The 115,343-nt window shown below is 62.7% G+C and carries 94 protein-coding genes, 1 tRNA gene and 3 pseudogenes (2 of these 98 running past the window's edge); 45 read left to right on the top strand and 53 right to left on the bottom strand.

The features are described 5' to 3' along the window. Nucleotides 1–533, bottom strand: partial view of a siroheme synthase CysG gene (gene cysG, locus E6P07_RS07395; RefSeq protein ID WP_153975014.1) — the 5' portion only. Its footprint begins 889 nt before the window's first position; 533 of the gene's 1,422 nt are visible here — the first part of the coding sequence; it begins with the start codon at nt 531–533; the stop codon falls past the left edge of the window. A 106-nt stretch (nt 534–639) separates the two neighbouring features. Between cysG and E6P07_RS07400 the strand changes: the two genes are divergently transcribed. The 9 genes from E6P07_RS07400 (at nt 640) to E6P07_RS07440 (ending at nt 8,392) form a co-directional block, all read left to right on the top strand. Beyond that, complete coding sequence (locus E6P07_RS07400) at nt 640–957, top strand: rhd_2599 family sulfurtransferase (RefSeq protein ID WP_153975015.1); 318 nt, start codon at nt 640–642, stop codon at nt 955–957. A 134-nt stretch (nt 958–1,091) separates the two neighbouring features. Then, nucleotides 1,092–1,322: a sulfurtransferase TusA family protein gene (locus E6P07_RS07405; RefSeq protein WP_153975016.1), complete on the top strand. Its 231-nt coding sequence runs from the start codon at nt 1,092–1,094 to the stop codon at nt 1,320–1,322. A gap of 123 nt (nt 1,323–1,445) precedes the next feature. Beyond that, the gene (gene dsrE2 / locus E6P07_RS07410; RefSeq protein ID WP_153975017.1) at nt 1,446–1,925 is read left to right on the top strand and encodes a sulfur carrier protein DsrE2; all 480 of its coding nucleotides are present in this window, start codon (nt 1,446–1,448) and stop codon (nt 1,923–1,925) included. Nucleotides 1,926–1,993: 68 nt separating this feature from the next. Further along, on the top strand, nt 1,994–3,727 hold the full coding sequence (ilvB, locus tag E6P07_RS07415; protein ID WP_153975018.1) for a biosynthetic-type acetolactate synthase large subunit: 1,734 nt from the start codon (nt 1,994–1,996) through the stop codon (nt 3,725–3,727). A gap of 619 nt (nt 3,728–4,346) precedes the next feature. Then, on the top strand, nt 4,347–4,694 hold the full coding sequence (locus E6P07_RS07420) for a TusE/DsrC/DsvC family sulfur relay protein (RefSeq protein WP_153975019.1): 348 nt from the start codon (nt 4,347–4,349) through the stop codon (nt 4,692–4,694). Nucleotides 4,695–4,827: 133 nt separating this feature from the next. Next, the gene (locus E6P07_RS07425) at nt 4,828–5,091 is read left to right on the top strand and encodes an FmdB family zinc ribbon protein (protein ID WP_153975020.1); all 264 of its coding nucleotides are present in this window, start codon (nt 4,828–4,830) and stop codon (nt 5,089–5,091) included. A 93-nt stretch (nt 5,092–5,184) separates the two neighbouring features. Further along, nucleotides 5,185–6,222, top strand: a complete 1,038-nt coding sequence (locus E6P07_RS07430) for a glycosyltransferase family 9 protein (protein WP_153975021.1) — start codon at nt 5,185–5,187, stop codon at nt 6,220–6,222. Beyond that, nucleotides 6,219–7,319 (top strand): glycosyltransferase, encoded by a 1,101-nt coding sequence (locus tag E6P07_RS07435; protein WP_153975022.1) that lies wholly within the window; start codon nt 6,219–6,221, stop codon nt 7,317–7,319. Before E6P07_RS07430 ends, E6P07_RS07435 begins: the two co-directional genes overlap by 4 nt. After that, entirely contained in the window at nt 7,316–8,392 is a 1,077-nt protein-coding gene (locus E6P07_RS07440) for a glycosyltransferase (RefSeq protein ID WP_153975023.1), read from the top strand. The genes E6P07_RS07435 and E6P07_RS07440 overlap by 4 nt, the downstream gene beginning before the upstream one ends. A gap of 8 nt (nt 8,393–8,400) precedes the next feature. On the opposite strand, the gene hemF is transcribed toward E6P07_RS07440, so the two are convergent. Continuing rightward, nucleotides 8,401–9,321, bottom strand: a complete 921-nt coding sequence (hemF, locus tag E6P07_RS07445) for an oxygen-dependent coproporphyrinogen oxidase (protein WP_153975024.1) — start codon at nt 9,319–9,321, stop codon at nt 8,401–8,403. A gap of 122 nt (nt 9,322–9,443) precedes the next feature. Here hemF and E6P07_RS07450 point away from each other — a divergent pair, with 122 nt between their 5' ends. Beyond that, nucleotides 9,444–11,918 carry a penicillin acylase family protein gene (locus tag E6P07_RS07450; protein WP_153975025.1) on the top strand — a complete coding sequence of 825 codons (2,475 nt, stop codon included), beginning with the start codon at nt 9,444–9,446 and terminating at the stop codon, nt 11,916–11,918. Nucleotides 11,919–12,028: 110 nt separating this feature from the next. Here the strand turns inward: E6P07_RS07450 and E6P07_RS07455 are convergent. Further along, nucleotides 12,029–12,139: pseudogene (locus E6P07_RS07455) on the bottom strand (IS481 family transposase); the annotation flags it as partial. Nucleotides 12,140–12,506: 367 nt separating this feature from the next. Between E6P07_RS07455 and E6P07_RS07460 the strand changes: the two are divergent. Next, complete coding sequence (locus E6P07_RS07460) at nt 12,507–13,535, top strand: PilZ domain-containing protein (RefSeq protein WP_153975026.1); 1,029 nt, start codon at nt 12,507–12,509, stop codon at nt 13,533–13,535. A 59-nt stretch (nt 13,536–13,594) separates the two neighbouring features. Next, entirely contained in the window at nt 13,595–14,266 is a 672-nt protein-coding gene (locus E6P07_RS07465; protein WP_162008616.1) for a PilZ domain-containing protein, read from the top strand. Between the two features lie 3 nt (nt 14,267–14,269). Here the strand turns inward: E6P07_RS07465 and E6P07_RS07470 are convergent, their stop codons facing one another. The 4 genes from E6P07_RS07470 to bchI form a co-directional block, all read right to left on the bottom strand. Further along, entirely contained in the window at nt 14,270–15,598 is a 1,329-nt protein-coding gene (locus tag E6P07_RS07470) for a sigma-54-dependent transcriptional regulator (protein ID WP_153975028.1), read from the bottom strand. A gap of 90 nt (nt 15,599–15,688) precedes the next feature. Next, nucleotides 15,689–15,764 (bottom strand) — tRNA-Ala (locus E6P07_RS07475). 360 nt (nt 15,765–16,124) lie between these two features. Beyond that, on the bottom strand, nt 16,125–17,939 hold the full coding sequence (locus E6P07_RS07480; RefSeq protein ID WP_153975029.1) for a magnesium chelatase subunit D: 1,815 nt from the start codon (nt 17,937–17,939) through the stop codon (nt 16,125–16,127). Next, entirely contained in the window at nt 17,936–18,964 is a 1,029-nt protein-coding gene (gene bchI / locus E6P07_RS07485; protein ID WP_153975030.1) for a magnesium chelatase ATPase subunit I, read from the bottom strand. The genes E6P07_RS07480 and bchI overlap by 4 nt, the downstream gene beginning before the upstream one ends. Before the next feature lie 245 nt (nt 18,965–19,209). Here bchI and E6P07_RS07490 point away from each other — a divergent pair, with 245 nt between their 5' ends. The 7 genes from E6P07_RS07490 (at nt 19,210) to E6P07_RS07520 (ending at nt 28,426) form a co-directional block, all read left to right on the top strand. Further along, the gene (locus tag E6P07_RS07490) at nt 19,210–20,481 is read left to right on the top strand and encodes a Coenzyme F420 hydrogenase/dehydrogenase, beta subunit C-terminal domain (RefSeq protein ID WP_153975031.1); all 1,272 of its coding nucleotides are present in this window, start codon (nt 19,210–19,212) and stop codon (nt 20,479–20,481) included. After that, nucleotides 20,478–21,473, top strand: a complete 996-nt coding sequence (ribF, locus tag E6P07_RS07495; RefSeq protein WP_153975032.1) for a bifunctional riboflavin kinase/FAD synthetase — start codon at nt 20,478–20,480, stop codon at nt 21,471–21,473. Before E6P07_RS07490 ends, ribF begins: the two co-directional genes overlap by 4 nt. Before the next feature lie 97 nt (nt 21,474–21,570). After that, entirely contained in the window at nt 21,571–22,149 is a 579-nt protein-coding gene (locus E6P07_RS07500) for a GspH/FimT family pseudopilin (RefSeq protein ID WP_153976174.1), read from the top strand. Beyond that, nucleotides 22,146–22,592 (top strand): type IV pilus modification protein PilV, encoded by a 447-nt coding sequence (gene pilV, locus E6P07_RS07505; protein WP_153975033.1) that lies wholly within the window; start codon nt 22,146–22,148, stop codon nt 22,590–22,592. The genes E6P07_RS07500 and pilV overlap by 4 nt, the downstream gene beginning before the upstream one ends. Further along, nucleotides 22,589–23,632: a PilW family protein gene (locus tag E6P07_RS07510; protein ID WP_153975034.1), complete on the top strand. Its 1,044-nt coding sequence runs from the start codon at nt 22,589–22,591 to the stop codon at nt 23,630–23,632. The genes pilV and E6P07_RS07510 overlap by 4 nt, the downstream gene beginning before the upstream one ends. Beyond that, the gene (locus tag E6P07_RS07515; protein WP_153975035.1) at nt 23,629–24,168 is read left to right on the top strand and encodes a pilus assembly PilX family protein; all 540 of its coding nucleotides are present in this window, start codon (nt 23,629–23,631) and stop codon (nt 24,166–24,168) included. Before E6P07_RS07510 ends, E6P07_RS07515 begins: the two co-directional genes overlap by 4 nt. A gap of 13 nt (nt 24,169–24,181) precedes the next feature. Continuing rightward, nucleotides 24,182–28,426, top strand: coding sequence for a pilus assembly protein (locus tag E6P07_RS07520; RefSeq protein ID WP_246172780.1), 4,245 nt, complete (start codon nt 24,182–24,184; stop codon nt 28,424–28,426). A gap of 33 nt (nt 28,427–28,459) precedes the next feature. On the opposite strand, the gene E6P07_RS07525 is transcribed toward E6P07_RS07520, so the two are convergent. Both E6P07_RS07525 and tnpA read right to left on the bottom strand, forming a co-directional pair. Continuing rightward, nucleotides 28,460–29,605: an RNA-guided endonuclease InsQ/TnpB family protein gene (locus tag E6P07_RS07525; RefSeq protein WP_153975036.1), complete on the bottom strand. Its 1,146-nt coding sequence runs from the start codon at nt 29,603–29,605 to the stop codon at nt 28,460–28,462. A 3-nt stretch (nt 29,606–29,608) separates the two neighbouring features. Continuing rightward, the gene (gene tnpA, locus E6P07_RS07530; protein ID WP_153975037.1) at nt 29,609–30,022 is read right to left on the bottom strand and encodes an IS200/IS605 family transposase; all 414 of its coding nucleotides are present in this window, start codon (nt 30,020–30,022) and stop codon (nt 29,609–29,611) included. 86 nt (nt 30,023–30,108) lie between these two features. Between tnpA and E6P07_RS07535 the strand changes: the two genes are divergently transcribed. Further along, nucleotides 30,109–30,507, top strand: coding sequence for a type IV pilin protein (locus E6P07_RS07535; RefSeq protein ID WP_153975038.1), 399 nt, complete (start codon nt 30,109–30,111; stop codon nt 30,505–30,507). A 32-nt stretch (nt 30,508–30,539) separates the two neighbouring features. Here the strand turns inward: E6P07_RS07535 and E6P07_RS07540 are convergent, their stop codons facing one another. The 9 genes from E6P07_RS07540 to E6P07_RS07575 form a co-directional block, all read right to left on the bottom strand. Next, on the bottom strand, nt 30,540–31,403 hold the full coding sequence (locus E6P07_RS07540) for a ferredoxin reductase domain-containing protein (protein ID WP_153975039.1): 864 nt from the start codon (nt 31,401–31,403) through the stop codon (nt 30,540–30,542). Nucleotides 31,404–31,493: 90 nt separating this feature from the next. Beyond that, nucleotides 31,494–31,670 (bottom strand): hypothetical protein, encoded by a 177-nt coding sequence (locus tag E6P07_RS13645; RefSeq protein WP_170286792.1) that lies wholly within the window; start codon nt 31,668–31,670, stop codon nt 31,494–31,496. After that, nucleotides 31,663–32,253, bottom strand: a complete 591-nt coding sequence (locus E6P07_RS07545) for an electron transport complex protein RnfA (RefSeq protein ID WP_153975040.1) — start codon at nt 32,251–32,253, stop codon at nt 31,663–31,665. Before E6P07_RS07545 ends, E6P07_RS13645 begins: the two co-directional genes overlap by 8 nt. Then, nucleotides 32,243–32,944: an electron transport complex subunit RsxE gene (gene rsxE, locus E6P07_RS07550; protein ID WP_153975041.1), complete on the bottom strand. Its 702-nt coding sequence runs from the start codon at nt 32,942–32,944 to the stop codon at nt 32,243–32,245. Before rsxE ends, E6P07_RS07545 begins: the two co-directional genes overlap by 11 nt. A gap of 16 nt (nt 32,945–32,960) precedes the next feature. Next, nucleotides 32,961–33,641, bottom strand: coding sequence for an RnfABCDGE type electron transport complex subunit G (locus tag E6P07_RS07555; protein WP_153975042.1), 681 nt, complete (start codon nt 33,639–33,641; stop codon nt 32,961–32,963). A 34-nt stretch (nt 33,642–33,675) separates the two neighbouring features. Continuing rightward, the gene (locus E6P07_RS07560; RefSeq protein ID WP_153975043.1) at nt 33,676–34,704 is read right to left on the bottom strand and encodes an RnfABCDGE type electron transport complex subunit D; all 1,029 of its coding nucleotides are present in this window, start codon (nt 34,702–34,704) and stop codon (nt 33,676–33,678) included. A gap of 25 nt (nt 34,705–34,729) precedes the next feature. After that, complete coding sequence (rsxC, locus tag E6P07_RS07565) at nt 34,730–36,109, bottom strand: electron transport complex subunit RsxC (RefSeq protein ID WP_153976176.1); 1,380 nt, start codon at nt 36,107–36,109, stop codon at nt 34,730–34,732. A gap of 77 nt (nt 36,110–36,186) precedes the next feature. Beyond that, complete coding sequence (locus E6P07_RS07570) at nt 36,187–41,109, bottom strand: 2-oxoacid:acceptor oxidoreductase family protein (RefSeq protein WP_153975044.1); 4,923 nt, start codon at nt 41,107–41,109, stop codon at nt 36,187–36,189. A gap of 139 nt (nt 41,110–41,248) precedes the next feature. Then, the gene (locus tag E6P07_RS07575; RefSeq protein ID WP_153975045.1) at nt 41,249–42,124 is read right to left on the bottom strand and encodes an RnfABCDGE type electron transport complex subunit B; all 876 of its coding nucleotides are present in this window, start codon (nt 42,122–42,124) and stop codon (nt 41,249–41,251) included. Nucleotides 42,125–42,604: 480 nt separating this feature from the next. Here E6P07_RS07575 and E6P07_RS07580 point away from each other — a divergent pair, with 480 nt between their 5' ends. Beyond that, the gene (locus E6P07_RS07580; protein ID WP_153975046.1) at nt 42,605–45,664 is read left to right on the top strand and encodes a site-specific DNA-methyltransferase; all 3,060 of its coding nucleotides are present in this window, start codon (nt 42,605–42,607) and stop codon (nt 45,662–45,664) included. Nucleotides 45,665–45,667: 3 nt separating this feature from the next. Beyond that, the gene (locus E6P07_RS07585) at nt 45,668–48,772 is read left to right on the top strand and encodes a BPTD_3080 family restriction endonuclease (protein ID WP_153975047.1); all 3,105 of its coding nucleotides are present in this window, start codon (nt 45,668–45,670) and stop codon (nt 48,770–48,772) included. 102 nt (nt 48,773–48,874) lie between these two features. Here E6P07_RS07585 and E6P07_RS07590 read toward each other — a convergent pair whose 3' ends face one another. From E6P07_RS07590 to sucC, 4 genes are all read right to left on the bottom strand, one after another. Beyond that, entirely contained in the window at nt 48,875–49,729 is an 855-nt protein-coding gene (locus E6P07_RS07590; RefSeq protein ID WP_153975048.1) for a COG3904 family protein, read from the bottom strand. Nucleotides 49,730–49,734: 5 nt separating this feature from the next. Further along, nucleotides 49,735–51,339, bottom strand: a complete 1,605-nt coding sequence (gene hisF, locus E6P07_RS07595; RefSeq protein ID WP_153975049.1) for an imidazole glycerol phosphate synthase subunit HisF — start codon at nt 51,337–51,339, stop codon at nt 49,735–49,737. A 74-nt stretch (nt 51,340–51,413) separates the two neighbouring features. Continuing rightward, nucleotides 51,414–52,292, bottom strand: a complete 879-nt coding sequence (gene sucD, locus E6P07_RS07600; protein ID WP_153975050.1) for a succinate--CoA ligase subunit alpha — start codon at nt 52,290–52,292, stop codon at nt 51,414–51,416. Next, a complete protein-coding gene (sucC, locus tag E6P07_RS07605) occupies nt 52,289–53,503 on the bottom strand; it encodes an ADP-forming succinate--CoA ligase subunit beta (RefSeq protein WP_153975051.1) in 1,215 nt (404 codons plus the stop codon). Before sucC ends, sucD begins: the two co-directional genes overlap by 4 nt. A 136-nt stretch (nt 53,504–53,639) precedes the next feature. On the opposite strand from sucC, the gene E6P07_RS07610 reads away from it, so the two are divergent. Both E6P07_RS07610 and E6P07_RS07615 read left to right on the top strand, forming a co-directional pair. Further along, on the top strand, nt 53,640–55,232 hold the full coding sequence (locus E6P07_RS07610; RefSeq protein WP_153975052.1) for a sensor histidine kinase: 1,593 nt from the start codon (nt 53,640–53,642) through the stop codon (nt 55,230–55,232). A 79-nt stretch (nt 55,233–55,311) separates the two neighbouring features. Next, nucleotides 55,312–57,825 (top strand): glycogen/starch/alpha-glucan phosphorylase, encoded by a 2,514-nt coding sequence (locus E6P07_RS07615; protein ID WP_153975053.1) that lies wholly within the window; start codon nt 55,312–55,314, stop codon nt 57,823–57,825. A gap of 100 nt (nt 57,826–57,925) precedes the next feature. On the opposite strand, the gene dnaJ is transcribed toward E6P07_RS07615, so the two are convergent. The 4 genes from dnaJ to hrcA form a co-directional block, all read right to left on the bottom strand. Then, nucleotides 57,926–59,077 carry a molecular chaperone DnaJ gene (gene dnaJ, locus E6P07_RS07620; protein ID WP_153975054.1) on the bottom strand — a complete coding sequence of 384 codons (1,152 nt, stop codon included), beginning with the start codon at nt 59,075–59,077 and terminating at the stop codon, nt 57,926–57,928. A gap of 180 nt (nt 59,078–59,257) precedes the next feature. After that, on the bottom strand, nt 59,258–61,186 hold the full coding sequence (gene dnaK, locus E6P07_RS07625) for a molecular chaperone DnaK (RefSeq protein WP_153975055.1): 1,929 nt from the start codon (nt 61,184–61,186) through the stop codon (nt 59,258–59,260). Between the two features lie 150 nt (nt 61,187–61,336). Beyond that, nucleotides 61,337–62,011 carry a nucleotide exchange factor GrpE gene (gene grpE / locus E6P07_RS07630; RefSeq protein ID WP_153975056.1) on the bottom strand — a complete coding sequence of 225 codons (675 nt, stop codon included), beginning with the start codon at nt 62,009–62,011 and terminating at the stop codon, nt 61,337–61,339. 14 nt (nt 62,012–62,025) lie between these two features. Beyond that, entirely contained in the window at nt 62,026–63,123 is a 1,098-nt protein-coding gene (gene hrcA, locus E6P07_RS07635; RefSeq protein ID WP_153975057.1) for a heat-inducible transcriptional repressor HrcA, read from the bottom strand. 215 nt (nt 63,124–63,338) lie between these two features. Here hrcA and E6P07_RS07640 point away from each other — a divergent pair, with 215 nt between their 5' ends. The 3 genes from E6P07_RS07640 (at nt 63,339) to E6P07_RS07650 (ending at nt 66,558) form a co-directional block, all read left to right on the top strand. Further along, on the top strand, nt 63,339–64,238 hold the full coding sequence (locus E6P07_RS07640) for an NAD(+) kinase (protein WP_153975058.1): 900 nt from the start codon (nt 63,339–63,341) through the stop codon (nt 64,236–64,238). Then, nucleotides 64,232–65,899 (top strand): DNA repair protein RecN, encoded by a 1,668-nt coding sequence (gene recN, locus E6P07_RS07645; RefSeq protein WP_153975059.1) that lies wholly within the window; start codon nt 64,232–64,234, stop codon nt 65,897–65,899. Before E6P07_RS07640 ends, recN begins: the two co-directional genes overlap by 7 nt. 323 nt (nt 65,900–66,222) lie before the next feature. Next, nucleotides 66,223–66,558, top strand: a complete 336-nt coding sequence (locus E6P07_RS07650; protein ID WP_153975060.1) for an STAS domain-containing protein — start codon at nt 66,223–66,225, stop codon at nt 66,556–66,558. A gap of 55 nt (nt 66,559–66,613) precedes the next feature. On the opposite strand, the gene E6P07_RS07655 is transcribed toward E6P07_RS07650, so the two are convergent. Then, nucleotides 66,614–67,837, bottom strand: coding sequence for a cyclic di-GMP phosphodiesterase (locus E6P07_RS07655; RefSeq protein ID WP_153975061.1), 1,224 nt, complete (start codon nt 67,835–67,837; stop codon nt 66,614–66,616). A 994-nt stretch (nt 67,838–68,831) separates the two neighbouring features. On the opposite strand from E6P07_RS07655, the gene E6P07_RS07660 reads away from it, so the two are divergent. Then, nucleotides 68,832–69,266: a hypothetical protein gene (locus tag E6P07_RS07660; protein ID WP_153975062.1), complete on the top strand. Its 435-nt coding sequence runs from the start codon at nt 68,832–68,834 to the stop codon at nt 69,264–69,266. A gap of 181 nt (nt 69,267–69,447) precedes the next feature. Next, nucleotides 69,448–70,899, top strand: coding sequence for a TrkH family potassium uptake protein (locus E6P07_RS07665; RefSeq protein WP_153975063.1), 1,452 nt, complete (start codon nt 69,448–69,450; stop codon nt 70,897–70,899). 259 nt (nt 70,900–71,158) lie between these two features. Here the strand turns inward: E6P07_RS07665 and mobB are convergent, their stop codons facing one another. From mobB to bchE, 7 genes and pseudogenes are all read right to left on the bottom strand, one after another. Then, a complete protein-coding gene (mobB, locus tag E6P07_RS13915) occupies nt 71,159–71,686 on the bottom strand; it encodes a molybdopterin-guanine dinucleotide biosynthesis protein B (protein WP_246172996.1) in 528 nt (175 codons plus the stop codon). A 51-nt stretch (nt 71,687–71,737) separates the two neighbouring features. Further along, a pseudogene (locus E6P07_RS07670) lies at nt 71,738–72,592 on the bottom strand (prephenate dehydrogenase); the annotation flags it as partial. Further along, the gene (hisC, locus tag E6P07_RS07675; RefSeq protein WP_153975064.1) at nt 72,589–73,701 is read right to left on the bottom strand and encodes a histidinol-phosphate transaminase; all 1,113 of its coding nucleotides are present in this window, start codon (nt 73,699–73,701) and stop codon (nt 72,589–72,591) included. The gene hisC and the pseudogene E6P07_RS07670, both read right to left, overlap by 4 nt. Before the next feature lie 43 nt (nt 73,702–73,744). Continuing rightward, entirely contained in the window at nt 73,745–74,848 is a 1,104-nt protein-coding gene (gene pheA / locus E6P07_RS07680) for a prephenate dehydratase (RefSeq protein WP_153975065.1), read from the bottom strand. 22 nt (nt 74,849–74,870) lie between these two features. Continuing rightward, nucleotides 74,871–76,040, bottom strand: a complete 1,170-nt coding sequence (locus tag E6P07_RS07685) for a phosphoglycerate dehydrogenase (protein ID WP_153975066.1) — start codon at nt 76,038–76,040, stop codon at nt 74,871–74,873. Nucleotides 76,041–76,211: 171 nt separating this feature from the next. Continuing rightward, entirely contained in the window at nt 76,212–77,780 is a 1,569-nt protein-coding gene (locus tag E6P07_RS07690; protein WP_153975067.1) for a cobyric acid synthase, read from the bottom strand. A 102-nt stretch (nt 77,781–77,882) separates the two neighbouring features. Then, entirely contained in the window at nt 77,883–79,637 is a 1,755-nt protein-coding gene (gene bchE / locus E6P07_RS07695; protein WP_246172782.1) for a magnesium-protoporphyrin IX monomethyl ester anaerobic oxidative cyclase, read from the bottom strand. Between the two features lie 307 nt (nt 79,638–79,944). Here bchE and cobF point away from each other — a divergent pair, with 307 nt between their 5' ends. Further along, nucleotides 79,945–80,718, top strand: a complete 774-nt coding sequence (gene cobF, locus E6P07_RS07700; protein ID WP_153975068.1) for a precorrin-6A synthase (deacetylating) — start codon at nt 79,945–79,947, stop codon at nt 80,716–80,718. 11 nt (nt 80,719–80,729) lie between these two features. Here cobF and opgC read toward each other — a convergent pair whose 3' ends face one another. The 10 genes from opgC to E6P07_RS07750 all read right to left on the bottom strand — a co-directional run bounded on the left by opgC (nt 80,730) and on the right by E6P07_RS07750 (nt 91,629). Then, nucleotides 80,730–81,905: an OpgC domain-containing protein gene (gene opgC, locus E6P07_RS07705; protein WP_153975069.1), complete on the bottom strand. Its 1,176-nt coding sequence runs from the start codon at nt 81,903–81,905 to the stop codon at nt 80,730–80,732. A 10-nt stretch (nt 81,906–81,915) separates the two neighbouring features. Next, nucleotides 81,916–82,695, bottom strand: a complete 780-nt coding sequence (locus E6P07_RS07710) for a TatD family hydrolase (RefSeq protein WP_153975070.1) — start codon at nt 82,693–82,695, stop codon at nt 81,916–81,918. Further along, nucleotides 82,692–82,946, bottom strand: a complete 255-nt coding sequence (locus E6P07_RS14205; protein WP_425505160.1) for a transposase — start codon at nt 82,944–82,946, stop codon at nt 82,692–82,694. Before E6P07_RS14205 ends, E6P07_RS07710 begins: the two co-directional genes overlap by 4 nt. 35 nt (nt 82,947–82,981) lie before the next feature. Next, nucleotides 82,982–83,527, bottom strand: coding sequence for a hypothetical protein (locus E6P07_RS07720; protein WP_153975072.1), 546 nt, complete (start codon nt 83,525–83,527; stop codon nt 82,982–82,984). Between the two features lie 3 nt (nt 83,528–83,530). Then, nucleotides 83,531–84,997 (bottom strand): coproporphyrinogen-III oxidase family protein, encoded by a 1,467-nt coding sequence (locus E6P07_RS07725; RefSeq protein WP_246172783.1) that lies wholly within the window; start codon nt 84,995–84,997, stop codon nt 83,531–83,533. A gap of 24 nt (nt 84,998–85,021) precedes the next feature. After that, nucleotides 85,022–86,044, bottom strand: a complete 1,023-nt coding sequence (locus E6P07_RS07730; RefSeq protein ID WP_153975074.1) for a biotin synthase BioB — start codon at nt 86,042–86,044, stop codon at nt 85,022–85,024. A gap of 27 nt (nt 86,045–86,071) precedes the next feature. After that, nucleotides 86,072–86,980, bottom strand: a complete 909-nt coding sequence (locus E6P07_RS07735) for a DMT family transporter (RefSeq protein ID WP_153975075.1) — start codon at nt 86,978–86,980, stop codon at nt 86,072–86,074. Nucleotides 86,981–87,085: 105 nt separating this feature from the next. Further along, on the bottom strand, nt 87,086–88,006 hold the full coding sequence (locus tag E6P07_RS07740) for a hypothetical protein (protein ID WP_153975076.1): 921 nt from the start codon (nt 88,004–88,006) through the stop codon (nt 87,086–87,088). Between the two features lie 204 nt (nt 88,007–88,210). Then, nucleotides 88,211–90,268, bottom strand: coding sequence for a methyltransferase domain-containing protein (locus E6P07_RS07745; protein ID WP_162008618.1), 2,058 nt, complete (start codon nt 90,266–90,268; stop codon nt 88,211–88,213). An 86-nt stretch (nt 90,269–90,354) separates the two neighbouring features. Continuing rightward, complete coding sequence (locus tag E6P07_RS07750; protein ID WP_153975078.1) at nt 90,355–91,629, bottom strand: cyclic di-GMP phosphodiesterase; 1,275 nt, start codon at nt 91,627–91,629, stop codon at nt 90,355–90,357. Between the two features lie 236 nt (nt 91,630–91,865). On the opposite strand from E6P07_RS07750, the gene ileS reads away from it, so the two are divergent. From ileS to rimK, 6 genes are all read left to right on the top strand, one after another. Beyond that, nucleotides 91,866–94,694: an isoleucine--tRNA ligase gene (gene ileS / locus E6P07_RS07755; RefSeq protein ID WP_153975079.1), complete on the top strand. Its 2,829-nt coding sequence runs from the start codon at nt 91,866–91,868 to the stop codon at nt 94,692–94,694. Nucleotides 94,695–94,760: 66 nt separating this feature from the next. Next, the gene (locus E6P07_RS07760; protein WP_211363085.1) at nt 94,761–95,339 is read left to right on the top strand and encodes a Fic family protein; all 579 of its coding nucleotides are present in this window, start codon (nt 94,761–94,763) and stop codon (nt 95,337–95,339) included. Between the two features lie 24 nt (nt 95,340–95,363). Beyond that, nucleotides 95,364–95,735: an HVO_A0114 family putative DNA-binding protein gene (locus tag E6P07_RS07765; RefSeq protein ID WP_153975080.1), complete on the top strand. Its 372-nt coding sequence runs from the start codon at nt 95,364–95,366 to the stop codon at nt 95,733–95,735. Between the two features lie 203 nt (nt 95,736–95,938). Beyond that, nucleotides 95,939–96,553, top strand: a complete 615-nt coding sequence (locus tag E6P07_RS07770) for a Uma2 family endonuclease (RefSeq protein WP_153975081.1) — start codon at nt 95,939–95,941, stop codon at nt 96,551–96,553. A 12-nt stretch (nt 96,554–96,565) separates the two neighbouring features. Continuing rightward, nucleotides 96,566–97,057, top strand: a complete 492-nt coding sequence (gene lspA / locus E6P07_RS07775) for a signal peptidase II (RefSeq protein WP_153975082.1) — start codon at nt 96,566–96,568, stop codon at nt 97,055–97,057. A 111-nt stretch (nt 97,058–97,168) separates the two neighbouring features. Next, nucleotides 97,169–98,074, top strand: a complete 906-nt coding sequence (rimK, locus tag E6P07_RS07780; RefSeq protein WP_153975083.1) for a 30S ribosomal protein S6--L-glutamate ligase — start codon at nt 97,169–97,171, stop codon at nt 98,072–98,074. A gap of 3 nt (nt 98,075–98,077) precedes the next feature. Here the strand turns inward: rimK and E6P07_RS07785 are convergent, their stop codons facing one another. Beyond that, nucleotides 98,078–98,842: a retropepsin-like aspartic protease family protein gene (locus E6P07_RS07785; protein WP_153975084.1), complete on the bottom strand. Its 765-nt coding sequence runs from the start codon at nt 98,840–98,842 to the stop codon at nt 98,078–98,080. Nucleotides 98,843–98,991: 149 nt separating this feature from the next. Between E6P07_RS07785 and E6P07_RS07790 the strand changes: the two genes are divergently transcribed. Beyond that, complete coding sequence (locus tag E6P07_RS07790) at nt 98,992–100,953, top strand: SLC13 family permease (RefSeq protein WP_153975085.1); 1,962 nt, start codon at nt 98,992–98,994, stop codon at nt 100,951–100,953. Between the two features lie 22 nt (nt 100,954–100,975). Here E6P07_RS07790 and ubiG read toward each other — a convergent pair whose 3' ends face one another. The 6 genes from ubiG to rpsF all read right to left on the bottom strand — a co-directional run bounded on the left by ubiG (nt 100,976) and on the right by rpsF (nt 108,257). Further along, the gene (gene ubiG / locus E6P07_RS07795; protein ID WP_153975086.1) at nt 100,976–101,725 is read right to left on the bottom strand and encodes a bifunctional 2-polyprenyl-6-hydroxyphenol methylase/3-demethylubiquinol 3-O-methyltransferase UbiG; all 750 of its coding nucleotides are present in this window, start codon (nt 101,723–101,725) and stop codon (nt 100,976–100,978) included. 124 nt (nt 101,726–101,849) lie between these two features. After that, nucleotides 101,850–105,998 carry a replicative DNA helicase gene (gene dnaB / locus E6P07_RS07800; RefSeq protein ID WP_153975087.1) on the bottom strand — a complete coding sequence of 1,383 codons (4,149 nt, stop codon included), beginning with the start codon at nt 105,996–105,998 and terminating at the stop codon, nt 101,850–101,852. A 109-nt stretch (nt 105,999–106,107) separates the two neighbouring features. Next, complete coding sequence (gene rplI / locus E6P07_RS07805; RefSeq protein WP_153975088.1) at nt 106,108–106,557, bottom strand: 50S ribosomal protein L9; 450 nt, start codon at nt 106,555–106,557, stop codon at nt 106,108–106,110. A 42-nt stretch (nt 106,558–106,599) separates the two neighbouring features. Then, a complete protein-coding gene (locus E6P07_RS07810) occupies nt 106,600–107,511 on the bottom strand; it encodes a DUF2232 domain-containing protein (RefSeq protein ID WP_153975089.1) in 912 nt (303 codons plus the stop codon). Nucleotides 107,512–107,574: 63 nt separating this feature from the next. Beyond that, a complete protein-coding gene (gene rpsR / locus E6P07_RS07815; protein WP_153975090.1) occupies nt 107,575–107,799 on the bottom strand; it encodes a 30S ribosomal protein S18 in 225 nt (74 codons plus the stop codon). A gap of 53 nt (nt 107,800–107,852) precedes the next feature. Continuing rightward, complete coding sequence (gene rpsF, locus E6P07_RS07820) at nt 107,853–108,257, bottom strand: 30S ribosomal protein S6 (protein ID WP_153975091.1); 405 nt, start codon at nt 108,255–108,257, stop codon at nt 107,853–107,855. 219 nt (nt 108,258–108,476) lie between these two features. Between rpsF and E6P07_RS07825 the strand changes: the two genes are divergently transcribed. Continuing rightward, the gene (locus tag E6P07_RS07825; RefSeq protein WP_153975092.1) at nt 108,477–108,962 is read left to right on the top strand and encodes a cyclic nucleotide-binding domain-containing protein; all 486 of its coding nucleotides are present in this window, start codon (nt 108,477–108,479) and stop codon (nt 108,960–108,962) included. Between the two features lie 348 nt (nt 108,963–109,310). Beyond that, nucleotides 109,311–109,520, top strand: a complete 210-nt coding sequence (locus E6P07_RS07830) for a YgaP family membrane protein (protein WP_153975093.1) — start codon at nt 109,311–109,313, stop codon at nt 109,518–109,520. 74 nt (nt 109,521–109,594) lie between these two features. Here E6P07_RS07830 and E6P07_RS07835 read toward each other — a convergent pair whose 3' ends face one another. Then, nucleotides 109,595–110,179: a hypothetical protein gene (locus tag E6P07_RS07835; RefSeq protein ID WP_153975094.1), complete on the bottom strand. Its 585-nt coding sequence runs from the start codon at nt 110,177–110,179 to the stop codon at nt 109,595–109,597. Between the two features lie 134 nt (nt 110,180–110,313). On the opposite strand from E6P07_RS07835, the gene E6P07_RS07840 reads away from it, so the two are divergent. Both E6P07_RS07840 and E6P07_RS07845 read left to right on the top strand, forming a co-directional pair. After that, on the top strand, nt 110,314–110,853 hold the full coding sequence (locus E6P07_RS07840) for a glycine cleavage system transcriptional repressor (RefSeq protein WP_153975095.1): 540 nt from the start codon (nt 110,314–110,316) through the stop codon (nt 110,851–110,853). Nucleotides 110,854–110,903: 50 nt separating this feature from the next. Beyond that, nucleotides 110,904–112,322 carry a PhoH family protein gene (locus E6P07_RS07845; protein WP_153975096.1) on the top strand — a complete coding sequence of 473 codons (1,419 nt, stop codon included), beginning with the start codon at nt 110,904–110,906 and terminating at the stop codon, nt 112,320–112,322. A 90-nt stretch (nt 112,323–112,412) separates the two neighbouring features. On the opposite strand, the gene E6P07_RS07850 is transcribed toward E6P07_RS07845, so the two are convergent. Beyond that, nucleotides 112,413–112,631 carry a phage integrase N-terminal SAM-like domain-containing protein gene (locus tag E6P07_RS07850; RefSeq protein ID WP_425505161.1) on the bottom strand — a complete coding sequence of 73 codons (219 nt, stop codon included), beginning with the start codon at nt 112,629–112,631 and terminating at the stop codon, nt 112,413–112,415. Between the two features lie 88 nt (nt 112,632–112,719). Here E6P07_RS07850 and E6P07_RS07855 point away from each other — a divergent pair, with 88 nt between their 5' ends. The 4 genes and pseudogenes from E6P07_RS07855 to E6P07_RS07870 all read left to right on the top strand — a co-directional run. Then, the gene (locus E6P07_RS07855; RefSeq protein ID WP_153975097.1) at nt 112,720–113,478 is read left to right on the top strand and encodes a hypothetical protein; all 759 of its coding nucleotides are present in this window, start codon (nt 112,720–112,722) and stop codon (nt 113,476–113,478) included. Between the two features lie 75 nt (nt 113,479–113,553). Next, complete coding sequence (locus E6P07_RS07860) at nt 113,554–114,156, top strand: hypothetical protein (protein WP_153975098.1); 603 nt, start codon at nt 113,554–113,556, stop codon at nt 114,154–114,156. A 195-nt stretch (nt 114,157–114,351) separates the two neighbouring features. Next, nucleotides 114,352–114,528, top strand: a pseudogene (locus tag E6P07_RS14210) (AccI family restriction endonuclease); the annotation flags it as partial. Beyond that, nucleotides 114,518–115,343 carry the 5' portion of an N-6 DNA methylase gene (locus tag E6P07_RS07870; RefSeq protein WP_153975099.1) on the top strand. Its footprint extends 704 nt past the window's final position, so 826 of the gene's 1,530 nt are visible here — the first part of the coding sequence; the start codon lies at nt 114,518–114,520; the stop codon falls past the right edge of the window. The pseudogene E6P07_RS14210 and the gene E6P07_RS07870, both read left to right, overlap by 11 nt.

Raw genomic sequence — 115,343 nt, forward strand, 5'->3', positions numbered from 1 at the left:
AATCTGCGTCTGTCGCGCTGTTCGCTGAAGCGCGCCTTGACCCGCTCGCGATAGCGCCCGCTCAACTCGGCCAGCCGCCCATAGCCGGCAGGGATCAGGGCCTCGAGCCGCGTCCGCAAAAGGCGTGCCAGCACCGGTGAGGTCTTACCGCTGGAGACGGCAATCGTCACCGGCGAGCGGTCGACGATCGAGGGCAACACGAAGGTACAGGCATCCGGGTCGTCGACGACATTGACCGGGATGTCGGCGGCCTTGGCGAGCTGCGCGATCTGTCGATTGACCGCACGGTCATCAGTGGCGGCGATGACGAGTCGCTGACCGGAGATGTCCGTAGGCGCGAAACGGCGCGCCTCGTGCCGCAAGGCACCAGAGGCGACCTGGCGCGCCAGCGCCTCACACAATTCGGGCGCGACGAGGGTGACGGACGCACCTGCGCGCAGCAGATTGGAGACCTTGCGCGCCGCCGTGGCGCCGCCGCCGACCACCAGACATGGGCGGCCTTGCATGTCGAGAAAGATGGGCAGTAGATCCATGGTGCTCTCTGGCTACAAGATGGGACGGGGCCGAATGGCTCCGTTGAGTTAGCTTTAGAAAATCCTTAATATACTTAAATACTTTGTTTTAGCGTAGGACGATCGTGTGGTCAAAGAGATCGACTCCGAGTCTCTGAGCCGGCGGCTGGCGGAGGCTGAAGGCCTGTTGCTGGTGGACATCCGCACACCGGCCGAGATCGCTCAAGGCCTGATCCCAGGCGCCCTGCAATTGCCGATGCACCTGATCCCACTGCGGATGAGCGAGATCCCCAAGGACCAGGATGTCGTCATCTACTGCCGTAGCGGCGCGCGCTCCTACCAGGCCTGCGCCTACCTGATGCAACACGGCTATGGCCGGGTACTCAACCTGCGCGGCGGCATCATCGCCTGGGCGCGTCATGGTCTGCCGATCGTCGCCCCTTAAAGACTGACCCGGCGGCGATCTGTGTCCCCGACTTCCGCTTTCACTACTCCCTTGTTTTTTACTGTAGATTCGCCTATAACCGCGAATCCTTGTTTTTATTGAAATACTGAAACAAGTATTGACGGAGGCTCCCGATGGCTGATTTCGATCAAGAACTCGACGCAAGCGGTCTAAACTGCCCGCTGCCGATCCTGCGCGCCAAGAAGACCCTAGGTGCCATGTCCAGCGGCCAGGTCCTGCATGTCATTGCCACCGATCCCGGTTCGGTCAAGGACTTCGACGCCTTCGCCAAGCAGACCGGAAACACCCTGCTCGAGTCCAAGGAAGAAGGCGGCAAGTTTCACTTTTTGATCAAGAAGTCCTGATCGATCCGCCGGGCGCGCACCTGAAGCCCGGCCTCGGGTTCAAACGCCTTCTCGGCACGACCGACGGCTATCCCAACAACATATGATGCGCGCACCTGACCCAGGGGCCGCGTGGAGGACTCGATGGAACCAAAGAAACTAGCGATCATCGCCACCAAGGGCTCGCTCGATTGGGCCTATCCGCCCTTCATCCTCGCCTCGACCGCCGCTGCCCTGGGCTATGAGGTGCAGGTCTTTTTCACCTTTTATGGTCTGCAACTCCTGAAGAAAAAGCCCAATCTGGAAGTCACCCCCCTGGGCAACCCAGGTATGCCGATGCCCATGGGTATGGACAAGTGGTTCCCGGTGCTGGGTCTGGCGCTGCCCGGCATGCAGGCCCTGATGACCGCCATGATGAAGCAGAAGATGAAGAGCAAGGGCGTAGCCAGCATCGAAGAACTGCGCGCACTCTGCCTAGAGGCGGATGTCAAGATGATCGCCTGTCAGATGACCGTCGACCTCTTCGACATGCCGAAGGACGAGTTCATCGACGGCGTCGAGTATGCTGGCGCAGCGGCCTTCTTCGAGTTCGCCGGCGAGAGCGATATCTGTCTCTATATCTGAGCCTTAAGTCGCGTCCCTGGAGCGACCCAGGTCGCTTTGCCCTACTGATCTCAAACCGTTTGCCCGACATGCCCAACGCCAACTGCACCGGTGCCGCCCTCCTGATCGACGTCCTCAACGATCTTGGGGTCGAGATCCTCTTTGGGCACACAGGCGGGGCCGTGATCCCGATCCATGTCGAGATCAACAAGCGTCTGCGCGCAGGCACGCCCGTGCCGCGCTTCGTGCTCTGTCGTCAGGAGGGCGGTGCCGGACATGCCGCCGAGGGCTATGCGCGTGCCAGCGGTCGGGTCGGGGTGGCCATGGCGACCTCGGGGCCGGGTGCGACCAATCTGGTCACACCGATCGCGGATGCGTACAAGGATTCATTGCCCACACTCTTCATCACCGGTCAGGTCCCGAGCCGCGCCATCGGGACCGATGCCTTCCAGGAGGTCGACACGGTCGGCCTCACCCGCCCCATCTCCAAACACAACTATCTGGTCAAGGATGTGGCTGATCTGGAATGGATCCTGCGCGAGGCCTATGCCCTGGCCAGGGAGGGCCGTCCAGGTCCAGTGGTGGTCGATATCTGCAAGGACGTGCAGATGGCAACGCTGGTCGCGCCAAATCCGCCGCGCGTGCGTCATCGCGAATCCATCGCCTTCGATCCCAAACAGGCCGATGCCATCCTAGAGGCCCTGGCCCACGCCGAGCGTCCGGTGGTCAAGGCCGGGGGCGGGGTCATCCATGCCAATGCCACACTGGCCCTGCAACGCTTCGCCGAGCGCTTCGATGTGCCGGTGACGACCACCTTCAATGCACTTGGCGCCCTGCCCTTCGATCTACCCTACAACCTCGGGATGCCGGGGATGCATGGCACCATTCCGGCCAACTATGCCCTACGCGACGCCGATTTCATCCTCACGCTCGGCGGACGCTTCGACGACCGGGTCGCGGTGCGCGGTTTTGCCACGGGCAAGCGCATTGCCCAGGTCGATATCGATCCCTCTGAGATCGACAAGACCATCGCCACTGATCTCAGTTTGGTCGCAACCCTCGACGAATTCTTGGCCCACGCCCTGGCCTCGGGCCGTTCAGCCCGTCACCCCGAGTGGATGGCCCAGGTCGGCGAGTGGCGCGTGCGCCTGATCCCGCCCTACGGCCAATCCGACTCCATCAAGCCGCAGGCGGTCATCGAGTTTATCTCTGAACTGACCGAGGGCGAGGCGACCCTGGTCACGGGTGTGGGCCAGCATCAGATGTGGGCAGCCCAGTACTATCGCTTCCGCCGTCCGCGTCAGTGGATCAGCTCGGGCGGGCTGGGCACCATGGGCTTCGGGCTGCCAGCAGCGATCGGCGCCTGGTATGGCGACCCCACGCGCCCGGTGGTGCTGATCGACGGCGACGGTAGCTTCCAGATGAACATCCAGGAACTCGGCACCCTGGTCGCCAACCGGATCCCGCTCAAGATGTTCGTTTTGAACAACAGCTTCCTCGGCATGGTGCGCCAGTGGGAAGACATGATGGACGACGGCCATCATTACGAGACCTGTCTGGCGCGCACCGCCGACTGCGACCCGGACTGTATCAATCTCGATCAGGACTGTCGGCGCCAGATCCCCAACCTGACCGGGCTCAAGTACGTCTATCCGCGGCTCAAGACCGTCCGTCTGCGCGATCCGGCGACCCTGCGCGAAGACATCGCCGCCGTGCTCGCCGAGCCGGGACCGGTGCTGGTCGATGTCTGGATCGACAAGGCCGAGAACGTCATCCCCATGATCCGTCCTGGGCACAGTCTGGAACAGATGATCGAGCCCTGATGCCTGCTCCGCCGCGGGGGCGCCGTCTTGCCCCCTCCTCGCACCGCATCCCAGGCTGGGATCAGCGCCGACGCCCAGCCAGTTCGAGCAACTCAATCACCCAAAAAAATACTGACTAAATCCCCTCGCCCCGCGTGCGAATCCGCGTGTGAAGGTGAGGGCGTTTTTCCGTATTCAGCCTTTCTCTAGATCCGGGTCGAGACGCCAGTCAGAAGGCGCTCTGTCCGCTATAGTGTTTAGGGAGACGCTGATCTAATCCTCTCGTCCCCCACTTGCGGGGCAGAGGGCGTTTTTCAGCGTTTCTCTAGAGATCGCCCCAGCTTGCGCTCACCGCCGAGCGCCCGATCCTCGCCGATCCCCATCGACCAGGGTGATCGACCAGGGGCGCGTGATCCATCGCGGGTCCGATATCAGGACTGATGACCACCCAGGACAGCGGTGCTCGGAAGGTTGTCCAGCCGATCCAAGAGCCAATCAGGGACGAGATCACGCCCGGCATCGGATCGATTCGAGCGGATCGGGGCCGAATGACAGCAGGGAATCCATGCCAGCGGATAGGCACTAGACCACCTAGGACTGAAACCACCAACTCATGCAACCCATGATGGAGGATGCATCCATGTTCACGACGACCACTGAGCTCGCCGGACGCACACTCGAGTTCAACAAGGCAGGGTATCTCGTCTCTTTTGACGATTGGGATCGCGAGATCGCCCAGGCCCTCGCCAGCCAGGAGGGCCTGGCCCTGACCGAGCGTCACTGGAAGGTGATCGAGTTCCTGCGCGCCTATTACAGGATCCATGAGATCCCGCCCTCGCCGCGTGTCATCATCCAGGCCATCGGCCAGGAACTCTCGGTGTATGGCCCCTACACCCGCAAGCACCTGGAAGCGCTGTTCCTGAACGGCGGTTGCAAACAGGCCTGTCGGATCGCTGGTCTGCCACGCGCCTATTGTCAGTTCTGTTGATCCCCAGCTCGTGCGGCCAGCGGTGAGGGGACAGCGTCCCCAAAACCCTGTGCCGGGCTGGACTTTGCGCATCGGCAGTGCCTTTTCATATAATCGCGGGCAGCGAGTGACTGTTTTTAATGGAGAAGCAGTGATGCCGACCTATGACTACCGTTGCGACGCCAATGATCGCGTGATCGAGGTGAGCCATCGCATGAACGAGAACCTGACCAACTGGGGCGAGCTGTGCGCGCGCGCCGGGATCGATCTGGGTGATACGCCGGCGGATGCGCCCGTACATCGTCTGGCCACCGGCGGCAACGTCGTCACCAGCTCCAGCCTGGGCAGTGGCTGCCCGCCCACGCCTGCCTGCTCCACCGGTTCCTGCTGTTCCGGCGGCCTGTGCGGGCTGAATTGATCGCCCATTCCAGTCTACCGGGGTCGGCGTGCCGGCCCCGGCCTTCTCCCTCGTCGGACCTGTCCCGACGGACACCATGTGGAGTCCCTGGTCTTGAAGTCCATCCTGGTCGTCCGTCTGAGCGCCATCGGTGACATCGTCTTCGCCTCCCCGCTGATCATGGCGCTGCGTCGGCGCTGGCCGGAGGCGCGCATCGCCTGGCTGGTCCAACCCGAATGCGCAGCACTCCTCAACCGGCACCCGGATCTCGATGCCGTGATCGTCTGTCCGTTGCGTCACTGGCAGCGGCTGTGGCGTGCGCGGCGCTATCCCGAACTCTGGACAGGACTGCGTACCCTGCGCGCCATTCTGCGCCAATATGACTTCGATCTCGCCCTTGACCTGCAGGGTCTATTCAAGAGCGGGGTTTTGGCCTGGCTATCCGGGGCGCCTGAGCGCATCGGGCTGGGGTCGCGCGAGGGCAGTCAGTGGCTGATGACCCGCCGTCTGCCGCGCGGTGGCGACCCCAGGCGGATCAGTTCGGAGTATCGCTTTTTGGCCGAGTCGCTTGCCTTGCCGATCACAGACGACTTTCGGCCAAGGATCTATTATGGCGAGGCAGACGCAGCCTTTGCCGACTCGGTCATCGCGCGTGCGTCGCTTGCCAGCGGCTATGCGGTGTTCTGTCCCTTCACCACCCGACCCCAGAAACACTGGATCGAGGAACGCTGGGCCAGGCTCGCGCACCGTGTCCGCGACGAACTGGGGCTGGTGCCAGTACTGCTCGGTGGACCCAAGGATCGCGAGGCGGCGCGGCGGATCGCCGATGCGGCTGACGATCGGTTGCTCGATCTGACCGGACGGACCACTCTCACCGAGGCCGCGGCCCTGATCGACCGCGCGGCGCTTTTGATCGGCGTCGATACCGGTCTCTCGCACATGGGGATCGCCTGCGCCACGCCGAGTCTGCTCTTGTTCGGCTCGACCTGTCCCTATCTCGACACCACCCGCGCCAATGCGCGGGTGCTCTACCATGCGCGCGCCTGCTCGCCCTGCAAGCGCCGTCCGAGCTGCGACGGGCGCTTCGACTGCATGGGCGCGATCGAGACCGACGAGATCCTGCGCGCCGCCACCGAGGTGTTGCGGGCGTGAGGATCCTGCACGTCGAGGCCGGGCGCCATCTCTACGGCGGGGCCTTCCAGGTGCTGCATCTGGTGCGCGGACTGGCGGCGCGGGGTCATGACAACCTGCTCGTCTGTCCGCGCGGCTGCGCCTTGGCCAAGGCCGCCGCACCCTGTGCCGAGGTCCATGAGCTACCGCTGCATGGCGACGCCGATCTGACGATGATCACACGCCTCTATCGCTTGATCCGCGCCTTTTGCCCGGATCTGGTGCACCTGCACAGCCGCAGCGGCGCCGATGTCATGGGCGGGATCGCGGCGCGTCTGGCCGGGGTACCTGTGATCCATACGCGCCGGGTCGACAATCCCGAGCCGCGCTGGTGGGTCGCCCTCAAGTATCGGCTCTATGATCGGGTCATCGCCATCTCGGACGGGATCGGGCGGGTATTGCTCTCCGAGGGCGTGCCCCCAGCCAAGTTGCGGGTGGTGCGCAGTGCGGTCGATCATGACCGCTATGCGGTACCGGTCGATCGCGTGGCAGTCCGCGCCCGGCTCCAGGTGCCCATGGAGGCGATCCTGATCGGCGTGATCGCGCAGCTGATCCCGCGCAAGGGGCATCGCGTCCTGCTCGGGGCGCTGCCGGACCTGATCGCCACCCATCCCGAGATCCAGGTGCGGTTCTTCGGCCAGGGGCCGCTGGCGGCGGATCTGCAACGCCGGATCGAATCTGCCGGACTCGCTGCTCAGGTTCGGCTTGCCGGTTTTCGCCACGACCTCCCTGAGATCCTGCCCGCGCTCGATCTGGTGGTGCATCCGGCGCTCATGGAGGGACTGGGCGTCTCGCTGCTCCAGGCCGCAGCAGCCGGTGTGCCCATCATCGCGAGCCGGGTCGGCGGCATCCCCGAGGCGGTGCGCGAGGGCGAGAATGGCCTCTTGGTCCCGCCGGGCGACATCGCGGCCCTGCGCGCAGCGATCAGCGCCTTGATCGTGGATCCCGAACGCCGTCGCGCCCTAGGCGCCGGCGGCCGGGCACTCATGGCCCGCGAGTTCTCGCTCGCGGCCATGGTCGAGGGCAATCTTGCGGTCTATCGGGAACTGTTCGGCTCGGGGGGGTTGCTTCGGGGATGAGCGAACCGACCACCCTACAGATGGTCGCCAGCAAGGAACTCGGGGGCGCCGAGCGCTGGTTCATGCGTTTTAGCTTGGCGCTGGCCGAACGCAGGGCCCCGGCGCAACTGGCCATCCGCCGGGGAAGCGCGCTCGACGGGCTGGAGCTCGGCGGGCTCCCGGTCCATCGCCTGCCCTATCGCACTACTTGGGACCCCTGGTCGCGCCGCGCGGTCGGGCGTCTGATCCAGGACCTCAAACCCGAGGTCGTCCAGACCTACATGGGCCGCGCCACCCGGCTCACCCGTCTCTCGCGCCCGGGCGGCCCGGTCCACCTGGCCCGGCTCGGCGGCTATTATGACCTCGGGCCTTACCGTCATGCCCAAGGCTGGATCGGCAACACTAAGGCACTGTGCGACTGGATGGTACGCCAGGGGCTGCCGGCCGCGCGCGTGTATCACATCTATAACTTTGCCGATCCGGCCCACCCGGTTGCACCCGAGCGCATCGCCGCCTGCCGTGCGCTCCACGGCCTGTTGGATGACGCCTGGGTGCTGGTGACGCTGGGGCGTCTGGTGCCGGTCAAGGGCCAGCGCTATCTGATCGAGGCGCTCGCCCGGCTGCCCGAGACCCTCGCCGGGCGTCCGTTGCGACTGGTGATGGTCGGTGACGGCCCGCTCGCTCCAAGGCTGCGCCTCCAGGCCGAACAGAGCGGCCAGTCACACCGGATCGTCTGGGCCGGCTGGCAGGCCGACCCGGCGCCCTATCTCCAGATGGCGGACCTGGTGGTGTTTCCATCGCTCGAGGAAGAGACCCTGGGCAACGTCATCCTCGAGGCCTGGGCCTGGGGCAAGCCCTTGGTGACGGCCAGCTTCCGTGGCGCGCGTGAGCTCACCCGGCACGGCGAGGATGCCTGGTGTGTCCCCTGCGCCGACGCCGCGGCCCTGGCCGAGGGCATCCGCCAGACCCTGTCCGACCCGGCGCTGATGGCGGCGCTGGTCGCGCGCGGGCGGGAGCGGGTGGAACATGAGTTTGGCCGCCGCACCATCCTGGAGCGCTATCTGGAGCTCTATCGCCAGGTCGCAGGTGGCTGAGTCACACCTCAGCCCTCACCCAACCAATCGCGCACCACCAGAAAGCGCTCAAGGAGTTCGGACTCAGGTGTCCCAGGCGCAGGCCGATGGTCGTAGCGCCAGCTCACCTCGGGCGGCATGGAGACCAGGATGGATTCGGTGCGCCCGCCCGATTGCAGCCCAAACAGCGTGCCCCGGTCCTGGACCAGATTGAACTCGACATAGCGCCCGCGCCGGATCTTCTGAAACTCGCGCTCGCGCTCGCCATAGCGCATGCCCCGGCGACGCTCGACGATCGGCAGATAGCCGGTCAGATAATGGTCACCGACATGACGCCAGAAGGCGAAGGCCGACTCGAAGCCGCCCTGGTCGAAGTCGTCGAAGAAGATCCCCCCGACACCGCGCGGCTCCTGACGGTGCTTGATGAAGAAATACTCGTCGCACCAAGACTTGAATCTGGGATAGAGATCCGCACCGAAGGGCTCACAGGCCGCGCGCGCATTGCGATGCCAGTGGACGACGTCCTCCTCGAAGCCATAATAGGGCGTGAGATCAAAACCGCCGCCGAACCACCACACCGGCTCGGCGCCGTCTTGCTCGGCCTGGAAGAACCGCAGATTGAGATGCGAGGAGGGCACATAGGGGTTGAGTGGATGGGCGACCAGCGACACCCCCAGGGCCTCGAAACGCCGTCCGGCCAGCTCGGGCCGCTGGGCGCTGGCCGAGGGCGGTAGGCGCTCGCCCTGGACGTGCGAGAAATTGATCCCGCACTGCTCGAACACCCGCCCCGCGCGGATCACGCGCGTGCGCCCGCCCCCACCGCCGGGCCGCTCCCAGTGATCCTCGCGCTGCTCGGCCCCAGGGTCGAGGACGCGCAGGGCCGCGGTGATCTGATCCTGGAGGGCGAGCAGATAGGTCTCAACGGCCTTAAGGTCGGGTCGGCTCGCCATGGTCATGAATCCTTATCGTTGAACTGGAATCAGGGCCAACCATAACCGAGTCATGACCCCGAAGGCGAGCGACAACGCGACCTCCCTCTCACGAGATCTGAAACGATACGGACCACTCTGTAATGTCAAAGCGTCACTGGTATTGGTGGATCCCGCTGGCCCTGGTCTTTGCCAGCGCGCTGGGTACGGTGGGACTGATCCTTTGGATCGCCAAGCGCGCCGAGCCAATCTATTCGGGCACCCTTGAGCTCGCCGGACTCAGCCGACCGGTCGAGGTCCGCTTTGGTCCCCATGCTGTGCCGACCCTCGTGGCGAGCGATCTAGAGGACCTGATCTTCGCCCAAGGCTATGTAACGGCCGCAGAGCGGATGTGGCAGATGGACCTGCTGCGCCGTCTCGGGGGCGGGCGCCTGGCCGAGCTCTTCGGGCAGGATGCCGTGGCGGTCGATCGTTTCTTCCGTACCCTGGGGCTACCGCTCGAGGCGCGGCGCGCCTTAGAGGCCCTGGAGGCCTCCGATCGCGCCCTGCTCGCGGCCTATGCTGCCGGGGTCAATGCCTATCGCGAGAGGGCGCGTCACCGCCTGCCGCTGGAATATGTGATCGCTGGACTGGAGCCTGCGCCCTGGCAGCCCGAGGACAGTCTGGTGATCGGCGCCTACATGGCCTGGACCCAATCGTTCAACATGCGCGCCGAGCTGACCTTTCTGCGCCTGGCGCGCCGCATCGGACCCGAGCGGGCACGGCTGCTGTTTCCGACCGATGCCGGTCTGGCACCTCCCGAGGTCCCGCCCGAGCTGGTCGCCTACCTCGCCACCACGGCCACCGGTCCATCCTCGCGCCCCGGATTCGACAGCGCGGCGATCGTCCCCTTCATCGACCTGCCTGCCTGGCCTGGCCTGCCGCCACCAACCGCCGCCAGCAACGCCTGGCTGGCGACCGGCGCGCGCACTGCCACCGGCGAGGCACTCCTCGCCAATGATCCGCACCTGGCCTTCTCGATGCCCGGACCCTGGTATGAGCTGGAGCTGATCGGCCCCAGGCTGCATGTCGCCGGCGTCAGCCTGCCTGGGGTGCCGTTGGTCCTGATCGGACACAATGCCGATCTGGCCTGGGGTATCACGACGGCCGTTGCCGACACCCAGGACCTCTTCATCGAACGCCCAACCCCTGATGGACGCGCCGTAGAGCGCGAGGGACGCACCCCAGAACCGATCCAGGTCCGCTACGAAGCCATCCAGGTTCGGGGGACTGACCCGATCGAGATCGCGATCCGCTCGACCAGTCGCGGCGTGGTATTGAATGACATCCTGGGGGTGAGGACCGCAACCCCCATGGATCTAGCCGACCCTGATCTCGATGCCCTGATCGTCCTGCGTCAGAACCACGATCATCCGGATCAAAGCTTTCAGGCCGTGCGCCGTCTCTGTCAGGCCCGGACGCTGGATGAGGCCCGGGCAGCAGGACTGGACTTCCGGCATGTCGTGCTCAACCTGATGCTGGCCCATCACGACGGCGGCATCGCCTGGCAGATGACAGGTGTCCTGCCCCAACGCGGGCGCGGGGCGGGCGCCTTCCCCAACCCAGGGTGGAACGACGACTACGCCTGGCGGGGCGAGGTGCCTCAGGCGCTCAATCCGAGCCTGACCGATCCGCCCTCGGGGATCATCATCACCGCCAACCAGCGCACCATTCCGCCCGATCATCCGCTCCGGGTCAGCAACGCCTGGATGTCACCACACCGGGCCCAGCGCATCGCCGCTCGGATCGAGAACGCCGGGCCGCTCACCCCCGAGTCGATGGCGGCGATCCAGGCCGACCGCATCAGTCTCCAGGGCCGGATGATGCAGTCCTCGCTGCGCCGGCTAGAGGCCGAGATCCGCGCGCTTGACCCCGGCGCCTGGTTGCTCGCCGAGCGCCATGTGCTCGACTGGGACGGGGACATGGACGCCTCCAGCCGCCCGGCCGCCTTCGCCGCCCTGTTGGAGCCGGCGCTGTTCCAGGCCCTCTATGGCGATGAATTGGGCGAGGACCTGCCTTATCTGCTGTCACTGGCGATCGTCGCCTACAACCCGCTCCAAGAAACGCTGCGCACGGGCGAATCCGCATTCTGGGACGATGTCACGACCCCAGAACCCGAGACGCCCGCTGCGATCTGGGCCCGGGCGCTGCGCAAAGCCAAGACCGCCCTGGATGGCTATGGAGCCGAGGTCCGGCTCGCCGACCTCCGCCGGGTCCGCTTCACCCATGCCTTCGATCGGCTACCGCTCCTGGGCGATCTCTTCAGTGTCGGACCCATTGGGGTCGGTGGCAGTTCGGACACCGTCGATGTCATCAAGACCGAACCCCAGGCGCCGGGCAAGGGGCTGTTCGGCGCCTCGATGCGCGTGGTCGCGACCCCGGCCGACTGGCGCCGAACGCGCGGTACCCTGACGCTCGGTCAGTCGGGCCATCGCTTCTCACCCTACCGTTCCGATCAGCTCGAGGACTGGCTCGTGGTCCGCTCCCATCCCTGGCCCTGGAACGGGCCGGATGACGCCCACACACTGGGTCGGTTGCAGCTCGATCCGCTCGATGCGAGCGAACGGGTCGAACGCTAGGAAAACGCTGAATAAATCGCGTGCCTCTCAATCGCGGCTGAAGCCGCTCCTAAAAAATCAATGGGTTACGCGAGAAGGTTTTGCCACGAATGGCAAAAATCAGCGTTTCCCTAGGTGTCAAGTCCCCTGAGATTACAGACGTATTTTTTGAAGCGTTCGGGGCATGTGTCACACCAGTCCTTGAGCGCCTGGATCGGGGCGATGTGGCCGAGGGCTTGCCGGCGCTCGGCCAGATCCCGAGTCGGGAGCCTCAAGGTCTGGATCTCACGGCGAATAGCGGGCGTTTTTGTGCAGACGGATCACCATGGGGCGCCTTTAGCCACGATTGGGGGAGATGGGATTGATAAGGGACACAGGATAACGGTCTGGAACTCGGGGAGGCTTGACATAAATGAATCCTCGCGTGCCGTTCCGGCCCATGCCATCATGGGCGCCGGGCCTGCGGATACCATCTACTGTATGGACAAGGCAATCCTATTCGTTGCGTTGCCCATGGCGATGAACTGCCAAGGATCTATCCTTGGACTGTCTCGCACAGCGCGATCCAGCACCATCCAACTCCATCCAACCTGAAGAAATCCTGCCCCTATGTCTAGCCAAAAACCAAGCGCTTCAGAATCAGATCGTCGCACGCAAACGCGATTGAGTGCGCAGGTGCCCATTCAGCTGCGTGTCGGCAGTGAATCGCAAACACGTCCAGCCACCCTGATCGATCTATCCTGGGGCGGCGCACTCTGTCAGGCGACCACAGCACTGCCGCCCGGCGAAACCCGGATCTGGCTAAAGCTACCCTGGGCCTCGGCTGAAACGATCGACATCGAAGCCCAGCTGCTGCGTCAGAAGGATCTGGAGGATGGCCGCCATCATTTCGCCGTGCGTTTCCAGCGCCTGTCGCTGGTCAATCAAGCCCGGCTGGAAAAATTGCTTGGCCATCTTCAAGAGGGCGACGCCAAGGGTCCGCCCGACCACCAGGCCAAACCCTTGGTCGCCACGCTGGACGTCTTGATCCAGACACTCGACGAGTGGCGCGGGGCGCTCAGTGAGATTGCCAAGGGGCAACTACGGATCAGCGCGCCGGTCGATTTTGTGCCTGGTCAAAGCCTCAGTCTGCAATTCACCGGCGCCCCAGCCCGCGCGCGTCTTCGACTGCGTGCCCGGATCCTAAACCGCGAAGACCCGCCGCAAGGCTTCTTTGAAAAGGCCCCGGCGCGGCTGACCCTGGAATTCGAGCACCCCTTGGACATCCTACGTCAGTGGTCCGAATGGCTGTTGCGGCAAATACCACCACCGGACTCGGCGTCCTCGCCACGGGCGGATGATCAGCCGCAGGTCGCACCACCAGAGGCCATTAAGGCTCAACTGATTGTGAGCACCGTACAGCGTACGGCCCTGGAAGCCTTCTTTCCGGAATCCCTTGACTACTTAACGACGGTGTGGGGGGATGTCGACGCCTTTGATTCTGTGTTCCGCCGACTCATCTTTGGCGAGACCGATACGCTCGGCACCTGGACACCGGAGGCCTGGGAAGAGCTTCAATTTCTACAAGCCGTGCATGACGAGGCCTATGGCCTACCCGAGTCGCGCAGCATTCAACTAAAACCTGGCCGCGCCCGTTAGGCCTACCACAAAGTTAGACGATCATGCATGACTCCAAATTAACTCAAAGTGCTATTGACATGCTCGAAAAGCGCTCACAGCGCCGCGTTGGCCTTGAGATCCCCATCAAGGTCTGCCGACCCGGCTCCAATACCGCCATTACGGCGCACTATCAAGATCTCTCCTGGGCGGGGGCCAGCTTCATCACCAATGACATCAGCATTCAGCCTGGTGATCGACTGATCCTGTATTTTCCCTGGACGAACAGACAGTCGTTTACGATCGAGGCCGATGTCATGCGCTGTGAAACGCTGGAGGCCGAGCGGCATCGGGTGGCTGTACGCTTCACCACAGTTGGTCATCAGGATAACCAACGGCTTACTAAGCTGATCGAATTGCTATCGTCCGGCCAACCCGAGGTCTCCCAAGGAACCCCACCATTCGTACCCACCCTGGAGCTGGTCTTCGATGATCAAGAAGAGATGCGCCAAAAGCTGTCCGAGATCGCCCTGGGGGGGGTGTCCATCACCGCCTTCGGTGCCTATCAAATCGGTCAGAGCCTGCTGCTATCTGTGGGGTATCCCGATGATTTTCAGACCTTGCGCCTCCGTGCCCGCGTCAAGTCGCAGTCCATCGAGGATCCGGGTGACAGCCTGCGTCCGTGTCTCGTCACCCTAGAGCTCGCGTTCGAGCACCCGCTCGATGAATTGCAGAGACTGACTCAGCGTCACATGCGCCTTGAGCGCAAGTGACCATCAAGTTTTGCGCCAAAGCCGTCTTGACCTGTCCTCGATCCCGAGTCTGGCCAGGCTATATTCGAACGCCAGCGGCGTCATGCCGAGCGTGCGAGCGGCGGCCTGATTCGAATGTGCCTGATCAAGTGCCGTGCGCGCCGACCCCACGGGCACAAGCATGTTGAGGCGCTCCTCGTTGGTGGGCAGATAGAGATCCTTGACCTCGATGCACTCGCCCTCGCACAAGGCCAGGGCGCGCTCCAGGATGTTTTCGAGTTCGCGCACATTACCTGGGAAGGAATAACGCATGAGCGCGGCCATGGCCTCCTCCGAGAGCCTCGGGGCGACTGTCCCCACAGCCATCGGGCTGAGTTTTCGCAAGATATGGGTCGCCAGTGGGCGGATGTCCTCGGGTCGCTCGCGCAGGGGCGGTAAGCGTAGCTCGATGACATTGATCCGATAAAAGAGATCCTGCCGAAAGCGCCCCTCCTCGACCTCCCGCGCCAGATCGCGATGACTGGCGCTGATGAGCCGCACATTGACCGGGACCTCGCGCGCCGCGCCAACCGGACGCACGCTCTTCTCTTGGATGGCGCGCAGCAGCTTGACCTGGGCCGAAAGGGGCAGGTCGGCCAGTTCGTCGAGGAAGAGCGTTCCACCGGCGGCGGCCTGGAACAGGCCCTCCTTGTCGGTCACCGCGCCGGTGAAACTGCCCTTCTTGTGCCCGAATAACTCGCTTTCGACCAGGTCGTGCGGAATGGCCCCGCAGTTGACCGGCACAAAGGGGCCGTCACGGCGCGGCCCCTGGGCATGGATCAGACGCGCGGCCAACTCCTTGCCCGTACCGCTCTCACCGGTGATGAAGACAGGCGCCTGGGTGCGGGCAAGCTTGGCGATCAGGGTACGAATCTGCTGCATCGCTGGCGAGTCGCCAAGCAGGGGTGGCTCTGACCCGGAACGCGCTTCGGTAGTGATTGCCCGTCCGCGCAGTCTGAGCGCCGACTCGACGAGGTTGCGCAGGGCCGAAAGATCGACCGGCTTGGCGACGAAATCGAAGGCCCCGGCCTTCATCGCGGCGACGGCTGATTCCATGTTGCCGTGGGCTGTGATCATGGCCACCGGCAGTTCTGGATAATGGGCATTGATATAGCGCAGCAGGTCAAGTCCGGTCCCGTCCGGCAGACAGAGGTCGGTGAGACAGAGGTCGGGGCGATGGCGCTCCAGTTGGAGCTTGGCCTCGGCGACCGTCGAGGCCGTCACCGCTGACACGTCCATGCGCCCAAGCGTGATGCGGATCAGCTCGAGTAGATCGGCTTCGTCGTCGACCGCGAGCACCAAGGGTCTGGACATATCCAGCGTTCGGACTACAGCTTCATGGTGTGGCGGTTGAGCGTGTCTTGCCAGCACGGAAACAGGCGCAACGCTGTTTCATAAGGCGAGTGGTGGAGCTGAGGGGGATCGAACCCCTGACCTCCGCATTGCGAACGCGGCGCTCTCCCAGCTGAGCTACAGCCCCGTCGTAAACAACCCTCGACTGAAGTCGAAGGCTTTATTGTAAGACGCAGCAAACATGGTTGACCGCATCCCCAACATTGGGCGTGTTTACAGCCGCCCTTGGCAGCGGGGCTCCACTGCCAATCCGGGCCAGGTTTCGACTGGCGTTGCAGTCTGCGTGCGCCCGGAGACCACACTTGCGGTGCATTATACACCACATGGCGCACTTCGCGCGCCCGCCATTCCTCCCGCGACTCAAGTCGCGGGTTTCCTTGCGGAGGGTCTATGAAGGGTTAACAGCCACCCCTCACGATGGAGGGGGTACAGGCAGACCCCATTCTGCGTCATTCCGTCCGGCGTGACAAGCGGTAAAAAGCGGCACTCAGCCGGTCGTTGCCCGCACCGCCTGATTGAGCGCATTGGCGTCGGCATGTGGCAGCGGCAGATAGACCGCACCCATCTCACGCGCCAATTCACGCCCCTGGGGCTGCGGACGCGGCGAGGTATCGATCACCAGGGCGGCGATCTCCAGCGAGCGTACCAGACGCGCGGCGGCCAGTGCCTCCTCGGCGGCGCGGGTCCGTCCACCGCTGCCATCGCGCGCGACATTGGCGCGACCGTCGGTCATGAGGATCAGTACTGGTGTGCCGCCACGCCGCTGCACGCCCTCGGCCAGCATCCTTCCCAGGTCGATGCCCGAAGCCAGCGGCGTGCCACCACCGCCCGGGAGGCCGGCCAGACTGCGCTTGGCGCGTACCAGCGAGCGCGTTGGCGGCAGCAACACCTCGGCCCCCTGCCCCCGGAACGCCACCAGTGCCACCTGATCGCGGCGGACATAGCAGTCGGCCAGCAACAGCTCGACCGCACCCTTGGCCTCGGCCAGACGGTGCAAGGCCGAGGAGCCGGAGGCATCGACCACGAAGATGGTGGTGCTCTCGGACTTGTGTTTGAAGCGGGTGATGCGGAAGTCGTCCGGTCGGATCTCGAGCCGGTTGGAGGCCCTTCCGGCGCGCGCGCGTTCCTCGCGACGGATGCGCTGCCAGGGCGCTGCGGCACGCAGGGTCTCGATCACGTTCAACCGCTGTCCGGCACGCGGCTCGCCGCGCAACACCCCGGCGGGACGTCCGCGCGTCGGTGCATTCTGGATCGCACCGGCCTTGCCGGTGGCGCGCGCGCGCGAGCGGCGCAGCTTGCCCATCTGGAGCTGGGCCAGCAGTCCGGCCGGGATCGCCGCCTTGGTCGCCTCTAGGATCCGGTCCTGAAGCTCCTGGGGTTCCTGCGGCTCCTGGTTGGACTGTTCTTCGTCCTGATTCGGCTCCTCTGGCTCGGGTGGCGGCGGCTCGGCGTCCGGCGGCGGCTCCATCGGCGGGAGCTGGGTGGCGCGCGGGGCGAGCACCAGGCGTCCGGCGACGGCCAGGTCCTCCTCGGTCACGGCGTCGCGGCCTTCGAGTGCGGCATGGGCGCGGGCGGCACGGGTGGCGAAGATCGAGGCGCGCAGCGAGGGGATGCCGAGCGCCAGCGCGATGCCGCATAGCGTCTCGACCTGGGCATCGGTGATCCTGACATTGGGCAGACGCGGGCGTGCGGCGAGCACATCCTCGACACCATAGTCACAAGCGATGGTCTGGTCGTAGCGGATGCCATTGAGCTCCAGATGGAAAGCCAGGCGATCGAGCAACGCATTCGTAAGCCCCTCGTCCTCGCCCACACCCTCGTCGAGCGCCACCACGGCAAAGCGCGACGGCGTGCGCATGGCCAAGCCATCGCGTTCCAGGATCACCTCGCCCTGGTCAAAGGCCAGGTTGAGCCGGGCCACGGTCCCGGGCGCGATGCGCTCGGCCATCGCCAGCTCGACGATGCCACCGTCGGCCTCGACCAGCAATCCCTTCTCGGCCACCGGGCGCCCGGCATTGAGCGTGGCCGCCAGATCCAGTCCGCCGAGCAGTCGCCCATCCGTGACATGCAGCGGGATGCGCCGCAGGGGTGTTCCCTCGGGCTGGAGATCGCGCATGATCGACAGCCACTGGTCGCGTACCGGACCGGGGAGCGCGCGCAGCGCCACACCACCGGTCCCGACCGGATCGATCGTCATCAGGACCGCCGCCAGCACGGCATCGTCCCAAGGCGAGGGCCCCGGACCCGAGGGGACCGCTCTAGCGCCGTCCGCGACAACAGGATTCGCGCCGAGCGTGGTCATTCGCCGAACAGCTCCTTGATCGCGCGCTCGACCCGGCTGGTCGAGCCAGACTCATCGAGCGGGTCACGACGCAGACGATGGCGCAGCGCCGAGACGGCGATGGTCTTGACATGCTCGATGGTGACGGTCCTGTCGCCCTGGAGTGCCGCCAGGGCGCGCGCCGCGCGGATCACGGTCAGCTCGCCGCGCAGACCGTCGGTCCCGAGCTTGATGCAGAGCTTGGCCGTTTCTTCGAGCGTCCGGTCTGGCACCTCGACCTCGGGCAGCAGCTTTTTGGCCTTCTGGATCTGGCGGCTGATCTTGGCGTCCTTGCCCTTCCACTTCTCGACGAAGGCGACGGGATCGCGCTCGAACTCGTCGCGCAGACGCACCACCTGCATACGGGTGGGGAGATCGGTCGGCGTCTTGACCTCGACTGAGAGACCGAAGCGATCCTGCAACTGAGGTCGCAGCTCACCCTCTTCCGGGTTGCCCGAGCCGACCAGAACGAAACGCGCCGGATGACGTACGCTCAGTCCCTCGCGCTCGACCAGGTTTTGACCCGAAGCGGCCACGTCCAAGAGCGAGTCGACCAGATGGTCTTCGAGCAGATTGACCTCATCGATATAGAGAAAACCGCGATGGGCGCGCGCCAAGAGACCTGGCTCGAACGCCTTTTCGCCCCTGGTCAGGGCGCGTTCTAGATCGAGCGCACCGATGACGCGGTCCTCGGTAGCGCCAAGCGGTAGATCCACCACAGGGACTGGCACCTGCCGGCTCTTGAGGGTCCCATGCTTGGCCTTTTTGGTACGGCACTCCTCGCACAGATAGTCGTCGCTGGCCTCGGGGTCGCAGTTATAAGGGCAATCGGCGGCACGCATCTTCGGCAGCAGGGCAGCCAGTCCACGGATAGCGGTGGATTTACCCGTACCACGATCACCGAAGACGAGCACGCCGCCGATGGAGGGATCGATGGCCGCCATCAGCAGGGAGCGTTTCATCTCTTCCTGGGCGACGATGGCGGAAAAGGGAAAAGGGATGGGCATACGTGGCGAACCTGGTTCGTATTTGATCGGACAGAAAGATCCAACCCGCACCGACAAGCCGGCAGGTACGGGCGCGAAAATCAAGCCTGCGACCCTAGCGCCCCTGGGTAGGAGAGGTCAAGTTCCAAACGTATCGGCCACAAGTCCGGCGCACGGATGACGTACAATGCACCGACCCGACTCTCGGGTCTCTCAACAGATGAAGGAGGACACCGCATGACCTTTTTTACCACCGAGGCCGAGGCATGATCGACACCCCACTCGCCCCCCAGGACCTCGGCCCCTCCAAGGGGCTCCACACCATCTCGCTTTTGAGCAGCGACGAGCGGCTCCAGGGTCGGCCCAAGCTCTGTAGCGACTGCGGGTTGTGCGACAGTGCGCTCAAGACGCGGATGTCCTCGGCCTGCCTTTTCGTGCGCAACCAGACCACCGAGATCGAGCAGCGCCTGCACGGTCGCACGCGCCGACCCGACGATGAGCTGCACTTCGGCATCCATCGTGCCCAGTATGCCGCCCGGATGCGCCACCCCAACCCCAAGGCCCAATGGACCGGCATCGTCACCGCGCTCGGCGCGCGTCTGCTCGAACAGGACCAGGTCGAGGCGGTCATCACCACGGGCGCTGCCCCGGGGACCAGGTTCAAGTCCGAGCCGGTCCTCGCGCGTACTCCGGCAGAGGTCCTCGCCACCGCCGGCAACAAGCCCTGTCTGTCGCCCACGCTGTGTCTGCTCGATCAGGTACGTGATCAGGGCATCCGGCGTCTGGCGGTCATCGGCACCAGCTGTCAGGTGCATATGTTGCGTGCACTCGAGCCCGAACTGGGGCTCGAAACGCTCTTTGTCATCGGCATCCCCTGTAGCGACAACGTCACCTATCCGGATCTGGAATATTTCCTGACCCAGGTCTCGCGCTCGCCCCAGACCATCGTGCACTACGAGTTCATGCAGGACTTCAGCCTCTGGATCCGCCACGAGGATGGGCGCAAGGAGCGCGTCAATTTCATCGACTTCCCGATGGACAAGCTGCATGGGATCTTCCCGTCGTCCTGTCTGTCCTGCTTCGACTATCCGAACGCCCTGGCCGACCTCACCATCGGCTACATGGGTGCAACGCTTGGTTGGCAATGGGTGCTCGTGCGCACCGCGCTCGGCGCTGAGCTGTTCGAACGGATCCGCCCCGAGCTGGAGCTCGGTGAACTGACCTCACGCGGTGACCGCAGACGCGGCATGCCGCACTATATCCAGCGACTGACCCAGCCGCCGGGGTCCAAGAGACCGCCGTTTCTGGTGCGCCAGCTCGTGGCCTACCTACAGCGCACCCGCGGCCCAAAGGGGCTCGAATTCGCACGCGCCATCATCGAGATGAAGCTCCTGCGCAATCTGAATTATGTCCGTAGCCAGTTTCCGCGCTTCGAGGCGCGGGTGGTGCCCGCGCATGTCTATCAGACGCTCGAACCCTATGCCGACAACTATCAGGCGGTCTTCGGGCGCCCCCTAGCCCCCCAAGCCGAGGTATGAGACTGATCCGCGGCCTGCACAATCTGCGCCCTACCGATCGCGGCTGTGTCGCGACCATCGGTAACTTCGACGGGGTGCACCTGGGGCACCGTGCGATCCTCCAGCGTCTGCTCGCCCGCGGGCGCGAGCTGGGTCTGTCGGCGACCGTGATCACCTTCGAGCCCCAACCGCTGGAGGTGTTTGCACCCGAATCGGCGCCAGCCCGGCTGACCTCTCTGCGCGAAAAGCTCCAGGCATTGCGTGCAAACAACATCGAGCGGGTGTTGGTTCTCGAGTTCGGCCCGAAGCTCGCAGCAATGTCGGCGCCTGAGTTCGTTGAGCGCCTGCTGATCGAGGGGCTCGGGGTGCGTTTTCTGCTGGTCGGCGACGATTTTCGCTTCGGACGGGGGCGTGCGGGCGATTTCGCGCTGCTGCGCGCGATGGGGCAGGCGGCCGCGGCGAAGGGGGCCGGATTCGCGGTCGAGGACCTGCACACCATCACCCAGGGCGCCGAGCGCATCAGCAGCACCCGGGTGCGCGAGGCCCTGGCGCGCGGCGATCTGGAGCAGGCACGACATCTGCTTGGACGGCCCTATTGCCTGGAAGGGCGGGTGGTGCATGGCGACAAGCGCGGGCGTGCGCTCGGTTTTCCGACGGCCAATATCGCGCTGCGGCGGCGTGTCAGCCCAGTGCGCGGGGTCTATGCGGTACGGGTGCGCGGACTCGGGCCGAACCCCTGGCCCGGAGTGGCCAATATCGGCACCCGCCCGACGCTCGCTGGAACCACCGCGCGTCTCGAGGTCCATCTGTTCGACTGCGACGACGTGCTCTATGGTCGGCACCTCGAGGTCGAGTTGGTACTGCGTCTGCGCGACGAACGGCGGTTTGACTCGGTCGAGGCGCTGCGGGCCCAGATTCGGCGCGATGTCGCGGCAGCGCGGGCCTTTCTTGAGTCTCAAGCATGGCTTGACCCCGGCTCGCCCCCACCGGAGGCCGCCGATCCCGACGCTTAAAAAAATCTACCCTCGACACCTAAAAAACTCGAGGGTCGTGCCGATTCTGATCTAGACTTTTGGATAATCCGATCGACTTTCACACCCGGGGGGACTGATGAGGTCAAGTACACGGGGGTTTGGATTGGTCGAGCTGATGGTCACCCTCAGCGTGGTGGTCATCCTGATGGCGGTCGCCGTCCCGAGCTTTCGCGACACCTTCATCCGCAACCGCCTGACCAGTCAGGTCAATACCTTCATGGCCGCACTTACTTACGCGCGCGCCGAGGCCATCCGCCGCGGCCAATCCGTCACCCTGTGTAAGAGCAGCGATGGTCAGAGCTGCACGAGCAGTGGCAAGAACTGGGAGATCGGTTGGATCGCCTTTGTCGATCGCGACTCCAATGGCACGCGCGCGACCGGCTCGACGAGCACCGAGACCCTGCTGCGCGCCTGGCCCGCCCTCCCTACGGGCTACACCCTAAGGCCCAATCAAAACTTCGACAACTTCCTGCGCTACACCCCGCGCGGAGAGGCCAACAATCTCGGCACCTTTGCCCTGTGTCACGACAACCAACGGGTCGGGGCCAAGGCGATCGTCATCACCCTTCTGCGCCCGCGGCTGGGACACGACAGCAACAACAACCGGATCCCCGAAAACGACTCCGGTGATATCGCGAGCTGTTTTACGTCATGAACAGGACATCTGGCTTTACCCTCATCGAGGTCTTGGTGGCCATCGTCGTGCTTGGGGCGGGGTTGTTGGGGCTAGCCGCACTCCAGGGTCAGGCGCTCAAGGCCAACTCCAGCGCCCTGCAGCGCAGTCAGGCGGTGATGCTCGCCTATTTCATGCTGGATGCCATGCGTGCCAACCCCACGGCGGCCAGGAATGGAGACTATGACCTGGGGACACCGGGGTCGCCTGACACCCCGCACTGTACGGCCCCAACCGCAAGCAACCTCGTCACCCGCGATCAGGCCGCCTGGTTGACCGCGCTCAAGACGAATCTCGGCAATGCCAATACCACCTGCGGGCTGATCGCCTGTAGTAGCGCCAGCTGCACCGTCAAGGTGTTTTGGGACGATAGCCGCGCCGGCGGTGCGAGTGCACAGGTCATCGAGGTCACGAGCCGCTTATGAACCCGCTGCGATTTTCAAACCACCGTCAGGCCGGGTTTAGCCTGGTCGAGCTGATGATCGCCTTGGTCCTGGGGCTTCTGGTCACAGGCGCGGTGATGGGGGTCTTTCTCTCCAACCAGCAGATCCAGCGTCAAAACGAGGGGCTGGCCCGGATGCAAGAGAGCGCCCGCTATGCCTTCGAGGTGCTGTCCCGCTCGATCCGCGAGGCCGGCGGGATCCCCTGCGGCTCAGGACTCAGGGTCTCAAACGTCCTCAATCCTCCCAGCCAGTGGTGGGCAGACTGGGCGAACAATACGATCCGGGGGTATGCAGGGGGCGATGCCACCTTCCCGCGGGCCTTCGGCACCGCGGCAGGCGACCGGGTCTCAGGGACCGAGGCCATCGTCGTTTTGAGCGGCACCGGTAGCGAGGGGCTCATCATCGTCGATCACAATGCCCCCGCCGCCGAGTTCAAGGTCAATACCACAGCGCACGGGATCGTGGATGGCGACATCTTGTTGGTGTGTGATTATGACCACGCGGCCATCTTACAGACCACCAACGCCAGCAGCAGCACTGTCACCATCGTCCATAACACCGGCACTTCCGGGGTCTCGCCGGGCAATTGCAGCAAGTATCTCGGCTGGCCGGTGCCCTCAACATGCGGAAGCTCCGGGCCGGGCTCCGATCCGCCCTCCTACACGTTTGAAAAAAACGGCTTTATCAGCAAGCTCCAAGCCACGGGCTGGTACATCGGTCATAACGGACGGGGCGGGCGCTCGCTCTATCGTCTGCGGCTCCAAAACAACAGCGGCAGCGCCTTGGCCTCGGCCGAGGAGGTCGCCGAGGGCATCACCGATTTACAGTTCCAGTATCTACGCCGGGTGGCTGGCGGCCTGGCCGATTCTTATGTCGCTGCAAGCTCGATCACCGACTGGTCGGAGGTCGTCGCGGTGCGACTGACCCTGATCACCCGCACCCTGGAGTCCGTGGGCACCGATCAGCAGCCGATCGAGCGGCAGTGGCCTACCGTCGTCACCCTCAGGAATCGCCAGCCATGAGCGCCGAAATCCCAGCGTCCATTCGCCATCAGGGCGGTGCGGCCCTGATCGTCGCCCTGCTCTTTTTGTTGCTTATCACCCTAATCGGGGTGACCGGGCAGCAGAATGTGGCCCTCGAGGAACGGATGAGCGCCACTGCCCAGGATCGCAACCTCGCCTTCCAGGCTGCCGAGTCGGCGCTGCGCCAGGCCGAGTCCGTCGCCGCGACCAAACCGACCCCAGGTTACACCGACGCGGACAATACCTGTCCCAGCAGCGCCATCAACAACTGTAGCTCCGGTGTCTGCCCACCGCCCGACAAAGACTGCCAGCCGCGCTGGCTCGCGTCCGGGTTTAACGGCTGGGCCAATGCCGCTGCAATGGGGATCGCCGGTACCCCGCAGTACTTCATCGAGTATCTGGGCGACACCTTCAACTGCAGCGACGGGGGTTCGAGCGACCCTAAGAATTGCAAACGCTATCGGGTCACCGCGCGCAGCAATCCGGGGGCAGAACGCGCCTCCGTGACACTGCAATCCATCTATGCGACGGATTAGAGGGCCTAAAACCATGACACCTTTCAGCCTCCGCCATTGGATCTCAGGGATCGCGAGCGCGACCCTGATGGGTCTTAGCCTGCTGGCAGGCGCAGTGACCATCCCCAATGTCCCACTGGGCGCCAGGGCGGCAGCCCCGCCCCTGACCCTACTCGTCGCCGCCAAGGATCATCGCCTCTTTTACGAAGCCTACAACGACGCCTCGGACATCGACGGCGATGGTACCCTGGATATCCGCTTCAAGCCCAGCATCACCTATTACGGGCTGTTCGACTCTAGTCTGTGCTACACCTATAGCGGCAGTGGCACGAGCGGGCTCTTCTCACCGAGCACGACGACCGCGGACGGCAAATGCTCGGGCGGGCGCTGGTCAGGCAACTGGCTCAATTATGTCACCACCAGCCGCATCGATGCCCTGCGCAAGGTGCTCTATGGCGGTCTGCGCGAGGTGGATTCCGCAACCCAGACCATCCTGCGCCGTGCCTATATCCCCCAGGATGCCCACTCCTGGGCCAAGGAATACACCAACGAGACCGTGGATGGCTACAGGATCAGCGACTACACCCCGCTCTCTCAACCCCAGTCGGGAAAACGCCACTTCTTCGGCAACCTCACCAACAATGCCGGCACCGATTGCGCGACCCTGAATACCTGCAGCGACCTCCCCCCCCTGTTGTCGGTGGTGACCAATAGCAGCAAGCGGGTGTGGGAATGGGCCTCCAAGGAGCGACCGGTGCTCGACAGTTCACATGGCGGGACCCGCACCGATTACACCGTGCGGGTCGAGGTCTGCACCAGCACCTTTCACGGCGGCTGCAAGCAATATCCCAATGGTTCCTGGAAGCCAGTCGGGCTCCTGCATGACTATGGGGAAGACGGCAGCATGCTCTTCGGTCTCCTGACCGGCAGTTACAACCGCAACCTGTCGGGCGGGGTGTTGCGCAAGGCGGTCTCGTCCTTTGCCTCCGAGGTCAATCCCACTACCGGTCAGTTCACGTCGACCAGCCCGATCGTCACCAGCTTCAACAAGCTGCGCATCCGCGATTACAACAATACCCGCACCGACAAGGCCTATCGCAGGGGTTGGCACACCACTGCCCCCATGAACGAGGGCCAGTTCGTCGACTGGGGCAACCCCTTGGCCGAGATGCTCTATGAGGGGCTGCGCTATTTCGCCGGCCGGGGGAGCGCGACCCCGGCCTTCGTGAGCCCCCTTTCCGGTGCCCCGACCGATACCGAGGTCGGTCTTGCGGTCGCGACCTGGGATGACCCCTATGCGGCAGGGAGCGCGGCTGGGGCCCATTATTGTGCCAAGCCGAGCCTGATGGCCATCTCGGACATCAATCTCTCTTTCGACTCGGATCAGGTGCCGGGGAGCTACTTTAACAGCGGTTTCAGCGGGGACCTCAGTGGGCTCAATGTCACCACCGAGTGCAACACCATCACCACCCATGAACCCGGGATCCTGGGGCCCCATTTCATCGGTCAATCGGGTACTACCGATGACCGGGCCCCGACCGCCAAGGAGGTCACCTCCCTGGCCCAGATCCGTGGTCTGGCCCCTGAGGAACCGACCAAGCAAGGGAGCTATTACTCGGCCGCGGTCGCCTATTTTGGCAAACGCAGCGACCTGCGCCCGGCGCTCACCGGCATGCAGTCGGTCGATTTCTATGCCGTGGCCCTGGCCTCGCCCCTGCCCAGGCTCGAGGCGAGACTTACGAACGGCAAGATCATCACCCTGGTGCCCTTTGCCAAGTCGGTCGGCGGTGCCAGTATCAACGCCGCCAAGGGTCAATTTCAGCCGACCAACCAGATCGTCGATCTCTATCTCGAAGAGATCGCCAACTCAGGGGCAGGGGATGTCAATCCCGCCATCAACGGCGGGCGCTATTACGCCAAGTTTCGCATCAACTACGAGGACGTCGAACAGGGCGCCGATCACGACATGGACGTGATCGCCGAATACACACTCACCGCCCAGGCCGACAACACCCTGCAGGTCAGGGTCAAGACCACCTATCAAGCCGGCAGTATCAAGCAGAACGTCGGCTATATCATCTCAGGGACCACCAAAGACGGCGTCTATCTGGTGGCCCAGGACGAAAATGTCTCTATCCCCTATTTCCTCAATGTCCCACCAGATCGCGACCCGGGGTATTGCGATGTCGCTACCCCGCCGGCGGACTGCAACACCCTGCCCTGTGCGACCGGTGCCTGTAGCACCAAGACCGAGAGCGTGCGCACCTTTAGCCCGGGTGCCTCGACGGCGACCCTCCTTAAGGACCCGCTGTGGTATGCCGCCAAATGGGGCGGGTTCCTCGACCGTAACGGCAACAACCGCCCGGACCTCACCCAGGAGTGGGATGCCGACAACGATGCTGTACCGGATACCTATTTCCTCGTTCATAACCCGTTGCGACTCAAGGAGACCCTGAGTCGCGCCCTGCAAAACATCCTGGATCGATCCGGGAGCTCGGGCAACATCACTGCCAATTCCACCCAGATCAGCAGCGACACCCAGATCTTCCAGGGTCTCTATAGCAGCGGGGATTGGTCCGGTGATCTGGTCGCCTATCCGATCACGAGCTCAGGCGTCGGGACCACCCCCAATTGGCGGGCCTCGGCAAGTCTCCCCAGTCCCGCGCAGCGGCGGATCTTCACCCGCTCGGGTGGGAGCGCGGTAGAGTTCCTGTGGGCCAATCTCTCCACTGCCGACAAAAACGCATTGGACAACACGAGCGCCCTGCTCGACTATCTGCGCGGGGTGCGTACCAACGAACAGCGGAATGGGGGCAGCTTCCGCAACCGTCGTCTCGATAACGTCCTGGGGGACATCGTGCACTCTTCGCCCTTCTATGTGAAGGACACCGCGACCGTCTATATCGGGGTCAACGATGGAATGCTGCATGCGTTCAATGCTGCCACCGGCACTGAGCTCTTCGCCTACATCCCGAGTGCGGTGATCCCGCGCCTTAAGAATCTGGCCTTACCCGGATACAGCCATGACTACTTCGTCGATGGCGACGTTACCGTCTCTAGCCGCAGTCTCACCGACGGGACGAACTATCTGGTGGCGACGCTCGGGCGCGGTGGCAAGGGGTTATTCGGCCTGGATGTCACAGATCCGGCCAACTTTGGAACGGGCCAGGTCAAGTGGGAGTGCTTTGTGACCGGCGGGACGGTCTCGGCCTGTAACGGCAACAATGACCTGGGCTTCATGCTCGGGCGTCCGGTGATCGCCAAGATGAACGATGGCAACTGGGCGGTGATCCTCGGCAATGGTTACAACTCAGTGAGTGGCAAGGCCGTGCTCTTTGTCTTCAGGCTCAACGACGGCGCCCTGCTCAAGAAGATCGACACTGGCGTCGCCGGTGACAATGGGCTCGCCAGCCCAGGCATCTGGGACGAGGATGACGATGGCGACATCGATGCCATCTATGCCGGCGACCTCAAGGGCAACGTCTGGAAGTTCGATGTCAGCAAATCCAATCCCAATCAGTGGGATGTCGCATTCAAATCCGGGGGTACGCCGCAGCCCTTCTTTACCGCCAAGGATCCCTCGGACAACCCACAACCCATCACGGCCCAGATCACGATCGCGATCAATACCAGATCCGGGAGCATCCATTACGGCAAGCGCTATGTCTTCTTTGGGACCGGAAGCTATTTCCGAAGCGGCGATCCAACCGACACCCAGACGCAGAGCTGGTATGGGTTGATCGATGAGGGCGCCCAGATCTCCGGGCGATCCGAACTCAGAGAAGGTTCGATTGAACAAGAAGGGACCTTCGCTGACCGGGCGGTGCGGACCTTCAGCGCCGCGGCGGACAACAACATGACGGACAAAAAGGGCTGGTACATCGACTTTACCACCCAGATGGGTGAGCGCATCGTCACCTCATCCAAGCTGGAGACCATCGCGCGCCGCAAGATCCTGATGGCAAGCTCGATCATCCCCGAGGATGACCCCTGCCAGCCGGGTGGGCGCGGCTATATCAACCAAATCGACCCCTTCACCGGCGGGAGGATCAGCGCCGGACTCATGGATGTCAATGAAAATAGCGATTTCAGTGACGACAAATTGAACAATGTCTTCATCGGGGGGGTCGGCATCAGCGAGGGGATGCCCGGTGAGCCGAGTCTGGTGGGCAATCGGATCGTCGTCGGGCTGTCTAGCGGTGGAACCGATTCGATCAACTCTCCAAGCGGCAGTGTAACGGTCGGACGTCAATCCTGGCGAGAGATCGTGACGGAGTAGGCCGTAAACAACCCTCGACTGAAGTCGAAGGCTTTATTGTAAGACGCAGCAAACATGGTTGACCGCATCCCCAACATTGGGCGTGTTTACAGCCGCCCTTGGCAGCGGGGCCCCGCTGCCAATCCGGGCCAGGTTTCGACTGGCGTTGCAGTCGGCGTGCGCCCGGAGACCACACTTGTCGCACACGAAACGATGCTTGACGCGCCGACCCAACGCCCCGCAGCAAGAACACGTCTGGCTGGTGTAGGCCGGATTGACGTATTCGACCGCGATTCCGGCAGCCTTGGCCTTGTATTCGACAAAGGTCTGAAGTTGCCGGAAAGCCCAGCGATGCAGTCTCGCTCTCACGCGCTTGCCAGCCCGGATGCGGTCGCGGATATGGCACAAGTCTTCCATCACGATCTTGGAAGCACCAATGCGCCGCGCTTCGGCAACGATCGCTTTGCTCGTTTCGTGGTTGATGTGCGTCACACGTCGCCGCTCTTTGCCAGAGACCTGCCGCAGCTTCTGTTTGGCGCTTTGGCTGCCGTTGGACTGCAAACGACGACGAAGGGCAAGGTGGCAGTTGCGCTTGTGGCGCAGTTGCCCGCCGCCCCATACCTTGCCCGTGCTGGTGGCAGCGAGATTGTTTTCTCCGACATCCACGCCCATGACGGGGCTGGATGCAATGGGGTCCGCATCGTCGGACTCGACGACGAGGTTGAAATACCAGCGACCCTTGCGACAAACCAACTCGGCTTCTTTGGCCTTGCCCGAGGCCATGATGCGGCGCTGATGCTCTCCAAGCACCATCGGGACGGCGATGCGGCCAGAAAGGGTGTAGAGACTCAGGCACTCCCCTTTAATGGAGTACGTTCGCTTGTCGAAATGGACACTGGCGCGGTCGAAGTGCACTACAGGTGCGGGCTCGTCCTTCTTGATGCGACCGAGTTCCTTTTGCGCCTTGTAGGACTTACAGACCGAGAAGATGGCGTTGCAGACCATTTGCGAGCCCAGCGGTGTTTCCTCGCGCAGCCGGGCATAGGCCAACTGGTGCAGCGCCACGCGGTTCCAGCAGCGATGTTCGATCACCGTCGGCACCAAGCGGTTGCAGGCATCGGCATAAGCCGATTGCAGAGCCCCCAAGGCCGCCACTTGGTCCGGGCGAACATTCAGGCGAATCGAGGCGGTGCGCAGCATGGGTTATCGCCGCTTGGTGACGTGTTCGGATCGTTCGATGTAGCGCCGGATCGTCTCGGCGCTGACGTTACCTGCCGTGCCGACATAGTAGGAGGGCGACCACAGATGCCCGTCCAAAAGGCGGTTCTTGAGCCACGGAAACCGCTGAAACAGCTTGCGCGCCGTTGTCCCTTTCAGGATTTTTACGGCATCGGCCACAGCAAGGGCTGGCGGGATGCTGACAAACAGGTGGACGTGATCGGGCTGAATCTCTTTGGAGATCATCGGCCAGCCGCGCTCCGCGCAAATCGCATCCAGCATCGCCCCCATTTCCTCTGCCACCAGTCCCGTTAGTATATCATGCCGATACTTCGGACACCAGATCACATGGTATGCCGTTTGATAGACGCAGTTCCTGTTGGTTACTATGTCAACCATGTGGTGTATTATACACCACATGGCGCGCTTCGCGCACCCGCCATTCCTCCCGCGACTCAAGTCGCGGGTTTCCTTGCGGAGGGTCTATGAAGAGCAAAGGCTTTACCCTGATCGAACTGATGATCGCGGTGGCGATCGTCGGCATCCTGGCCGCGATCGCCTACCCCTCCTATCAGGCGCATGTGATCAAGTCGCGGCGCGCCACGGCCCAGGGCTGCCTCCTGGAGCTGGCCCAGTTCATGGAGCGTTATTACACGACCAACATGAGCTATGCCGGCGCCACCCTGCCGGCGGGGACCCAGTGCCAGACCGACCTCCAGGGGCACTATACCTTTGGCTTCTCGGGCACCCCGAACGCCACCAGCTATACCCTCCAGGCGACGGCCCAGGGGCTCCAGGCGGATCGAGATGCCAACTGTACCCCCCTGACCATCAATCAGGCAGGCGCCAAGACCCCCACCACCAACGACTGTTGGAAGAAATAACCTGCGGGGCGGCGAGAAGCCGCCCCAGTCTTTCAGTCGTAGATCAGCTCCGACCAGCGCCCCTCTTCGACCAGCCGCTGTTTGAGTTCCTTCCATTCGGACTCGGATCCGGCCTGCCTGGCCATGACCCGGTCGAACACCTGGGTGATCTTGCTCAGACCGGCGAGGAAGACAGAGGTGTTCGGCTCGCGCATCAGACGCCAGGCCTCGGCGGCGTGCTCGGTCAGACCCTGTTCCAGCGCCTGGGAAGAGGTCATCAGTGGCCGGGTGCCTAAGGCGCGAAAGGCACGGAAGGTCTTCTCGTCATAGTAATTCGCGAGGTCGCTCGTCTCGTCGTTGGCATACATCAGGTCCAGACCGCTGTGACCGCCGTAGAAGAGCCGCACCTGACCCTTCCAGTCACCGCGCCGCTCGTAGATGAGCTGGGCGAAGGCGCGGAAGGGCGCGACCCCGGTACCGGTGCTGATCATGAGCAGGTTGGCCCGGTTGTCGAGCGGCATACGGAATGGGCTGAGATAAGGACCGCTGATGGTGATCTGGTCGCCTGGCTTGGCGTCGCACAGATAATTGGAGGCCACGCCCGGATAGCGCTCGCCGCTGACCTCGTCAATGTAGAAGCAGCGCCGCACCAGGATATCCAGATGCATCCCGCCGCCGATCGGGACGTTGCGTGCATTGGCGATCGAGTAGCGACGCACGTGCATCGCGTTGCCAAATTCATGCGGTCCCGGCACCAGGACCCCGATGCTCTGGCCCTCGACAAACTGGAAGGCCGGATCCAGCACCTCGAGCGTGATATGACGCACCTCGTCGGTGGTCTCGGGCGTGATGCGCTGGCTGGCCTTGATGACAGCCGGGGCGGTGGGGCCGATGTATTTGATGTCTTGTTGACTCATCCAGTCACTCCTTCACTTCGGCGACCACGGGTCGCGAGGGGGTACATTGATGTGATCGAGAGGAACGCCAACCGAGCAGCTTGGTGCGAATCAGCAAACATGATTGGAGGTGCACGACCCCTGACTGCACGAGCAACCGCCGCCCGAATCGCGGAAGGGACCGAGCTGCGGATGCCGGGCCTGAAAGCGGGCATAGAGCTGCTGGACCCCGACCCAGCCGGCGAGCACCAGGAAGACGACCAGGGGCGAAAGCAGGACCTCAACCATGTCCACCCCCCAGCCCGGCGAAGCCCATGAAGGCCAGCGACAGCAACCCGGCCAGCATCAGACTCAGGGCCGCGCCCTGACTGACATCCGGCACCCGGGCCAGGGCCAGCTTTTCGCGCAGACCGGCCATCAGCATCAGCGCTAGGGTAAAGCCCGCGCCCGCGCCCAGGGCATAGACCAGGCTCTGCACGAAATCGTACTCCTTGGCGGTCTGGAACAGGGCCAGACCCAGGATGGCGCAGTTGGTGGTGATGAGTGGCAGGAAGATGCCGAGCGAGCGAAACAGCGCCGGACTGGTCTTCTTGACGAACATCTCGACCAGTTGCACCGCCGAGGCGATCACGGCGATGTAGCAGATCAGACGCAAGAACTCCAACCCGAGCTGGGTCAAGAGCCAGTTGATGCCATAGGCCGAGGCCGAGCTGACCAACATCACGAACATCGTCGCCAGACCCATGTTCCAGGCCGTCTCCTTCTTGGCCGAGACGCCGAGGAAGGGACAGATGCCGAGAAACAGCGCCAGCACGAAGTTGTTGACGATGGCGGCGTTGAGAAAGATCAGCGGCAGGGGTTCAGCGTGCATCGGCGAGCACTCCAGTCGATTGCTTGGCACGGCGCTCCAGGCGCAGACGCCGCCAGTTGAACAGCAAGAGCCAGGCGCCGAGCACGAAGAAACCGCCCGGCGGCAGGATCATCACCAACCAGGGCTGGAAATCCGGTCCAAAGAGTGGGATACCGAGCAAGGTGCCCTGCCCCAGGATCTCGCGCACCGTCCCGAGCGCCAGCAGCGCCAGGGTGAAACCAACGCCCGTGCCCAGACTATTGACGATGGTCGGCAGCACCCGCTGCTTAGAGGCATAGGACTCGGCGCGGCCCAGGATCACGCAGTTGACCACGATGAGCTGGATGAAGGCACCGAGCGCGGAATAGAGCTCCAGGCTGATGGCCTGGATCGCGTAATCCACCAGGGTCACGAAGGTGGCGATGATGACGATGTAGCTGGCGATGCGCACCTGCTTGGGGATCCAGTGACGCAGCAGCGAGACCAGGATGCCGGAGAAGACCAACACAAAGGTGGTCGATAGCCCCATACCGAGCGCGTTTATGGTGGAGTTGGTGACCGCGAGCGTCGGGCACATACCCAGCAGCATCACGAACACCGGATTCTCTTTCCACAGACCACGGATGAAGGTGTCCGCCGTCAGGGTCTCTTCCTGCGTCAACAGCGGCGTGCTTGCCGTCGGCTTGGCGCCATCTTGGTTGGCCTCGGCCATGTCTCGATCTCCTCGCTCAGTTCGGTTGCGTCAGCTTGGCCAGATCGCGCTGGATCGCCGGTGCAGCGCGCTGCGCGGCCTGATTGGCCGCCTTGCCCATCGCCCGCGAGGAGATGGTCGCACCTGTGATGGCGTCGATCTGCCACGGCTCGGTCTTGGTGCCGTGCTTGACGGTGACGATCGCGTTGGCCAGGGCCGTACCCTCGTCATTCAGACGCGCGTCCAGGGCCTCGAAGTTCTTGAGAAACGCGGGGTCGAAGTCCAGCTTGTCACCAAAACCGGGCGTCTCGTTGGACTTGAGCACTTTGCTGCCGACGAGGCACTGACAACCGGGGTCATAGGCAAACATCACCTGCACAGGTCCGGCGTAGCCGCTGCCAGTGCCCAGGATCGCGACGGCCTTGAGTTGTCCGTCGGCATCGTAGGCGGCATAGACGGGATCACCGCTCGCACCGCTGTCGGCCGCCTCCAAGCGCCCTTCCGGGGTCACAACGAAATCGCGCTTGGAGACGGCCCCCGGTACCATCTGGAATACCCGCCGCTCGGTGAGAAGGCGTTGCTTGTCAGCGATCATCGGTTGGCTGAGCTGATCGGCCAGCACCACCAGCAACCCCGAGATCGTGGCGATCGTCCCGAGCGTGCGCAGCATAGGCCAGACCGGGGTGGGGGCTGGTGGGGTCTGAAGCTCGACGTGCATCGTCTGTCCGTCCTGAAAGGCTTGTTGATCCGACCTATTTGGCGCCATAGACGCGCGGCTGGGTCCAGCGCGAGATCAGCGGACCCATGGCATTGCCGAGCAGGATGGCGTACATCACCCCCTCGGGCAGTCCGCCGAAGATCCGGATCACCACCGTCAGGGCACCGATGACGAGTCCATAGATCCACATCCCAGTCGCCGTCACCGGCGAGGCCACCATGTCGCTGGCCATGAACCAGGCGCCCAGCATCAGCCCACCCGAGCAGAGCACAAACCCGGGGCTCGGATAGAGGCTCGGGTCGAGCCACCAGAACGGCAGGGCGGTGAGTGCCGCGCCGGCCATGACGCCGACCGGGATGCGCCAGTCGAGCATCCGCTGCCAGGCCAGCCACAGACCACAGATCAGGATCAAGAGCGCCGAGGTCTCGCCCGCCGAGCCGGCGGTCATACCGGTGAAGGCGTCCAGGATCGGGGTCTCGAGATGCTGGAACTTCTGGAGCGCCAAGGGTGTGGCCCCGCTCCAGCCATCTAGATTCAGACCGGCGACCCAGGCATCGACCGGGATCGGCTGCATGAAGGGTGGGGTCAGGGTCGAGGGGATGAGCTCGGTGAAACGCCCGGGCGCAAAGGCCGGGGTCCAGGTGGTGATGGCCACCGGAAAGGCGGCCTGCACGAAGGCACGCCCGACCAAGGCCGGGTTCATCACGTTGTAGCCCAGGCCGCCGAACAGCGCCTTGCCGAGCGCGATGCCGATACAGGCGGCCACCGCCGCCATCCACAGTGGAAAGCCGGGCGGCAGGGTCAGACCCAGCAGCAGTCCGGTGATGACCGCCGACCAATCGGCGATCGTGTTGCCCCGACCGCTGGCACGAGAGAGCCACCACTCGGTCAGGACCGCAACCCCGGTCGTGGTCGAAAGCAGCAACAGGGCGCTCAGCCCGAACTGCCAGACCGCGAAGGCCGCGATCGGCAGCAGCGCCAGCACCACGGTGCGCATGATCCGATCGACCGTCACCACCCGCTTGAGATGCGGTGAGGTGCGGATCTCGATGCCTCTAGACATGTTTTTAGTGGTCAGTGATTAGTGGTCAGTGATTAGTGGTCAGTGATCGCTGGCGCCGATCGCGATTGATCGACTTGGCGATGCGGAAATACTGGGTGAGCGGGATGTTGGACGGGCAGACGAAGGCGCAGCAACCGCACTCGAAGCATTGGTCGAGATGGAACTGCTCGGCCATGATGCCGTACTCGCGCGCCGCCGCCAGCTCACCGAGCAGCGCGGGATTGAGCGAGACCGGGCAGGCCCTGAGACACTCGCCGCACTTGATGCAGGGATAGACCGTCCGCTGGGCGAGCGCCGGGTCTTGTGGTTCGAGGGCCACCACGCCCGAGACCGATTTCGTCACCGGCACATCCAGCGACGCCACCGCCATGCCCATCATGGGGCCACCCAGGATCACCTCGCCCAGCGCGCCCTTAATTCCGACCTGATCGAGCAGAAAGCGCACCGGGGTGCCGATCGGTACCAGGAAGTTGCCCGGGTTCTTGACCGCCGGCCCGCTGACCGTGACCACGCGCTCGATCAGCCCCTGCCCCTTGGGGACGAGCTCGCCCATCTGTGCCAAAGTGCCGACGTTGAACACGGCTACCCCGACATCTGCCGGCAATCCCCCGATCGGTACCTCGACGCCGAGCAGGGCGGTGATGAGCATCTTCTCGGCCCCCTGCGGATACTTGGTCTGGACCGCCTCGACCCTGATCGGCAGGGAGGTGGGAATCCGCGCCCGCAGCTGGCTCAGGGCATCGAGCTTGTTGTCCTCGACCCCGATGATGGCCCGTTCGGCGCCCGTGGCCTTCAGCGCGATCCGGATCCCCCGGATCAGGGCTTCGGTCTGCTCCAGCATGATGCGATGGTCGCAGGTGAGATAGGGCTCACACTCACAGCCGTTGACCAGCAGGGTGTGGATCACTCGCCCGGGCGGCGGCTGCAGCTTGACGTGACTCGGGAAGGCGCCACCGCCGAGTCCGACCAGACCCGCGTCCTGGACCGCCTGGATGATCTCCTGGGCGCTCATGTGGTCGATATCGTGCTCGGTGCCATAGAGCACCTGCTGGCTGGCAGCAGGATAGACCTTGAGGAAGAGCGCTAGCGCCTTGGGACCCTCGGCGGTCGGCGCCAGCCCGATGGCGCGGATCACGCCGGTCGCTGGGGCATGCAGGGGCACAGAGACGAATTGATCGGCCACTGCAATCGGTTCGCCGCGCACGACCTCCTGTCCGACCTTGACGATCGGCACCGAGGGGCGACCCTTGTGCTGCTGCAAGTGAATGATCAACTCGTCGGCAAAGGGCAGACGGCGGATCGGCTTGTGCGCCGTAAGCTCTTTGTGCTCGAGCGGATAGATGCCGTGCGCGAAGGTCTTGTGAGCCCCGATGAGCCGTCTGAACCCCAGACCGATCCGCTGCATCAGATTGGGGTGCCCGCTAGCGGGCACAGCGCTGGACGCCAGTATCGCTGTTTGATGGTTCATGGTTCACCCGCTGGTCACTGGTATTTTTCGGCCCGCTTGATGAGCCCGGCGAGACCAGGCTCGGATGGGTTCCAGGGCGTCCCCGGATGGATGCAGCCGGCGGCACACTTCTCGGCCGCCTTGACGATGTCCTTGTAGGGTCCACCCTTGGGGTCGGCGACCTCGACCCGGTGGCCGGCGTTGTATCTGAAGATCCGGGGATTGATGGTGATGCACTCATTGCAGCCGGTGCACTCGGGGGTCTCGACCCACACGGGTTCCCAACCCTCGGCATTGCCCTTGGCCGAACCGTTTGCATCCGGATGCGCCGCGCCATTGCCGCCGTTCGCGGGTACCATGCCCGTCAAACCGGCCAGACCGCCCTCCCCGACCGCCAGCGCCAGCAGGCTAGCGGTAAGCTTCTGGGCCAGCTCGACCTTGGCCTGGTTGCGCACCGCCTCGACATCGACCTTGTTGAGCTCGCCACACAACCCACGTAACTGGGTCCAAAAGTTACGCCGTTCCTCACAGCTATGGATCAGCTCCTGACTGACGAGCACCCGCATCAGGCGGTTCTTGCCATCCACGCCCCAAACATAGGGGTGCAACCCTGCGCGTGCCTCCTTGGGTAGATCCAGGAACTCGTGCACCTGGACCATGGTGTCGTTCCAAGTCTCGGGCGGCGCCGTGCGGAAGTGCTTGCGGAAGCGACCCTCGGTCATGACGAAGTCGACGAAGGTCAGGGGGACCTCCAGCGTGGCTGCCTGGCCCTGCTCGTCGGTGTACTTGAGCGTCCAACGGATCCAGTCTAAATCGATGTCCGGGTTGCCCTCGATCGAGCAGCATGCCTCCAGGGTGGTGCCTGCGTCCGGATCGAAACGGAACAACGGATAGGCGCGCGACTCGACCGCCAGGCGCGCCTGGTGGTAAGAGCGGTCGTCACCGATGCCGTGCTCGGGTTGACAGGGGGTATAGACGTTGAACAGGGCCGGACGCCGTGAGTTCAGTCCATCGATATAGCCTTCCAGTAGATGGGTCAGGTGCGAGATCGAGCTGGAGAGCACGAAGGCCGAGCGGTGGGCCATACCGATCAGCCCCATCTCCTTGCGGATCTCGGTCTTGCCCTTCCATTGCTGGCCATAGGGCGCCATGTCGGCCACCTGGGCGATGAAGCCCGAGGTACAGGACTGACCGCCGGTGTTGGAATAGCTCTGGGTATCGAGCACCAGGATCTTGATCGGGGTGCCAGACATGAGCGCACGCGACAGGTTCTGGAAGCCGATGTCATACATGGCCCCATCGCCGCCGACCGCGACCACCGGCGGACACAGCAACCACTCCTCGTCGCTGAAGTCCTTCCAGCCGAAATAGGTCAGTTGGCAGGCCGGGTCGTTCGGGTTGAAGCGACCCTCAAGCTCAAGGCGCGCTTGACGGATGGCCTTGAAGCCCTCGGCCATCTTGCGCATATGGCCCTCGAACAGACCCAGGGCCACCGAGGGCGAGTCCTGGAACAGGTGGTTCGACCAGGGGAAGGGATAGGGGTTGTAGGGGAAGGTCCCCCCCCACACCGAGGTACAGCCGGTGGCGTTGACGAAGCCCAGATTGGCGCGTGGCTGCTTGTCGGTGTACTGGGCCCTGAGATGGCGCAGCTTGGCGAGCAGCCCGGTGACCCACTTGAGCCAGTCTGGATCGACCGGCTGGGCACCCTGCTGCACCAGCTCGGACGAGAGCTCAGCGAGGGTCAGATCGCTGTCCTTGTGGTCGTCGAGCACCCTGGCGATCGTCGCCGGGTCCGAGAGATCCATGCCCGAGGCGAGCTTGAGCCGGATGTGGGTCTCCAGACGCTGGATGAGATCCTCGAGCTCGGCCAGATGCCGCTTGACCCGAGGCTGCATCAGGGCGGTGACCGTGGCGGTGAACAGATGCACGGCGGTCTTCTCGCCACAGCCCATGCAGGAGCCGTCGCCCGCGATCAGCGACTGATAGTTGGTCTTGTCCAGGAGCAGGGTCTCGAGCGCACCGATCTTGGCATCCAGATCCTCGATACGGATGAAGTCCGGGTCGGTGGTCGGCAGATCCAGCCATACCTCCCAGCGATGCCGTAGCTGCTGGATACTCGCCTCGGTCTGGGGTTCGGCGATGAGCGCGCCGTCGTCACAGACCTCGACACACTCCATGCAGCCCTTGCAGGTGTAGGGATTGACGGTGAGGCTGAAGAGCCCGCCGCTGCCCTTCTGCTTCTTCTCGCGGTTGGTCCAGTAGGGCTTGGTGATGGCGAACTGAATGTCGCCGAGGGCCTCAAGCATCAGGGCAAACTCTTTCTCGGCGATCGCCTTCTGCTCCGGGTCGCCGCTGAAGGCCGCCAGGGTCTCCAGCACGGCCCGATCCAGGAGCGCCAGCACATCGGCGCCCTCGCCTGCCGACTCGATCAGGTCGCGCAGACGCCGCTCGAGGTGGCGGGTCTCGCGACGCAGATACTGGGTCGGCATCCCGCGCTCGACGCGGTTGATCGCAGTGGCAAAGACGTCAGATACCCTGCTGACCAACCCGGGGATGGCGCTGTCCGGACACACCGAGAAGCAGCTCCCGCAGCCAGTACAGTTCTCGGGCAGGAACCTCGGGTACTCGAAGCGGATCTGGGTCAGGTCGCGATAGACCCCGGTGGCGGCCGGCACCAGGGACAGCGCCTGGTGCGGGTCGGCCAGGTTGTCGCTGCCGCGCCCACTGGCATAGAAGGCGCCGGTTTGCTCCCAGAAGCGATGGATGTCAGAGATCCGTCCCTCGCCTTCGGGCAGCGACTTGAGCATGATCGGCAGGCCCGGCGTCTTGCGGGTCATGAGCGGGGCGGCGGCCAGCGGCTTGTCGGTGATCTCGCGGATCTCGTCGAAGCCGCGGCGCACGATGCGCAGGTTGTCCTGCACCACACGCTCGCCCTTGGCCCCGAACTTGGCGCGCAGTTGTTCCTCGATGGCCCTGAACAGACCGGCCTCGTCCAGTCCGGCCCGCTCCATCAGGGGCGAGGCGGCAAAGAAGGCGCCCTGGAAGGCATTGCCCTGCATGCGGAATTGCAGCTCGGGGCTGGAGGCCTCCTCGCGCGCGATCTTGAAGCCATCGAGGTAGAAGACGCGGATCTCGTTGTCGACGATGAACCGGCGCGCCGCCGGCGGGAAGCTCGCCCACACCTGTTCGGCGCTCTCCAGGCTCGACTGGATGACGAAGCGCCCACCGCGCTGCAGGCCCGCAAGCGGGTTGGAGTGCGTGAAGACGTTCGGATCCGGGCTCAGGACCACATCGACATAGGTGTATTCGCAGTTCAAGCGGATCGGCTCGGGTGCGGCGGCCAGGAAATAGGTGGTCGGCTGGCCCTTCTTCTCCGAACCGTACTTGGGATTGGCGCGGATGTCGTAACCCAGCAGGTCATAGAGGGTCATGGCCAGGTTCTTGCCTGTGGTCACCGCCCCCCAACCGCCGACCGAGTGAATGCGCACCGTGATCGTCCCCTTGGGCAGGAGGTTCGGGTTTTCGCTGCCGCGCAGGGCCAGCTCGCCGATGCGCGGATAGGCGTCCTTGAGCTGCTGGAGACGGATCTCATCCTTCGGATCGACCGGCTCGCGCATAAAATCGATCGAGAGATAGAAGAAGGGACGACCCGCGCCGCCGGGCAGCATGTTCTCAACCGCGGCGATCAGTCCCTCGGGCTGGAGGTCGCGCGAACCCAGACCATAGCAGCCTGAATACAGACGCGGCATCTCACCGGCTTTGTAGGTCGGATAGTTTGGATAGGGGAGCGCCTCACCCCTGCCGACCAAGCCGTTTTCCAGCGCCTTGCCCAGGGCCGCGCGCACCTCGCACATGATCGGCAGGTCCTCGGCCAGCGGCTGGTCGGTCCGCTCCAGGATGGCCACCCCCTTCTTGCCCTGGACCAATCGGGCGATCAGCTCACCCGGAAAGGGCCGGAACATGGTCAGATTGATGACCCCGACCCTGAGCTTGCGGGTGTCACGCAGATAGTCGGCCACCGCCTCGGCCTGGACGATCAGACTGCCCTGACCCAGGATCAGGTACTCGGCATCCTCGCTGCGATAGCCGGAGGCCCGGGCATAGCGTCGTCCAGTAAGTCCGTAGTATTCGTCCATCACATGGTCGGCGATCGACTCGATGTGATCGAAGAAATAGGGCCGTTGCGCCGCGACCGCCTGCATATAGGCGTCCTGGTTCTGCACCGTGCCTGAGCTGAGCGGGTCGTCCACGTCCCATATCAGGGGTACGCGGCGACGGGTCGGGCCATAGACCAGACGCTGGGCGGGGGTCGGAGACGCGATGATGTCATCGGGCCGCCCGAGGAATTCCTGGATCAAGGCGCGCTCGGGGACCCTCAGAGGCTCGATCAGATGGGTGGTCAAAAAGCCGTCCTGGGCCACGGCGCCTGGGGTCAGGCTCAACTCGGCGATCTTGCGCGCGATCAGATTGAGGTCAGCGGCCTCCTGGGCGTTCTTGGCAAACACCTGGAAGAAACCCGTATCGTCGATGCAGTGATAGTCATCGTGGGCGCAGTGGACATTGAGACTGGCCTTGGTGATGGCACGCGAGCCGATGTTGAGCACATAGGGCAGACGCTTGCCGGCCGCCGCATAGAGCGATTCGTGCATGAAGGCCACGCCCTGGGCCGAGGAGAAATTGGTGGCGCGCAGACCCGTCATCGCCATCCCGGCGGTTACGGCGGCAGCGGCGTGCTCGGACTCCGGTTCGACGAAGATCAGCGGCTGGCCCGAGATATTGAGATGGCCATTGGCCACCTCCTCGGCCCAGTACTCACCCATCTGGGTGGACGGCGTGATCGGATAGGCGCCGGCGGCATCCGAGGACTCGCGCTCGCACAGGATGACGGCCGTGTTGCCGTCCAGCGCCATCCGGGTACCAGGGTACTTGAACTGCTTGTCGTCTTTCTTTCCGAACATGGGCCTTCTCTGTGTTGATTCTCTCAAGTAGAGCCGTCGGACCCGGGTCGTCGGCTCGCAATCAATTCGCTGTCGACGCGCCCGACCGCAACCGCCCCGACTCGGGTTTAGGGACGCGCCACCGCCGCCGCGCGTGACCTCAGACGGCTGGCAAGGTACCCTTTGTCCCCTTGCGCACCACCTTGCGCGCGTCGCGTCCCTTGACCACAGTTCCATCGGCCTCGATCCAGACGATGGCGCCGGTCGGACAGCGCTCGATCGCGACCTTGGACGCAAGGTCATTTTTGGAATAGTCGATCACCGCGAGGTTGTCCTGGATCCGGATCAGGCCCTCGGGCGAATCCTGGGCGCAGCGCCCGCAGGCGGTACAGGCGACCTCGCAGTCCTGCTCGGTCTGGGCGCCGGACTCTAGGTTTTTGCAGGCCACCCACAGCCGGTGGCTCACCGGATGCAGCTCGAACAGACCCTTGGGGCAGATGGTGACGCACTCGCCGCAGGCGGTGCAGCGGTCTTCGATCACGACCGGGATGCCCTGGTGGTTCATGTAGATGGCGCCAAAGTCGCACACCAGCGCGCAGTCGCCAAAACCCAGACAACCCCAGGCACAGCCGCGTCCGCCGCCCGAGACCAGCGCCGCGGCACGACAGGACGGCAGTCCGCTGTAGTTGGCGCGCAGAGAGGCGACGTTGCCGCCACCTGCGCAGGCCAGACGCGCCACCCAGCGCTCGCGCGTGCTCAACTCGACGCCCAGGAAGTCGGCGATGACCTGATTCATCGACTTGGCATTGACGGTGCAGCGTGCCGGGTCGATCTCGCCTCGCACCAACTTTTCAGCAAAGGGACGACAGCCGGCCTCGCCACAGGCACCGCAGTTGGCCTTGGGCAGCAGATCCTCGACCTGATCGATGCGCGGATCCTCAAACACATAAAGCCGTCGATTGGCGACGACGAGCATCAGGGCGAGCAACAGGCCGAGCGTGGTCATGAAACCCACGGCGGTTAGGATGGTTGCCATAGACAGCTCGATCTGGTGGAGACACTCAGGGGCGCGACACCGCGGAGGGCAGCGCTTCCCCGGTTCGGGCGGCAGGGGTCTGGGGTCAGGCCCTGTGCCCCCAAGGGGGCGCGCTCAGACCGCCAGCCTGAAGTGCGGAGAGTTTAAGTGGTCAAGGTTTATTGAATTTACAAATTATGTAAATCGTTAGTATTGCAAAATATTGCAGGTGAAGGCGGTGATTCATCACAGGACGGGACGCCGGAGGCGGATGGGTGGTGGGGGCGGAACAGGCTAGAACCCTGGACTTGATTCAGCTTGCCTCGTCGCGGTCCAGGCCCGAACGGGCGGGCGCATCCAAGGCATTAAGCCCTGATTCGCGCCGTGGTCCCCTGCCCCGGACGGGAAGCCCCGATGTAATCAGCGCTTCCCTTGCCTGGGGTAAGGCCGAATACTGTAATTTATGTGTAAACACCCTCATTTAAGCGGGAAAGGCGAAAAATGGCACGCCGCAAGAAAAGCGACACCCCAACCACCGACACAGACCTTGCCGTCGCAGACTACCGCTTCGACGCCAAGCGCAAGAACAATCCCCCCGCCGGTCTGGCAGCCCAGGGCAAGGTCCAGCAAGCCCCTCGCATTCGCTACGAATACAACCCCCACCTGCCGCCGGTGCTGCGTTTCGACGCCAGCGGCAAGGCGGATGCCCTGCCGGAACTGCTGCAAGCCGCGCGGCAGCGCCCCCTCAACGCTGAAGAGGTGGCGCAACTGGCGGCAGCCCTCAAACGCTTCGAGCCCTGGCTGGAGTGGGCGGGCAAGCGGGAGGCGAAGGGCTTTGCGGTGGAGCCGGTGGCGCTGCACATCCACGAGCGCATTTCCACCCAAGCCATCTTGAGGGTGGCGTCCCGCCAGGACGTGCAACGGGACCTGTTCGCCGACCCCCAGCAGGACTACCGGGAGGCGGTGCAGTTCTATCAGCACGAGGTGGACTGGGCGAACCGCATGATCCTGGGCGATAGCCTGCAAGTCATGACGTCCCTCGCCCGGCGGGAAGACCTGGCGGGCAAGGTGCAGATGATCTACATCGACCCGCCCTACGGCATCAAGTTTGCCTCCAACTTCCAGCCCGAGGTGGGCAAGCGGGATGTGAAGGACAAGGAGTCCGACCTCACGCGCGAGCCGGAAATGGTGAAGGCCTACCGCGACACCTGGACGCTGGGCGTGCACTCGTATCTCGCCTACCTACGCGACCGGCTGATGGTGGCGAAGGAGCTGCTGGCCGACAGCGGCAGCATCTTCGTGCAGATCTCGGACGAGAACCTGCATCGGGTGCGGATGGTGATGGATGAGGTGTTTGGGGCGGGGAATTTTGTGAGTCAAATCGCGTTTCGCACCACGGCGGCACGAGCGGGGGGGCTGCTGGACAACATCTCCGACTATGCTCTCTGGTATGCAAAAGATAAGTCGCGAGCGAAGTACCGGCAATTATTCGTGCATCGGCCCCTTGAAACAGAGAGTAACTACGACTGGATTGAGTCCGAGGGTGCGTGCCGCCAGTTGACTGAGGTGGAGCGTTGGACGCCGGAAGAGAAGCTACAGGGCAAGAAGTACGCTCTCGCTGACCTTACCTCACAAGGCTACACGGAAAGCGGCGCTTTCCAGTTTGAATACGGCGGACAGACTTTTGCGCCAAATGCAGGCCGCCACTGGTCAACAACCGAAAGCGGCATGAAAAACCTTGCCGCAGCTGGCCGATTGCAGATCAAGGGTCAGAACGTTTTTTATCGACGTTTTCTGGTCGACTACCTAGTACGCGCAATCCCGAATTCCTGGGATGATACTGCGGCGGGTGGATTTCTCAAGGGCGAGAGCAAAATTTATGTGGTTCAGACAAATACGCTTGACATCCAGCGCTGCCTCCTGATGACCACCGACCCCGGCGACCTGGTGCTCGACCCAACTTGCGGTTCCGGCACCACGGCCTATGTGGCCGAGCAGTGGGGCCGGCGCTGGATCACCATCGACACTTCCCGCGTGGCGCTGGCGCTCGCCCGCCAGCGGCTGATGACGGCGAAGTTCGACTACTACGAATTGCGCCCGCTCAACGACGCCGACGCCCGCCGCAACCCCACCGGTCCCTGGCTGAAAAGCGAAGAAATCGCAGGTCCGGCGACCCTGGACTGCGAGACGGTTCCGCATATCACGCTCAAATCCATTGCCCAGAACGCCGCCTTGGACCCGATCTTCGAGAAGCACCAAGCCATCCTGGATGAGAGGCTCGCAGCGCTGAATGCCGCCCTCGCCCAGGTCAAGCCGGAACTGCGCCACAAACTCAAAGCCAAGCTCGCCGCCAAGCAGAAGGCCGAGGGCAAGAAGGCGATCACCGAGGCCGACCGCCGCCGCTGGCTGCTGCCGCCGGCCAACCGCGCAGGCGCGAACTACACCACCGTGCCGATGGACTTCGTCGGCTGGTATGAGTGGGAGGTACCCTTCGATACCGATCCAGACTGGCCGAAGGAGTTGCAGGTGGCACTCCTCGACTACCGTGCCGCCTGGCGGGCGAAGATGGACGAGGTGAATGCGGCGATTGCCGCCAATGCGGAGAACGAGGAACTCGTCGACAAGCCGCGCGTGAGGAAGAACGTGGTGCGTGTTTCCGGTCCGTTCACGATGGAAGCGGTGATGCCCGCCGAGCTGGGGCTGGACGAAACTTCGCCCATCGAGGGCGTAGGCGGCGATTTGGATGGCTTCGATGTGGCCGACGCGCCGCAGAACGCCGAGGCCTTCCTGGACAAAATGCTGCGTCTGCTGAAAGCAGACGGCGTGCAGTTCCCCAACAACAAGAAAATGTCTTTCACCCGCCTGGAAGCCGTGGCGGACGAGTTTCTGCATGCCGAGGGAGAATGGGTCAACGGCGACGGCAAGCCCCAGTCGGTGGCGGTTTCCGTGGGTCCCGAGTTCGGACCCGTGACCGCCTACCAGGTGGAAAACGCCCTCGCCTACGCCAGCCGCCGGGGCTTCGAAAACCTGGTGTTCGCCGGCTTTGCCTTCGACGGCGCCGCCCAGGCGATCATCCAGGACGACCCCAACCCGCGGGTGCGCTGTCACCTAGCGCACATTCGCCCGGATGTGCAGATGGACGGCTTGTTGAAAGAGACCGCCAACAGCCAGTTGTTCACGGTGTTCGGCAGCCCCCGCACGACCCTGCAAGCCGCGGGCGAGGGGATGTTCCGCATTGCCCTGGAAGGCGTGGACATTTACAACCCGGTGGAGAACACCATTACCGCCACCCGTGTGGACAAGGTGGCGGCATGGTTCGTGGACAGCGATTACGACGGACGCACCTTCTGCATCACCCAGGCGTTTTTTCCGGACAAGTCCGCCTGGGGAAAACTCGCCAAGGCATTGAAGGGGGTCATAGACGAATCCGCCTTCGACCGCCTGAGCGGCACCGTATCCCTGCCCTTCCCGGTGGGCAAGCACAAGCGGGCGGCGGTGAAGGTCATCGACCCACGGGGCAACGAGGTCATGCGTGTGCACCGGCTGGGCGAGGGGTATTGAGCCATGGCGAGGAAGAGCGGTCCTGGTAAGGACGCCGCCCAGGACGAGCTGGACATTCCGGTCCAACCCGTCAGCAAGCCCATCCTGTGCAACCCCTACCAGGCGCCGGACAAGCACTGGGTCTATGACAACGATGGCACTGCTCGACTGGAAGTAGGACGGCGCCCGGCGGGCTATTGGTACAAAAGTAAGCGCACCGGCTCGGCGCAGCTGTCCCTGGCGGGTTTCACGGAAGAGCAGCGGGATGACATTCCCCTGGTGAATCTCCTGCGGGATGATGTGGAGCGCTGGCGCAATGCCAAGTATGAAGGCGCCACCAGTATCACCAAGCAACTGTTGCACCATTGGGCGCGGGAAGACCGTCCCCGGCGCCTGTTCTTCTGCCAGCGGGAGGCGGTGGAAACCATCGTTTACCTGACCGAAATCCTGGGCTCCGGCAAGCGTCCGCGCTGGAACACCAAGCTGTTCAGTGAGGACTACCAGAAGCTGCGGCTGGGCGAGCAACCTTCCTTCATCACCTCCGTGGAAGGCGTGGTGCCGCCCACCCTGGTGGACCTGCCAAACGAAGCGGGCTTGCCGCCCTTGACCCGCTATGGCTGCAAAATGGCGACCGGCTCGGGCAAGACCGTGGTCATGGCAATGCTCATTGCCTGGGCGTTCTGCAATCGGGGACGCGTGTCCGGGGACAGCCGCTTCCCGAATGCCGCCCTGGTGGTCTGCCCCAACCTGACCATTTACGAGCGGCTGCAAGTGCTACGCCCGGAGCGGGAGGACAACTATTACGAGCGGTTCGACCTCGTGCCGTCCCAGCTTCTGCCCGAACTGCGCAAGGGCAAGGTGTTGATCACCAACTGGCACAAGTTTGCCCCCGAGTCCGAGCACGCCGAGGGCGGCAAGAGCTATGCCGTGGTGAACAAGGGCGAGGAAAGCCCGGAGGCTTTCGCCCGCCGGGTGCTGGGCGACCTCTACGAGCGGGCGCCGATCATGGTGCTGAACGACGAAGCCCACCATGCCTATCGACCCCGCCCCGTGGGTGAGGACGAGGACCTGACCGCCAAGGAAAAGGCGGAACGGGAGGAGGCGACGGTTTGGGTATCCGGTTTGGACAGGCTCAACCAAGCCTGCGGTGTCGCCTTCTGCGTGGACCTGTCCGCCACGCCGTTCTATCTGGCGGGCAGCGGCTATGTTGAGGGCTCGCCCTTCCCCTGGCTGGTGTCCGACTTCGGGCTGGTGGACGCCATCGAGTCCGGCATCGTGAAAATCCCCCGCCTGCCAGTCTCCGACACCACCGGCAGACCCGACCCCAAATACTTCAAGTTGTGGGAATGGGTGGTGGCGGAAGCCAAGAGGAACGGCGACCGCCTCACCCGTGGCAAGCCCAGCCCAGAAACCGCCTGGAAGTATGCCGAGGACGCGCTGACCACCCTGGCAAGCCAATACAAGGAGCGGTTCGAGTATGTCCAGAATGCGGACAACCGCCAGGACAAGGTGCCGCCGGTCATGATCGTCGTGGCGGACAACACCCAGATTGCCGAGTTGTTCTACAAACAGATATCGGGCGAGGAGACCGTCGAGGCGGTCGGTGCCGAGGACTTCGAGGACGAAGATGAGGAAGCCGCTGGCAAGAAGTCCAAGAAGAGAGCCAAGACCCGCACCACCTATGGCACCGGCAAGCTGTTCCCGGAGCTATTCAGCAACACTCAGGACAGCAAACCCACCCTGCGCATCGACTCCAAGCTGTTGGCGGAGGCGGAATCCGGCACTGCCAGCGGTACCAAGCGGGATGCCGCCGAGGTGTTGCGGGAGATCGTGGACACCGTGGGCAAGGTCGGCAAGCCCGGCGAGCAGGTGCGTTGCGTGGTGAGCGTGCAAATGCTGTCCGAGGGCTGGGACGCCAACAACGTGACCCACATTTTCGGGCTGCGGGCATTCGGTAGCCAGCTCCTATGTGAGCAGGTTGTCGGGCGGGGATTGCGCCGCATGGACTACACCCTGGACCCGGAAACGGGGCTGTTCACGGAAGAATATGTGGATGTGTACGGTGTGCCCTTCTCGATCATTCCCTTCAAGGGTCGCACCACCCAGGAACCAGCGCCTGAAGACAAGCCCAAGCAACATGTCCGGGCGCTGCCAGAACGGGCAGGCTTCGAAATCAAGTTCCCGAACATCGAGGGCTATGTCTTCGGCTTGAAGAAGAACACCATCCGGGCGGACGTGGCGAGCATGGAGCCCCTGACCCTGGAACTGTCCAACAATCCCACGGCGGTCTTCGTGAAGCCCCAGGTGGGCTACGGCAGTGGGCACCCGGGCATGGGCGGCGGTTTCGCTACCGAGTTGCAGGACCGGGAGGCGTATTACCGCTCCACCCACTTGCAAACGATCCAGTTCGAGATCGCCCGCCTGGTGACGACGGCACTCACCGAGGGCATACCCGGTGTCAGCGTCAGCGAAGCCAAGAAGCGACTGGTGGCACGCCATCAGCTGTTCCCCCAGGTCTATCGTCTGGTGGACGCCTACGTGCGGCAGAAGGTGGATTTCCGGGGCTGTAACCCTTGCGAGCTTGGGCTGGAAACCTATGTCAAGCGCATCGTCTCGCGCCTGGTGGACGCCATCGAGCCAGACACTGAAAGCGGCGAGCCGCCGCTGATGCCCCGCCTCAATCGCTACAAGCCCATTGGTTCCACAGCGGAAGTGAACTTCAAGACCACCCGCCCGACTGTGGCCACCGAGCGCAGTCATATCAACCAAGTGGTGAAGGACAATGCTTCCTGGGAAGGTAAGGCGGTGTTCCAACTGGAGAGCGCCAGGGAGACCGTGTTTTGCTACGCCCGCAACGACCACCTGGAACTGGGCATTCCCTACGAATACCTGGGCAACCAGAAAACCTACTTTCCGGACTTCGTCGTGCGGCTCAAGAATGGCGTGACCCTGCTGTTGGAAATCAAGGGCTACGCCGACAACCAGGACCATGCCAAGCACGACGCCGCCAAGCGCTGGGTGTCAGCGGCAAACAACTGGGGACAGTTGGGGCGCTGGGCCTTCCATGTTTGCAAGGACCCGGACCTGCTGGTTAGCGAACTCCAGCGCCTCGCCACGCCGCAGCAGTAAACGTGCCCCGGCGCGAATCAGGGCTTAATGCCCTAGGATGCGTCCGCCCGTCCAGGTCCAGGCGAGCTGAATCAAGCTCTGGAGGGCTTTTTTCAGCGCCTCCTAGTCGAACCCCTCGATTACACCGGTGATGAGTCGGGCTGCCAGGGCCTCGGCGAGCGAGATGATGAGGATGCGATCATTGGGGACGGTCGCAGCAGCGATGGCGACATCAGGATCGACGCCCATCTCGCGTAGATAAAGGAAGGCGTCGGCGACATAGAGCTGGCCGCCCTCGTGGCTGCTGTAGCGGTGTGGAACCTTGCTCTGATGGACGCCGATCCGTGCGCTCCGTGTGGCGTAACGCTCGACCCCCCCCGCCAGCACATCGATACAGGCCGAGGCACAGTAGTCATCGACGGCGGTACGCAGTCCGTTGGCGCGCAGATAACGTCCGAGCTTGCGCGCCTCCTCGACCGAGCCGCCGGGGCTGTTGATGACCAGCCCAATCGCCTTGCGCCGACGCAGCTCGGCGATGGTGCGCTGGGCGAATCCAGGCGTGATCTCGACGCCGTCGATGCGCAGCCAGGCGGTGCGCAGGGTGCCGTCGGATTCGAAACGCACCAAGGCAGGTGTCGTGCCGGTCAATTCGGACAGCCGATCGCAGGACTCTAGGGCGCGCGCGATGAGGTCCGACGGACGCTGCTCATAGTCCTTGACCATGCGGTTGGCGCGTTCGACGATGCTGGTGATCGAGAGGTGATATTTATCTGCGGCGACGATGACGGTGGCGTCCGTGGCCGCCACGTCGTTGGTCTGGCCCACGCGCAGCAGATGACAGGAGGCGACGGTCGTAAGCAGGGCTTCCCGGTCCAAGGGCGTCGCGGCATCATCTGGCCGCTCACCAGAAGATCCGCAGCCGGCCAGCATCAATCCTGTCAGCAGGATCACGCCCAACCATCCGACCGGTCTCGGCATGCCCATCAGCTCCGGATCTCGATCCCCTGCTCACGCAGATAGGACTTGACTGCCTGGATCGGCACCTCGCGGCGGTGGAAGATGCCGGCGGCCAGCGCGGCCTCGACGCCGGTGGCGGCGAAGACCTCAGCGAAGTGCTCGACACAGCCGGCACCGCTGGAAGCAATGATCGGAATCGACACAGCCGCGCGCACCTGGGCGATCAGCTCCAGGTCGAAGCCGGCGCCTGTGCCGTCGCGGTCGATGGAATTGAGCAGGATCTCGCCGGCGCCTAGATCTTCGCAGGCGCGCGCCAGCTCGACCACATCGAGGTCGCGCCCTTCACGACCGCCCTTGATGGTGCACTGAAACCAGCAGTAGCGCTCGCCCTTGGGACCGGGCAAGGACGTTTCGACGACGGCGTGGTGGGTCGACTCGGGTGTCTCGACATAGACGCGACGCGGATCGATGGAGATGACCACGGCCTGATTGCCATAGACGGCGGCGATCTGTTCGATCGCCGTTGAGCCATCCTTGATGCCGCCACGCGCCAGATAGTCCTCTACGGCCAAGACCGCCTCTGAACCGATCGAGACCTTGTCGGCCCCAGAGCGGAAATATTCGTGCGCCACGTCGAGGGCTGAGTAGTGCCGCCCCTCGGCGTCGGTGAAGGCACGAATGCCGCCGCCGATGGTCAGGGGCACGAAGACCCGCTCCGAGGCGCGTCTGAGCACCTCCAGCATCGGCTGATCGGCGAGCGGGAAGTCGCGAAAGGCGGTGATGTTGAGGAAACTAATCTCATCGGCCCCCTCGTCGTAATAACGTGCGGCCAGATCGACTGGCTGGCCCAGGTTGCGCACGTCGCGTGCCCCGGATTTCTCGCGCACATCGTATTGATCACCCTTGGTAACGACCAGGTCGCCCTGGTCGTTGGTGCGCACATCGAGACAGGCGACGATGCGTTTGGCCAGGCGCGTCGGTTCGTTGAAGGTGGGCGGAACCACAATCGAGGGGCGGCCGACCTCGTCCGCCGCAAGGAAGCGACGCAGCAACGCCAGCCCCGCCGACCCGCTCTTTTCGGGATGGAACTGGACCGCGTTCAGGGCGCCGCGTTGCACCGCGCTCAAAAAGGGGTCGCCATAATCGGTGAGTGCAAGCTGCCAGTCGGCGTTGTCCGCGCTCGGCACGGCATGGTAGGAGTGGACGAAATAAAACTTTTCACCCGCATACCGTGCAAACAGCGACGAGGGCCGCCTCAACCGGACCGAGTTCCAGCCCATATGGGGTACCGATAAGCCCGACTTGGCGAAGCGACGGATTTGACCTGGGATGAGGCCCAGACCCGGGATGCCCGGCGACTCCTCACTGCCCTCGAACAGGGTCTGGAGTCCGACGCAGATGCCTAGGAAGGGCCTGTCGGCGGCCAGATATTCCTGGAGCGGCTCGACATAACCCAAGTGGTGCAAGCGCTCCATGACGGCCCCAAAGGCACCGACGCCCGGGAAGATCAGGCGCTCGGCCTTGAGAATATCCTCTGGGCGTTCGATCTCGGTGAGTTCAAAGCCGAGGGTTTGGATGGCATTGCGCAGACTGCGGACGTTGCCCGCGCCATAATCCAGGAGCGAAATCATCGTTGATACAATTCCGGGGGCTGTTACGTATAGGGTTATGATCGAGCGCGGGCTTAAGACCTAGGATATCACCTTCAGAGACAGGCGCTTAACCGCTCGGCCAGACATGCACCCATCCGCGCCGCTGAACGCACGGTCGCGACACCGGCGGCCGCAAGCGCCGCATACTTGTCCTCGGCCGTGCCCAAGCCGCCGCTGATGATGGCCCCGGCATGACCCATCCGTTTGCCAGGAGGCGCTGTGACCCCAGCGACATAGGCCACCACCGGCTTGCTGATCTCAGTACGGATGACCTCGGCGGCCGCCTCCTCGTCGGCGCCGCCGATCTCCCCGACCAGCAGGATGGCCTCGGTCTGGGGGTCGCGCTCAAACAGACGCAGACACTCGATAAAGCCGATCCCATGGATGGGGTCGCCGCCGATCCCGACACAGGTGCTCTGGCCCAGACCGACCTGGGTGGTCTGATAGACCGCCTCATAGGTCAGGGTGCCCGAACGCGAGACGATCCCGACCCGCCCCGGCTGATGGATATGACCAGGCATGATCCCGATCTTGCAGGCGCCCGGGGTGATGATCCCGGGACAGTTGGGGCCGATTAGGACCGTCTCGCTGCCGGCGAGCGCCGCCTTGACCCGCAGCATGTCGAGCACCGGGATGCCCTCGGTGATGCAGACGATGACCCGGATCCCGGCATCGGCGGCTTCCAGGATGGCATCGGCGGCGAAGGGCGCCGGCACATAGATCATGCTGGCATCCGCGCCTGTTGCGCGCACCGCCTCGCTTACGGTGTTGAATACCGGCCGGTCGAGATGGCGTTGTCCGCCCTTGCCGGGTGTCACACCGCCGACCAGCTTGGTGCCGTAGGCGATGGCCTGTTCGCTATGAAACGTACCCTGTTTGCCGGTGAAACCCTGACAGATGACGCGCGTATCGGCGTCGACCAGGATGCTCATACGCCGCCCTCCCCGTCCACAGTGTGCGATGCCGTGCCTGAATCCAAACCACGCTGTGCGGCGGCGACTGCCAGGGCCGCCGCCGCCTCGAGGTCCTCGGCCGTCTGCAGCGCCAGCCCGCTCTCAGCGAGCATACGCCGCCCCAGCGCGGCATTGGTGCCCTCCAGACGCACCACGATCGGCACCGAGACCCCGACCTCGCGCACCGCCTGGATGATGCCCTCGGCAATCAGATCGCAGCGCACGATACCGCCGAAGATATTGACCAGGATCGCGGCGACCTTGGGGTCGGAGAGGATGAGCTTGAATGCCTCGGCCACGCGCGCTGCCGTTGCCCCGCCGCCGACATCGAGGAAGTTGGCCGGCTGTCCACCCTGGAGCTTGATCAGATCTAGGGTCGCCATCGCCAGCCCAGCCCCATTGACCATGCAGCCGATGTGACCGTCGAGATGGATATAGTTGAGTGCGTGCGCCCGCGCCGCCGTCTCACGCGGGTCTTCCTGGCTTGGGTCATGCAGTGCGGCCAAGGCCGGATGCCGTATGAGCGCATTATCGTCGAGCCTGATCTTGGCATCGAGCGCCAGTAAGTCGCCCTCATCGGTCAGGACCAAGGGATTGATCTCGATCAGGCTGGCGTCCGTGTCGATGAAGAGCCGATAGAGTCGCTCCATCAGGGTCCCAAGCGCCTGGATCCTGGCCTCGTCTAGCCCCAGCCCGAAGCCGAGTCGGCGCGCCTGGTAGGGCTGGACGCCGACCACTAGAGGCACCGGCACCCTGAGGATCTGCTCCGGTGTCTCGGCCGCCACCCGCTCGATGTCCATACCGCCGGCGGATGAGGCGATGAACAGCAACTGCTCGCTGGTGCGATCGACCAGTAGTCCTAGATAGAGCTCGCGCACGATCGCCGTCGGGCGCTCGATCAGGACTGATCCGACCGGAAGCCCCCCCAGACCAGTCTGGTGGGTGACGAGCCGGGATCCAAGCAGACGGCGCGTCTCGCGCTCGGCCTGGTCTGGACCCTCGACCAGCACCACACCGCCGGACTGGCCGCGCCCGCCGCTATGGATCTGGGCCTTGACGACCCAGCGCGTGCCGCCGAGCCGGGCGCAGGCCTCAGGGACAGCTTCTGGCTGCTCGACCAGGACCCCATCTGGGACCGCGAGTCCGCGCTCCCGCAACAACTGTTTGGCTTGAAATTCGTGTAGGTTCATTCGGATCGACCCTGAATGAGGCGCCGGCCCCGCGGAGGGGATCGGCGCAACGGCTGAGTCGGCGCATAATACAACCGAATACCCGCTCAGTCTGGCGGGTCCGATCTCTCTCGATCGCGTGCCTTGGCCCACCCAGATGGATGTCGCCCCCGCCACAGATTCTGTCTATCCGAGCTGGAGCGCCCTGCGCTGGCTCTTTCTCTTCCGTCTGCTGATGGTCATAGGTTTGGTGTTGGCGTTCTCACCTGCCGCCGACGACCCGGCGTTGGCCCGCTCCAATACGCAATTGGTCTGGGACATCTTGGTCGTCTATGCCGTGGTCGTGCTTGCGAGCGGTCTGGGACTCTCGACGCGCCGACCCGGGCGGATCACTCAGGTCCAGCTCGCCATCTTCATCGATATCTTGTTCTATACCGCGCTCATGCACACCGCCGGCGGCGTTACCAGCGGGCTCGGTATCCTGCTCGCACTCGCCGTGGCCGCAGGCGCGCTCATGCTGGAGGGGCGACTGTCGCTCCTGTTTGCGGCACTCGCCTCGCTGGCCGTCATCATCGAGCAGATCTACAGCGCCCTGCTCGCCAGCCATGCGGCGATCTCCTTCACCCAGGCCGGCCTGCTGGGTCTGCTCTTCTTTACTGTTGCCCTGCTGGCGCATGTGCTCTACCGACGGGTGCGCTCAGCCGAGGCGCTGGCCGCACAGCATCAGGTCGATATCGACGATCTGTCGCAGCTCAACGAGTTCATCATCCAGAGTATTGGCACCGGTATCCTGGTCGCCGACGGAAAGCGACGGCTGAGATTGATCAATGCCGCCGCCTTGAAACTAATTGGCGCGCGGCGCATCCGCTCAGGCACGGCGCTTCATGAACTCTCGGTCGAACTGGATCAATGGCTCGTCGATCAAGTCTGTGCCACCCATCCGCGCGAGGGCCGTCTGACCATCGCCGACCGCGAGGTCCGGGTCTCGCTCAAGCAGCTTGGACACAGGTGCGCCAACGGTGTCGTCGTCTATCTGCGCGACAACCAGGAGGTTGAGCACAAGGCCCAGCAGATCAAGCTCGCCTCGCTCGGCACCCTGACGGCCAGCATCGCGCACAACATCCGCAATCCGCTGAGCGCCATCAGTCATGCCAGTCAGCTGCTCTCGGAAAGCCCGGCGCTGTCAGACGAAAATCGGCATCTGCTCGACATCATCCAGCGCAACAGCGCACGTATCGAGGAGACGGTGCGCAGCGTGCTCCAGCTCTCGCGCGGTCTTCGGATCGAGCCCTGCCCGATCGAGTTAGTGACCTGGGTATTGGCCTTCGCCGAGGAGTTTCGTGAACAGCATGGGCTTGCGCCCTCCAGCCTCGAGGTACGGATCGAGTCGCGACCGCTCGAGATCGAGACCGATCCACGCCATCTCCATCAGATCCTGGCCAATCTATGCGAAAACGCCCTCATCCATGGCCGCTGCCCCGGCGAACCTGTGCGCATCCAACTCAGGCTGGGGCGAGGACAGGATCCGGACCAGATCCATCTAGAGGTCGAGGACGCCGGGCCCGGGATCGATCCGAAGATCGCACGCGACATCTTCAGTCCATTCTTCACCACCAGGAGTCAGGGCACCGGGCTTGGGCTCTACATCGCCCGCCAGCTGGCCGAATCCAACGGGATCCAGTTGAGCTACCGCCCTGCCAGCCCCCAAGGCAGTCGTTTCATCCTGAGCTTCACTGAGGCCGCGCGATGATCATGGTTTGGTGGTGGACGGCCATCTACAAGCGTTTTAGAGTGCCGGTGCCCCGCCAAATATGATTTGAGGAGACAGCATGAGTACGCCGAACTCCCAAGAATCAGTACCCAGAACAGGTGAACACACCCGCACCGGTCTGTCCAAGGCCGCGCTGAAACAGGACTTCCTCGACAACCTCTTTTATATCCAGGGCCGCTTCCGCGAGGTGGCCTCTCCGCACGACCTCTATATGGCGGCTGCCTTCACGACCCGCGACCGCTTGCTCAAACACTGGGTCGAATCAGCCCAGGTCTTTAAGACCAGTCATGCACGCACCGTCTGCTATCTCTCGGCCGAATATCTGCTCGGCCCGCATCTGGCGACTAACCTCGTCAATCTCGGCATCATGGAGACGGCGCACGAGGCCAGTAAGGAACTGGGGCTGGATCTCGAGGCCATCCTCGAGGAAGAGGAAGAACCCGGACTGGGGAACGGCGGACTCGGACGGTTGGCCGCCTGCTTCATGGAGTCGCTCTCGACCTGCCAGATCCCGGCCATCGGCTATGGGATCCGCTATGAGTTCGGGATCTTCGATCAGGCCATCGAGGACGGCTGGCAGGTCGAGAAGACCGACAACTGGCTGCGCAACGGCAATCCCTGGGAGATCCCCCGGCCCAGGATCCGTTTTGCGGTCGGCTACGGCGGATACACCGAATCCTATCGCGACGAAAGGGGCCAGACACGCCGGCGCTGGCAACCGGCACTCGTGATCAACGGTATGGCCTACGACACGCCCATTCTGGGCTACCGCACCGCGAACGCCAATCTGCTGCGGCTATGGAAGGCCGAGGCCACGTGCTCGTTTGACTTCCAGGCCTTCAACACAGGTGACTATTACGGTGCGGTCCATGCCAGCATCCAGGCCGAGACCATCTCGAAGGTGCTCTATCCCAACGACGAACCCGAGGCGGGCAAGGAGTTGCGGCTCAAGCAGCAATATTTCTTCGTCTCCTGCTCGGTACAAGACATGATCCGGCTGCATCTGAACACGGTCGGACCACTGGAGACCTTTGCCGAAAAGTTCGTCATCCAGCTCAATGACACCCATCCGGCGCTCGCGGTGGTCGAGCTGATGCGCCTGTTACTCGACGAACATGCCATGAGCTGGGAGCAGGCCTGGGATATCACCCATCGGACTTTCTGCTACACCAACCACACGCTCCTGCCCGAGGCCCTGGAGACCTGGTCGGTGAGCCTGTTCGAGCGTCTGCTCCCACGACATCTCGAACTCATCTATGAGATCAACCGCCGCTTCCTCGATGAGGTGCGGATGCGTTTCCTAGGCGACGAGGCGCGCGTCTGGCGGATGTCGCTGATCGCCGAGGGCAGCGAGCGACGGGTACGCATGGCCAATCTGGCGGTCGTCGGCAGCCGGGCGGTCAACGGCGTGGCTAAACTGCATTCCAAGCTGGTCAAGACCATGCTTTTTAAGGATTTCGCCGATCTCTGGCCCGACCGTTTCCACAATGTCACCAATGGGGTCACGCCGCGGCGGTTCATGGTGGTCGCCAACCCACGTCTCTCGAAGCTCATCACCCGGACCTGCGGTCACGACCACTGGATTCGCGACCTGGAACTGCTGCGTGAGCTGGAGGCGCATGTCGATGACGCCGGCTTTCAGGCAGAGTGGCGCGCGGTCAAGTACGCCGCCAAGCGGGATCTGGTCGAGTGGATGCAGCAGACTACGGACATCCGTCTCGATCCAGAGTCTTTGTTCGACGTCCAGGCCAAGCGCTTTCACGAATACAAGCGCCAGCATCTCAAGGTGCTGCACGTCATCCGCTGTTATCAGCAGATCAAACAGGGCCAGACGCAGGACCTGGTGCCGCGCGCCTTTATCTTCGGGGGCAAGGCTGCACCCGGTTATTTCATGGCCAAGCTCATGATAAAGCTCATCAACGCCGTCGGCGCGGTCATCAACAATGACCCCCAGGTCAACGGCTGGATTCGGGTGGCCTTCTTACCCAATTTCAACGTCAAGAATAGTCAGCGGCTCTATCCAGCAGCCGACCTCTCGGAACAGATCTCGCTTGCCGGAAAGGAGGCATCGGGGACAGGCAACATGAAGTTCTCGATGAACGGGGCGCTGACCATCGGCACCCTCGACGGGGCCAATGTCGAGATCCGCGAGGCCGTAGGGGCGGAAAACTTCTTTCTGTTCGGGATGACGGCCGAGGAGGCGCTACAGCGTCAGATAACCGGTTATCGGCCCTGGGAATTCTATCAAAACGACCCCGAACTCAAATCGGACATCGATCTGATCAACTCGGGACTCTTCTCGCACGGCGACACCCAGCTCTTCCGCCCGTTGACCGACAACCTCATCAATCACGACCCCTTCATGGTGCTCGCCGACTATCGCGCCTATCTGGATTGCCAGAAGACGGTAAGCGACACCTACAAGGACAGAGAACGCTGGACGCGGATGTCGATCTTCAATGTCGCGCGCATCGGGCGCTTTTCCTCGGATCGAGCGATCCGCGAGTATGCCGAACACATTTGGAAGGTAGAACCCAGGGTCATCGATCCAGTGACCGAAGTGGATTCATAGCGCCATCCAGTCCGGTGTTCGATCGGGACACCGGACCTTTGCTCGCTTTTGGGCGCGCTGACGGCCGGATCCCCTGTTCGCCCTCCTGAGCCTGCCTGATCTAGAGGCCCATCTTCTCGAAGAAGTGCTTGACCCCGTCGAGCCAGGAATGCGACTGCGGATTGTGCCGCGACCCGCCTGCCTGGAGGCTGGCCTCGAACTCGCGCAACAGTTCCTTCTGGCGTTCGGTGAGGTCTACCGGCGTCTCGATCTGGACGCGACAGATCAGATCCCCGACCACGCCGCCGCGCACGGGTTTGACGCCCTTGTTGCGGATACGGAACATCCGGCCGGTCTGGGTCCCGGGCGGGATCTTGAGCACCACCTTACCGTCGAGCGTCGGCACCTCCAGTTCGCCGCCGAGCGCCGCCGTGACGAAGCTGATCGGCACCTGACAGTAGAGGTCAGACCCCTCGCGGGTGAAGATCGGATGCTCCATGACCTGGATCTGGACATAGAGATCCCCCGGGGGCCCGCCGTACTCACCGCGCTCGCCCTCGCCCGCCAGCCGGATACGGTCGCCGGTATCGACCCCCGGCGGAACCTTGACCGCCAGCGTCTTTTCTTCCTGGATCCGCCCCCGCCCATAACAGTGCGGACAGCGCTCCTCGATGATGGTGCCTGTACCCCGACACTCGGGACAGGTCTGCTGGATAGAAAAGAACCCCTGCTGCATCCGCACCTGACCATGACCGCCGCAGGTCGGACAGGTCTTGGGCTTGGTGCCCGGCTTGGCGCCAGTGCCGTTACAGAACTGACAATCGACCCAGGTTGGGATGCGGATCTTGACTTCCTTACCCGCGACCGCCTCTTCTAGGGTCAGCGACAGGTCGTAGCGTAGATCGACCCCGCGCTGCGCGCGCCGCCCGCTGGCGCGCCCGCCGCCGAAGATGTCGCCGAAGACGTCGCCGAAGATGTCGGAGAAGGAGCCTGTGCCGGCAAAGTCGCCTGGCCCGCCGCCGAAACCGCCGAACCCGGATCCGGCCCCCTCGACGCCAGCATGACCGAACTGATCGTAGGCCGAACGCTTCTTGGGATCGGTCAGCACGTCATAGGCGAGCTTGGCCTCCTTGAACTTGGCCTCGGCCTCGCTGTCGCCCGGATTGCGGTCAGGGTGGTACTTCATCGCCAACCGCCGGAAGGCCTTCTTGATGTCGGCCTCACTGGCGTTGCGCTGAACCCCAAGCACTTCGTAATAGTCGCGTTTTGCCATGTATTCAGTGTCGAGTGGTCGGTTTTCAGTCGTCAGCGTCGGCTGCCGAATGACACCAGGCGAATTTGACCGACCGATGTACCCGTGGTCCTTGTATCCTCCCTAAAAGGAAGGGGCGCCAGGGCCGCGGGCGCCAGTACACTTCGACGGATGGTCGGTGAGTCGGCCATGCCCATCGACTCACTTGCGATCGTCCTTGACTTCTTCGAACTCGGCGTCGACCACGTCGTCATGGGTGCCGCTGCCGGACGAGCCGGCGCTCGACGACTGCCCACCCGCGCCGGCATCACCGGATTTGGCATAGATCCGCTCGGCCAGCTTGCCGGAGACATCGCCGAGCTTCTTGGTCAGCGACTCGATGCGCCCCCGATCCTCACCCTTGACCGCCTCTTCCAGCTCCTTGATGGCGGCCTCGATCGACTCCCTCTCGCCGCGCTCGACCTGATCGCCAAGCTGTTCCAGCGACTTGCGCACGGCATGGATCATGGTATCGGCCTGGTTGCGCGCAGCGACCAGCTGATGGAACTGGCGGTCGTCCTCGGCATGGGCCTCGGCATCCTTGATCATGCGCTGGATCTCTTCTTCAGACAGCCCTGAAGAGGCCTTGATGACGATCGACTGCTGCTTGCCGGTCGCCTTGTCCTTGGCCGAGACATGGAGGATGCCGTTGGCGTCGATGTCGAATTTGACCTCGATCTGGGGGACACCGCGCGGGGCCGGTGGGATGTCAGTCAGGTCGAAGCGACCGAGCGACTTGTTGTACTTGGCCTGTTCGCGTTCGCCCTGGAGGACGTGCACGGTGACAGCGGTCTGGTTGTCGTCGGCGGTCGAGAACACCTGGCTCGCCGAGGTCGGGATGGTGGTGTTCTTCTCGATCAGCTTGGTCATCACACCGCCGAGTGTCTCGATGCCGAGCGACAGCGGGGTGACGTCCAAAAGCAGCACGTCCTTGACCTCGCCCGCGAGCACACCACCCTGGATCGCCGCCCCGATGGCGACGGCCTCGTCGGGGTTGACATCCTTGCGCGGGGTCTTGCCGAAGAAGCGTTCGACCTGCTCCTGGACCTTGGGCATGCGGGTCTGACCGCCGACCAGGATAACCTCGTTGATCTCACTGGCGGTCAGCCCCGCGTCCTTAAGCGCGATGCGGCAGGGTTCCATGGTGCGCTCGATCAGATCCTCGACCAGGGACTCCAGCTTGGCGCGGGTCAGCTTGATGTTGAGGTGCTTGGGTCCGGTCTGATCGGCAGTGATATAGGGCAGATTGATGTCGGTCTGCTGGCTCGAAGAGAGCTCGATCTTGGCCTTCTCGGCGGCCTCCTTCAGCCGCTGGAGCGCCAGCGGATCATTGCGCAGATCCACCCCCTGCTCTTTTTTGAAGGTCTCGACCAGGTAGTCGATGATGCGCAGGTCAAAGTCCTCGCCGCCGAGGAAGGTGTCGCCATTGGTCGAGAGTACCTCGAACTGGTGCTCGCCCTCGATCTCGGCGATCTCGATGATGGAGATGTCGAAGGTACCGCCGCCCAGGTCATAGACGGCGATCTTCTGATCCCCGCGCTTCTTGTCCATGCCGTAGGCGAGCGCCGCCGCCGTGGGTTCGTTGATGATGCGCTTGACCTCGAGACCGGCGATGCGCCCGGCATCCTTGGTCGCCTGACGCTGCGAGTCGTTGAAGTAGGCCGGGACCGTGATCACTGCCTCGGTGACCGGGTGACCGAGATAGTCCTCGGCGGTCTTCTTCATCTTCTGCAACACCTTGGCCGAGATCTCGGGCGGGGCCATCTTTTTGCCATTGACCTCGACCCAGGCGTCGCCATTGTCGGCACGCACGATCTTGTAGGGGACCATGTCGCGGTCCTTGCTGACGACAGCGTCATCGAAACGTCGCCCGATCAGGCGCTTGATGGCAAAGAGGGTGTTCTTGGGGTTGGTGACGGCCTGGCGCTTGGCCGACTGACCGACCAGGATCTCGCCATCGCTGGTGTAGGCGACGATCGAGGGTGTGGTCCGGTCGCCTTCGGCGTTCTCGATGACCTTGACGTTGCCCCCTTCCATCACGGCTACGCACGAGTTGGTGGTGCCGAGGTCGATACCGATGATCTTTCCCATAGGTTTTATTCTCCGAAAGCGTTTGGAATGGCACGGTGCGCGCCACCTAATCCGTTGCAATTGGGGCAAGACCCCAAAACCTTCAAGCCTATTGCGCCGCCCGCTGACCGAAACCACGGGAGGGTTAGGGCGCGGCGATCCCCATGCGCGCTACTGTTCCGGCGCCTGCGAGACCATGACCAGTGCCGGACGCACCAGGCGCCCGTTGAGGGTATAGCCCTTCTGGATGACCAGCACCACGGTATTGGGCGGTACATCATCGCGCGGCTGCATCGACATGGCCTGATGGAACTCGGGGTCAAAGGGCTGACCGGTCGGATCGACCACGCCCACGCCGAACTTTTCCATCACGTCGCCGAGCAGTTTGAGCGTCAGTTCCGTGCCCTCGCGCAGCTTACCGACGTCGGTGTTTGCGTCCCGTGCCGCGTTGCAGCCGAGTTCGAGACTGTCGCGCACCTGGAGCAGCTCGCGCACGAAGCCGTCGAGTGCAAACTTGTGCACCTTTTCTAGCTCCTGGGCATGACGGCGCTTGAGATTCTCCAACTCGGCGCGGGCGCGCAGGACCTGATCACGGCTCTCCTCAATCTCGGCGCGCGCGGCATCCAGGGCCGCGCTTAGCTCCTCGACCGAAGGTTCCTCAGGCTGGGCGGCCTCGGACTCGGGCGTCGCCGCGGGCTCGGCGTTCAACCCGTCCGTCGGCATGGATATCTCGTCGAGCGTGCTGTCGGCTTCCCTGTAGGCCTCCACGGCCGCGCGCACGGCGGCCTCGTCGTGCTGGCGCGCTTCCTGAGGCGCCACCTCCGGGCTCTGGGGTTCAGTGCTCATCAAAAGACCTCCGGTTAAAACTCTGTTTCGCACTCTCGCTGCCGCAGCGCCGCTGCTAGTAGGCGCGCCGTAACATCGACGATCGGGATCACCCGCTGGTAGTCCATGCGCGTCGGGCCGATGACACCCAGCACACCGACGACCCGATCATCCACCCGATAGGGCGTGGTCACGAGACTGCAATCGCCAAGCAGCGCATAGCCCGACTCCTCGCCGATGAAGATCTGCACCCCCTCGGCGGCGATGCAGCGATCCAGGATGTGCAGGATCTCACGCTTCTGGGTGAAGGCATCGAACAGCGCCTTGAGCCGATCCACACTCGCCAGCTCGCCGAACTCCATCAAATTGGTCTGTCCGGCGATGTAACAGTCGTCGTGGTCTTCGGCCGAGGCCACCAGGTTCTGCGCCATGGCCAGGGCGTGCATCATCATCTGATCCATGTGGGCATGGGTGTTCTGGAGATCCTCCAGCAACCGCTTGCGGACATCTTTGATGTCCTGCCCGGTGAACATCTGGTTGAGATAGTTCGCCGCCTGCTCGAGCTGCGAGGGCGTGAAACGCCGTTCGGTGTTGATGATGCGGTTGTGAACCTCACCCTCGCTGGTTACCAGGATCGCCAGCACGCGCGTGTCCGACAACGGCAGCAGCTCGATCTGGCGGAAGGCTTGACGCTCATGGCGTGGCATCATCACCACCCCAGCCAGATGGGTGATGTCCGATAGCAGATTCGAGGCGGTCTCAACCAGGGACTTGGGATCCTGGAGCGCCTCGAACTGGGCGCGCAATGAGGCGATATCGTCCTCCGAGGGCGGACGCACCGTCAGCAATGTGTCGATAAACAGGCGATAACCGGCCACCGTTGGTACCCGCCCCGCCGAGGTATGGGGCGAGGTGATCAGCCCCAGATCCTCCAGATCGGCCATGACATTGCGCACGGTCGCCGGACTGAGATCGAGTTTGGTATCCTTAGCAAGGGTGCGTGAGCCGACCGGCTGGCCCTCACGGATGTAGCGCTCGACCAGTGCCTTGAGAAAATGCTGCGCGCGCTCACTGACCCGGCCCTCGGTCTTCAGGAGCTTATCACGGGTAGATGTGCGTTTCCCGATACCCACGATGGTCGATAGCAATACTGTCTGAATTGCGTTCGCGCATGATTTTAGCACTCACAAAGCTAGAGTGCTAACACCCAATTTAGGGATTCCCACTCAGGCTGTCAAGGTGAGTACGCCCTGATCCGAGCATCGAAAACGCCTGGAGCCATTGCTAGAATCCGCAACGTCGTCCAACAGGACGCCTTTAGCCTCCACACACAAACGCGGTTGAGCCCATGCCCGCCTTCCAGACCCTCGGTCTCATCGCCAAGCAGGGCGACCCCGAGCGGGTGCGCGGAACCCTCGTGCGACTGCGCAAACATCTGCGCGCGCGCGCCGTCGAGGTGCGGCTGGAGGCCGAGAGCGCCCGCCTACTCGACGCCCCGATCGGCGAGGCCCTAACCCTGGACCAACTGGGTGCAGTCTGCGACCTGATCGTCGTGGTCGGCGGCGACGGCACCCTCCTGCATGCTGCGCGGGTCATGGCGCCGCACGACGTTCCGATGCTCGGTATCAATCTCGGGCGACTGGGTTTTCTGGTCGATGTCTCGCCCGAACATATCGAATCGACGCTGGACCGTGTCCTGGCCGGTGAGTTCGCCTCCGATCGACGCTCGATGCTCGCGGCCCGGATCGTCACCGACCAGGACAGCGGCGAACCCGAGGCCGCGCTCAACGACGTGACCATTCACAAATGGGGCACAGCCCGCCTGATCGAGTTGGAGATCCGGATCGATGGCATCTTCGTCAGCGTCCAGCGCTCCGACGGACTCATCGTCTCGACCCCGACCGGCTCGACCGCCTATGCGCTCTCGGGCGGCGGCCCACTGGTCGATCCGGCGCTGGAGGCGATCCTGCTGGTCCCCATCTGCCCGCACGATCTGAGCAATCGCCCACTCGTGGTACCGGCTGGACGCACCATCGATGTCCGGGTGCTCGGGTCTGAGCAGGGCCATGTCCAGGTCACCTGCGACGGCCAGACCGATTTGCGACTGCCGCCCGGTGCCTGGGTACGGATCGCGCGCCATCCGCACACGGCCCATCTGATCCATCCCAAGGGCCACGACTATTATCAGATTCTGCGTGCCAAGCTCCACTGGGGCGGGCATAACATTACACGGACCTCGCCATGCTGACTTATCTCCAGATCCGGGATCTGGCCATCGTCAGTCATCTCGAGCTCGAATTGCGCCCCGGCATGACCGCGCTCACTGGCGAGACGGGTGCCGGCAAGTCGATCCTGATCGAGGCGCTGGGACTGGTGCTTGGCGACAAGGCCGAGGCCGGACTGATCCGTGTCGGATGCGAACGCGCCGAGATCCTGGCCGAGATCGACCTCGATCGTGCGCCGGACGCGCGCGACTGGCTGGTCGCGCAGGGCCTGGACGATGACAATGCCTGCGTGATCCGGCGCCTGATCGCGCGCGAGGGCCGCTCGCGTGCCTTCATCAACGGACGCGCGGCGACCAGTGCCCAGTTGCGCGACCTCGGCGAACGCTTGGTCGACATCCACGGCCAGCACGCCCACCAATCGCTGCTGCGCCCCGATGCCCAGCGCGACCTGCTCGATGCCTATGGCAGGCACGGTGACAAGAGCGCGGCAGTCGCAACGGCCTTTCGTACCTTCCGCGACCTCGACCAGCGCCTCCAGGCGCTGGAGGCGGCCAGTACCGACCGCGCCGCACGGCTGGATCTGCTGCGCTTCCAGGTTGCAGAACTCGCAGCGCTGGGATTGAGCGTCGCGGACATTCAAAACCTCGATCAGGAACAGCGCCGCTTGAGCCATCTCGGACGGCTGCAGGAGACGGTTGGACGCCTGCTGATCCTGCTGGCGGACGGTGAACCTGCAATCGACGATCAGCTGCGCACCGCCACGCGCGAGCTCGATGAGCTGGCCGGCATCGATCCGGCGTTGACCGAGAGTCGGGATCTGCTAGAAACAGCCGCCATCCATGCCAGCGAGGCGGCGGCCGGACTGCGCCGCTATCTCGATGGGCTGGATCTGGATCCGGCCCTGCTCCAAACAGTCGAGCACCGTCTCGGTCAGATCCATGATCTCGCGCGCAAGTATCGCGTCAAGCCGACCGAACTGCCCGAGCTGCTCGAGCAGCGTCGCGCCGAACTGGAGGCGCTCGAACAGTCCGACCTCACGCTCGGCGATCTGCGCGAGCGCCGCGAACGGATGTGGTGCGACTTCCTTGCCGCTGCCACCGAACTCACGCACGCCCGCCGGGCCGCCGCCGAGCAGCTTGCGCCCACGGTCACACGCTCGATGCAGCAGCTCGGGATGAGCGGCGGTCAATTCGAGATCCAGCTTGATCCACTGCCCGCGGAACGCGCGAGCGCCCATGGCCTGGAGCGGGTCGAGATGTGGGTCAGCGCCAATCCCGGCCAGCCCCTGCAACCCCTGGCCAGGGTCGCCTCCGGCGGCGAGCTCTCGCGCATCAGTCTCGCCATCCAGGTCGCCACCGCCGAATGTGGACGGGTGCCGACCCTGGTCTTCGATGAGGTCGATGTAGGCATTGGTGGGGGCGTGGCCGAGATCGTCGGACGCCTGCTGCGCAAACTCGGTGAGTCGCGCCAGGTGCTCTGCGTCACCCACCTGCCCCAGGTCGCCGCCCAGGCGCATCATCAGCTGCGTGTGCGCAAAGAGATCATCGAGGGTGAGACCTTCACCCGCATCGAACCGCTCGACGACCGCGCCCGCATCGATGAGATCGCCCGGATGCTCGGTGGCACCGAGATCACCGCCCGCACCCGCGACCATGCCAGCGAGATGCTCGACTGGACGCGCTGAACCTCGCCGCGGTTTTAGGGTCCCAACCCTGAGCAGCCGCTTCGAAAGGGATGGGTCTGGAGTCTGGAATCATCTGTGTTAAGTAGTCATACGGATTCCTGAGATTCCATAAACCTATGTTAATAATGGGCTTGTACGCAAAGCCCCCTGCCCGGCCATCGAGAACCACGAGACTGGACTGACGGGACACTGGCCAAACACTGATCAATGGGTCCATAATCAGCGCCGCCCGGTCATCAGGGCCTCCCGACTGCTCAGAAGAGACCCAACCCCTTGCCGTAAACCCTGACCGGCTTGCGGCACCTCACTGGAGGATGGTTACCATGCCGTTGATAACGTCGTTTATCCCAAGCGAGGATAGGCTCGACCTCTCCTTCCATGGCAACCTGGATCTGACGAGCACCGACGAAGTCTGCCGGGTGTTCGCTGCGATCCCCGCCAATCTTCAGACCTGTGTCATGGATCTGACCCAATTGGAACGCCTCTTCGACTCAGGTCTGGCGTTGCTGTGGATGCTCAACGAACGGCTCCAGCACATCGGCGCCCGGGTCGTGGTCCTCAGTGACCATCCCGAGATCCTCAGCCGCATTCAGCGCTTCATGCGAAACGTCTTGGGCGTCATCCCCCAGGACTCGGCCTTGGGCACCGCCGTCACCTGAACGGGGCGAGCAAACGCCGTTCAACCGAGGCCCGCTGGATGCGGGCCTCGGTCTGTCAGCACGGCAGCATCAGGATCGCGTCGCAATCTATCCCCCATTGACTGGGGTCTTCGATACCCAGGATGCGATCCTGTCTGCCGCGGACTTTACGGGACAGATCCAGATCCTCAACCGGCAGAAAGCGGCGCCAGCGCGCATCCATCACGACCCGAACGATGGGTGCCTTGTGCCCTTCTCGTCCATTCTCAAGCACCACACCAAGCCGGTTGCTCTCCAGCCGGACCAGACTGCCGACCGGATAGATGCCGACACAGCGGATGAAATGCCGGACCAGATCAGGGTCGAGGTGAAAACGGCTCCATTCGAGCAGCTTGCGCAACGCCTGATGGGGCTCCATCCCATTGTGATAGACGCGATCCGCGGTGATGGCGTCATAGACATCGACGATGGCCGCCATCCGACCATAGACCGAGATCGACTCGCCGCCCTTACCGTCCGGATAGCCGGTGGCATCGAAGCGCTCGTGATGCTCGGCGGCAACCGCCAGCGCCATCGGTGAGAACCCCGGGATGGCGGCGAGGATGTCGCGGCTATGGACGACGTGGCTGCGCATGATCGCGAACTCATCGTCCGAGAGCCGGCCGGGTTTGTTCAGGATGGCGTCCGGAACCTGGGTCTTGCCAATGTCGTGCAGCAGGGCGCCGATACCGATCTCCTCGATCACCGAGGGCTCCATCCCCAGCTCGCGCGCAAACGAAACCATGAGCACTGCGACATTGACCGAGTGTTCGAAGGTATAGCGATCGCGATGGCGGATGCGCCCCAAGGCCAGGAGCGCGTTTTGATTGCGAAAGATCGAGCCGACCATCTCGCCAATGGTGTTACGCGCCTGGTCCAGCGTGATCGGCAGACCGAGCCGGGCATCCCGCATGAGTCCAGTGACGACCTCAAGCGCATCCTCATGGATGCGCTTGGCTTGTACCCGCTCCTCACCGAGCGAGGTTGGCTGTGGCAGGAGACGAGCCTGCTCACCGACATCGGTCAATTCCTGCTCGAGCTGCGAGACCACCTCACCTTCGCTGGGCGCCTCCGGGACATCGAGACCCTTGGTGGTGTCGATGTAGAGTTCCTGGATACCCAGACGCCGGATGCGCTCGATATTGGACTCGGATTTGATGTGAAATCGATTGAACAGAAAGCTATGATCCAGCCAGCCGCAGTTGAGGTCATGGACATACATGCCGACGCGCAGGTCGGCGACGTCGATCTTCTTGATCATTTAAGCGAGATCCATGACGAAGGCCAATTGATTGCCGAAATGCTTCATCTTTGTGCGCCATCGGCATGGCGCGTCCTCTACGGCCTCATGCACGCCGTGGAGACGAAGCCACCCCCAGGCGGGCGTTTATCAGGAGGAAACTCAGCGGCCTTGTGGAGGCTGACCATCTTGCGTGAAACGTTCGAAACATACACGAATGCGCAATGAAATGCGATTTCAAGTAAACAACCCTCGACTGAAGTCGAAGGCTTTATTGTGAGACGCAGCAAACATGGTTGACCGCATCCCCAACATTGGGCGTGTTTACAGCCGCCCTTGGCAGCGGGGCTCCGCTGCCAATCCGGGCCAGGTTTCGACTGGCGTTGCAGTCGGCGTGCGCCCGGAGACCACACTGTATTATACACCACATGGTGCGCTTCGCGCACCCGCCATTCCTCCCGCGACTCAAGTCGCGGGTTTCCTTGCGGAGGGTCTATGAAGCTATGCAAGCCCCAGACATGGCATCCGGGCTTGAAAATAGTAGCAGAATATACAGCCAGGACGCACCGCCCGCCCCGAGCCGCTCGAACACGCCCGGCCATCAGGCCAAACTCGATTGCCAGGAGACTCAAACTGAGCATCTCGATGGACCGCCACATGCCCGAGTGCTTCGACGCGACCGTCAAGGATATGCCAGACGTGCTTGATGCCTGACCATCACGGGTCGGAAAGCCGACGCTCCGCTCAAGGTCGTGGTACGCGACCTGGACGTCGATCAGGTTCTTTATTCAACAAGATCGAGGGTTGGAAGGTGTCGCGGGCGCGCATTCTAGTTTCGCCCTCAAGATGGGTCTTGGGACGCCTGGATCTGCCGATAACCTGCATACAAGCGTGCGGGTCGGAGAGAGTGCCTTCTGTCCCACCCCTAGGGCCGACACCGACCGACACCACCAGGTTGGCACGCCCAATGCGGTTTGATTCGCACAGAGTGCGTACTCGCCCATCGAGGTGAGCCATGAGCGACCATGATGAATGCCTCCAACGACAGATTGTCGGCCAAGGACACCAGGAACATGAACGGCGACCGAGCGGTGTCCTGAACGCCAGGACGCTGCGTCGCGAAAATCGGCTCTATGCCAATACCCTTGGTGTCAGTCAGAACAATGCCGGTCTCGGTTTCCGTCCGGGCTATCTGAATCGGCGCAGCGGTGAATATGTGCTGTCACGCTTCAGCGATGGGACTCCAGCGCCCATCCATGTGCTCGACGGCCTGCCCGACTCCTGGGTGCGGGCACGCGACGCCGCGGGTCATGTGCTGGAGGTCGCCCCTGAGGTCGTCTCCGGCTTCGTGCGCGGGAACAGGTTCTATACCCGCGAAGAGGCCGCATGGGCGGTCAACGTTCAGCATCCGCGGCGGTGCGCAGTGCCGTCCGCTGCATGCTGTTGTTAGGGAACCTCAATCCGTACCTTAACGGTCTCAATCCGCTCGTTCTGGCCTCGACGGCGACGGGAAACATCGTTGTTTTTGCCCTGTCGTGGTTTAATCGCCCCGATCCGAACCCACACCGCCCAGAATACTGACACCCCATCGCCATGCCATCACCACCTCAAGGGCTCTTTGAGAAACCCTTATGAAATTCGATGCGGTCCAGAAGGTCCTGGGGCTGCTCTTGACCCTCTTCAGCCTCAGCATGCTCCCGCCGGTGGTCGTCTCGCTCATCTACGATGAGGGCGACGTTGGACCCTTTCTGGCGGCCTTCACGCTGATCTTTGTCTTGGGGCTGCTGATCCTGCTGCCGGTGGTGCGCTCCCAGGAGGTGTTGCGAGTGCGCGATGGTTTTCTCGTCGTGGTGCTGCTCTGGACCATGCTCGGGCTGGCCGGCGCCCTGCCTTTCTGGCTGGCGCCCAATCCGGCCCTCTCGGCCACGGATGCGGTGTTCGAATCCATCTCGGGTCTGACCACGACCGGGGCTACGGTCATCATCGGGTTAGATGGCCTCCCCAAATCGATCCTCTTCTATCGCCAACAGCTCCAGTGGCTCGGCGGCATGGGCATCATCGTGCTGGCAGTGGCGGTGCTACCGATGCTCGGGGTCGGCGGGATGCAGCTCTTTCGCGCCGAGATGCCGGGCCCGATGAAGGAGTCCAAGCTCACACCGCGTATCACCGAGACCGCCAAGGCGCTCTGGTATGTCTATCTGTGGATGACGCTCCTCTGTGCACTCGCCTACTGGTGGGCCGGGATGACGGCCTTCGATGCCATCGGACATGCCTTCGCGACCGTGGCCATCGGCGGCTTCTCGACCCACGATCTAAGCATCGGTTATTTCGACAATACCGCCATCGAGCTGATCGCCGTGGCCTTCATGACCCTGGCCGGGATGAGCTTTACCCTGCACTTCATGGTGTGGCGGCGCCAGGATCCGCGTCTGTATTTTGAGGACAGTGAATTCAGGCTCTATCTGTTGGTGCTCCTGACAGTCATCGCTATCACGACCCTGGCCCTCTATGAGGGCCGGGTCTATGCGACCTGGTGGGAGGCGTTCACCAAGGGCCTGTTCCAGGCGGTCTCGATCACCACGACCACCGGCTTTGCGACCGCCGAGTTCTATACCTGGCCGCCCTTTCTTCAGATCCTGCTGCTGTTGGCCAGCTTCATCGGCGGCTGCGCGGGCTCGACCGGCGGCGGAATCAAGGTCATCCGCTTCCTCTTGCTCATCAAGCAGGGCGTGCGCGAGATCGGGCGTCTGATCCATCCCAATGCCCAGATCCCGGTGCGAATCGGCGGTAAGACCGTCAATCATCGCGTAGTCGATGCGGTTTGGGGCTTCTTCTCGCTCTATGTGGCGAGTTTCATCCTCATGTATCTGCTACTCGCCGCCACCGGGCTGGACCTGGTGACGGCCTTTTCGGCGGTCGCGGCCTGTATCAACAACCTGGGACCGGGGCTGGCCACGGTCGGCCCAAATTATGCCGATCTCAACGATACGGCCAAGTGGATCCTCTGTGTGGCCATGCTGCTCGGACGGTTGGAGATCTTCACCGTGCTGGTGCTGCTGTCACCGACGTTCTGGCAGCGTTGAGCATTTGTCCACCAACGATCGGCTCGATCTCATCGACCTCAAGACAAATCGGTGAAGCTGGCCATGACCAGCCTACGCCCGAACGTATCACCATCGAACCTGGAAAATGCGGTGGCAGACCGGTCCATCAGACTTACTCATTCATCCTCGAGCATCCACAAAGCTGACCTCCTGTTTCACAGAGGCTGGTTTCACGCACGTCTTTTGATGCCTGGGTCAAGCGCTGTAGGAATCTCTGCCCTTCAGGCCAGGGAGGATGTCAAAGTCTGGCTTGACTGAAAATGAAATCAACCAGTGCATCGATCTCGGTCAATGGCAGGACGGGCGGATGAGGGAAGACGGGCGGCGGATCATCGGTCGCGAGGGCGATGATCTCGGGATCGTCCGGATAGAACGGCGCCTGACCCAACGCGGCGCGATAGACCTCGATCTTGGGATAGTGGGCGTGCTTGAAGCCCTCGACCAGAACCAGATCGAGCCGGTCGCGCTCAAAGCGTGCCAGCATTGCCTCTAGATCCGGGTCCTCACCCGTGCGGTCGTTCTCCATCTGCAAGGCCCAGCGCTCGCGTGAGGCGAGCAGGGTCTGGTCGGCCCCGGCGGCGCGGATCTCGTAGCTGTCCTTGCCGGGACGATCCAGATCGAAGCTGTGGTGGGCGTGCTTGAGATAGCCGACGCGCAGCCCGCGCGACTGAAGTGCCGCGGTAAGACGTCGCAACAGCGTCGTCTTGCCGCTGCCGCTGGGCGCGACGAAGCCGACGACGGGGAGAGCGCGTCTGTCCGGGACCAGGGTTCTGGGGTCGGCGGACGGTTTTATTCGTAGGTTCGCCGGGTGTGCCTGATCGACATAGCGATCGCGCGCCGCCTTGGCGCGGGCGAAGATTTCGAACAGATGTTCGCCGTCGGCGCGGCGGATGCTCTCGGCCAGATCGGTCATCTCGACGCTGAACCGGGCCAGCATCGCGCTCAGTGCCTCGCGGTTGGCCAGACAGATGTCGCGCCACATGACCGGATTGCTGGAGGCGATGCGGGTGAAGTCACGGAAGCCACCGGCGGCATAGCGAAAGATCTCGTCGTTTTCGTGCATCCGCGCCAGTGAATCGACCAGTCCGAAGGCGAGCATGTGCGGCAGATGACTGGTCGCGGCCAACACCTCGTCGTGATGGGCAACCGACATCGTCGCGACCTCAGCCCCGCATGCCTCCCACATGGCGGTTACCTGGACCACGGCCTCAGGGTCGGTCTCAGGCAAAGGCGTCAGGATCACACGCCGTTGCCGGTAAAGCTCGGCAAACGAGGCCTCCACCCCACTGTGTTCGGTGCCGGCGATCGGATGCCCGGGTACCAGACGCGGTGGCACGGCGCCAAAGACCGCACGCGCGTCCTCGACCACACTGCACTTGACGCTGCCTCCATCGGTGATGATGGCCTCAGGGCGCACCTGGTCGCGGATGGCCGCCAGCACCCCGCGCATGGCCCCAAGCGGCACCGCCAGGAACACCATGTCCGCCTCGTGCACCGCTTCGGCCGGGTTCTGGGTGATACGGTCGACCACGCCCAGTTCGAGCGCGCGCTCAAGATTGGCAAGCGAGCGCCCGCAGCCGATGATCTCACTAACGGCGCCGGCGGCCCGCAGCGCGCGCGCCAAGGAACCGCCGATCAATCCGACTCCGATGATCGCAAGCCGCTCGATCATGACGCCAGCACGTCCTCGAAGGCGGCGATGAAGCGCGCGTTCTCCGACTCCAGCCCGATGCTGATGCGCAGATGGTTTGGCATCCCGTAGTTGCCAAGCGGGCGCACGATGACACCCCGCTTGAGCAGGGCCTCGTTGATGGGCGTAGCCGGGCGTCCACAGTCGACAGTGACGAAGTTGCCCACCGATGGGATGTAGGCGAGCCCGAGCCGCTCAAAGGCCGTGGTCAGTTGCTTCATCCCGGCACGGTTGAGTTCGACCGAGGCGCGTATGTGCTCAGGGTCGTTGATCGCCGCGATCGCGGCGGCCTGGGCCAGGGCATTGACGTTGAACGGCTGGCGCACCCGATTGAGCAGCTCGGCGATCCGCGGATCGCTGAGCGCATAGCCCACGCGCAGCGCCGCCAGACCATAGGCCTTGGAGAAGGTGCGGGTAACGATCAGGTTGGGGAAGGTCTCGATCCAGTGGGTCGCGTCCGGGAAATCCGGCTCGGAAACATACTCGGTATAGGCCTCGTCGACCACGACGAGGCAGGTCTTGGGCAGTGCACCGATGAAGGACTTGAGCGGCGCGGCGGCCAGCCAGGTCCCGGTCGGATTGTTGGGGTTGGCGATCCAGACCACCCGCGTCCGGTCGGTGACCAGCCGCGCCATGGCCTCCAGGTCATGGCCATAGTCGCGGGCCCGCGCCACACGCGCCTTGGCCCCGACCGACTGGGTCGCGATCGAATAGACGGCGAAGGCATACTCAGAAAACACGGACTCGGCGCCGGGTTGCAGGAAGACACGCGCGATCAGATCCAGCACATCGTTGGATCCGTTGCCGATCGTCACGGCGGCGGGCGAGAGCCCATGATGCTCGGCCAGGGCGCGGCGCAGCGCAAATCCGCCGCCATCTGGATAGCGACCCAGCTCAGCGAGTGCGGTCTCGATCGCCGCACGCGCACGCACGCCCGGACCCAATGGATTTTCGTTCGAGGCCAGCTTGATCGAGTCGCTGATACCCAGTTCGCGTTCCAGCTCTGAGATGGGTTTGCCGGGCACATAGGGCGTGAGTCCGGCGATCCAGGGGGCTGCCAGTGACTGGAAGGGGTTGTCGGCTTGATGCATGACGGATATCCAAAAAATTACGTTCAATTGGGATCGTGCGCCTTCAGAGCACCGCAACCGGGTAGGAGCCCAGCACCTTGAACAGCAGGGCCTCCTGTTCAAGGATCTGCAGGGCGGCGGCGACCTCGGGATCCTGGCGATGGCCGAGGATATCGATGAAAAAGACATAGTCCCAGAGGCCGCGACGCGAGGGGCGGGACTCGATGCGGCTCATGCTGATGCCGTGCTTGGACAGTGGCGCGAGCAGGTGATATAGACCACCTGCCTGATTCTTGCACGAGAGCAGCAGGCTGGTTTTGTCTTGACCGCTCGGCGGCGCGTCCTGCTGGCCGATGACCAAAAAGCGTGTGGTGTTGCTCGGCTCATCCTCGATACGCTCGGCCAGTACCCCGAGTTTGTAGATCTCGGCGGCCTGGAGACCCGCGACGGCCGCGGCCTCTGGATCCCCGGCCACCAGACGCGCCGCCTCGGCATTGCTGCCGACTGGCAGCCGCTCGGCGCTCGGTAGATGGCGGTCGAGCCATTCGCGGCACTGGGCCAACGACTGCTGATGCGAATACACCCGCCGGATGCTCGCCAGATCCGGCGCCTTGCTCAACAGGTGCTGATGGACGCGCAGACAGACCTCGCCCGTGATCATCAGCGGTGAGCTCATGAACAGATCGAGCGTGTGACTGACCACGCCCTCGGTCGAGTTCTCGACCGGCACCACCCCAAAGTCGCAGGCGCCGGCCTCGACCTCACGAAAGATCTCGTCGAGGGTGGCCATGGCCTGGGTCACCACCGAATGGCCGAAATGCTTGATCGCCGCCGCCTGGGTGAAGGTGCCCTCGGGCCCCAAAAAGGCGGCCTTGAGCGGACGCTCAAGGGCCAGACAGGCCGACATGATCTCACGGAACAGACGCGCGACCTCCTCGCCATCGAGTGGTCCCGGATTGGCCTCCTTGATCCGGCGCAGGACGGCGACCTCGCGCTCGGGGCGATAGAATTGCACCGATCCACCCCGCGCCTCGGTCTTGATGCGCGCGACCTGCTGGGCACAGCGGGCGCGCTCGCTGATCAGCCGCAGGATCTCCAGATCGATGGCGTCGATGCGGTCGCGCACCGCCGCCAGCGCCTGGTGTTCCTGATTGGCGCTCTCGCTCATGTCGTCTTCCGCCCTCGCCGACTCAAGCGTCGAGCTGGCGCACCGAAAGCACGCCATCGATGGCCTGGATCTGGGCAAGCGTTGCCTCGGGACAAGGCTGATCGACATCGATCAGGGTCACGGCGATGTCGCCGCGCGAGCGATTGAGCATATCGACGATATTCAAACCGGCGGCCGCCAGATCGGTCGAGATCTGTCCCACCATATTGGGCACATTGCTGTTGACGATGGTCAGTCGATAACCCTCGGTGCGCGCGAGGATGATGTCCGGGAAATTGACCGAGTTGGTGATGTTGCCGTCCTCCAGATAGTCACGGATCTGATCGGCCACCATGATCGCACAGTTGTCCTCGGCCTCCTTGGTCGAGGCACCGAGATGCGGCAGGGCGATGACCCGCGGATGGCCCTTGAGCCTGTTGTTCGGGAAATCGCAGCAATAGGCATAGAGGTGGCCTGCATCGAGCGCCGCGATCACCGCCTCGTCGTCGAGGATACCCTGACGCGAGAAGTTCAGCAGCACCGCACCCTTGGGTAGGACCCGAATCCGCTCGGCGTTGATCATGTTCCGCGTCTGATCGGTGAGTGGGACATGGAAGGTCACGAAGTCCGAGCGCGCGAGCAGGTCGTCGAGGCTGAGTGCCTGCTTGACGTCGCTCGCCAACTGCCAGGCGCGCTGCACGGTGATGGTCGGGTCATAGCCGATGACCTGCATCCCGAGCGCACGCGCGGCATTGGCGACCCGGACACCGATCGCCCCCAGACCCACGACCCCAAGGGTGCGCCCCGGCAGCTCAAAGCCGACGAAACGCTTCTTGCCGGCCTCGACCGCCTCATGGATGGCGGCATCGTCGCCCTGAAGCTCGCAGGCGAACCGCCAGGCCTGGGCGATGTTGCGCGCCGCCATCAGCATCGCGGCGAGCACCAGCTCCTTGACCGCGTTGGCATTGGCGCCCGGGGCGTTGAAGACGACCACGCCGCGTCTGGTCATCTCGGCCACGGGCACATTGTTGGTGCCCGCGCCGGCGCGCCCGATGGCCTTGACCGAGGCAGGGATCTCCATGTCGTGCATGTTGGCCGAACGTACCAGGATGGCATCGGGATTGGCGATCTCGGAGGCGATCTCGTAGCGCTCGCGCGGCAGGCGCTCCAGGCCGACCACCGAGATATTGTTGAGCGTCTGGATTTTGAACATGGGCGTCGATTCGGACCTCTAGGTGGTGAATGTGCAAGCGCCTCGGATCAGTCCCTGAAGCATGGCAAGGGATGAGGCGCGGCCTTGGCTTCGAACGTTCGGTTGCCCGCTCATGGCAGATGGCTAAGCGGCGTGCGCTACGTCGGTCTGTATCCCCAAACGACAATCACCTCATCGCGCCAGCGCCAACAACGCATCCAGATCCAGACAGCCCTCGATGTGATCGGCGAGGTCATCGAGCGCAGACTCGATCCGCGCCTCGAAGTCGAGGCGCGCGGCCTGGGCGCCGACCTGTTCGAGCCAGTGGGCGCGGAAGGCGTCGGCAGCGAAGATCCCGTGCAGATAGCCACCCATGACCCGCCCGTCGGCGCTGATCGCGCCTTCCGGACGCACCCTGCCCAAGCTGTCTTCCAGCATCAGCCAGGGGCGCTCCAACCCGGGCCCGGTGGTGCGCCCCATGTGCATCTCGTAGCCGCGGATCGGGCAGCCGCTGCGGCGGTCACGTCCGGCGATCTCGGTCAGACGCTTGTCTGGGCCGATCTCGGTCTCGAGATCGAGCAGACCCAGCCCCGGGGTCTCGCCCGGCGCGCCCTCGAGCCCGAGCGGATCGCGCACCACACGCCCGAGCATCTGATATCCACCGCACAATCCGACCACCCGCCCGCCGCGCCGGACATGGGCCAGGATGTCGATATCCCAGCCCTCGCGCCGCAACACCTCTAGATCGGCGCGCGTGGCCTTGGAACCGGGCAGGATGACGACGTCGGTCGTGGCCGGGAGCGCTTGCCCGGATTCAAGCCAACGCAGATTGACCGCCGGCTCGGCGGACAATGGGTCCATGTCGTCGAAATTGGCCACGCGCGACAGACGCGGGATGACCACATTGAGCGTACCGCCCGTGGTCGCGGCCGGGCGTGCGAGCGCCAGCGAGTCCTCGGCAGGCAGACGCGAGGCGCCCTCAAACCAACGCACCACACCCAGAAAGGGCCAGCCGGTGATCGCGGTGATGGTGTGACAGGCCGGCTCGAACAGCGAAAAATCGCCGCGGAATTTGTTGACGATGTAGCCAACGACCCGGTCGCGGTCGGCCTGATCGAGCAGCCGCCAGGTGCCGACCAGGGCGGCCATGGTCCCCCCCTTGTCTAGGTCGCCGACCACCACCACCGGTACCCCCGCGCGCTCAGCAAAGTGCATATTGGTGATGTCACAGTGCCGCAGATAGATCTCGGCGCCGCTGCCCGCGCCCTCGACCAGCACCAGATCGGCCTCGGCGCACAGACGCTCGAAGGAATCGAGCACGGCGGGCATCAGCCCCTGGCGCATCTCGTGATAGACCCGCGCCGGACAGTTGCCGAGCACGCGCCCGCGCAGCACCACCTGTGACCCGACGTTGGTCTGGGGCTTTAAGAGCACCGGGTTCATGTGGATCGAGGGCGGAACCCTGCAGGCACGGGCCTGGAGTGCCTGGGCGCGCCCGATCTCGCCGCGCGGCGGTTCGCCATCGGGCCCGGGCGGCAGGTCGCTGTCGGCGGTCACGGCGGCGTTGTTGCTCATGTTCTGGGCCTTGAACGGGCGCACACTCAGACCGCGCTTGGTGTAGGCACGGCAGAGTCCGGCGACGAGCAGGCTCTTGCCGACGTCGGAGGCCGTGCCCTGGATCATCAGGGCGCGCGCGCGGCGCGGTCCGTGGCGGCCGAGTGACGGGAGTTCGAGACGGATGCTAGGGGCTGAATCTGTCATGCAGGGGGTCTCAAAACGACACGACCCGCATCCGTCGCGCAAACGAATACGGGCCGTGGCAGTTTGGTAGCCTGATGGGCAGGATCGCTGGCCGCTTAAGGGTCAGGCGACCTCGGCCCGCTGGGTCTCGGTCGCACGACTGGCGCGGGCGACCGCTTCCATCTGCTCTTCGGTCATCTGCTCGGTTCCACCGCCACAGGCCTTGGCGCTGGCGCGGGCGACTGCGGCCATCTGTTCCTCGGTCATCTGCTCGGTTCCACCGCCACAGGCCTTGGGGCTGCCGCCGGCGCAGGCCTGGGGCGCGGCGCCCACGGCGCTGACTACAGCCTGACGCTTGGCAGGCGGGGCCTTCTTCCAGGCGTTATGATCGGGCACCATGATCGGCCCCTTGGTCTTGTCGTATTCGAAGCGGATGAACTTTTTAAACAGCGGTCCCCAATAGTTCTGCTGACCGAGTTGATAGAAACGGCGCTGGAAGGCACTCCGCAAGAAGGCCTTGATACAACCGATCAGATATTTGCGCCGGAAGGGGTCGCGTACCCAGGGGTACTGGAACAGCATCCGCCTCATATAGAAGCGCCGATAATTGGACATAACGCCGTCGAGTAGCTCGGCGCGGTCGATGTTGTCCGGCTTCATGATCGGCGAGACGAAGTTGTATTTGGAATAGTCGAATACCTCGACCCGATCGCCCAGCTCGGCGAACATGTCCGAGAACGGCCAAGGGGTGTACATCGACCAGTTGGCCATGTCGGCGCCCCAGTCCATGACGTACTGATAGGTCTCTTCGAGCGTCTCGCGGGTCTCGTTCTCGAGCCCCACGATGAACTGAGCCTCGGTGACGATGCCGTTTTTCTGCAACAACTGCACCGCGCGTCGGTTCTGCTCGATCGTGGTCTCCTTGACGAAGCGGTCGAGATTGAGCTGGGCCGCCGCCTCGGTACCGAGCGAGACATGGACCAGACCGGCCTTGCGATAGAAGGGCAATAGGTCCTCGTCGCGCATGACGTCGGTGACGCGGGTGTTGATGCCCCAGTGGATGCCGAGCTTGCGATCGATGAGCTCCTGACAGAACTCGACGAACATCTTCTTGTTGATCTGGGGTTCCTCGTCGGCCAGGATAAAGAAGCCGACGCCATGGACCTTCACCAGCTCCTCGATCTCATCGACCATGCGCTTGGGGTTGCGCACCCGATAGTCGCGCCAGAACTTCCACTGCGAACAGAAGCTACAGGTAAAGGGGCAGCCGCGCGCCATGTTTGGGGTCGCGACCGGTACGCCGAGTGGGATGTAGATGTATTTCTTCCAATCGAGGATGCTCCAGTCCGGCCAGATCGAATCGACGTCCTTGATCGAGGGCTCGGCCTCGGTGGCGACCACCTTGCCCGAGTCGTCGCGAAAGGCGATGCCACGGATCGATGCGCGCGCCTCGGGCCAGCGCCCCTCATCGATACAGCGCACCAGATTCAAGGTGACGGCCTCGCCCTCGCCGCGCACGATGGCGTCGATCCAGGGCGCCTCCTTGAGGACCTGCTCGTACATGAAGGTACCGTGGATACCCCCGAGCACGGTGATGGCGTTTGGATGCTCTTCCTTGGCGATCTGCAGTACCCGCTGGGCGGCATAGATCATGGGCGTCATCGCCGTGGTCGCGATGATGTCGGGTCGGTCGGCACGGATGGCCGCGCGCAGCTGGTCATCATCGAGCTTGTCCACCAGACCATCGATGAATCGATAATCTTGATAGCCACCCGACTTCAGATAGCCCGCGATATAGGCGACCCAGGCCGGCGACCAATTGCCGGCGATGTCGGCGGCACCGGCGCTATAGTTGGGGTGGATAAAGAGGATTCGCATCGTCAGCTCCGGGTTTTCTCATGAAGGGTCGGTCACAGACGCCTCATTTGAGGACGGCGGCTCGGCCAGGGATAATGGAGAATGCGTCGGTCGTGGCGGGTCCGGCAACCCTGGACCGAGAAGGGCCTTGGGATACCATCGCACCAGTGCTTGGGACCGAATAGGGCTCAAGTTGATAATGTTACCAACGACGCGCCAGAATCGCCATGCTGGACTTGGCCCACACCGACGCGATGCACACTGATCGCGCGCCCACGAATGCGCCCGCCGACGATTCCGTCCGGGCGCCCATCGCCATCGCCATCGCATGAAACACTTGTATCTGATCGGCATGGGCCCAGGCGGCCCGGAGTATCTCACGATCCAGGCCATCGAGACCCTCAAACGGGTCGATGTCTTCTTTATGCTGGAAAAAGAAGGGCGCGGCAAGGAGGAGCTGCTCGAGAGGCGCCATGCCATCCTGAGACGGTATCTTGGCGACTCCGGCTACCGGGTGGTCACCGCGACCAGCCCGGAACGGCGTACCCTGCCGGGGGGATATCAAGAGACGGTCCGCGCCTGGCATGCAACCAAGCGCCAGCTCTTCGCCCAGTTGATCGATACCGAACTTCAGGACGGCCAAAATGGCGCCCTACTCCTCTGGGGCGATCCCACACTCTATGACCAGACCCTCAGCCTCATCGCCGAGCTGGCTGCGGCATCTGCGGGCACACTCGAGTTCGAGGTCATCCCGGGCATCACCTCGGTGCAGATGCTGACTGCCAAGCACAAAATCCCGCTCAATCGGGTGGGCGAAAGCATCCTTATCACCACCGGACGTCATGTCGAGCATTGTGACCCGTCCGCGATCGACAATGCGATCGTCATGCTCGATTACAACGCCTCGTTTCGGCGTTTCACCGGGCAGGACATGGACATCTATTGGGGTGGCTATCTCGGTTGTCCGGACGAGGTCCTGGTCTCCGGTCCGGTCGATGAGGTGCTTGATGCGCTGCTGGAGACCAAGGCGCGCGTCCGCGAGGAGAAGGGCTGGCTGCTCGACATCTATCTCTTGCGCCGGCGCCGGGCTTCGGATGACTGAGTGGCTTGACCTCAGCGTGGCACGACCGAAAACAGAAAACGCCGTTTGATCATCCACCAGATCATCGCGATCGTACCGAGTTGGAGCAGGGTGTTGACCCAAAACGAATCAAGGTCAGACAGTGGGCTGTTGTACAGGATCAACAATGCATAGACGTGCAGGGTGAACACATAGAGCGAGTTCTGGCCCAAGGGGATCAATAGCCAGCCGAGCGCGCGCTCGATCGGACGCCAGTAGCGGCTCAGAAGATGGTAGGCAACGATGAATGCCGCCGCATTGTTAAGCACACGCCCCAACCCCAAGGTGGTCTTCAAAAACCAGGTCCGATACAGCGCTTCGAAGGTCCGCGCCTCGATGAACCCGAACTGACCCCAAGGCCAAAACACTGGGTGAGGGTTGTTGTTAGCGAGAAACAGAAAACCAGCCAGCAGGACAGGGCCTAGATAGACCAGCCAGCGGCTCGCCGGGCCGGCGAGAAACTCCAGGGTGCGGTCGCGGTGGTACCCGATCACGAGCCCGTTAAAAAACAACAGCTGCCAGGTCAGGGTCGGAAAGGCATATTCATAGCGCGCGCCGGTCAGGTTGATCGGGAAGACATGATTCAGGGCATAGCCGCCCCAGCTCAGGAGCAACACGGCCCAGACCAAACGTCGCCTAAGCAGATAGAGGGCGAGCGGGGCGCAGACCAGGAGCACTACGTACAGACCAATGACCTGGAACTGATGAGGGCCGATCCGAAGCAATAGGATCTGGATCCCATAGTCCAACCAGCCGGTCCCCGGGGCTGGGTAGAGTGGAAACGTCCGGCCCGCCCCTGGGTTGGTCCAGTGCGTCAGCTCGAATACATTGACACCCGGCACCCAGCCGAGCAGCGCGATGCTGGCGATCACGAATAGATTTAGCCGGTAGAGCTGCCAGGCGCGCCGCCACAGCAGACGACTCGTCTCTGCCAGCCCATAGGACTCCATCCGGCGCCGATAGACCATCCCGACCACGACCCCGGACAAAAAGACGAACCCCTCTGCGCTCGAAATGAACCCGAGCCGACCCCAGGCAAGAAGACTCAGGGCCGAGGGCAGCTCCAGATGCACGATGATCAGATAGACCATGATCAGCCCGCGCAACAGATCGATGCGCAGATCGCGCTCCCCGGCAGAGGTCGGATAGGCGAGACTCGAGTACGGCATAGCGGGTCTCTTACCGGCGAAACAGACACCGATAATTGTCCGCCGTCACCTCGGCCAGACGCTCGACCTCGAGGCCGCGTAGCTCGGCAAGACAGCCGGCGACATATCCGAGATAGAGGGGTGTATTGGACCTGCCGCGATGCGGCACCGGGGCCAGATAGGGTGCATCAGTCTCGATCAGCAACCGATCGAGGGGTACCCGGCGCGCCACCTCGCGCAACGGCTCAGCCTTCTTGAAGGTGAGAATCCCGGAGAACGAGAGATAGAGACCGAGATCCAACCCGGCGCGTGCCGTCTCCCAGTCCTCGGTGAAACAATGCAGCACCCCGCCGACCGCCGCGGCGCCTTCCTCGCGCAACAGACGCAGGGTGTCGGCGCGCGCCGCGCGGGTATGGATGATCAAGGGCTTGCCGCAGGCGCGCGCTGCGGCGATCTGGATGCGAAAGCGTCTCTGCTGGACCGAGGCGTCCCCGTCTCCGAGCCGATAATAGTCAAGCCCAGTCTCACCGATGGCGACCACGCGCGGATCAGCGGCGAGCGCGAGCAGACGCTCGAGGCTCGGCTCCTCCCCGCCGCTCTCATTGGGGTGAACACCGACTGCGACATCGATCTCCGGGTAGGGATCGACCAGATCACGCATCGCTGGATAGGAATCGAGATCGATCCCGACACAGAGCATCCGCGCGATGCCTGACTCGGAACACGCGCGGATCAGAGCGGCAAAGTCCTGGTCATAGGGCCCGAGGTCCACCCGGTCGAGGTGGCAGTGCGAATCGATCAATCTGTTCATTGAAGCGAGAGATTCCTTAAAAAGAGCGCCCATGTCGGCAATGGAGCGGGCCCGTGCCGATTCGCCATCCTGCCGCGCAGGTTCAAGTCCTCGATCACCCGGGGGCAAAACCGCCGGGCGAGGTCGGTTGTGAACCTGTGCAGCGCATCCTGCCGGATGTTGGCGATGCGGGCATGGGGCCTTGCCCGCTTCGCGCGGGCCTTGGCACGGCGGGCCAGGCCCCTTGGCGTGCGCGATAGACGTCGTGACACGCGCTCGAGACCGGCAAGTGCGCAAAAAGGCAATTTCAATGGGGGCTATGCAAGCCCTTTCCGCCCAGAGGGGGAGGCGGGTTACTCGGGATACAGACCAGGCCCTGGGGATCGGTCGCGCAGCGACCAGCGACCTCACCGCGCGGTGTCTGAATCAGGCAGGCCGAACCTGAGGTCAGACCCAGACAGGCCACGAAGGCCTCGTGCGGTGGACGCGGCGGGCGTTCGGACTTACCCAGTGCGGATGGCGGCGGGGTGTCGCTGCTGAACGCCGTTCCACCCGGCTCGCTGGGCGACGAGCGTCCGCCTGGAGGGGGGCGATCTGGGACACAGACCCAGTCGCGACCCCGCTCCTGGCAGGTCCCCGTGATTGCATGGAGGCCGTCCTCGAAATAGCAGGTGGCTGAGGCGGCCTTGTAGAGACAGGCGTCGATGGCCGCGCGTGGCGGACCCGGCGGGGGTGCCGTGTCAGGCGGTCGCGGTAAATCCTCTGCACAACCCTGACCACAGACCACTAACCCCAGCACGCCAGCGAAAGCCACATGCCTGCGTCTGATCCAGTCCTGCTTTACCATCATCATATCTCAAGCCTCGACTGAGTCCTGACGGACCCGATAAGGATTGAGCGGCCCCGGGGCATACTCGTCCGGTTCGAACGGGATATAGGAACGCGCATGGAACTGATGGCAGACCTCGTCGGCGAAGAAGGCCCCGGTGCGGGTCAGACCGGCAAAGCGACCCTTGTCCTCGACCAGCCCCTCAGCGACGAGCTGGTCCCAGAGCTCGGGAAAGGCGTCTTCGAACGCGATCCCGGTCAGTTCAAGGTAGCGCGCCTTGTCGATGTCACGGTTTTTGAGTGGGAGCACTGCCGCCCAACGTTTTTGATCATCGAGGCCGCGTTTGAGACCGCGATTGACTGGCAGTCGGCCCGACTCGATCCGCCGATAATAGTCCTCGAAACTCTGGGTATTGAGCAGGAAGCGATCGCGCAGACTGCTGAAGGCGGTCAGGCCAAAGCCAACCTGATCATAGAGCTCACAACACTGATTGTGCGCATAGTGTGAGTATTTAGACGGGTCCTTGGAGAAGACCCGGCGCAGATTCTCGGTGTAGCCGTGTTCGGCCAGGATCTCGATCGCGGCCTCCTTCATGCGGATCGCCTCCTCGAACGCCGGCAGCTCCTGCGGACGGAGGCGGACGATTTTATCGATCGGGCCCTGGGCATCGCCATAGGCCTCGATCTTGAGCCGATAGAGCTGGATCTCATCCACCCCCAGGCGCGCCGCCTGGTCGATCATGCGCACCCAGCCGGCGAGCGTCTGGCCCGGATAGCCGAAGATGAACTCGATGTTGAGCTGGAAGCCATCGGCCTGGCAGGCCTCGATCGAGGCGAGCGCGGTTGCAACGTCGTGCGGACGGTGCATCTTGCGCAAGATCGCATCGTCGAGCGACTGCACACCGATGGTGAGCCGGTCGACACCATGCTCACGCAGGATGCGCCGGCGCTCGGCACCGTATCGGTCGGTCAGGGTGCCGGGATCGACGTCGAAGTTGAACTGGGTGACGTGCGAACAATCGACCCGCTCCTTGAAGCCGGTCAGCATCCGGTCGAGCTGTGCCGGGGTGAGTAGGGTCGGGGTGCCACCCCCGACCAGGATCGAGCGCGCCTGGAACCGCTCGATCCCAAGCCGCCGACGAAACAGGTCCATCTCGCGTTCGAGTGCGTCCAGATAGCGTTCGGTCTCGGGATGGGTTTTATCGCCGAACCTCCCGAACTTCACCGGATAGTGACAGAACAGACAGCGCTGCTCGCAGAACGGCAGGTGTAGATAGACATCGAACCGCCCATCGGGCGGAAGCACATAGTCGTCGAGCAGCGCCTCCTCGGTGGTCTCCGGATACATGGTGATCGGCGGATAATGGACCGAGGGGAAGAAATCGCCCGAGCGGACGATCAGCCCCAACTCGCGAAAGCGCGTGAAATCGCGGACCCGCGCCTCCAGGCGCTCGCGATGCGTGGCGATCCAGGTCTCTTCACTCTTGATGCTCATGTCATTCATCGCGCTCACCTCGATTCAAGTGGGGACGACCAGGCCTGCCCGGGCGGCGATGGCGCGCAGATGGTCGTCATTGGGGCGGTAGCGGGTCTCGTCATAGATCGGGAACAAATGTTGGAGCGACTGTGGCGTGCCATCGTGGACGGTGAGGGTGTTGGCACCGGCCATGAGCCCCAGATACTGACCATCGACCTTGAGTTTCTCAAGGGAGCTCGTGGTCGGCATGAGCGCATTCGGATTCAGGAGGCGCAGCAGGGCCATGAAGTTGAGCGTCGTCTCGACATCACCGGGCGGCTCGTGCGCATAGACGGTCCCATGACCCGGGATGAAGACCGAGGCGCTAACCATGTCCAGATCCAACTCGGTCAAGAAACGCAGATCGGCGACCAGGTCGTCTTCGGTTTGACCCGGTAGGCCAACGATGACGCCGCTGCCGACCATGAAACCCAGCTCGATCAGGTCGTCGAGACAGCGGCGCCGTTCACTCCAGGTGTCGTGCGGCTTGACGGTCTCATAGAGCGCGGGATTCGAGGTCTCGATCTTGAGCAGATAGCGATCGACACCGGCCTCGCGCATCTCCCGATATTGCTCACGGCTGAGATTGCCGATACAGCCGATCAGATGGATATCGGGCAGGCGATCCTTGATCCGGGCACAGGCACGGATGACGTTTGCGACGAAACGCCGGTCTTTGTTCTCGCCCGATTGCAAGAGCAGCACGCGCCGACCGCGCTCGCGATAGAGAAAGGCGGCGATCTCGACCAGGTCCTCGCTCGGGATGACATATTTTGGGGTGTCTTCACAACCGATGTTGCAATAGTTGCAACGCTGCTTGCAGATATTGGAGATCTCGATGACGCTGCGCACCTCGGCACGCCGGTCGGGAAACCCTTTGAGCCGCACCTCGCGGGCAATCTCAAACAGCGCCTCCTGCGTCTGACCACGTGCGTTCAGGGCGATCTTGACCGACTCGGCGAACGCCTCGCCGGCCTGGATCCGCGCGCAAAGCTCGCGGGCCTGGATGGACTCGACTGTCTTCATACGACGCAACACCTCGCTGGATGCGCACTAACCGAAAAACGTCCTGGCCGAGAGGATGGCGACACCCAAGACCCCAACTAGGCTCCCGATTAAGCGCTGGATGCTCGGTCTATCGCGATAGAACAGGACCATGATCAAGAGCACAAATAGCGGCTCGGTCGACAGCAATGTGTTGGCGATCGCCAGGGGTGTCAGCTTCATCGCCAGCAACGACAGGAAAAATCCGCCCAGGGTCACCAGTGTGGCGATCAGACAGAAGCGAAGCGCCAGACGCCAGTCGGCTAAGATCGGGGTCAACCAGTTACCACCGCGCCCGAGATAAAACAGGGGGGCGAACAGGAACAGAGACAAGACCCCACCTGCGATCCGCAGCCAGGTCGCGACGAGCGCATCGGACGTCTCCAACGCACCCTTGGCCAGGGTGACAGAGACGGCCATGGAGAGCACGGAGCCCAGACCGAACAACACGCCGCGCCGGGTCGCCCGCCCCTCGGTCCTTTCTGCCTCGCCCTCGGACGCCATCAGCACCACGGCCACGCCGAGGATCACCAACCCGACACCCAACCATTGTAGCCAAACCAATGACTCACCTAGAAAGACCACCGCCAGGGCGATGGTGACCACCTGACCCAGCAGCATGAGCTGCACGACCGTATGTGACGACAGCTCGCGCAAGGCCTTGAAGAAGAGGGTGTCGGCAACCCCGATCCCCAACACGCCGCTGAGGAAAAGCAGGGTGGCTGCCGTCCAGTTCGGGCCCAGGGGGCGGATCACGAGGATCAGCAAACCAAGCACAACCAATCCAAAAACGCCCTTGGCGAAGGCCAGCGCCGTAGCCGGCAGCCGCTCGGCAAAGGGTTTGAGCAGGATCGCGCCGACCGCCCAGGTCGCTGTCGAACCGAGCGCGGCAAGGATGCCGATCAGCTCTAGCGCCACGCCTGCACCACAACGATCCGGAAGCTGTAAGTCCAGCTAAGCCTTACTGTAGTCAAATCCAATTCAGGGATTCCATCACGGATTTTGACGTTTTCGGCGCCCATCCTAGGGCCCTGGAGCCAGGCGCTGGCGCAGCTCGTTCACGATCGAACCCACGGACTGGGTGATCGGCTCACCCATCTCGTTGGGCTCAACGATGAGCCGATCGGGCTGAGCGCTCAGTGCGTCGAGGATGGCCGAGGCCTCGGCCGTGCGCCCATCCTGGATGTATTGGCGGGCCAGATAGGTCTGGAGCGTTGGAATGGCGTCGATCCCCTGTTCGGTCACGACCTCGCTATAGGGCGAGGTACTGATGAGCGATTCATAGTACATCTCGACACTCTGGGTATTGCGGTTTCTAGCCGCATCAAGCGCCTGCTCGGCGACCGCCACGCTCGTGGCCCAGGACTCAGGATACTGGCTCATAAGACTGCTGAGCGCGGCCTCGCGCTCGGAGCGCTCAGCCTGGGTCTCATTGCCGCGCCTAGGACGGGCCTTTTGGCTAAGTTCGGTAATACGTTCGAAGTCGCTCGGTCCATAGGTCTCCAGATCACGCTGGCGCATCTGTTTGGCGCGCTCGCTAAGGCGCTGACGGTTCTCCTCGAAGCGCGCGCGCGTGGCGTACTGCTCGCTGATGGTCGCCAGCAAAGGCTCACCGCCAGGCGAGCTACTCAGGAATGGAGCCGCTGTTTCGAGCCCTGAAGCCCGCATGACGCGCGTGATTTGGGCAAGCTGGCGCTCCAATCCCTCGATGCGTCGCGCCTGTTCCTCGAGTGCGCGTTGAGTGCCCTGATCGACGGAGGTCCCGGAAGTGGCCATGGCGATCTTCTCGGTGGGCGCCATCTGGGGCGATCCGATCGGTTGGGCGCCGGTTACCTCAACGGAGGCGGTGCGTTCATGGATCGAGGACAGTTGCAATCCAATCGCCATGAGCGACAGGACCAGGGCACTCGCGCTCAGAATCAGTATCGATCGCTGGGAATTCATGATGGTTGAACCCTTCAATTATTCATCCGGCCCAAATCCCTTCCTTGGTCTTTTGGGGCAACGCCTAAGGCCGGTCCAGACCCGACCCTGGCTTAAGCGGTTTAATGGCCGCACCGGGGCATCCAGGCCCCGAGTGAACCCGGCCTGTTGAAGGGCCGGGTCAATAGAGGTGAAAACCCTGTATAGTCCGAGGACGCCGGGCACTCAGTGCGAGAACACCATGAGATAGCGCTGTGGAATCACAAGTTCACTGGATTCGAGTTTGAAACCATAGGCCTGCAACTGTGAGGCAATCAGTTCCTGGCGGATATAGGGGCCATGATAGGGCAATAGACCGGCCTGAACCGGCCCATTGTCTACGACCACCAAACGCCCATCGGGTTTCAGTGCCTTGTGGATGCTGGCGATCATGCCCTCACGCTCGGCCTGGGAAGAGACACCATAGAGGATGTGATAGAGCGAGCACATGAAGACCAGGTCGGCGGTGCCGGGCTCCGGGATCTCAAAGCCATCGACGGAAGAAACCGCGCCCTTAAGCTGCTTCAGCCCCCATTTGTTCGCCAAACCGTTAAGATAATCGATGTGTGACTCCTTGGTATCAAAGGCCAACACCTGGCCGGTCGGTCCAACACGCTCGGCGAACTTGAAGCTATAGAAACCCGGACCACTTCCGATGTCGACCACACGGTCACCGGCCTTGAGCGGCAGGCGCTCCATGATCTTCGGCGACTGTTCCCAGGTATCTCGGCGCGGGTTGTTGAAGAGGATGAAGTCCTCGAGCGCCTGACGGCGGATGATCCCGATCTCGCGCGCCTTTTCGTCGGTGGCGTCTTCGGTTGGAATCGCGGTCGTCTTCAGGTCCAGCTTGTATTTTCGAGCGACATAGAGCTTGAGATCGGCGTAGTCGTCCCGTGCCAGATAGGCGATGAACTCGGCTGCGAGCGGATCCCGGGTCAGTTCGCGTCGCTCGTCCTCGGTCGCAACCAGATACTGGGCGATCCATTGCAGCGCCGTGTATTCACCGCCGAAGTTTTCCTTTGGGATGAGGGTGTCGTAGATCCGGATCGCCTGGCGCGCCGCGTCCCTATCTTTCTCAGAGAGGGCCTTGAGCATCAGCCGTCCGGCGGCGATCCCGGACGGCGTGATGTCGAAGGAATCGAGACTTCCGATGTGGATCACCGAATTCGCATCCGTCACCCGAATCACATCCTGCCCAGGCATCCGGTCATAGACAGGCGGTTTGGGCGGCTGGGACATGCTCTTGCGCAGCACCAGAATGTAGCGATAGGGCGACAGATCCTCATTTAAGACCAGTTCGAAGCCATAGTGATAGAGCTGGGCCTGGACGAACTCGCGATCGACATAGGCATTGTGCAGCGAGCGGCCTTCGTCGTCGCGGTTGTCGAGCACGACCAGATAGCCGCCCGGGCGCAATGTCCGGTGCAGGGTCTCCATGAAGGCGTCGCGTTCGCTTGGCTGGCTCCAGGCATAGAGCACATGATAGAGCGAGGCGATGAAGACGAGATCGGTCGGCTCACGTACCACGATGTCGTTGGGCTTGGAGAGCACGGGTCGCACACCGGCGATGCCATAGCGATCGACGAAGGTCTTGAGCTGCTCGACATAGGTCTCCTCGGTATCAGCGGCATAGACGATCGCCTCCGGTCCCAGGGCCTCGGCGATCCGGGACGAGAAATAGCCGAAACCCGCGCCCAGGTCGATCACTCGCCTCACCTCGGGCTTAAGGCCGGCGAGGATCTCGACCACCCGTTCGGTCGCATCCCAGTGTGAGCGCATCGGGTTGTTGAACAAGAGCAGGTCTTCGAGAAAGGTGAGGCGATCCAGATGCGTCTCGGGGTCGCTCGGGGTGTAGTCGGCCACGCGATACTTGCGCTGGAGATATTCCTTGAGAGGCTTGGCCTCCTCACGGAGGAAGAAATCGAAATACGCCTGCTCCAGCTTGGACTCGGGACGGGCGGCCTCCAGACCGAGTTCGTTGGCTCGCAACCAGGCCCGCGCCAGCCAGATCAGGGCCGAGCTGTTCCCACCCAGAACCTCCTCGGATTGATGCGCCTTCAGATGTTCGATCGCTTGGTTGACTTGGGTCGGATCCTTGGTCATGAGTCCATCGAACAACCGCTGGGCAGAGACGCGGGCGGTCTCGGTGACCGGATTGGGGATGGCACCGACGCGCACCATAGAACGCTTGCCCGGCAGCGGTACCTCGAGGGTTGGTTCGGCAGCCAGCTGAGAATGAGCCACCAGCGTGATCATTAGCAATGACACCAGCACCAAAGACCGCATGACACATGACCCTCGCGGTGGAAAGGTTGACCAAGACAGGCCCCTCAGCGCCCCAGATCGCCCCGGGCGCCTTGGAAGTAATAACTGAGCTTGTCCGAAAGATTGAGATATTCGATCTGCTTTTCGGTCAGCTCGGAGCGATGCAGGCTCTCGCGAATTCCGATCCCCTCCTCGGTCAGATCCAACACCAGGGCCTCCTCGGCAGGGATCTCTTCGGAATAGACCAGCACATTGGGCTTGAGCAGGTCGTCAGCATTGATCGAGATGACCACGGCGATACGCGCGTCGTTCAGTCGCACCACGGTCCCAGGCGGATAGACGCCCAGGTTGGTGATGAAGGTCGTCAAGACCTTGGGATCGTAGCACTGACGTTCCTTGGAATACATGCGCGAGACGGCCTGATGCGGCGAGAGCGCACGTTCGCCGCCAAAGCCATTGCAGAGATTGTCGTAGCGGTTGACCACGGTCAGGATGCGCGTGAGCAGGCCGATGTCGTTGGCCCGCAGTCCTCCGGGATAACCGCTACCGTCCAGATGCTCATGATGTTTGGCGATGATCTCGATGACACCGACTGGAAGCGTGCCGATCTGGCGCGCGATCTCGGCACCATAGCGCGGATGCTGTTCATAGAAACGCCGCTCGGGTTCGGTGAGCGGGCCTTTTTTCATGAGGATCTGGGTCGGAATCTTTAAGTGACCCAGGTCATGAAAGAGTGCGCCCTGGCCGAGTAGGCGCAGCTGCACCTCGTCGAGCCCCAGCTTGCGTCCAAGCACCAGGGCCAGGGCCGAGACATTAATGGCATGGTGGTAGCTGTTCTCGTCCTGGTGCTTGAGATTGACCAGTTGCACAGTCGTCTCGGCATCCTCGATCAGTTCACCCACCATCCCATCGACCAGTTCATGGGCCTCCTCGGCGGCCTGGGCCGGCGCGGAACGCAGATGTGACATCAGCTTACGCGCCAGACTCACCTTCTGCATATAGCACTTGGCGCACTGATTCAGGCGTGAGCGGCGCTGCTTGAGGCGACGGATGCGTTCATTCTTCTCGGCCCAGAGTGTCGAACCGGGATCCTCGTCGGCCTCGGACGTCTCGGTCGCTTCAAGTGTCACAGTCTCGCCGAGTTCATCCTCGGAGAAGATATCGCTGCGATCCAGGTCGACCCTGACCTGATCGATATCGAGTTGGCGCAGGATGCGCAGCTGACGCTGATTGCGAATCTTAAAGCTGTTCGTCAAAAACGGATGGCTCATCCAGGGCAGATCGAGCATCACGAACAGCCCAATGCGTAGCTGGTGCTTGTCAAGCGTCTTTTCTTTCACGGATCAAACAGCATCCTGCCTGATAGGCGTGGATTGCGTGGGTTGTATGCGTGCCTCGGTTTCGCGATCCCGTCCGGGCGATCGGAGGAAGGTGGTTGGGGCGATTTTATAACGGCTCCATCCCTCCCTACCCTATCTCGTCCCATCACGCACGGCTTGATTCCGCGCGCGCCCGCTTGTAGCTTGCATCATCAAGCCGCATCCGGCATGACATGTCTCTTCAGGATCGAACCCCAGTGACCGACTACAAGCCCACACTCAATCTCCCCCAGACCGATTTTGCCATGAAGGCCAACCTTGCCCAGCGCGAACCCGAGATGCTCAGGCGCTGGGAGGCGCTCGACGTCTATGGCCGGATCCGCGCCGCGCGCGCCGGCGCACCGACCTTCATCCTGCACGACGGCCCACCCTATGCCAACGGCGAGATCCACATCGGTCACGCGGTCAACAAGGTCTTGAAGGACATCATCGTCAAGTCGCGCACCCTCGATGGTTTCGATGCCCCTTATGTACCGGGCTGGGACTGTCATGGCCTGCCGATCGAGTTGCAGGTCGAGAAGACACACGGCAAGCCCGGCCACAGGATCAGCGCCGCTGAGTTTCGGGTCGCCTGTCGCGACTATGCGGCCAAGCAGGTCGACAAGCAGCGCGCCGACTTCAAGCGCCTCGGCGTGCTCGCCGACTGGGGGCACCCCTATCTGACCATGGATTTCGGCTTCGAGGCCGAGATCATCCGCTCGCTCGGGCGCATCATCGCCAACGGGCACTTGCAGAAGGGTGAAAAGCCGGTGCACTGGTGCATCGACTGCGGTTCGGCGCTGGCCGAGGCCGAGGTCGAGTATGCCGACAAGTCATCAATCGCAATCGATGTGCGCTTTTCGGTGGTCGATCCGGCGCTCCTGGAACAGCGCTGTCATGGAAGTCCCACTGGCTGTGGGCAGGGGCCGGTCTCGGTCGTGATCTGGACCACCACGCCCTGGACATTGCCCGCCAACCAGGCGGTCGCGCTCAACCCGGAACTCGAATACGTGATCGTCGAGGCCGTCACCGAGCAGGGGCGCGAGCGGTTCCTGGTCGCCGAGGGGCTACTCAAGGACACCATGGACCGTTGGAGTGTCGAGGACTATCGGGTGGTCGGTTATGGGCGCGGCAGCGACTTCGAGGGGATCAGGCTGCGCCATCCCTTCTACGCGCGTGAGGTGCCGATCATCCTCGGCGAGCACGTGACCCTGGAGGCCGGGACCGGGGCGGTACACACCGCACCCGGTCATGGTCTGGAAGACTATCTCGTCGGACAACGCTATGGCCTGGCCGTCGACAATCCAGTCGGCGGCGACGGGCGTTTCCTACCCGGCACCCCGCTGTTTGCGGGTGAGAACGTGTTCCAGGCCAATGAGCACGTAGTCGAGGTGCTCAAGCAGCACGGGGCGCTGCTCTTGGAGACCCGCTTCACGCATAGCTACCCGCACTGCTGGCGCCACAAGACGCCGATCATCTTTCGCGCCACCCCGCAGTGGTTCATCAGTATGGACAAGCAGGGGTTGCGCGACACCGCCCTACGCGAGATCGAAAGGGTACGCTGGACGCCCGATTGGGGCCAGAGTCGCATCGAGGGCATGGTGCGCAACCGTCCCGACTGGTGCATCTCGCGCCAGCGCACCTGGGGAGTGCCGATCCCATTGTTCGTCCACAAGGAGACGGGTGAGCTGCACCCGCGCACCCTGGATCTGATCGAGCTGGTCGCCAAACGGGTCGAGAAGCACGGCATCGAGGCCTGGTTCGCGCTGGAGCCGGCCGATCTGCTCGCCGAGGAGGCCGCGCTCTACGACAAGGTGCATGACACACTCGACGTCTGGTTCGACTCGGGCGTGACCCATGCCTGCGTGCTCGAACGGCGCGCGGGACTCAGCACCCCGGCCGATCTCTATCTGGAAGGCTCGGATCAGCATCGCGGCTGGTTCCAGTCCTCGCTCATGACCTCGGTGGCCATGTATGGGCGCGCCCCCTACCGCCAGGTGCTCACCCATGGTTTCACGGTCGATGCCAAGGGCGAGAAGATGTCCAAGTCCAAGGGTAATGTGGTCAGCCCCCAGGAGGTGATGAAGACACTCGGCGCCGACATCATCCGGCTATGGGTGGCGGCGACCGACTATCGCGGCGAGATGAGCGTCTCCGACGAGATCCTCAAACGCACCTCAGACGCCTATCGGCGCATCCGCAATACGGCGCGCTTTCTACTGGCCAATCTCGCCGGCTTCGATCCAGCGCGCGATCTGGTCGCGCCCACCGTGATGATCGCACTCGACCGCTGGGCCGTTGATCGCGCGCACCGGCTGCAACAGGAGGTGATCGCCGCCTATCGCGACTATCAGTTCCATCTGATCTATCAGAAGGTGCAGCAGTTCTGCGTGGTCGACCTGGGCAGCTTCTATCTCGACGTCATCAAGGATCGCCAGTACACCACCCCGGCCGACAGTCTGCCGCGTCGCTCGTGCCAGACGGCGATGTATCACATCATCGAGGCCATGAGCCGGTGGCTCGCGCCCATCCTGAGCTTCACGGCGGACGAGATCTGGGCCGCGATTCCAGGTAAGCGTGCCGAGACCATCTTCACCGAGACCTGGTATGAGGGGCTATTTGCACTCGATGCCGGCGATCCGATGGATCGCGCCTTCTGGGATCAGGTGATCGGCGTGCGCCTGGCGGTCGGCCCAGCCCTGGAGACGGCGCGTAAGGCTGGGGCCATCGGTTCATCGCTCGACGCCGAGCTGGATCTGTATTGTTCAGATACACTGCTCGATAGGCTGGGCCGGCTCGATGACGAACTGCGCTTTGCGCTCATCGTCTCCGAAACGCGCCTGCACCCGCTGGCCGAAAGGCCCGAAGATGCTGTCGCAACCGAGCTGGATGGACTGGCGGTGCGTGTCAGCGCCTCCGCGCATGCCAAGTGCGTGCGTTGTTGGCACCATCGCGCCGATGTGGGCCTCAATCCGGAACATCCCGAACTCTGCGGACGCTGTGTCGTGAATGTCACTGGCAGCGGCGAGACGCGGCGTTTTGCGTAGAAGTAGATTTGCCTCACCCTGACCCACCACCGCCGCCGGATCCATCCGCCGAGAAAGCAGCCTAATGTGTCAGCTCGACAGACTCTCCCGGTTCCATGCCTTCCAGGGACTCGACCCCGATCTGCGCGCGGCGCTGCTGGCCCAGATCCCGATCTCTGGACGCATGGCTCGACCGCCATCGAAGGCAACACCCTGACCCTCGGCGAGACCAAATTCGTCATCGAGGAGGGGCTGACGATCTCCGGCAAGCCGCTGAAGGATCATCAGGAGGTCATGGGCCATGCCCGCGCGATCGAGCCGATCTATGCCTGGCTGGATGAGGATTTGACGACCGAGCAGCTCGGGTTCATGCACATCCATCCGTTCTGGGACGGCAACGGTCGGTTCGCACGGCTACTGTCCAATGTGCCGGTGCTGCGCGCCGGTCATCTGCCGGTCGTGATCGAGGTCAGGGATCGCAAGCGCGATATCGACACCCTGTCTGGGTACCAGTTGACCGTGGGACCGCTGACGCCGACGACGGGCGTCTGGCCGAAGGCCGATCTGGAGGCGGATTTCCGGGCCTTCTGCCGCGCGGCCTATGTGGCGATACGGGCACTGGTCGAACAGGCGCAGGCACACCAGGCCAAGCGGAGTTCTCATTGAGCGTGCCGTTTCCGGGAGTTAACTATGTCCAAAGTGATCGTGGAAACATCCGCCGCTGGCGATTACTTCGGCAAGGGGTTGGAGGTGGCGCGCTTGGTCGATGCGTGCGAAGCGCTTCCAGAGACAGACTATTCTCTCGGCTTCAGTAGCGCAGCCCAACTCTTTGGTGAGCTGACGTCCGCGCGCATGGGGCTGCTGGAAGCCCTCAAGGGTCTGGGACCGGTTTCAATCCATGCACTGGTCAAGCAGGTAGGACGCAACTACAGCAACGTGCATTCGGATGTGACCAAGCTGCTGGATCTGGGGCTAATCGAGAAGGATGCCGCCGGCAAGATCTTCGTTCCTTGGGAGGAAATCCAGGTCCGGGTCAGTGTTGGCAAAGCAAAGATGATTTAGACTTTCTATTCAATCGTGTTTATGAGGCTGTTATAGCGCTTCGGTCACCAAAAATTTAGAGCATTTTCCACATTCTCTTATTTGGGAAATTTGGGAACACCGCGCTAGCGCCTTCATTCAAGCAATGCAACATTCTAATGCTAGAAAGTCACAGGCTTTAGCTACCACACTGGAGCACAGTAGCCATCTAGAGGATTCGGTTAATGCTGAGTTCAAACGCCCATCCCGGCCTCGATCAATATGTCCGGCTGCACGGCGCTGACTGGGACGATTACGAGCGTCTGATAACCCTGCGCGCCGAGCGCGCCGACCCTCGCCTGACCTATCTGGATGGAGAACTGGAACTGATGACCCCCTCCATTGAGCACGAGGGCGACAAGAAGCGCCTGGGGCGTTTGATCGAGACCTATGCCGACGAGATCGGAATCGAACTGGAAGGCTTCGGCTCCTGGACGCTCAAGTCACCCGACAAGCGACTCGGCGCCGAGGCCGATGAATGCTATGTGGTCGGCCCCCTGACCCAGCCCCTGAACGTGCCCGACTTCGTCATCGAAGTCGTCCGTACCTCAGGCGGACTCGACAAGCTCGCCGTCTATGCGGGTCTGGGCGTGCCCGAAGTCTGGATCTGGCGCGACGGGCGACTCAGCATTCACCAACTCAATGACACGGGCTATCAGGAACAGGGGCGTAGCCGCTTTCTGCCCGGACTCGACCCGCGCCTGATCGAGACCTGCATGACCGAGCCGAGCCAGACTCAAGCGCTTCGCACCCTGCGGGCCGGACTCGATCACACAACAAAGCGTGACGCTTCACACTAGGAACGACGACTCTTGAAACACTGGCTTTGGCTCTCGCTGGCAATCCTCATCCTGGATCAGGCCAGCAAATGGATGCTGCTCCTGGCGCTCGAACCCTATGAGGTCGTCGCCCTGATGCCCAACGTCAATCTGACGCTCATGTTCAACCCAGGCGCTGCCTTCAGCTTCTTGGCCGACTCCGGTGGCTGGCAGCGCTGGTTCTTCATGGGACTTGCACTCATGGTTAGCGCGGTGCTTACGGTCTGGCTGCTACGGCTTCCGGACGATGCACGCCTGCATGCCACCGCGCTCGCGCTCATCATCGGCGGGGCGCTCGGCAACCTCATCGACCGCGCCTGGCTCGGTCATGTGGTTGATTTCATCCAGGTCTCTCTGCCGTTCATCCCGCTGGCGATCTTCAACCCCTGGCCGGCGTTCAACCTTGCCGACAGCGCCATCACGCTCGGCGTGGTCCTGCTGCTGATCGTCACCCTGCGTGCCGAATCCGCACCTCCGACCCCGTGAGACGAGCGGGCTCGCCCCCTGCAGGCTGGGGCGTCCGCTCGTCCCGGACATCCGGAGGATGCTGGATTCCGGTATCATGCCTCAGGTTTCCACACCGCCCAGACCACATCGATGCGAATCGCCATCCTCTCGCGCCATGCCACGCTCTATTCCACGCGCCGTCTGGTCGAGGCGGCGCGCGCGCGCGGACACGAGACTAAGGTCATTGATGTATTGCGCTGCTACATGAACATCACCTCGCACGCCCCCACGATCCACTACAAGGGCGACGACCTCACCGACTTCGATGCCGTCATCCCACGCATCGGCGCCTCCGTCACCTTCTACGGTACGGCCGTGCTGCGTCAGTTCGAGATGATGGATGTCTATCCGCTCAACGAATCCGTGGCCATCTCACGCGCCCGCGACAAACTGCGCTCGCTCCAGTTACTTGCACGCAAGGGCATCGGTCTGCCGATCACCGGCTTCGCCCATGCACCAGACGACGTCCAGGATCTGATCAAGATGGTCGGTGGCCCACCACTGGTCATCAAGCTCCTGGAAGGCACCCAGGGTATCGGTGTCGTGTTGGCCGAGACCCAGCAGGCCGCCGAGAGTGTGATCGAGGCCTTCATGGGCCTCAAGGTCAACATCCTGGTGCAGGAATACATCAAGGAGGCCAATGGCGCCGACATCCGCTGCTTCGTCATCGGCGACAAGGTGGTGGCGACCATGAAGCGTCAGGCCAAGCCCGGCGAGTTTCGCTCCAATCTCCATCGCGGCGGCACGGCCTCACCGATCCGGATCACCCCGGAGGAGCGCTCGACCGCGGTGCGCGCGGCCCGCATCATTGGGCTGAACGTGGCCGGTGTCGACATCCTACGCTCCAATCACGGCCCGGTGGTGATGGAGGTCAACTCCTCGCCTGGACTCAAAGGCATCGAGGGAACCACCGGCAAGGACATCGCTGGGCTCATGATCGAGTTCATCGAGAAGAACGCCGCCCTCGGCAAGACGCGCACCCGTGGTCAGGGCTGAGGGTCATTTCGGAACCAGGGTGAGCTGATTCTTCTCATCGTCGATGGTCATGCGAAAGCGCCCGAGCAGACTCATGCCTGCAAGCGGGGTTGTGCCCAGCCGCTGATCGTCGATGAAGGCGACCTCGACGTTCTCGATCCGCCTGGGTCCCACCCAGATAGCGGGCACCCGTCCGACACGCGCATCGACCGCGCCATTGGCCGTCTGTACCTGCTGTTGCTGGAGTGCATCCAGCGCAAATCCCAGCGAGGAGATCAGCGAGACCGGCAGCACCACGCGGTCAGCGCCCGTATCGATGAGCATCGATTCCTGGATAATCTCGCCACCAGACACCCCTTCCACCCCCAGCGTCACCAGATGAGACGAGCCACGGCGCTGAGTCGCCAGGACGACTGCATCCGCGCCCGCCGACGACCCCACCCCCTCACCGACCACGGGCGGCGGCACAGAGGCCGCCTTCTCGCCGAGAATGATGACGCGCTCGACCCCGGATGCACCCGGCGCCTGCACGATCACATGATCGAAGTCCTCCAGCAGGAGATGGAGACGTTCGACGATCGACTCCCCGTCGGCGCGCGCCGTGGCGCCCTTGGTCTGCTCGATGCCGCGCACCTCGAAGTTGAGTTCGCGGCTGAGCCGATCGAGTTCGGCGGCAACCTCAACCCGCTTGGATTGAACCGGCACTGTCGATGCCGGTCCTTGAGCCTGGACCAGGCCGACCATGAGCAAGCACACCGCCGTCAACAAGCGTGGATCAAACCTGGGCATGGTCAGACGCTCCAGAATGGGGATAAGACCTCTTGCCATTATAGTCGTGGCTCGCCGACCCGCTGGAGGTCCCTGAAAAAGGCAGAAATATTAGCGTTTCTTAAAGTAACATGCTGTCTTTTCAACACACCCTAAACGAGGACTTGCCGATGCTCGATGCCATCCGTGCCCTGTCCAAAACGGACATCGCGGGCGCCGCCTTCACCGCTTTTGCGATCTATCTAGCCGGAATCGCCCCTACACCCGAGATTGCCTGGGTGAATGGCTTTCTACTGCTGACGATCTTTCTGTTCGCCTTCGAGGTGGTCAGTGTCGATGTGGCGGCGATCACTGTCATGGTGCTGCTGGGCCTGACCAGTCTGGCTGCACCCCTGATGGGGCTCAAACAGGGCCTGGTGCCGGTCGAACATCTGTTCGACGGGTTTGCCAGTAACGCCGTGATCTCGATCATCGCGGTCATGATCGTTGGGGCCGGCTTAGACAAGACTGGGGTCATGTCCAGGGTCGCTGCCTTCATCATGCGCATCGGCGGCTCGACCGAACAGCGTATCATCCCCCTGATCTCGGGCACGGTCGGGGTCATCTCCAGCTTCATGCAAAACGTCGGCGCCGCCGCACTCTTCATCCCGGTCGTCAGCCGCATCTCGGCGCGCACCGGGCTGCCGATGTCGCGTCTGCTCATGCCCATGGGGTTCTGCGCCCTGCTCGGTGGCACCATCACCATGGTCGGCTCCAGTCCACTGATCCTGCTCAATGACCTGATCCTGACCTCGAACAAGACCCTGCCTGCCGGCGTGACGCCGATGCAGACCTTCGAGCTGTTCGACGTGACGCCGATCGGCGTTGCGCTCCTGCTCACGGGGATCATCTATTTCGTGCTGGCTGGACGTCTGGTGCTTCCGGCCCATCGCACGACCAAGCCCGAGCCCGGCGATACCCGGGACTACCTGGCCAAGACCTATGGCCTGACCGACTTCGAGATCGGCGAGTTCCGCGTACCGATGCGCGACAGCCATCTGATCGGGATGAGCGTCGACGAAATGGAGCGGATCTGGAAGGTGCATTTGGTTGGTGTCGAGAAGGGCGACGGACTGCGCTTTGGGGCCGATGGCGTCGACCGCACACTCGGCATCACCCCCGGCAGCACCCTGGCGCTGCTCGGTACGGCCGACTCGCTCCTGGATGTGGCCAATGCCAACAAGCTCGAACGCAAGCGCGACCTCGACCTCTTCGCCGAGGCCATGTCACCGGCCAAGGCCGGCATCGCCGAGATCCTGATCCCGCCCGGCTCCAGCCTGATCGGCAAGACCGCGCGCGACATCTGGATGCGCAAGACCTATGGCCTGTCGCTGCTGGCGATCAATCGCGGCGGCCATCAGATCACCTACAAGACCGGCGGGGTGCGCAATACGCCCTTTATGGCAGGCGATGCCTTGGTGGTCCACACCACCTGGGCCGATCTGGCGCGCATCGAGAAGGATCGTAACTTCGTGGTGGTCACGACCGAGTATCCCCACGAAGAACTACGCCCACATAAGATCTGGGCCGCGCTGGCGCTCTTCATCCTGACCTTGAGCCTGGTCCTGTTCACCGACCTGCGGCTCTCGATCGCCCTGTTCGTGGGCGCGCTCGGGATGGTGCTCACGCGGGTGCTAAGCATGGAGGAGGCCTATCAAGCGGTGAGCTGGAAATCGGTATTTCTGCTCGCCTCGCTAATCCCGCTGGGTCTGGCGGTCGAACAGAGCGGCACCGCGGCCTGGATCGCCGAACAGACGCTGGCTGCGCTCGGTGAGGTCCCGATCTGGGTGGTACAGGCCGCGTTGGCGCTGTTGGCCACCGCCTTCACCCTGGTGATGTCGAACGTCGGCGCCACAGTGCTCTTGGTGCCGCTGGCGGTCAACATGGCGCTGGGCAGCGGCGCCGATCCGGCGGTCTTCGCCCTCACGGTCGCCATCGCCACCTCCAATTCGTTCTTCCTGCCCACGCATCAGGTCAATGCCCTGATCATGGGGCCGGGCGGCTATCGGGTCACCGACTATATGCGCGCTGGTGGCATCATGACGGTGCTGTTCCTGGTGGTGGCCCTGACCATGATCAATCTGGTGATGTAGCCATGGACTCGGCACGTCTGAGTCAGGCGTGCCGAGTCCAGACCATCATGTAATTGACGCCCATCCAGCGTGTCGGCCCGAAGGTGCGCCTGAACGGATTGACGCGAACCCCGGTCTCATGCACCAGACGATAACCTGGGCCTAGCCCCTGGGCGATCTCGTCGGGTCGCACCAGCTTGTGGTAGTGATGGGTTCCGCGCGGCAGCCAGCGTAGGATGAATTCGGCCCCTAGGATGGCCATGAACCAGGCGGCTAGGGTGCGGTTGATGGTGGATATGACCATGAGCCCCCCGGGTCGCACCAGATGCGCGCACTCGGTGAGGAAGGCGGGGAGATGCTCGACGTGTTCGATGACCTCCATATTGAGCACGATGTCGAACGCGACCCCCTCCTTCGCTAGCTGCTCGACGCTCACCAGGCGATAGTCGATCGCCAATCCGCTCCACTCGGCATGGATCCGGGCGACCTGGAGATTCTTTTCGGTGATGTCGATCCCGGTGACCTCGGCCCCCAGTCGAGCCATGGATTCACTCAGGATGCCACCGCCACAGCCGATGTCGAGTATCCGCAGGTCGGCAAAGGGGCGCTCGCACCCCGGATCGCGACCCAGTGCCGCACACAGCCAGTGCCTGAGATACTCGACCCGGAAGGCATTGAGCCGATGGAGCGGCCAAAAGGGGCCCTCGGTGTCCCACCAGCGGTGGGCAAGCCGCTCGAAATAGGCGATCTCCTCGGGATCGATACTTGGCGCGGAGAGATGGGCAGTGGACATGCTGGTCTACTCGGATGAATGGGCGTCGGACGGATGGCAGATCCAGATGGTGGCGAACCGCGCCGACGGCAAGCCGGCGACCCGAGGAGCGATGCGCCGGCGATGGGCGACCGAGCAGTGCATCTCAGTGCTCATCCTCGCCGTAATAGTGGCCAACATAGTTCTCGAACTTGGTGTATTTGCCAAGGAAGGTCAGGCGCACGGTCCCGATCGGGCCATTGCGCTGCTTGCCGATGATGATCTCGGCGATGCCCTTGTCGCTGCTGTCCTTGTTGTAGACCTCGTCGCGATAGATGAAGACGATGAGGTCTGCATCCTGTTCGATGGCGCCAGAGTTGTGACTGACGATACCGTCCGCCAACCAGCACGCCGGCCCCGGAACGGTCAGATCGAAGACATCTTCCTCTCCGTCGGGCTCGATCGCGACGACGGTATCCCAGAACAAATCGCTGGTGGCGGCAGCCTGTAACTCCGGATCTTGAAGCCGCTCTCCGTAATCCGCCAATACATTTCGCGACGGCGCAAAACGAAAGTGAGAAGAACCACCATAGGCAGTTCCACGCAATTCCGCCATTTTTCTTTGCGAAATACCTCGCTCTTGCATCAACGCGCGTACACGCCCGAACATCTCGCGCGGTAGCGTGTCAATATTTGTGTTCGATTTGACATCATTCAGTGCGGCTTGCAGTGCTGTAGCTTGCGATGCACGCGGGCCGAAAGCGCCGACTTGACTCAAAAAACGTCTTTGATTGTCAGCGCCTCTAATCCAAACCATATAGGTCGTTCGATAACCGGCTTGCAATACAGACTGAATCCGCGCAACGATTCCCAAGCGCATCAATACAGCCGCGACATCTTCCGCAAGACCTCGACTGTTCGTGCTCAAATGCACGCCGTGACTACCTTTCTGCCCCGGCTTACGTAATGAAATCCTGCCATCAGTTGCCCAAAGATGGCGCAGAAACAATGCCAGCTGGTCATTATCCAAACGGAACAAATCGGTTGGCAGACGCTTTTCATGAGATCTTTGCCCAAAAATACCCAGATCACGCAGCCAAAGATTGATGCCCGCCGGATGCCAGCGGTTTCCGTTGCCACTGAAAACGAGCTGATGCCAAGCACCGACTCCCGCATGGCGGTTGACGCGCACGCCGAATTGAGATGCACATGCAGATACAATGCGGCTGTTGTCCTCCGAAGCGGTCGTATAACGCAATGGCTGATCACGCAGATAGCTGCCGCCACCGACCAAATGAGCAAGCAGTATCAAATGATGATCCGGCCAGCGCTGGCTATCTAAAGGGGAAGGTAAGCGACGCGCAATCGCTAGACGTGACCCTGGAGTCAACTCACCAACGGTTTGCCACCCATTCGCGCCCACCAAACGATGCTCAGTCGTGGCTCGAATCCGACGCCCGCTCGCGAGCCGGACGATGGATACAGGGCGGCGCCCCACGCACCACACACAGTCGGACTTGGCCTTGATCAAGCGACCGGACTCGTCTATCGACACCACATCGGGACAGGTACCCACGAGATCTCGAATCGGCACACGACGCCCATCCGCCAGCACGACTAGGGTTTCTCCCGTCACACATTCCCTGAGATCCGACATCACCGGGCGCTTGTTGGGGCGATTCTCCAGGCTGCGGTTGAGCTGTGAGAGCGCAATGACCGGAACGTTCAGCTCCCTGGCCAGCCCCTTGAGCGCACGCGAGATGGCCGAGATCTCGGTCGCGCGGTTTTCGCCCACGCTAGGCGCCTGCATGAGCTGGAGATAGTCGATCACGATCAAGGCCAGATCGCCCTGCTCGCGTTTCAGGCGGCGCGCACGCGCGCGCACCTCGATTGGCGATAGCGCCGGCGAGTCGTCGATGAAGATCGAGGTCTCCGACAGCAGATTGACCGCCGAGGTCAAACGCGGCCATTCATCGTCCTCCAGCCTGCCGGTTCGCACCCGATGCTGATCGATCCGTCCGAGCGAGGACATCATGCGCATGGCCAGCGAATCGCCGGGCATCTCCATACTGAAAACGGCCACTGGGCGCTTGGACTGGATGGCGATGTTTTCGGCGACATTCATCGCAAAGGTGGTGTTGTGCACACAGATGTCGTTGGCGACGAAGTTGTGTGTCTCGGGGATGGTCAGATCATAGACCTGCCGCTCACCGAGCGACTCGATGGCGACGATCCGATCCCAATAGACGTCGCCGGCGGCCACATCCGCCAAATAGCGATCTTCTAAGGCTTCAGCCAAGGCTACAAGACGTGGCCGCGACAGGTCGCGACGCCCGACATGGATATTGCTCGTCCCTCGAAGGCCGGCGCACTGAGCAAGATGTGACCAGGACTCATCCCCCCTGAGTCGCGCAATGCGCTCCCAAAAGGCGCGTGGAATCAGATCGCAATTGGTCTGGCGTCGGCGTCCCTGGAGCGCCTCCAGAACCCGGCTCAGTGCGGATTCCTTCGCGAAGATTCCGATCTCACGCGCGAAGATCTCGATCGACTCGGCATCCGTGATATCCAGTTGCCAGATGCGGCTTTCCCCTTCCAGGCGCTCGATGCGTCGCTGTCGGCGCTTGGCGATGATGCCGAAGCGCAAGAGTAGATGCTGTATTTGTCGACTCAGGCGCTCGCTGACCGTCGCGTAACCGAGCTGAGGTTGTCCGCTCGTCAACACAGTCGCCCAGCCGTTGGTCGTGAAGAGTCGATTGAGGAAGAGCGCCAACTGGTCCTTGGGCAGACAAAATACAGGCGCCGGGACGAACTTGGCGTGAGCATCATGGCCCCAGAGTCCCAGCGTCTTCAGCCAGCGAGTCAAGGCGTTGGGCGCATTCTTTGCCGCACTCTCCCGCCCGTCGGGCAGGCAGGTCGTCAGTTCATCACCAAATACGGACTCAAGCGCTGCAAACATCGCGGGATTCGGCAGACGGCGGCCATGTGCCCAATTGCAGACGCTGGCCGGACTCGCACCGATGGACAGGGCGAGCGACCGCTGCGACAACTCGATTCGCTCGCAAGCCGAGCAAAGCGCGTCGGCAAAACACTGCCGAAGCTCAGCGAGACGCGACTGGTCGGACGCAACAGAGACCTGAGCCGTGCGGTCCCGAAACAGCTTGACGGTCGCACGCACTCCGCCAAAGGCCTCGACAGCCGCACTGAAATCCGCCCGAACCCGAGGGTCGGAATTGGTGAAGAGCGGTCGGGTCCCGGTCAGGCTGCCATCGCCGATCAAATAGCCGAGCAATTTGACCTCGCAATCACGCATGGCCTCCCGACCGAAGATCGGCAGGCGGCGCGGCACGGCGATCGACTCCCCGACCTGCAATTCGGACAGCGGACGCCAGCCGGCAGGCGTCAGGTAGGGATGGGGCGCCGTGGTCTCGATCCGGCGACCCAGCCGAGTAGTGACACGAAACACCGGCTTGCGGCCGTCATCGACGAAGGCGCTCGGCTGCGTCCACCCGAACCGCCAGTCGTCACCCAGGGTCAGCAGACGCGCCTGACGCGCGCGCACGATGTCTTCTATGGTGGCGACCCGACCATCGTCGAGCAGGATCTCGGTGTCGGCGGCCACGCACTTGCCCATCGACGGACGCCCCGCCACGATGATGAGATCCGAGGGCTGGAGCCCTGAGGTCATCTCATCGAAGTCAGCAAACCCCGTGGCCAGCCCCGTAATCGGTTCATCGCGCAGATAGAGCGCATCGATGCGCTCGACGGCCTGAGTCAGCAGGCTGCGAATCGGCTGAAAACCGCCGCCGCCACGCGACTCCTGCTCGGCGATGGCAAAGACTCGCCGCTCGGCCTCGTCGAGCAGCTCGGAGGTCTCGCGGCCATCTGGATGGTAGGCGCTATCGGCGATCGCGATACCGGCCGCGATCATCTGACGTCGTACCGACGCCTGACGCACGATCTTGGCATAGGCCGTGATATTGGCTGCGCTCGGCGTCTGGCCGGCCAGTATACCCAGATAGGACAGGCCACCGACCTCATTCAGGCGTTGGCTACTCTCCAGCTTGTCGGCCAGCGTGACCACGTCGAACGGCTGGTCGACCTCAGCGAGCCGGCTGATGGCCTCGAAGATCAGACGATGCTCGCGCCGATAGAAATCGGCCTCGCTGACCATGTCAGCGATGCGATCCCAGGCGTCGTTGTCAAGCATCAGACCGCCCAGCAGCGATTGCTCGGCGTGGAGGTTGTATGGCGGGACACGCAGTTCGTCGAGGCCGGTCACACTGGCCGGGGGCCCAGCGGTCTCTGACTCGAACATGGCATCAGACCCGTCGGCGTCTTGAATGGTCAAAACGCGGCTTGGCGCGTCTTAAGGGGCGCCTGGCCGTGATGACCGAACGCGCCCCAACGTTTACGACAGAGGCGGCTTAGTTGCCGGGGACGATGCTGATCTTGACCCGCGCGTCCACATCAGCGTGTAGGTGCAGCCTGACCTCGTACTCGCCGATGGCACGGAAGGGGCCATCGGGCAGACGCACCTCGGACTTGGCCAGTTCCAGACCGGCCTCGCGCGCGGCCTCGACGATATCGGCGGCGCCGACCGAACCGAACAGTCGGCCTTCGTCACCGACCTTGCGCGCGATGGTCAGGGTCAGCCCATCGAACTGAGCCTTGCGCGCCTCGGCGGCGGCCAGGGCCTCGGCGGCGGCACGCTCCAGCTCGGCGCGACGCGCCTCGAAGGCCTTCTGGTTCTCCGGCGTCGCCGACACGGCGAACCCTCTTGGGATCAGATAGTTGCGACCATAACCCGAACGAACCCTGACCCTGTCCCCGAGCACACCCAACTTGGCAACGTTCTTTAGCAGGATGACTTCCACTTGCGTATTCCTCTCGACAAATTTTGAAGCCGCCACCGGAGGCTAGGACTTCCCGGTTCCGGAGACACGTTGCTCGACCCGGGCGCGGATATCGGCCCAGAGATCGATCAGCCCCAGACTGATCAGCAACAGCACCATCTGCGGCATAAAAAAGACTAACAGCACATAGAGCGCGACCAGCCAGCCCTGATGGACCTTGCGGAGCTCGTGGAGATGATGGATCACGGCCAACCCTTGCAGAAACAGCAGCAGACCCAGGATGGGGATCAGATCCAGCGCCAATCCCTGAGCCACGAGCCCCCAGGCCAACACCAGCACGAACAGCCAACCCACTGGCGATCCCACGCGCAGCGCCCTGAACTCGGCACCGAATCCACCCGGATTGTAGAGCCGTGCCTGCCAGGACCGCGCGAGGAAGAGACTGGCGAGATACTGCAACACCAGGGCCGTGGCGAAGGCGCCGGTCATCCACTGGGTCAGGCGCGCAAAGAGCACCTCACTGGCCTCGGCTTCGACCAGACCATCGTTGAGCAGCGACTGACGCAGCGGCTCGATGAGTTCGCGCCAGTAGGACTCGGGGTCATTCACAATCAGACGCACGACCAGCACCACCACGATGCCACCCAGGGCAGCCAGCTGTACGGTCAGATTCAGCGCGCGCGTGCTGCGAAGGATGATCGCCAGCCCCCAGATCGGCACCCAGAGCACCAGTAAGAGCCCCAGTCCGATGAGCGGACTGCCGAGCGCCAACCAGGCGATGAGGCCGCTGGCCAGTGTCGAGGTGCCGAGCAACAGCATCCCGGGTCGGGCCCCCTGACGCAGCGTCACCAGACCGACCGCCGCCGAGCTGATCAGGCCGACGAAGGGGATCAGCAGCGACAGCAAACCCGCGACCGTCGCGACCAGGGTCGCCGGCGAGTAGCCACGCATGATGAAGTTTGCCAGCGGCTTCATCGCCGATGAGACTCCTGAATTGGACGTGCCGTGCGTGCCGACTCAGCGTCGAGCACGCCCTCCTCAGTGACTGTCGGTATAGGGCAGCAGCGCCAGATACCGGGCGCGCTTGATGGCCCGCGCGAGCTGGCGTTGGTACTTGGCCGAGGTGCCGGTGATGCGGCTCGGGACGATCTTACCGGATTCGCTGATATAGGCCTTCAGCAGGTTGAGATCCTTGTAGTCGATCTCGGCGATGCCTTCGGCGGTGAAGCGGCAATAGCGCTTGCGGCGGAAAAAGCGTGACATGGTGTTCTCCTGGAATCAGGGGTGCTTAATTTTATGAGTGAGACAAGAAGGACTCAGTCGTCGCCATTGCCACTGACGTTATCGCCATCGGCGTTGCCGTCGGGGTCGGTCTCCAGGCTCTCGGTACGCTCGCGCTCCTCGCTGCCCTTGGCCAGCGGTGAAGGCTCAGTCACGGCTGCCGCGCGCTGGATGATGAGATTGCGCAGCACGATGTCATTGAACCGAAAGGCGTTGGCCAGCTCGTCGAGCGCCTCTCGATCGCACTCGATGTTCATCAGCACATAGTGGGCCTTGTGCACCTTGTTGATGGGATAGGCGAGCGGACGACGCCCCCAGTCTTCACAGCGATGTACCACACCGCCCCGCTTCTCCAGGCTAGCCCGATAGCGATCGATCATGCTGGGCACCTGCTCGCTCTGGCTCGGATGAACCAGGAAAACCACTTCGTAATGTCGCATTGCGGCTCCTTACGGCTTAAAAAGCCTCCCGCACGATTGCGGTGAGGCAAGGAGATCCCGGATCTCGGGGAATCGCGGATCATACTAGAAAGCGCCCAGATGTCAAAACGATGATTTTGCGCCCTTCGTATCCTCTATCGCTTGCCCAGGAGGCGGGCCTGGATCAAACTGGCCGTCTGCCAAGGTTTAGCCATTCAGAATATTTAGGAGGACTTGATCATGGGTACCGAACAAGACTTCGAGTCACTGCGGCATTCCAGTCTGAGTGCCAATCTCACCGACGACCAGGTCCGGGCACTGACCGGCATCGCCTACTGCCGACGGTTGGCCGATCAGGAGATCCTGATCCGGGAGGGCAATATCGACAACAGTCTGCATGTGATTACGGAGGGTGCGCTTGCGGTCACGCGCGATCTGGGCAAGGGGGAGTACACCACTATCCATGTGCTGCGCACCGGCGATCTCGCTGGCGAGATGGGGTTCATCAGCGGCCAGCCGCACACAGCGACGATCCGCTCGCTCGGTCGCACACAGGTGTGCAGCTTCGAGCGGGAGGCCTTCGAATCGTTGCTCACCGAGCATCCCTGGCTCGTCTATCGGGTGATGCAGAACATCGTCAAGGTCAGCCAGGACATCCTGCGGCGCATGAATGCCCAGCATGTCGAATTGACAAAGTATGTGTACAGCTCACATGCGCTTTTTTGAGCATTCCCAATCAAATCGAGCGCCCGGCCTATAAGGTCCCGCGCCATCCCTGGAGCCGCCAATGGAGCACGAGCGGGCTTAGGTGCGGATGTGTCCTCAGGTGCGAATTGTCTATAATGGAGGTCTTGATAGAAATGCTGCAAAAAATCCATCCATAGCTGTCTTCCGCTCGCCGCGTCCCGGTATCGGTCCGGGACGCCCTTACGCACATCCAGGGCTTTAAACCCTGGTTCGCACGGGGTCTCTTGCCCCGGACGGGAAGCGCTGAATATCATCGTATTCTTCAGCGTCTCCTGTGAGCACCTCGCCGCCCGAACCCAACCAACCAATGCAACCAGGAGAGAACCCATGAAAAACATCCTAGAGCAACTGCCCAAGAACGTCGGCCCCCTGGATCGCAACATTCGTTTGGCCGCCGCTGGCGCGCTGATCCTCGCTGGCCTCATAACCGGGAGCGTCATCCTCGACATCCTGGGTCTGATCGTGCTGGCCACAGGGGCCATCGGCTTCTGCCCGGCCTATCTCCTGTTCAAGATCGATACCAGCAAAAAGGGCTGATCGTGACGGTTGCCGCTGGCCAGGTGGCTGGCGGCCACTTTGCCACGGATGGCAAAAAACAGACTACCGCCCGCTCATCTACCTACCAGCAACGCCTCGTAACGCGCCCTGAAGGACGCCTGACGCAGGCGTTCCGCCTCCTGCTCGGTCGGCGCCAGCGGCGCATCCATCCAGGTGCCCGTTTCATGATCGAAGACCGAGAAGCGGTAGCCGCGTCCAACCCTAAACACCTGAGTAACCTCGCGTCCGGCCTGCTCCATCGCCTCCAGCTTACTCAGGCCCTTGCCAGACGGCTTGGACGTGACGGACGAGGTCTTAGGTGCCGCCTGGGGTGGGCGCCCCATCTCAAAGCGCGTGTTCTGGGGCTCGCCCTGGAGGTCCGGCTCGACGCTTTCCAGTCCCGGCAAGCGATCCAGGAGATAGCCGGCCAACAGGGTTCCGAGCTTGCGATTGTCGGTCTCGAGCGCCGTCAGCAGCCGATCGGCGACGATCTGGGCGCGCTGGATCCGGTCGGGGGCCTCGACCCAGTCGCGCCCCATCTGCCAGCCAACGTCTAGGTCGCGGTCGATCTGGTCAAAGTAATCGCGTGCCTCGGCTAGGACCACAGCCGGGACATTGATCTCGTAAGTTTGATCGTCGATGATGACCTTCAGAATCACTGCCAAATCCTCCTCGCCTCTGTGCATCACAGTCTAGCGCCCAAGCTCCGCCCCAGATATGAGTTTGGGCCATGTTAGACTTGAACCCGTTTGACCCGAACCATTGTCTCAATCCCCGACTAATCGGCACGGCTATGACCAGGCAGAAGACCTACCTCGTGATCTCGGCCCTAGGTGAAGACCACCCAGGCATCGTCAGCCAGCTCTCCAAGGTCATCCTCGACCAGGGCTGCAACATCGAGGACAGCCGCATGACCGTCCTTGGTGGCGAGTTTGCGGCCATGCTCCTGGTCGAGGGCAAGTGGAACACCCTGGCCAAGATCGAGAACGCGCTCCCCGAGCTAGAACGTCAGCTCGGCATGACCATCCTCTGCAAGCGCACCGGTGAGCGCGCCACTGGACGCAACCTGCTGCCCTATGCCGTCGACGTGGTCGCAATGGATCATCCTGGCATCGTCAACAACCTCGCCAGCTTCTTTGCCGAGCGCGCCATCAACATCGAGGATCTCTCGACCAGCACCTATGCCGCCGCCCACACCGGTACACCCATGTTCGCGGTGCACATGACGGTCGGCATCCCGGCCGATCTCCATATCGCGGCGCTGCGCGAGGATTTCATGGACTACTGCGACGCGCTCAACCTCGACGCCGTGCTCGAACCGATCAAGGGTTGAGCCGCGCAGGCGTCCTCTCACCATTCCGATCCAGGCCAGAGACGGAACCGATGATCAGACGCGAAAATGACAAACCCTGTCTATTTGTGCTCGATACCAATGTCTTGATGCACGACCCGACCTCCTTGTTCCGCTTCCAGGAGCATGACGTCTTCATCCCGATGGTGGTGCTGGAAGAGCTCGACCGCGCCAAGAAGGGCCTGTCGGAGGTCGCGCGCAACGTGCGCCAGGTCAGCCGTTTTCTCGATCAGCTCATGTCCGACGCGGACAAGGCCGAGATCGACACTGGTCTGCCGCTCGGGCCGGATGCCGTGGGCGGCGGCATCACCCAACCGGCGAGCGGGCGGCTGTTCTTCCAGACCGAACCGCTCGACATCCGCCTGCCCGAATCCCTACCCGGCGCCACGCCTGACAACACCATCCTCGGCACGGCCCTGGCCCTGCGCGATAAATGGCCCCATCACCAGGTCATCATCGTCTCCAAGGACATCAACCTGCGCATCAAGGCCGCCGTGCTCGGACTCCAGGCCGAGGATTATTGCAACGACCAGGTCCTCGACGATGCCAATTTGCTCTATACCGGGCTGGAGGTGCTCGCCGATGATTTTTGGGAGCGGCATCAGAAATCAGTCGATGTCTGGAAAGAACAGGGGCGTACCTTCTATCGCATCTCGGGTCCGGACATCGCCGACTGGTATCCGGCGCAGTGTCTCGCGCTCGGCGAGAACGGCGAATTCGAGGCCAGGGTGCGCGACAAGCCCAACCCAAATGAGGCCATCGTCGAGCTGGTCGAGGACTATCGTCTGCCGCGTCACAACGTCTGGGGCATCAATGCGCGCAATCGCGAGCAGAACTTTGCGCTCAACATGCTCATGGACCCAGAACTCGACTTGGTCACCCTGCTCGGCGCTGCTGGCACCGGTAAGACCCTCCTGGCGCTCGCCGCTGGACTCGCCCAGGTTCTGGAGCGCAATCTCTATCGCGAGATCATCATGACCCGGGTCACGGTGCCGGTCGGCGAGGACATCGGGTTCCTTCCCGGCACCGAGGAAGAAAAGATGACACCCTGGATGGGTGCGCTCATGGACAACCTAGAGGTCCTGACCCGACCCGAGGGCGGTGGCGACTGGGGCCGTGCGGCCAGTCAGGATCTGGTGCGCAGCCGGATCCGGATCTCCTCGCTCAACTTTATGCGCGGACGCACCTTCCTCAATAAGTACATCATCCTCGACGAGGCCCAAAACCTCACTGCCAAGCAGATGAAGACGCTCATCACCCGCGCCGGTCCGGGGACCAAGTTCGTGTGTCTCGGCAACATCGGCCAGATCGACACCCCCTATCTGACCGAGACCACCTCGGGCCTGACCTATGTGGTCGACCGCTTCAAACACTGGCGGCACAGCGGGCACATCACGCTCATGCGCGGCGAGCGCTCGCGCCTGGCCGATTTTGCCTCGCAGGAGCTGTGAGTGCTATGTGCGCTGCCAGTTCGGTATGACCTGCCCAAGCGAAGCATTCGCTGCTGTCGTCCATCTCGCTAGTTTTGACCGCCAGGTCGGTCAGAAACGCCTCCACCTCCGCCGCCCCAACTCGCACGGGTGACGCTTGCCGTGGAACAGGATGAAGCGTTTGATCCAGTGGATGTATTGATCAACGGTACGAATTGAATAATGTTTGTCCTGAGCCGCTCGCGCACCTGGTCGAGCAGGCGGGGGTGACCGGGAAGTGCGGGAGGTGTCATATCTGGGGTCCTGCGGGCAAGGTTCTTTTTTATCAATCTGTTATACAGACTGCCCGCTTGCTATTAGGCATAAGACATCCAGATTATACACCTATATCGGTGTCTACTTTACGTTAGAACTCACTATGCAACCGACAAAAGTTACTGAGCGGATTAAGGCGAAAGCGCTGGAGCTTCTGGAGCAGCACCCAGAAGGTCTGCGGTATTCAGAACTGCACGCGAAGATTCTGGAGTCCGACGGCACGTTCAAACCAAACACGATTAACAGCTGCATCTGGAATCTCGATGCCACCTACCCGGAGATGGTGTACAAACCGTCAAAGGGTCTCTTCCGTCTCTTGAAAAACAAGCCAACTGATACAGACGTTCTAACTCCACCACCATCTGTTGCGACTGTCGCTGCCAGTAAAGTGAAAGAAGAGGACTTCTACGCCCCCTTCGCTGACTGGCTGAAAAACGATATTGAAGACGTAACCCACGCTATTCCGCTTGGTGGCAACAAGTTCAAAGACAAGTGGGGAACACCTGATGTCGTTGGAAAGCGCGAGTCCATGCGCAGCGACATCATCAAAGGTCCAACTGAAATCGTTTCCGCCGAAATCAAGACTGAAACATTTCAACTTGTCACTGCCTTTGGGCAGGCGTGCGCATACAAGCTGTTCAGCCACCGTGTCTATCTCGTGATTCCTCGCCAGTCGCAGAAGGAGGAAATTTCGCGCCTCGACTCCCTGTGCCAGATATTTGGAATCGGCTTAGTCACATTTGATGCAGAGAATCCATCAACCCCTGACTTCCGAATCCAAGTACGCCCGGCTAGGCACGAGCCTGATCTCTTCTACACAAACAGGAACATGGCCCTTATCGAAAGGGAGTTGTTCTCGTGAGTTCTAACACTGCGCTCCAGGGGGACGCGCCGCAAGCGGCGCGCCCCTGAGCTTCGACGTTAGAGCGCGAACACTATGCGCAAGGAATATGGCAAAGCACTCCGCGAGCTGTTCACGGCACGCATGAAAGCGGACTTTCCTGAATGGCGCCCGGTCTCCGCACCTAAACAATGGTACTGGCCCGGTGAGCGAGTCTTCGTGCAAGACAGCTACCCCGGTGTGTGGCTAGTGGTCGTTCTTGTGCCAGATCTGAAAGATCATGACGCATTTTACGTCGAGATCGGCTGGTCTATTCACAAGCGCGTTCCTGAGCTCAGTATGCGCCCTTGCCCGGATGACCCCAGAAGCGAAGCGGCATTGAACCGAGACGAATACTTGTGCAGCCTTGGCGAACTGATTCCCGGTGGAGACAAGTTGCATGGCGACGTACATGGTTGGGTAATTGACCACAGAACATTCTCCGTTGACTCTGGCGAGATACTTACAGCTCTTCTCGAACGTCAGACAAGGCTCGGTGCTGAACAGGCCCGGGCAGCGGTGTCGCCGTTTGTCGATAATGCAATCGCTGCACTAGCAGAGTACGGAGTGCCATATTTGAAGAGTCGTCTTTCGCTGCTTGCGGAACGGCGCTCTAACACATTGCTCAACTCGGACGCGCAAAAACCGCCCGCCGGTTAGCTTGGCGTTAGCCGCCGAACAGGATACGAACGGAGGATACGGTGACTGAAAATCACCACTTGCTTATCAAAAATGGCAGACAGATGCCGCTCTAATCAGAGAGTCCGATTGCCGAGGATCTTGACTACTTAACATTCGGAGAAGGAGGGCGAAGTTTTTTCTGTTGAGCGAGACGTAAAAAATCAGGGTAAGACGAGAATTAAGATCAATGTGCAAGTTGGGCGGGAAGTGATCGGCAAAATCGATATGCCGGAGCACCGCTCGCAAATGAGGGATTTCGAAAGAGGGCGGCTTCTGTTTTATGTAACCTTTGAAGGTGGTCGCGGGTACATAGACGGGCCGTTCCTGAAGGAGGTGCTGGGTGTCTGTTGAAAGCGTGGCGCGCTATCATGGTGTGGTCGACATAGACTATAGACAACGATATGGACAATTCTTTACGCCACCTTTAGTCGCGAGGTTTATGTGTCGCTGGCTCTTGGAGAAAGGAGCCAGAGAGGTCTTTGATCCGGCCTTTGGCTTGGGCGCGTTCTATTTCGCCGCAAGGGAGTTGAACCCAACGATTAGATTTCGCGCCGTTGAAAAGGACGCAACGGTACTAGCGCATTTCCGGGAGGATCACCCAAACCTTGATGATACAACGATTGTTTTGAGCAACGCCGATTACTTCTCAGTGTGGGGCAGCAAATATTCTGCCATTGTCTGCAATCCGCCATATATGCGGTTTCAGTACTTTACGGACCGTCACCGAGTCATTCCGGAGATTGAAAGACACCTGGGACGAAGGCTATCCGGTTACTCGAACATTGCCTCCGCATTCCTGCTCAAGTCGCTACATGAACTCGCTCCAAGCGGGCGCTTGGCTTATCTGATGCCCCTAGAATTCTTAAATACGGGTTATGGAGAAACTGTTAAGCAGGCCCTTCTTGATAAGGGACGTCTCAAGGCTCTGTTGCGAATCGAGCCGGAGGGCGAGGTCTTTCCGGACGCGATAACCTCAGTCGGCATCATACTCGTGTCCGATGATGGGACACACGAGCCTGTCAAGTTTTGCACAGTACAAACGCTCGATCAGTTGGAGCGCAACCTAAACGATTTGCCGTGCAGGTCCGTCTCCATAGAGGAACTCAGGCCCGCGGATAAATGGTTAAGGCACTTCGAGGAGCCATGTGCTCTAGATCGAGGGGCGC

It is taken from the genome of Thermochromatium tepidum ATCC 43061 (assembly GCF_009664085.1).
Classification (GTDB): Bacteria; Pseudomonadota; Gammaproteobacteria; order Chromatiales; family Chromatiaceae; genus Thermochromatium; species Thermochromatium tepidum.

Bases quoted from the DNA above. Each gene is read 5' to 3' on its own strand.
- E6P07_RS07420 (WP_153975019.1), top strand. From the start codon at position 4,347: ATGTTCACGACGACCACTGAGCTCGCCGGACGCACACTCGAGTTCAAC.
- E6P07_RS07690 (WP_153975067.1), bottom strand. From the start codon at position 77,780: ATGACAGATTCAGCCCCTAGCATCCGTCTCGAACTCCCGTCACTCGGC.
- ribF (WP_153975032.1), top strand. From the start codon at position 20,478: ATGAGACTGATCCGCGGCCTGCACAATCTGCGCCCTACCGATCGCGGC.
- tnpA (WP_153975037.1), bottom strand. From the start codon at position 30,022: ATGGTTGACATAGTAACCAACAGGAACTGCGTCTATCAAACGGCATAC.
- E6P07_RS07840 (WP_153975095.1), top strand. From the start codon at position 110,314: ATGACCAGGCAGAAGACCTACCTCGTGATCTCGGCCCTAGGTGAAGAC.
- E6P07_RS07405 (WP_153975016.1), top strand. From the start codon at position 1,092: ATGGCTGATTTCGATCAAGAACTCGACGCAAGCGGTCTAAACTGCCCG.
- E6P07_RS07640 (WP_153975058.1), top strand. From the start codon at position 63,339: ATGCCCGCCTTCCAGACCCTCGGTCTCATCGCCAAGCAGGGCGACCCC.
- E6P07_RS07500 (WP_153976174.1), top strand. From the start codon at position 21,571: ATGAGGTCAAGTACACGGGGGTTTGGATTGGTCGAGCTGATGGTCACC.
- dnaJ (WP_153975054.1), bottom strand. From the start codon at position 59,077: ATGGCAAAACGCGACTATTACGAAGTGCTTGGGGTTCAGCGCAACGCC.
- E6P07_RS07790 (WP_153975085.1), top strand. From the start codon at position 98,992: ATGCTCGATGCCATCCGTGCCCTGTCCAAAACGGACATCGCGGGCGCC.
- hisC (WP_153975064.1), bottom strand. From the start codon at position 73,701: ATGCATCAAGCCGACAACCCCTTCCAGTCACTGGCAGCCCCCTGGATC.
- E6P07_RS07685 (WP_153975066.1), bottom strand. From the start codon at position 76,040: ATGTTCAAAATCCAGACGCTCAACAATATCTCGGTGGTCGGCCTGGAG.
- E6P07_RS07510 (WP_153975034.1), top strand. From the start codon at position 22,589: ATGAACCCGCTGCGATTTTCAAACCACCGTCAGGCCGGGTTTAGCCTG.
- E6P07_RS07725 (WP_246172783.1), bottom strand. From the start codon at position 84,997: ATGAGCATCAAGAGTGAAGAGACCTGGATCGCCACGCATCGCGAGCGC.
- E6P07_RS07730 (WP_153975074.1), bottom strand. From the start codon at position 86,044: ATGAAGACAGTCGAGTCCATCCAGGCCCGCGAGCTTTGCGCGCGGATC.
- grpE (WP_153975056.1), bottom strand. From the start codon at position 62,011: ATGAGCACTGAACCCCAGAGCCCGGAGGTGGCGCCTCAGGAAGCGCGC.
- E6P07_RS07555 (WP_153975042.1), bottom strand. From the start codon at position 33,641: ATGCACGTCGAGCTTCAGACCCCACCAGCCCCCACCCCGGTCTGGCCT.
- hisF (WP_153975049.1), bottom strand. From the start codon at position 51,339: ATGATTTCGCTCCTGGATTATGGCGCGGGCAACGTCCGCAGTCTGCGC.
- dsrE2 (WP_153975017.1), top strand. From the start codon at position 1,446: ATGGAACCAAAGAAACTAGCGATCATCGCCACCAAGGGCTCGCTCGAT.
- pilV (WP_153975033.1), top strand. From the start codon at position 22,146: ATGAACAGGACATCTGGCTTTACCCTCATCGAGGTCTTGGTGGCCATC.
- E6P07_RS13645 (WP_170286792.1), bottom strand. From the start codon at position 31,670: ATGGTTGAGGTCCTGCTTTCGCCCCTGGTCGTCTTCCTGGTGCTCGCC.
- E6P07_RS07720 (WP_153975072.1), bottom strand. From the start codon at position 83,527: ATGATGATGGTAAAGCAGGACTGGATCAGACGCAGGCATGTGGCTTTC.
- E6P07_RS07710 (WP_153975070.1), bottom strand. From the start codon at position 82,695: ATGAACAGATTGATCGATTCGCACTGCCACCTCGACCGGGTGGACCTC.
- hemF (WP_153975024.1), bottom strand. From the start codon at position 9,321: ATGGCGAGCCGACCCGACCTTAAGGCCGTTGAGACCTATCTGCTCGCC.
- ubiG (WP_153975086.1), bottom strand. From the start codon at position 101,725: ATGTCCACTGCCCATCTCTCCGCGCCAAGTATCGATCCCGAGGAGATC.
- E6P07_RS07585 (WP_153975047.1), top strand. From the start codon at position 45,668: ATGGCGAGGAAGAGCGGTCCTGGTAAGGACGCCGCCCAGGACGAGCTG.
- E6P07_RS07470 (WP_153975028.1), bottom strand. From the start codon at position 15,598: ATGTCCAGACCCTTGGTGCTCGCGGTCGACGACGAAGCCGATCTACTC.
- E6P07_RS07560 (WP_153975043.1), bottom strand. From the start codon at position 34,704: ATGTCTAGAGGCATCGAGATCCGCACCTCACCGCATCTCAAGCGGGTG.
- E6P07_RS07740 (WP_153975076.1), bottom strand. From the start codon at position 88,006: ATGAATTCCCAGCGATCGATACTGATTCTGAGCGCGAGTGCCCTGGTC.
- cobF (WP_153975068.1), top strand. From the start codon at position 79,945: ATGAAACACTTGTATCTGATCGGCATGGGCCCAGGCGGCCCGGAGTAT.
- E6P07_RS07515 (WP_153975035.1), top strand. From the start codon at position 23,629: ATGAGCGCCGAAATCCCAGCGTCCATTCGCCATCAGGGCGGTGCGGCC.
- bchI (WP_153975030.1), bottom strand. From the start codon at position 18,964: ATGCCCATCCCTTTTCCCTTTTCCGCCATCGTCGCCCAGGAAGAGATG.
- E6P07_RS07610 (WP_153975052.1), top strand. From the start codon at position 53,640: ATGGATGTCGCCCCCGCCACAGATTCTGTCTATCCGAGCTGGAGCGCC.
- E6P07_RS07590 (WP_153975048.1), bottom strand. From the start codon at position 49,729: ATGCCGAGACCGGTCGGATGGTTGGGCGTGATCCTGCTGACAGGATTG.
- E6P07_RS07855 (WP_153975097.1), top strand. From the start codon at position 112,720: ATGCAACCGACAAAAGTTACTGAGCGGATTAAGGCGAAAGCGCTGGAG.
- rpsR (WP_153975090.1), bottom strand. From the start codon at position 107,799: ATGTCACGCTTTTTCCGCCGCAAGCGCTATTGCCGCTTCACCGCCGAA.
- E6P07_RS07480 (WP_153975029.1), bottom strand. From the start codon at position 17,939: ATGACCACGCTCGGCGCGAATCCTGTTGTCGCGGACGGCGCTAGAGCG.
- E6P07_RS07615 (WP_153975053.1), top strand. From the start codon at position 55,312: ATGAGTACGCCGAACTCCCAAGAATCAGTACCCAGAACAGGTGAACAC.
- rimK (WP_153975083.1), top strand. From the start codon at position 97,169: ATGCGAATCGCCATCCTCTCGCGCCATGCCACGCTCTATTCCACGCGC.
- dnaK (WP_153975055.1), bottom strand. From the start codon at position 61,186: ATGGGAAAGATCATCGGTATCGACCTCGGCACCACCAACTCGTGCGTA.
- E6P07_RS07825 (WP_153975092.1), top strand. From the start codon at position 108,477: ATGGGTACCGAACAAGACTTCGAGTCACTGCGGCATTCCAGTCTGAGT.
- E6P07_RS07845 (WP_153975096.1), top strand. From the start codon at position 110,904: ATGATCAGACGCGAAAATGACAAACCCTGTCTATTTGTGCTCGATACC.
- E6P07_RS07460 (WP_153975026.1), top strand. From the start codon at position 12,507: ATGTCTAGCCAAAAACCAAGCGCTTCAGAATCAGATCGTCGCACGCAA.
- opgC (WP_153975069.1), bottom strand. From the start codon at position 81,905: ATGCCGTACTCGAGTCTCGCCTATCCGACCTCTGCCGGGGAGCGCGAT.
- E6P07_RS07490 (WP_153975031.1), top strand. From the start codon at position 19,210: ATGATCGACACCCCACTCGCCCCCCAGGACCTCGGCCCCTCCAAGGGG.
- E6P07_RS07525 (WP_153975036.1), bottom strand. From the start codon at position 29,605: ATGCTGCGCACCGCCTCGATTCGCCTGAATGTTCGCCCGGACCAAGTG.
- E6P07_RS07545 (WP_153975040.1), bottom strand. From the start codon at position 32,253: ATGCACGCTGAACCCCTGCCGCTGATCTTTCTCAACGCCGCCATCGTC.
- rsxE (WP_153975041.1), bottom strand. From the start codon at position 32,944: ATGGCCGAGGCCAACCAAGATGGCGCCAAGCCGACGGCAAGCACGCCG.
- E6P07_RS07650 (WP_153975060.1), top strand. From the start codon at position 66,223: ATGCCGTTGATAACGTCGTTTATCCCAAGCGAGGATAGGCTCGACCTC.
- E6P07_RS07770 (WP_153975081.1), top strand. From the start codon at position 95,939: ATGCTGAGTTCAAACGCCCATCCCGGCCTCGATCAATATGTCCGGCTG.
- E6P07_RS07785 (WP_153975084.1), bottom strand. From the start codon at position 98,842: ATGCCCAGGTTTGATCCACGCTTGTTGACGGCGGTGTGCTTGCTCATG.
- sucD (WP_153975050.1), bottom strand. From the start codon at position 52,292: ATGAGCATCCTGGTCGACGCCGATACGCGCGTCATCTGTCAGGGTTTC.
- E6P07_RS07575 (WP_153975045.1), bottom strand. From the start codon at position 42,124: ATGGCAACCATCCTAACCGCCGTGGGTTTCATGACCACGCTCGGCCTG.
- bchE (WP_246172782.1), bottom strand. From the start codon at position 79,637: ATGCGAATCCTCTTTATCCACCCCAACTATAGCGCCGGTGCCGCCGAC.
- rsxC (WP_153976176.1), bottom strand. From the start codon at position 36,109: ATGCAGCGGATCGGTCTGGGGTTCAGACGGCTCATCGGGGCTCACAAG.
- E6P07_RS07440 (WP_153975023.1), top strand. From the start codon at position 7,316: ATGAGCGAACCGACCACCCTACAGATGGTCGCCAGCAAGGAACTCGGG.
- E6P07_RS07465 (WP_162008616.1), top strand. From the start codon at position 13,595: ATGCTCGAAAAGCGCTCACAGCGCCGCGTTGGCCTTGAGATCCCCATC.
- E6P07_RS07450 (WP_153975025.1), top strand. From the start codon at position 9,444: ATGTCAAAGCGTCACTGGTATTGGTGGATCCCGCTGGCCCTGGTCTTT.
- E6P07_RS07425 (WP_153975020.1), top strand. From the start codon at position 4,828: ATGCCGACCTATGACTACCGTTGCGACGCCAATGATCGCGTGATCGAG.
- E6P07_RS07580 (WP_153975046.1), top strand. From the start codon at position 42,605: ATGGCACGCCGCAAGAAAAGCGACACCCCAACCACCGACACAGACCTT.
- recN (WP_153975059.1), top strand. From the start codon at position 64,232: ATGCTGACTTATCTCCAGATCCGGGATCTGGCCATCGTCAGTCATCTC.
- dnaB (WP_153975087.1), bottom strand. From the start codon at position 105,998: ATGTTCGAGTCAGAGACCGCTGGGCCCCCGGCCAGTGTGACCGGCCTC.
- E6P07_RS07665 (WP_153975063.1), top strand. From the start codon at position 69,448: ATGAAATTCGATGCGGTCCAGAAGGTCCTGGGGCTGCTCTTGACCCTC.
- E6P07_RS07570 (WP_153975044.1), bottom strand. From the start codon at position 41,109: ATGTTCGGAAAGAAAGACGACAAGCAGTTCAAGTACCCTGGTACCCGG.
- E6P07_RS07860 (WP_153975098.1), top strand. From the start codon at position 113,554: ATGCGCAAGGAATATGGCAAAGCACTCCGCGAGCTGTTCACGGCACGC.
- E6P07_RS07830 (WP_153975093.1), top strand. From the start codon at position 109,311: ATGAAAAACATCCTAGAGCAACTGCCCAAGAACGTCGGCCCCCTGGAT.
- E6P07_RS07810 (WP_153975089.1), bottom strand. From the start codon at position 107,511: ATGAAGCCGCTGGCAAACTTCATCATGCGTGGCTACTCGCCGGCGACC.
- E6P07_RS07660 (WP_153975062.1), top strand. From the start codon at position 68,832: ATGAGCGACCATGATGAATGCCTCCAACGACAGATTGTCGGCCAAGGA.
- E6P07_RS07540 (WP_153975039.1), bottom strand. From the start codon at position 31,403: ATGAGTCAACAAGACATCAAATACATCGGCCCCACCGCCCCGGCTGTC.
- E6P07_RS07765 (WP_153975080.1), top strand. From the start codon at position 95,364: ATGTCCAAAGTGATCGTGGAAACATCCGCCGCTGGCGATTACTTCGGC.
- ilvB (WP_153975018.1), top strand. From the start codon at position 1,994: ATGCCCAACGCCAACTGCACCGGTGCCGCCCTCCTGATCGACGTCCTC.
- E6P07_RS07655 (WP_153975061.1), bottom strand. From the start codon at position 67,837: ATGATCAAGAAGATCGACGTCGCCGACCTGCGCGTCGGCATGTATGTC.
- sucC (WP_153975051.1), bottom strand. From the start codon at position 53,503: ATGAACCTACACGAATTTCAAGCCAAACAGTTGTTGCGGGAGCGCGGA.
- pheA (WP_153975065.1), bottom strand. From the start codon at position 74,848: ATGAGCGAGAGCGCCAATCAGGAACACCAGGCGCTGGCGGCGGTGCGC.
- E6P07_RS07520 (WP_246172780.1), top strand. From the start codon at position 24,182: ATGACACCTTTCAGCCTCCGCCATTGGATCTCAGGGATCGCGAGCGCG.
- E6P07_RS07535 (WP_153975038.1), top strand. From the start codon at position 30,109: ATGAAGAGCAAAGGCTTTACCCTGATCGAACTGATGATCGCGGTGGCG.
- rpsF (WP_153975091.1), bottom strand. From the start codon at position 108,257: ATGCGACATTACGAAGTGGTTTTCCTGGTTCATCCGAGCCAGAGCGAG.